This window comes from Bradyrhizobium sp. NBAIM14 (assembly GCF_020193895.1).
In the GTDB taxonomy this organism is placed as follows: Bacteria; Pseudomonadota; Alphaproteobacteria; order Rhizobiales; family Xanthobacteraceae; genus Bradyrhizobium; species Bradyrhizobium yuanmingense.
Map to the genome: position 1 here is coordinate 1 of NZ_JADYVQ010000024.1, position 84,486 is coordinate 84,486.

The 84,486-nt window shown below is 65.2% G+C and carries 82 protein-coding genes and 2 pseudogenes; 46 read left to right on the top strand and 38 right to left on the bottom strand.

Going from position 1 to position 84,486, the window contains the following annotated elements; genetic code table 11:
• Both I6F28_RS33050 and I6F28_RS33055 read left to right on the top strand, forming a co-directional pair.
• On the top strand, positions 1-789 hold a 789-nt coding region (locus I6F28_RS33050; RefSeq protein ID WP_225143067.1), incomplete at its 5' end, for an ABC transporter ATP-binding protein.
• On the top strand, positions 786-1,499 hold the full coding sequence (locus I6F28_RS33055) for an ABC transporter ATP-binding protein (protein ID WP_109144179.1): 714 nt from the start codon (positions 786-788) through the stop codon (positions 1,497-1,499). The genes I6F28_RS33050 and I6F28_RS33055, both read left to right, overlap by 4 nt.
• A gap of 318 nt (positions 1,500-1,817) precedes the next feature.
• Here I6F28_RS33055 and I6F28_RS33060 read toward each other — a convergent pair.
• Positions 1,818-1,962 (bottom strand): annotated as a pseudogene (locus I6F28_RS33060) (IS5/IS1182 family transposase); the annotation flags it as partial.
• 130 nt (positions 1,963-2,092) lie between these two features.
• On the opposite strand from I6F28_RS33060, the gene I6F28_RS33065 reads away from it, so the two are divergent.
• Positions 2,093-2,332: a hypothetical protein gene (locus I6F28_RS33065; RefSeq protein ID WP_225143069.1), complete on the top strand. Its 240-nt coding sequence runs from the start codon at positions 2,093-2,095 to the stop codon at positions 2,330-2,332.
• Between the two features lie 92 nt (positions 2,333-2,424).
• Here the strand turns inward: I6F28_RS33065 and I6F28_RS33070 are convergent, their stop codons facing one another.
• The 5 genes from I6F28_RS33070 to I6F28_RS33090 all read right to left on the bottom strand — a co-directional run bounded on the left by I6F28_RS33070 (position 2,425) and on the right by I6F28_RS33090 (position 7,067).
• Positions 2,425-3,096 carry an ABC transporter ATP-binding protein gene (locus I6F28_RS33070; protein WP_081494620.1) on the bottom strand — a complete coding sequence of 224 codons (672 nt, stop codon included), beginning with the start codon at positions 3,094-3,096 and terminating at the stop codon, positions 2,425-2,427.
• Entirely contained in the window at positions 3,093-3,836 is a 744-nt protein-coding gene (locus I6F28_RS33075; protein WP_225112763.1) for an ABC transporter ATP-binding protein, read from the bottom strand. Before I6F28_RS33075 ends, I6F28_RS33070 begins: the two co-directional genes overlap by 4 nt.
• Entirely contained in the window at positions 3,836-4,792 is a 957-nt protein-coding gene (locus I6F28_RS33080) for a branched-chain amino acid ABC transporter permease (protein ID WP_225143071.1), read from the bottom strand. Before I6F28_RS33080 ends, I6F28_RS33075 begins: the two co-directional genes overlap by 1 nt.
• Positions 4,792-5,691 (bottom strand): branched-chain amino acid ABC transporter permease, encoded by a 900-nt coding sequence (locus I6F28_RS33085; RefSeq protein ID WP_036013410.1) that lies wholly within the window; start codon positions 5,689-5,691, stop codon positions 4,792-4,794. The genes I6F28_RS33080 and I6F28_RS33085 overlap by 1 nt, the downstream gene beginning before the upstream one ends.
• A 71-nt stretch (positions 5,692-5,762) precedes the next feature.
• Positions 5,763-7,067 carry an ABC transporter substrate-binding protein gene (locus I6F28_RS33090; protein ID WP_225143073.1) on the bottom strand — a complete coding sequence of 435 codons (1,305 nt, stop codon included), beginning with the start codon at positions 7,065-7,067 and terminating at the stop codon, positions 5,763-5,765.
• Between the two features lie 681 nt (positions 7,068-7,748).
• Here I6F28_RS33090 and I6F28_RS33095 point away from each other — a divergent pair.
• Together I6F28_RS33095 and I6F28_RS33100 are read left to right on the top strand one after the other, a co-directional pair.
• Positions 7,749-7,949, top strand: a complete 201-nt coding sequence (locus tag I6F28_RS33095; protein ID WP_036013408.1) for a hypothetical protein — start codon at positions 7,749-7,751, stop codon at positions 7,947-7,949.
• Between the two features lie 26 nt (positions 7,950-7,975).
• Positions 7,976-8,218, top strand: coding sequence for a ClpX C4-type zinc finger protein (locus I6F28_RS33100; RefSeq protein WP_036013407.1), 243 nt, complete (start codon positions 7,976-7,978; stop codon positions 8,216-8,218).
• Between the two features lie 537 nt (positions 8,219-8,755).
• Here the strand turns inward: I6F28_RS33100 and I6F28_RS33105 are convergent.
• From I6F28_RS33105 to I6F28_RS33130, 6 genes are all read right to left on the bottom strand, one after another.
• A complete protein-coding gene (locus I6F28_RS33105) occupies positions 8,756-8,968 on the bottom strand; it encodes a hypothetical protein (RefSeq protein WP_036013403.1) in 213 nt (70 codons plus the stop codon).
• Positions 8,969-9,175: 207 nt separating this feature from the next.
• Entirely contained in the window at positions 9,176-9,883 is a 708-nt protein-coding gene (locus I6F28_RS33110; protein ID WP_225143075.1) for a hypothetical protein, read from the bottom strand.
• Positions 9,880-10,317: an acyl-CoA thioesterase gene (locus I6F28_RS33115; protein ID WP_225143076.1), complete on the bottom strand. Its 438-nt coding sequence runs from the start codon at positions 10,315-10,317 to the stop codon at positions 9,880-9,882. The genes I6F28_RS33110 and I6F28_RS33115 overlap by 4 nt, the downstream gene beginning before the upstream one ends.
• Positions 10,317-11,225, bottom strand: coding sequence for a fumarylacetoacetate hydrolase family protein (locus I6F28_RS33120; RefSeq protein ID WP_225143078.1), 909 nt, complete (start codon positions 11,223-11,225; stop codon positions 10,317-10,319). Before I6F28_RS33120 ends, I6F28_RS33115 begins: the two co-directional genes overlap by 1 nt.
• A 45-nt stretch (positions 11,226-11,270) precedes the next feature.
• Positions 11,271-12,377 carry a cupin domain-containing protein gene (locus tag I6F28_RS33125; protein ID WP_225143080.1) on the bottom strand — a complete coding sequence of 369 codons (1,107 nt, stop codon included), beginning with the start codon at positions 12,375-12,377 and terminating at the stop codon, positions 11,271-11,273.
• Between the two features lie 53 nt (positions 12,378-12,430).
• Complete coding sequence (locus I6F28_RS33130; RefSeq protein ID WP_225143082.1) at positions 12,431-13,453, bottom strand: carbon-nitrogen hydrolase family protein; 1,023 nt, start codon at positions 13,451-13,453, stop codon at positions 12,431-12,433.
• A gap of 127 nt (positions 13,454-13,580) precedes the next feature.
• Here I6F28_RS33130 and I6F28_RS33135 point away from each other — a divergent pair, with 127 nt between their 5' ends.
• The 4 genes from I6F28_RS33135 (at position 13,581) to I6F28_RS33150 (ending at position 18,435) form a co-directional block, all read left to right on the top strand.
• A complete protein-coding gene (locus tag I6F28_RS33135; RefSeq protein WP_074448187.1) occupies positions 13,581-15,740 on the top strand; it encodes a thiamine pyrophosphate-dependent enzyme in 2,160 nt (719 codons plus the stop codon).
• Positions 15,737-17,302 carry an indolepyruvate oxidoreductase subunit beta family protein gene (locus I6F28_RS33140; RefSeq protein ID WP_036023819.1) on the top strand — a complete coding sequence of 522 codons (1,566 nt, stop codon included), beginning with the start codon at positions 15,737-15,739 and terminating at the stop codon, positions 17,300-17,302. Before I6F28_RS33135 ends, I6F28_RS33140 begins: the two co-directional genes overlap by 4 nt.
• A 156-nt stretch (positions 17,303-17,458) precedes the next feature.
• On the top strand, positions 17,459-17,953 hold the full coding sequence (locus I6F28_RS33145; RefSeq protein ID WP_036023818.1) for a MarR family winged helix-turn-helix transcriptional regulator: 495 nt from the start codon (positions 17,459-17,461) through the stop codon (positions 17,951-17,953).
• Complete coding sequence (locus tag I6F28_RS33150; protein WP_036023816.1) at positions 17,953-18,435, top strand: MarR family winged helix-turn-helix transcriptional regulator; 483 nt, start codon at positions 17,953-17,955, stop codon at positions 18,433-18,435. Before I6F28_RS33145 ends, I6F28_RS33150 begins: the two co-directional genes overlap by 1 nt.
• Positions 18,436-18,445: 10 nt before the next feature.
• Here the strand turns inward: I6F28_RS33150 and I6F28_RS33155 are convergent, their stop codons facing one another.
• The 6 genes from I6F28_RS33155 to I6F28_RS33180 form a co-directional block, all read right to left on the bottom strand.
• Positions 18,446-19,174, bottom strand: a complete 729-nt coding sequence (locus I6F28_RS33155) for an SDR family NAD(P)-dependent oxidoreductase (RefSeq protein WP_036023814.1) — start codon at positions 19,172-19,174, stop codon at positions 18,446-18,448.
• 31 nt (positions 19,175-19,205) lie between these two features.
• Positions 19,206-20,822: an ATP-dependent acyl-CoA ligase gene (locus tag I6F28_RS33160; protein WP_225143084.1), complete on the bottom strand. Its 1,617-nt coding sequence runs from the start codon at positions 20,820-20,822 to the stop codon at positions 19,206-19,208.
• Positions 20,823-20,829: 7 nt separating this feature from the next.
• Positions 20,830-21,306: an aromatic-ring-hydroxylating dioxygenase subunit beta gene (locus I6F28_RS33165; protein WP_128262357.1), complete on the bottom strand. Its 477-nt coding sequence runs from the start codon at positions 21,304-21,306 to the stop codon at positions 20,830-20,832.
• Positions 21,303-22,643 carry an aromatic ring-hydroxylating dioxygenase subunit alpha gene (locus tag I6F28_RS33170; RefSeq protein ID WP_225143086.1) on the bottom strand — a complete coding sequence of 447 codons (1,341 nt, stop codon included), beginning with the start codon at positions 22,641-22,643 and terminating at the stop codon, positions 21,303-21,305. The genes I6F28_RS33165 and I6F28_RS33170 overlap by 4 nt, the downstream gene beginning before the upstream one ends.
• Positions 22,644-22,660: 17 nt before the next feature.
• Positions 22,661-23,611 (bottom strand): PDR/VanB family oxidoreductase, encoded by a 951-nt coding sequence (locus I6F28_RS33175; RefSeq protein WP_225143088.1) that lies wholly within the window; start codon positions 23,609-23,611, stop codon positions 22,661-22,663.
• Positions 23,612-24,037: 426 nt separating this feature from the next.
• Entirely contained in the window at positions 24,038-24,982 is a 945-nt protein-coding gene (locus tag I6F28_RS33180) for a LysR family transcriptional regulator (protein ID WP_225112747.1), read from the bottom strand.
• A gap of 229 nt (positions 24,983-25,211) precedes the next feature.
• Here I6F28_RS33180 and I6F28_RS33185 point away from each other — a divergent pair, with 229 nt between their 5' ends.
• The 22 genes from I6F28_RS33185 (at position 25,212) to I6F28_RS33290 (ending at position 49,543) form a co-directional block, all read left to right on the top strand.
• On the top strand, positions 25,212-26,147 hold the full coding sequence (locus tag I6F28_RS33185) for an MBL fold metallo-hydrolase (RefSeq protein WP_225143165.1): 936 nt from the start codon (positions 25,212-25,214) through the stop codon (positions 26,145-26,147).
• 13 nt (positions 26,148-26,160) lie between these two features.
• A complete protein-coding gene (locus I6F28_RS33190; RefSeq protein WP_225143089.1) occupies positions 26,161-27,156 on the top strand; it encodes an alpha/beta hydrolase in 996 nt (331 codons plus the stop codon).
• A 196-nt stretch (positions 27,157-27,352) separates the two neighbouring features.
• Positions 27,353-28,603 (top strand): ABC transporter substrate-binding protein, encoded by a 1,251-nt coding sequence (locus tag I6F28_RS33195; RefSeq protein ID WP_036013367.1) that lies wholly within the window; start codon positions 27,353-27,355, stop codon positions 28,601-28,603.
• A 124-nt stretch (positions 28,604-28,727) separates the two neighbouring features.
• Positions 28,728-29,555 carry a helix-turn-helix transcriptional regulator gene (locus I6F28_RS33200; protein WP_225143091.1) on the top strand — a complete coding sequence of 276 codons (828 nt, stop codon included), beginning with the start codon at positions 28,728-28,730 and terminating at the stop codon, positions 29,553-29,555.
• Positions 29,556-29,841: 286 nt separating this feature from the next.
• Positions 29,842-30,852 (top strand): branched-chain amino acid ABC transporter permease, encoded by a 1,011-nt coding sequence (locus tag I6F28_RS33205; protein WP_225143093.1) that lies wholly within the window; start codon positions 29,842-29,844, stop codon positions 30,850-30,852.
• A gap of 1 nt (position 30,853) precedes the next feature.
• Entirely contained in the window at positions 30,854-31,936 is a 1,083-nt protein-coding gene (locus I6F28_RS33210) for a branched-chain amino acid ABC transporter permease (protein WP_225143094.1), read from the top strand.
• Positions 31,929-32,711: an ABC transporter ATP-binding protein gene (locus I6F28_RS33215; protein WP_225143096.1), complete on the top strand. Its 783-nt coding sequence runs from the start codon at positions 31,929-31,931 to the stop codon at positions 32,709-32,711. The genes I6F28_RS33210 and I6F28_RS33215 overlap by 8 nt, the downstream gene beginning before the upstream one ends.
• The gene (locus tag I6F28_RS33220; RefSeq protein ID WP_225143099.1) at positions 32,704-34,914 is read left to right on the top strand and encodes an ABC transporter permease; all 2,211 of its coding nucleotides are present in this window, start codon (positions 32,704-32,706) and stop codon (positions 34,912-34,914) included. The genes I6F28_RS33215 and I6F28_RS33220 overlap by 8 nt, the downstream gene beginning before the upstream one ends.
• 3 nt (positions 34,915-34,917) lie before the next feature.
• Positions 34,918-35,751 carry a phosphoenolpyruvate hydrolase family protein gene (locus I6F28_RS33225; RefSeq protein WP_225131401.1) on the top strand — a complete coding sequence of 278 codons (834 nt, stop codon included), beginning with the start codon at positions 34,918-34,920 and terminating at the stop codon, positions 35,749-35,751.
• A gap of 27 nt (positions 35,752-35,778) precedes the next feature.
• A complete protein-coding gene (locus I6F28_RS33230; protein WP_225143101.1) occupies positions 35,779-38,697 on the top strand; it encodes a flotillin family protein in 2,919 nt (972 codons plus the stop codon).
• 11 nt (positions 38,698-38,708) lie between these two features.
• A complete protein-coding gene (locus tag I6F28_RS33235; RefSeq protein WP_194462973.1) occupies positions 38,709-39,146 on the top strand; it encodes an SRPBCC family protein in 438 nt (145 codons plus the stop codon).
• A 2-nt stretch (positions 39,147-39,148) separates the two neighbouring features.
• Positions 39,149-39,592 carry an SRPBCC family protein gene (locus I6F28_RS33240; protein WP_225125945.1) on the top strand — a complete coding sequence of 148 codons (444 nt, stop codon included), beginning with the start codon at positions 39,149-39,151 and terminating at the stop codon, positions 39,590-39,592.
• Positions 39,593-39,595: 3 nt separating this feature from the next.
• Complete coding sequence (locus I6F28_RS33245; RefSeq protein WP_225143103.1) at positions 39,596-40,414, top strand: FAD binding domain-containing protein; 819 nt, start codon at positions 39,596-39,598, stop codon at positions 40,412-40,414.
• 6 nt (positions 40,415-40,420) lie between these two features.
• Positions 40,421-40,897 (top strand): (2Fe-2S)-binding protein, encoded by a 477-nt coding sequence (locus I6F28_RS33250; protein WP_036023772.1) that lies wholly within the window; start codon positions 40,421-40,423, stop codon positions 40,895-40,897.
• Between the two features lie 9 nt (positions 40,898-40,906).
• Positions 40,907-42,529 (top strand): xanthine dehydrogenase family protein molybdopterin-binding subunit, encoded by a 1,623-nt coding sequence (locus tag I6F28_RS33255; protein WP_225143105.1) that lies wholly within the window; start codon positions 40,907-40,909, stop codon positions 42,527-42,529.
• Positions 42,530-43,552 carry a xanthine dehydrogenase family protein molybdopterin-binding subunit gene (locus I6F28_RS33260; protein WP_036013333.1) on the top strand — a complete coding sequence of 341 codons (1,023 nt, stop codon included), beginning with the start codon at positions 42,530-42,532 and terminating at the stop codon, positions 43,550-43,552.
• Positions 43,553-43,562: 10 nt separating this feature from the next.
• Entirely contained in the window at positions 43,563-44,444 is an 882-nt protein-coding gene (locus tag I6F28_RS33265) for an AAA family ATPase (RefSeq protein WP_225143106.1), read from the top strand.
• On the top strand, positions 44,441-45,559 hold the full coding sequence (locus I6F28_RS33270; protein ID WP_225143108.1) for a vWA domain-containing protein: 1,119 nt from the start codon (positions 44,441-44,443) through the stop codon (positions 45,557-45,559). Before I6F28_RS33265 ends, I6F28_RS33270 begins: the two co-directional genes overlap by 4 nt.
• A complete protein-coding gene (locus I6F28_RS33275) occupies positions 45,556-46,440 on the top strand; it encodes an amidohydrolase family protein (protein ID WP_225143110.1) in 885 nt (294 codons plus the stop codon). The genes I6F28_RS33270 and I6F28_RS33275 overlap by 4 nt, the downstream gene beginning before the upstream one ends.
• 30 nt (positions 46,441-46,470) lie before the next feature.
• A complete protein-coding gene (locus I6F28_RS33280) occupies positions 46,471-47,319 on the top strand; it encodes an MBL fold metallo-hydrolase (protein ID WP_036023756.1) in 849 nt (282 codons plus the stop codon).
• A 19-nt stretch (positions 47,320-47,338) separates the two neighbouring features.
• Positions 47,339-48,913 carry an isochorismatase family protein gene (locus I6F28_RS33285; RefSeq protein WP_225143112.1) on the top strand — a complete coding sequence of 525 codons (1,575 nt, stop codon included), beginning with the start codon at positions 47,339-47,341 and terminating at the stop codon, positions 48,911-48,913.
• Between the two features lie 3 nt (positions 48,914-48,916).
• Positions 48,917-49,543 carry an FMN-dependent NADH-azoreductase gene (locus I6F28_RS33290; protein ID WP_036023751.1) on the top strand — a complete coding sequence of 209 codons (627 nt, stop codon included), beginning with the start codon at positions 48,917-48,919 and terminating at the stop codon, positions 49,541-49,543.
• 27 nt (positions 49,544-49,570) lie between these two features.
• On the opposite strand, the gene hydA is transcribed toward I6F28_RS33290, so the two are convergent.
• Complete coding sequence (hydA, locus tag I6F28_RS33295) at positions 49,571-51,031, bottom strand: dihydropyrimidinase (RefSeq protein WP_225143114.1); 1,461 nt, start codon at positions 51,029-51,031, stop codon at positions 49,571-49,573.
• On the bottom strand, positions 50,992-51,732 hold the full coding sequence (locus tag I6F28_RS33300; RefSeq protein ID WP_225143116.1) for a maleate cis-trans isomerase family protein: 741 nt from the start codon (positions 51,730-51,732) through the stop codon (positions 50,992-50,994). Before I6F28_RS33300 ends, hydA begins: the two co-directional genes overlap by 40 nt.
• Before the next feature lie 206 nt (positions 51,733-51,938).
• Here I6F28_RS33300 and I6F28_RS33305 point away from each other — a divergent pair, with 206 nt between their 5' ends.
• Complete coding sequence (locus I6F28_RS33305) at positions 51,939-52,649, top strand: GntR family transcriptional regulator (protein WP_225143118.1); 711 nt, start codon at positions 51,939-51,941, stop codon at positions 52,647-52,649.
• A gap of 2 nt (positions 52,650-52,651) precedes the next feature.
• On the top strand, positions 52,652-53,401 hold the full coding sequence (locus tag I6F28_RS33310) for an aspartate/glutamate racemase family protein (RefSeq protein ID WP_225143120.1): 750 nt from the start codon (positions 52,652-52,654) through the stop codon (positions 53,399-53,401).
• Here the strand turns inward: I6F28_RS33310 and I6F28_RS33315 are convergent, their stop codons facing one another.
• Complete coding sequence (locus I6F28_RS33315) at positions 53,402-54,790, bottom strand: amidase (RefSeq protein ID WP_225143122.1); 1,389 nt, start codon at positions 54,788-54,790, stop codon at positions 53,402-53,404. It lies immediately after the preceding gene.
• 88 nt (positions 54,791-54,878) lie between these two features.
• Between I6F28_RS33315 and I6F28_RS33320 the strand changes: the two genes are divergently transcribed.
• Genes I6F28_RS33320 through I6F28_RS33335 form a run of 4 tightly spaced genes read left to right on the top strand, consistent with a single transcriptional unit; the run spans position 54,879 to position 58,747 of the window.
• Positions 54,879-55,973, top strand: coding sequence for an ABC transporter ATP-binding protein (locus tag I6F28_RS33320; protein WP_225143124.1), 1,095 nt, complete (start codon positions 54,879-54,881; stop codon positions 55,971-55,973).
• Between the two features lie 30 nt (positions 55,974-56,003).
• Positions 56,004-57,050, top strand: a complete 1,047-nt coding sequence (locus tag I6F28_RS33325) for an ABC transporter substrate-binding protein (protein WP_225143126.1) — start codon at positions 56,004-56,006, stop codon at positions 57,048-57,050.
• 18 nt (positions 57,051-57,068) lie between these two features.
• Positions 57,069-57,932 carry an ABC transporter permease gene (locus I6F28_RS33330; RefSeq protein WP_225143128.1) on the top strand — a complete coding sequence of 288 codons (864 nt, stop codon included), beginning with the start codon at positions 57,069-57,071 and terminating at the stop codon, positions 57,930-57,932.
• Positions 57,932-58,747 (top strand): ABC transporter permease, encoded by an 816-nt coding sequence (locus I6F28_RS33335; RefSeq protein ID WP_225143167.1) that lies wholly within the window; start codon positions 57,932-57,934, stop codon positions 58,745-58,747. Before I6F28_RS33330 ends, I6F28_RS33335 begins: the two co-directional genes overlap by 1 nt.
• On the opposite strand, the gene I6F28_RS33340 is transcribed toward I6F28_RS33335, so the two are convergent.
• Positions 58,748-59,083 (bottom strand): hydroxyisourate hydrolase, encoded by a 336-nt coding sequence (locus I6F28_RS33340; RefSeq protein WP_225143130.1) that lies wholly within the window; start codon positions 59,081-59,083, stop codon positions 58,748-58,750.
• Positions 59,084-59,109: 26 nt separating this feature from the next.
• On the opposite strand from I6F28_RS33340, the gene I6F28_RS33345 reads away from it, so the two are divergent.
• From I6F28_RS33345 to I6F28_RS33355, 3 genes are read left to right on the top strand one after another with little or no spacing between them, the layout of a single operon-like run.
• Entirely contained in the window at positions 59,110-60,306 is a 1,197-nt protein-coding gene (locus I6F28_RS33345; RefSeq protein ID WP_225143133.1) for an MFS transporter, read from the top strand.
• A complete protein-coding gene (locus I6F28_RS33350) occupies positions 60,287-61,657 on the top strand; it encodes an amidase (RefSeq protein WP_225143135.1) in 1,371 nt (456 codons plus the stop codon). Before I6F28_RS33345 ends, I6F28_RS33350 begins: the two co-directional genes overlap by 20 nt.
• Before the next feature lie 17 nt (positions 61,658-61,674).
• The gene (locus I6F28_RS33355; protein ID WP_225143137.1) at positions 61,675-62,535 is read left to right on the top strand and encodes an alpha/beta hydrolase; all 861 of its coding nucleotides are present in this window, start codon (positions 61,675-61,677) and stop codon (positions 62,533-62,535) included.
• A 124-nt stretch (positions 62,536-62,659) separates the two neighbouring features.
• Here the strand turns inward: I6F28_RS33355 and I6F28_RS33360 are convergent, their stop codons facing one another.
• The 10 genes from I6F28_RS33360 to I6F28_RS33405 all read right to left on the bottom strand — a co-directional run bounded on the left by I6F28_RS33360 (position 62,660) and on the right by I6F28_RS33405 (position 73,386).
• Complete coding sequence (locus I6F28_RS33360; protein ID WP_370141111.1) at positions 62,660-62,992, bottom strand: Rieske (2Fe-2S) protein; 333 nt, start codon at positions 62,990-62,992, stop codon at positions 62,660-62,662.
• Entirely contained in the window at positions 62,985-63,689 is a 705-nt protein-coding gene (locus I6F28_RS33365) for an ABC transporter ATP-binding protein (RefSeq protein ID WP_225125971.1), read from the bottom strand. The genes I6F28_RS33360 and I6F28_RS33365 overlap by 8 nt, the downstream gene beginning before the upstream one ends.
• A complete protein-coding gene (locus tag I6F28_RS33370) occupies positions 63,682-64,464 on the bottom strand; it encodes an ABC transporter ATP-binding protein (RefSeq protein WP_157287726.1) in 783 nt (260 codons plus the stop codon). Before I6F28_RS33370 ends, I6F28_RS33365 begins: the two co-directional genes overlap by 8 nt.
• Positions 64,464-65,510 (bottom strand): branched-chain amino acid ABC transporter permease, encoded by a 1,047-nt coding sequence (locus I6F28_RS33375; RefSeq protein ID WP_225143141.1) that lies wholly within the window; start codon positions 65,508-65,510, stop codon positions 64,464-64,466. The genes I6F28_RS33370 and I6F28_RS33375 overlap by 1 nt, the downstream gene beginning before the upstream one ends.
• A complete protein-coding gene (locus I6F28_RS33380) occupies positions 65,507-66,379 on the bottom strand; it encodes a branched-chain amino acid ABC transporter permease (RefSeq protein ID WP_225143142.1) in 873 nt (290 codons plus the stop codon). The genes I6F28_RS33375 and I6F28_RS33380 overlap by 4 nt, the downstream gene beginning before the upstream one ends.
• Positions 66,380-66,448: 69 nt before the next feature.
• Entirely contained in the window at positions 66,449-67,603 is a 1,155-nt protein-coding gene (locus tag I6F28_RS33385) for an ABC transporter substrate-binding protein (protein WP_036004998.1), read from the bottom strand.
• Positions 67,604-67,679: 76 nt separating this feature from the next.
• Positions 67,680-68,876 carry a xanthine dehydrogenase family Fe-S subunit gene (locus I6F28_RS33390; protein ID WP_225143144.1) on the bottom strand — a complete coding sequence of 399 codons (1,197 nt, stop codon included), beginning with the start codon at positions 68,874-68,876 and terminating at the stop codon, positions 67,680-67,682.
• Positions 68,873-69,709 carry an FAD binding domain-containing protein gene (locus I6F28_RS33395; RefSeq protein ID WP_225114756.1) on the bottom strand — a complete coding sequence of 279 codons (837 nt, stop codon included), beginning with the start codon at positions 69,707-69,709 and terminating at the stop codon, positions 68,873-68,875. The genes I6F28_RS33390 and I6F28_RS33395 overlap by 4 nt, the downstream gene beginning before the upstream one ends.
• Positions 69,706-71,997, bottom strand: a complete 2,292-nt coding sequence (locus I6F28_RS33400; protein WP_249782174.1) for a xanthine dehydrogenase family protein molybdopterin-binding subunit — start codon at positions 71,995-71,997, stop codon at positions 69,706-69,708. Before I6F28_RS33400 ends, I6F28_RS33395 begins: the two co-directional genes overlap by 4 nt.
• 111 nt (positions 71,998-72,108) lie before the next feature.
• The gene (locus tag I6F28_RS33405; RefSeq protein WP_225143148.1) at positions 72,109-73,386 is read right to left on the bottom strand and encodes an amidohydrolase/deacetylase family metallohydrolase; all 1,278 of its coding nucleotides are present in this window, start codon (positions 73,384-73,386) and stop codon (positions 72,109-72,111) included.
• A gap of 160 nt (positions 73,387-73,546) precedes the next feature.
• Here I6F28_RS33405 and I6F28_RS33410 point away from each other — a divergent pair, with 160 nt between their 5' ends.
• Together I6F28_RS33410 and I6F28_RS33415 are read left to right on the top strand one after the other, a co-directional pair.
• Positions 73,547-74,041, top strand: a complete 495-nt coding sequence (locus I6F28_RS33410; RefSeq protein WP_225114753.1) for a MarR family winged helix-turn-helix transcriptional regulator — start codon at positions 73,547-73,549, stop codon at positions 74,039-74,041.
• 263 nt (positions 74,042-74,304) lie between these two features.
• Positions 74,305-75,723, top strand: coding sequence for a cytosine permease (locus I6F28_RS33415; RefSeq protein ID WP_057030087.1), 1,419 nt, complete (start codon positions 74,305-74,307; stop codon positions 75,721-75,723).
• Positions 75,724-75,750: 27 nt separating this feature from the next.
• On the opposite strand, the gene treZ is transcribed toward I6F28_RS33415, so the two are convergent.
• Positions 75,751-77,562: a malto-oligosyltrehalose trehalohydrolase gene (gene treZ, locus I6F28_RS33420; RefSeq protein WP_225143150.1), complete on the bottom strand. Its 1,812-nt coding sequence runs from the start codon at positions 77,560-77,562 to the stop codon at positions 75,751-75,753.
• A 189-nt stretch (positions 77,563-77,751) separates the two neighbouring features.
• Between treZ and I6F28_RS33425 the strand changes: the two genes are divergently transcribed.
• Genes I6F28_RS33425 through I6F28_RS33435 form a run of 3 tightly spaced genes read left to right on the top strand, consistent with a single transcriptional unit; the run spans position 77,752 to position 81,253 of the window.
• Positions 77,752-77,985, top strand: coding sequence for a DUF3606 domain-containing protein (locus I6F28_RS33425; RefSeq protein ID WP_036005232.1), 234 nt, complete (start codon positions 77,752-77,754; stop codon positions 77,983-77,985).
• Positions 77,986-78,005: 20 nt separating this feature from the next.
• On the top strand, positions 78,006-80,243 hold the full coding sequence (glgX, locus tag I6F28_RS33430) for a glycogen debranching protein GlgX (protein WP_225143152.1): 2,238 nt from the start codon (positions 78,006-78,008) through the stop codon (positions 80,241-80,243).
• Positions 80,244-80,248: 5 nt separating this feature from the next.
• Complete coding sequence (locus tag I6F28_RS33435) at positions 80,249-81,253, top strand: patatin-like phospholipase family protein (protein WP_225143154.1); 1,005 nt, start codon at positions 80,249-80,251, stop codon at positions 81,251-81,253.
• Here the strand turns inward: I6F28_RS33435 and I6F28_RS33440 are convergent.
• The 4 genes from I6F28_RS33440 to I6F28_RS33455 form a co-directional block, all read right to left on the bottom strand.
• Positions 81,250-82,146 (bottom strand): SIR2 family NAD-dependent protein deacylase, encoded by an 897-nt coding sequence (locus I6F28_RS33440; RefSeq protein ID WP_225143156.1) that lies wholly within the window; start codon positions 82,144-82,146, stop codon positions 81,250-81,252. The genes I6F28_RS33435 and I6F28_RS33440 overlap by 4 nt on opposite strands.
• A 50-nt stretch (positions 82,147-82,196) precedes the next feature.
• Positions 82,197-82,634 (bottom strand): NUDIX hydrolase, encoded by a 438-nt coding sequence (locus I6F28_RS33445; protein ID WP_225143158.1) that lies wholly within the window; start codon positions 82,632-82,634, stop codon positions 82,197-82,199.
• A gap of 128 nt (positions 82,635-82,762) precedes the next feature.
• Complete coding sequence (locus I6F28_RS33450) at positions 82,763-82,927, bottom strand: hypothetical protein (protein ID WP_225143160.1); 165 nt, start codon at positions 82,925-82,927, stop codon at positions 82,763-82,765.
• Positions 82,899-83,405, bottom strand: a complete 507-nt coding sequence (locus tag I6F28_RS33455; RefSeq protein ID WP_225143162.1) for a DUF2243 domain-containing protein — start codon at positions 83,403-83,405, stop codon at positions 82,899-82,901. Before I6F28_RS33455 ends, I6F28_RS33450 begins: the two co-directional genes overlap by 29 nt.
• 359 nt (positions 83,406-83,764) lie before the next feature.
• Between I6F28_RS33455 and I6F28_RS33460 the strand changes: the two genes are divergently transcribed.
• Positions 83,765-83,980, top strand: a complete 216-nt coding sequence (locus I6F28_RS33460; RefSeq protein ID WP_036005032.1) for a hypothetical protein — start codon at positions 83,765-83,767, stop codon at positions 83,978-83,980.
• Positions 83,981-84,221: 241 nt separating this feature from the next.
• On the opposite strand, the pseudogene I6F28_RS33465 reads toward I6F28_RS33460, so the two are convergent.
• Positions 84,222-84,486 (bottom strand): annotated as a pseudogene (locus I6F28_RS33465) (hypothetical protein); the annotation flags it as partial.

The following is an 84,486-nucleotide window of genomic DNA, read 5'->3' on the forward strand; positions in this document are numbered from 1 at the left end:
CCCCTGCCCCGCCGTCCCCAGCCGAAACCGGGCGAACTGCTTCTGAAGGTCGACGGCGCCGAGCGGCGGTTCGGCGGTCTCGTCGCCGTCAACAATGTCAGCTTCGAGGTCCGCTCCGGCGAGATCCTCGCCGTCATCGGCCCGAACGGCGCCGGCAAGAGCACGATGTTCAACTGCCTGACGGGCGCGCTCAGGGTCAACAAGGGCGAGATCGTCTTTGCCGGACGCGCCATCACGCGCGATCCACAATCCCGCATCGCGAGGGGCGGAATCGCCAGGACCTTCCAGCATGTGAAGCTGCGGCCGCGCATGAGCCTGCTCGAAAACGTCATGCTCGGCACCTACGCGCGCACCAGCACGGGCCTGTTCGCCGGCGCATTCCGCCTCAACCAGCGCGAGGAAGCCAGCACCCGGCACGAGGCCTTGAAGCAGCTCGAACGCGTCGGGCTCGGCGACAAGCCGTTCGAGCTCGCGGGCAATCTGCCGCTCGGCAACCAGCGCATCCTGGAGATCGCGCGCGCGCTCGCCGCAGACCCGGCGCTGCTGGTGCTGGACGAGCCGGCCGCGGGCCTGCGCCGCCAGGAGAAGCTCAGGCTTGCGGAGCTGCTCCGCTCGCTGCGGTCGGACCATCTGACCATCCTGATCGTCGAACATGACATGGAGTTCGTGATGTCGCTGGTCGACCGCATCGTCGTGCTCGACTTCGGCTCCAAGCTCTGCGAGGGCGCGCCCGCCGCGATCCGGAGCGACGAACGGGTTCAAGAGGCCTATCTCGGAGGCGTCGCGTGAGCGAGATGTTTTCCATGACGGATGTGACCGTCTGCTACGACAATGTCGAAGCGGTCCGCAACGTCTCGCTGTCGGTCGAGGAAGGCCAGATCGTCACCGTGATCGGCCCGAACGGCGCCGGCAAGACCACGCTGCTAATGGCCGCTATCGGATTGCTCGCCTCCCGCGGCCGCCTCGTCTTTCAAGGCAACGACATCGGCAGGATGTCCGTCGAGGACCGCGTCGAGCGTCGGCTGTGCCTCGTGCCGGAGAAGCGCGAGCTGTTCTCCGACATGTCGGTCGCCGACAATCTCCTGCTCGGCTCCTACAGCCTGCGCGACCGCTCGGGCGTCCAGAAGACGCTGGACGAGGTCTATGATCGCTTTCCACGCCTGAAGGAGCGGCAGCGCCAGGCCGCCGGCACCCTCTCCGGCGGCGAGCGCCAGATGCTGGCGCTCGGGCGCGCGCTGATGGCCAAGCCGAAGCTGCTCATGCTCGACGAGCCGAGCCTCGGCCTCGCACCGCTGATCGTGCGCGAGATCTTCCGCACCATCGCCTCGCTGCGCGACCTCGGCGTCTCGATCCTGCTGGTCGAGCAGAACGCCCGCGCCGCGCTGGAGACGGCCGACTACGGCTATGTACTCGAGACCGGCGAGATCGTGCAGTCCGGCCCCGCCAAGGATCTCATCCACGATCCCCGGCTCATCACAGCCTATCTCGGCGGACACTAGCGCTGATCTGGACAGGCAGGGTCGCTGGAAAAACAGAAAGTCGAAAACAACCCCATGCACAGTAGCCGCTGATAGCGTTTTCAATGACTTGCGGCGAGGCTTACGGATTTTACGAAAACAGGTTGTTCCGTCGGGCAAAACAGGGGCATAATGCCATCATCGCCGCTCCGGATGCCGACGGCTTCAACCGCCAACCTGGACTTCCGTTTTCATAAGGTACACTGCAAGACGCGCCGACCGTCTGAATCCGTGCGACGCCACCTCCAACGCTCTCGCCAATCTAGCGCGTGGACTCGTAACGCGCGGTCAGCCATAGCCGTGGATTTCACTCGTCAAGCCACCGCGTGACCTTTCCATCGATTGGTCCCAGTTCCTAGTGACACAGCGCCATGTTGATGGACGCGGACAATCGAGGTGTCGATCTCTGGACAGCGGCATCATGGGCAGCAGCAAGTGCGTCTAGAGTGACTTACATCACCTTATTCAAGTAACCCCCTCCGATCGTGCGCCGCACGTCGCGCTGATTTTGAACTCCCCCGCTTTGCGTGGCCACCAACGGCTACTCTGAACTCGAACTCCATAGGGAGGAAACCATGATGACCAAGACGCTGTTCGTCGGACTTCTTACAGCCGGATTTCTCTCTGCATCCTTCGCAGTTGATGCAGAAGCAGAACCAACTCGTTCGCAGCAAGTGAAAAACGTGGGAACTAGCCAGAATGGTGCCCGGGCGGGCTCCATGGATAGCTGGCCGCAGACGATGGACGAACTGAACAACGCCTACAACTGTGGTCCGTATGCGGACAAAGAGTCGGCCAAGAAGTGCAAGAAGTAAGCGCGTTTTTTGATCGCCCAGTGCTGCTGAAGGGGTCAGCTACACGCTGGCCCTTTCTCTTCGGGCAATAACTCCGTGGCGGCCGCACGGCGCTACGCAAGGACCCGGCTTTCGATTTCGCCGCGCTCGATCGTCAGCGTCACGTCGGCGAAGGTCTCGAGCAGCTTCGGGTTCGACTCCGTGATCAGCAGGGTAATGTCCCGGTCCTGCGAACGAAGCCGACGCAACGCCTCGGCGTACCTCTGCGCCAGCACAGGGGCGAGGCCCTGGAACGGCTCGTCCAGAATGACGAGGCGGGTGCCCAGCATCAGGGCGCGCCCGAGAGCGACCATCTTGCCTTGGCCCCCCGAGACGGAGCCCGCCGGGCGATCCGCCAGCTCCTTGAGTTCCGGCAGGACGGAGTAGGTCCGCTCCAGCCGTCGGCGCGCCTCGTCGGCGCCAAGTTTCGCCACGCGAGCAGGCAAAAGAATGTTTTCTTCCACCGTAAAGGCCGAAAAGAGACGACGGTCCTCGGGGGCGTAGCCGATGCCTAGGAAGGGCCGGCGGTGCGGAGGAACATGCCCCAGGTCCTGACCGCCCAGGCGCACGGTACCGCTCGCCTTCGTGAAGCCCATGATGGTCCGTACCGTCGTGGTTTTGCCGGCGCCGTTTCGTCCGATGAGCGCGGCGGTCGCGCCCGGCGGCAGCGAGAAACTGACGCTGCGCAGCACCGGCGCATCGGCGATCGCGACGTTGACGTTCTCGAAGTCCAGCATCGCCGTCATATGCCGATCACCTGTTCGCGGACCTTGGGATCGGCCAGAACCTCCGCGGGCGTGCCGACCTTTTGGATCTTCCCGACGTTCCACACCGCGACTCGGTGGGCATAGCGCTCCACCATGTCCATGTCGTGCTCGACGAAGACCGAGGTCACCTTCTCCTTGGCGAGCGCGGACGTCAGGATGTCCATGATCTCCAGCTTCTCTGCGGAGGCGACGCCCGAGGTGGGCTCGTCCATCAGCAGCAGTCTGGGCTTCAGCGCGAGCGCCAGAGCGATGTCGACCAGCTTGCGTTGTCCCTCGGGGAGCTCCCTCGCCTTGCGAGACGCGTACGACTTGACGCCGACGAGATCCAGAAGGCGCTCCATTTCAGGCAGCTCAGGCAGGGCGGAAAGAGCCGTGAAGCCGGAAGGGCTTCCCAGCCGCGAGGCCGCGGCGATCAGCATGTTCTCCATCACAGTCTGATCAAGAAAGAGCTGCGGTATCTGAAAGGCCCGCGCGATGCCGAGCTTGGTGATCGTGCGCGGGAGCTGCGCCGTGATTTCCTGGCCTAGGAAGGTGATGCTTCCGGCCTGCGGCCGCAGATAACCCGTCGAGATGTTGAGGAAGGTGGTCTTTCCGGCGCCATTCGGTCCGATGATCGCGAGGTTCTCGCCTTGGAGAACGTCCAGATCGATACCGTCGGCGGCGACGACGCCACCGAACCGGATCTTGATGCCCTTCGCGGAAAGGAGGACGTTCGTCATCAATGTCCTCCCTGCTTCGCCTGGCCGTAGCGCTGCCTGAGACCTATCAGTCCGTTAGGCGCATAGAGAATGATGACGATCAAGACCGCGCCGAGGATCAGCTGCCAGGTGTCGGCCAGGTGGGCCGCCGCATAGAAGCGCACGCACTCGAACATCGCCGCGCCGGCGAACGCTCCGAAGGCGTGGGCGCTGCCGCCGAGGATCGCGATAAAGACGAACTCGCCCGACTTCGTCCAGAACCCGAACTCGGGCGTGGCGATCTGCTGGATGATCGCCACCAGCGTGCCGCCGATGCCGCCGAGAAAAGCCGAGATTACGTAACCTATCAGAAGCACGCGCCGTGCGGACGTCCCGAGATACTCGAGCCGGGTCTCGTTCGATTTGACGGCACGCAGCATGTGTCCGAGCGGGCTATCGAGATAGCGTTGCACGCCGTAGAAGGCGACGACCGCGATCAAGAGGCTCACGTAAAGAATAACGTACTGGAAGGTTTCGGGCGTAAACGACAGCCCCAACAGGGCCGGACGAGGGACCCGGATGCCGTCGGCGCCGTTGGTGTAATGAAACATCTTCTCCAGCAGCGACCACAGCACCATCGAAAACGCCAGATTCAGCATTCCAAAAAAGATCTCCCGGTAGCGCACGACGAAGAGCCCGACGATGAGGCCGAAGACGGCGGAGGTTATGCCGCCCAGCACGATGAAGAGCACGATGTCGCCGCCACCGACGTACTTGCCCCAGAACGCCGCGGTGTATGCCCCGGTAGCGAAGAACATTGCATGTCCGAACGACACCTGTCCCGCCTGCAGCAGAAGAATGATACCGAGAACGACGATGCCCTTCGCTAGGATCAACGCGAACAAGGTTGCCCAGCTCGCTACAAAAAGGGGCGCGACGGCGCTGGCCAGAAAGAAGATAGTCGCGATCGTGGTGACCGGCTTGACGCGACCGCTCATCATATTTTCCTTACCTGCACGGCGCCGAACAGGCCGAACGGACGCACCAGAAGCACCAGCACCATCAGCAGATAGGGAACGAGAACTTCGAATTCCGGCTGGAGATAGATCACGAAGGCACGGGTCAGGCCGATCATCAGCGCGGTGAGCGCGGTGCCCTCGATCTGGCCGAGACCCGCGGTCGCAGCGACGGCAAAGGAAAGCACGATCATATCGGCGCCCATACCGGGGACCAGCGAGGTGGTCGGCGAGGCCAGCGCTCCTCCCAACGCGGCCAGACTCGCTCCGATGACGAAAGTGACGAAATATACGCGTTTTGCGTCAATCCCAATGGCCGTCGAAGCTTCGCGGTCCTCCGTGACCGCAAGGATCACCGCTCCCGACAGCGTCCTGCGCAGGAAGTAGCGGAGCCCGAACAGCGTCGCCAATGCGACGCCGGGCAGCAGAATGACCTGGTATGACGTGTAGCTGACGCCGAACACGGCGATGTTGGGAAGTAGTCTCAACGGCTCCGCGGCGAAGATGGGCTGCACGCCCCAGATCAGACGCTGCAGGTTGTCCATGATCATGAAGGCCGCGAAAGTGATCAGAAGCTGGAGGACGTCCTCCTGTCCGGAGAGCGGTCGCAACAGAAACCGTTCGATGAAACCGCCGCACACGACGCCGATCACGATGGAGGCGGCCAGCAGCGCGGGATAGGTGAGCCAAGGCGAGATCGGCGCGATTGCAAGGCTGAACGTCGCAGCCAGGTAGGCGCCGAACGCGTACAGCGAACCGTGCGCGACGTTGACCACGCGCAGCACGCCGAAAATCAGGCTGAGCCCGACCGAGACCAAAAACACCAGTGCGGCGTAGCTGATCCCATCGAGGATCGCCAAGATAGCGAGTGTCGAGTTCATGATGGCCTTCTGAAAAGGTCCGTCCTCCGGGACGCGGCTCGGAGGACGGGGATCAAAAGTCGAGCGTGCCGTTACTGAGCTTTGAAGGTCGGCACGTCCATCTTGACGAAGTCCGGCTTGAGCGTCTTGAGCCATTCAACCGACCGTACGCCCGCCGGGTTGGTGATCATCTTCGGATCGAAGATCATCATGTTGTCGAGCAGCTTGAAGTCGTACCCCGGAACGGACTTGGTGACGCCGACCAGCTGAGCTTCGAGACCCTGGTTGTCCTCGGGCCGCAGCGTAATCGGACGGCCGAATCCGGTGGCGAACTCGATGCCCGCCGTCGCGTCGACGACCTGTTCGCGGGTGGGCCAATTGCCGCCGCTGGACTTGATCGCCTTGTCGTAGGCCGTCTGCAGGGCCTTGAATGCCTGCGCCATGTGATAGACCGGGTAGATCGGCCATGCACCGGTCTTCGCCTTGAAGGCTTCATTGAACGCCTTGAAGGCGGCGTCGTTCTTCTTCTCGGGATGCAGGAACCAGTGGTCTCCGCGCGCGCCGACGATCAGGCCTTCAGGCAGGTCCTTGCCCAACCGCTGGATCGATGATTCGCCGATCCCGAGCACGAAGGTCGACTGCTGCAACAGGCCGCGCTGACCGGCCTGGCGGACCAGCGTGTCGAGATCTCCGCCCCAAGACGTGGTCAGAACCACATCCGGCCGCAGCGCCAACAGACGGGAAACCTCAGTGGAGTAGTCCGGTGCGCCGAACTTCGGGAAGAGCTCCGCGACGACTTGCACGTCCGGCTTCATCGCCTTGAGCGCGGTCGAAAAGATCTCCCAGCTCTCCCGACCCCATGCATAATCCTGATTGACCACCGCGATCGTCTTAAAGTCGGGCTTGGTCTTGAGCAGGTAAAGGAGCACGGCCAGCATTTCCGGCGTGCCGTTCGCCTGAGTCCGAAAATTGTAGCGGTACTTCTTGGTTTCGAGGATGGAGGCCGCACCGCAGTCCCACATGAAATTCATGACTTTGAGGTCTTCGGCGACCGGCACCAGCTGGGTGCAGCTGCCCGACGAGATCGAAGCAAACGTGGCATCGACCTTTTCGTCCTGCACAACGCGTCGGTAGTTCGAGACGAGCGCTTCGCCTCCCGCGCCTTCGTCGATGAAGGAGAGCTTGACCGGCACGCCGCCGATGCCGCCCTTCTTGTTGAGGTCCTCCGCGATCATCTCCGCCGCGGCCTTCGCCGGCACACCGAAGACTGACGCAGGGCCCGACAGGAACGTCGTGATGCCGATTTTGAGCTCCGACGGCTTGTTCTGCGCAAGCGAGGGGCCCGTAAAGCTCGCAACTATAAGCCCGGCCGCAACCGCAGCCTTGAGAAACTGCATCGAAAGTCCTCCCTGTTTTATTGTTGCGCCCGGTTTCAGCCGCCGTGCGCTTCTTCTTGCAACAACGCTACTATAATTGTCGCGTGTTGCCAGCCCTCTTCTGCCATTCACGAGCCGACGAATTCAGTTCGAAGCCGCCCCCCATTTTGTCGGAAGCGCATCGATCGAAACGGACAAGGCCCCCAAAATGGTCGATGCCTTTAATTCCATGGTGCGATAAAAGCTCCGGCCAGAGCCCGCTGCGGGCCATTCGTGCCTGCCGTTGCTCTGCGACATAGGCGCTCCCGTTCCAGCAACAAACACCGAACGCGCTTTGCGCTTTTGGCCCGTTGCTGACTTCCCCTTTTGACCGCGCACGGTCGGCTTCCAAGGGCTGAGCGGAACGCTGCCGTGGAGCTGCCGAGGGCAGCCTTGACCCAAAACGGAAGTCGCCCCTCTTGGCCTATTCAACGGCATAAGGGTTGAGCTTCGGAAAGCCCTGCTTCCACTTCACCCATTCTTCGGCGTCACGGAGGGACACGAAGTCCGCAACAGGAATGTCCTCGCGATCGGGGCGACGCTCACTGATCCGCTAGCCGCCCTCGACCAGACGCTCGATGATAAAGCTCTCGACAGGCAGATCAAGGTTGGTCATTTCTAACTGTATCAATCTGTCGGCTCTAGCGGAAGCGTAGAGTGTTCATGAACGAAAATCTTGACATGGCCGAGCGGTGTGCTGAAATTTCCCAGACCACGAGCGACACGACACTTCGCTCGATATTTGGCAGGATGTCAGAACTGTATCGTCAGTTGCACGCGGAAGAGGAAAAACTTGCTGACTGGAAGAGCAAGCAAGACCCTTCGTCAACATTAGATTTCATTTTCAAGAAGCCGCGAGATTAAGATCACGGCAAGCCGCGAACCTTTGGATGATCGAACTCGACTGGAAGGATCAGAGGATGACGGCCTCGGACTTAATTTGCTCCTTTTGTGGAAAGGAGCCGAGAGAAGTTGTTTCCGTGGTCAACGCCGTATCCGTGAGCGTACAAGGTCAGCAGACCGCCGGTGCTATTTGCAATGAATGCGTTGAGCTTTGTGTACAGGTCATCGGTTTGCAAAAGCCGGAGTGGCTTGAGCGACATCGCCAGTTCGTCGCTACGCTAGGAAAGTGATAGGCGACTCACCTGTTGGCCCTTAGCGGGCTGCCGCAGCATGGGGCGCCACGGCAACTTTTGACCCGTTGCAGACATTCGGTGTCGCCGGTTACAACAGCTTCGTGTTTAGCGTGTGAGCGTCGCTATGAACCAAAAGGTCGCGGAAGGTACCTGGTATTACGACGGCAATGTTCCGCGGCGCATTGCCGTTTATAGAAAAGAAGCACGTCTCGCGTCGTCGAGATTTAAGCGCGACACTGACGAAGAGCCGTCGATAGATGAGACCCGACCGATACCGGAAACGAAGGACGGGTTCTTGTACTATTGTCTGCTCACTAACTCGGGGGAACACCTCTCCCTGGCTGAGGCTAAAGCCTGGGCGGACGCCCAGCCGTGGGGTCCCGTCAAATGGGAGTAACTGCAGTTTACCACGTCCGTTGTTGGCCCATCGCTTTCGTTAGGCGTAGCGAGGAGTTGTCCGGAAACGGGAGTAGACTGGAAGCGCCCGACCACTGGGCAAATCGGCGGCTTTTGACCCGAGGCAGACGTTAGCGGTCAGTCTTTCATGCCATCCACACCTGGATGATCTTTGTTAATTTCGTCGTGAAGCATGGTGTCCATCCGAGCGATGATATCGCCGACCGATCTCCTCAATTTCAGAAACTCATCTGCTGGAGAGGCTTCTTTGGCGAGCATGAGCGCCAGCGATAATTCCTCAATTGCCCGCTCTACGTGCTGTTTCAATCGTGCAGCCGATTTCGCGTCCATAGAACCATCTCGCAGGAAGGGGCCTGCCTTGCAAAAGGCAGCATACCCGCTTTTAGACCAAAACTCCTTTCAAATCGCTGGAGCGCTACTCTTCCGTTAATGGCCCATCGCGACATACTGCGCCGGCGCACGAACTCGGTCGCTATAGGAGCAAAGCAGACATTGCTTTTGGCCGCGTCACGCCGCCGGATTTTGTGGGTACGCGGCCTAGGACCTCGCCCCCACCACTCTGGTCAGCATCGGAAAATGCTTGTTGCCGCCTGCGAATGGCGGGAATTTCGCGAAGTCGGCACGCATGTGCTTGATCACGTCGGAGCCGAGTGCGTGCGCGAGGGCTTGCGGGCTGTCGAACACCAGCTTGTTGCGCTGCATATGCTCGACGCGCTGCGACGGCAGCCGGTCGACCCAGTCGATGCGGGTGTAGATCTCGATCTGGCGGACGTTCGGGAAGGTCCGCATGATCGACGGGTGGTGCTCCAGATAATGCAGGTTCCAGGCGTTCATATCCTCGGCCGGGCCGGGATAGTGCACGAGGTAACTGCAGGGGGTCGTCGTTCCCGCCGGATGCTCTGCGACATCGACCGGAAACGGGCGCGTCAGCATCACCTGGTGTGTGATAGCGAGTCCGGTGAGGCCGGAGAGACCGGCCCCTGTTGCGAGGCCGGCAAGGACGCCGCCGCGGTCCATCGCCGCCTCGCAGGCGAACAGGTCGGGAAACCGGAGTTGCAGCGCAAAGGCGGGGCCGGCGCCGTCGGCCTTGTAGGGATGGTCGACCGACTGTTCGAGCGGCGTGAACAGCAGGGCCTCGGTCATGCCGGGGATCGATCCGACGCGCTCTGCCACAGCGGCAACCTCATCGGGACGGAGTCGCCGTTCGCCCGTGGAATCGGAGAATGTCATGAACAGCGAGATCATGCGGGCGTTGCCTCGGTCCCCTCGCCCACACTCACATGCGCCATCAGAGCGAGGCGAATGTCATCGGGCCATGGGATCGCATGATGATCGACCAGCGAGGTCGCAGCAAGGATCTGGCGCGCGTGCCAGCGCGGGCCATTCGCGCCGGAGATGACATGCTCGAGATGAAGAGATGACCCACCGACCCTGATGATGCGCAGCTTGAATGTCAGGAGATCGCCGAACATCGACGGCCGGGAGAAATCGCAGTTCAGGTGCACCGTGGGCGTTCCGATCTTTCGGACCGCGATCAGCTCCGGCCATGGAAAGCCGATCCGCGCCCAGAAATCTTCGACGACGCCGTTGAGAATGTTCAAATAGGACGGGAAGTACGCGATCCCCGAGGGATCGCAGTCTCCGAACCTGAGCACGCGATCGAACGAAAAATTCGTCATCAGATCGCAACAACGGGGTGGCGGATGACACCGACGCCGTCGACGCCGGCCTCGACCACGTCGCCCGGCCAAAGCCATTCCTGCGGGCTCATGCCGGCGCCGACGCCTTCAGGCGTACCGGTGGCGATGATGTCGCCCGGCTCGAGCGTCATGCCCGACGAAATGTCCGCTATCAGCACCGGAATGTCGAAGATCATGTATTTGGTGTTGGAGTCCTGCTTCATGACCCCGTTCTTGGTCAGCCACAGCCGCAGATCGTGTGGATCAGGAATCTCGTCCGCGGTCACGATGCACGGGCCGAACGGCGCATAAGTGTCCATGCCCTTCGAGAAAATCCACTGTCCGGCGCGGCGATTGTCGCGCGCGGAAATGTCGATCATCACCGAATAGCCGAAGACGTGGTCCATCGCCTTGTCGGCCGCGATGCGCGTTGCGGTCTTGCCGATGATGACGGCGAGCTCGACTTCCCAGTCGAGCTGCTGCGTCATCTTCGCATTGTGCTGGATCGCCGCGCCCGGGCCGATCACGGAGGTCGGCGGCTTGGAGAAGACGACCGGCTGCTTCGGCAGGTCCTTGTCCGTATCCAGGCTTTTGGCGGATTCCGCCACATGCGCCCGATAGTTCAGCCCGATGCCGAATATGTTTTTCCGCGGCCGCGGGATCGGCGCCTGCAGCTTTACATCCTCGACCGCAACCGCCGAGCCGGCCGGGAAGCGGCCATGGGCGTCCGCCAGTGCATCCCTGAGCGCAGGCAGCAGGGTCACGCTGTTGTCGATGAACGACAGCATATCACCCGGCCATGTCACGCCGCTGGACGCACCAAGGTGCTCGACATCGACGACCAGTCCATTGACGAGGGCTCCAAGACGGGCACCGCTGGAGCCCAAGGTGTAGGTGACGAGACGCATGAAGGCTTCTATCCGGCTGTTCTGGTTGAATTCTGCAAGGGCCTATCAGGCGGCAACCGACTGGTAACCGCCATTGTCGCCATAGGCCTCTTCTCGATAGAGCCCGAGGCCCTCGATGACGGGCAGGTCGTTGAAGCAGAACAGGCAGGCATCCTCGCTCGCTGAGGCATTGCCATGCTCGTGCCAGGCCCAGGACGGAACGCAGAAGATGTCGCGCTCCTCCCATTCGAGCCGCTTGCCGCCGATGATCGAATAGCCGCGTCCCTTGGCCACCTGGTAAATGAAGCTGCCGGTGTGCCGATGCGACTTGGTCTTCTCGCCGGGGCGCAGCAGCTGCATGCTCGCACCGATCGTCTGCATCACGTGCCCGCCGGTGACCGGGTTGACGTAGTTCATGAGAATGCCGTCATAGGGTGAGCCATCGGTCGCGGCCGCATATTTCTGCAAGGACTCGTAGGTCGGCTCCCACTCATATTTGAACATCGGCGAATAGCCCTTCGACCAGCGCGAGTCCGCCGGCCGAAGACCGGGATTGCCCCAGGTCCGGGTCATGTCGTCCACGGGATAGCCGGACGGCTCCTGCTGGATGTTCGGATGCACGACGAAGAAATTGGCTTCCAGCGCGTTGACGAGCGGGATGTCCAGGCCATCCTGCCAGATGCAGACCGAGCCGTTGCCTTCGACGCCATGCTCGTGCCAGGTGCCGTTCGGCGTCAGCACGAAATCCCGCGCGCCCAGCGTCATCTTGTGACCGTCGACGATGGTGTAGGCGCCCGCGCCCTCCATGATGAAGCGTAGCGCCGAGGCCGAGTGGGCATGGGCCGTGGCGACCTCGCCGGGATGCATCACCTGCAATCCGGAATAGAGCCAGCCGACGGCGGCCGACACGTCGCGCCGCCCGGGATTGTTGAGATAGACCACGCGCCGCCCGGCTTTCTCGGGCGAGACCAGCTCGACCGAGCGCAGCACGTGCTCGCGCAGATCCTTGTAGCGCCAGAGCACGGGAACCGAGGCCGATTGCGGCGCCCACGGCTCGATCTTGTTGGCGACGGTCCAGAGCGCTCCGGCTTCGTACCTTTCGAGATCCTTGTAATAGGCCTCGAGCTCGGGGGTGTCCTCGACATTGGCCCGGCCGATCACGTTCTCGCGCATCCTATCCTCCAAGTCCTGTCTTATGATCCCGCACCCTCAAGCGAACCGGCCCGTCATTCCGCTCGACCTAGAATCGACGAGAAGCCCGCCTGCTCTTGGCCGGCGACGGCTTCCGCCTCTGTCAGACCGAGCGGCGTCTGCGGACGACGGTTGACCCGCAGATCGAAAATGTCGAACCGGTTATAGTGCCCGACGATGTCGTGCATCTGCTTCGGCTGGATGCAGCGATCGAGGTCGATGTCGGCATAGACGATGCCTTCGTCGTCGATCAAGGGATCGCCGACCACGCGCCCGTCCGGACCGATGATACCGGAGAATGCGCTCGACTTCCGTTGCAGACGTGCGCGTGCGTCGGGAACGACGGTCTCCATCGCCGCGATGATCTCCTCCGACACGGTCGAGCAGGAGACGATCGTGAAGATCTTGCCTTCGAAGGAGTGGGCAATCGCGCGCAATTTGATCGCCTCCGCCATGTCATAGTCGGGGGGCGCGACCGGAAGCGAGATATAGCTGGCGACGTGCACGAGCTCGCCCTGCCCGAGCAGCGCAAAGCGCGCCAGCGTGTTGGTGTTCTCGCCGCAGGCCAGGCCTCCGAGACGCCCGATCTCGGTATCATAGACGCGCAGGCTCGACCCGTCACCGCCGGTCCAGGTCAGCTTCTCTGCCCAGGTCGGCACCAGCTTGCGATGCTTGCCGAGCAACGCGCCATCGGGCCCGATGAAAACCAGCGTATTGTAGATCGCGCCGAGCGAGACCGGGCTGCGCTCGTTCACGCCGAGCACGACGTGGCATCCCGTATCGCGCGCGGCCTTGCAGACGATTTCGACCTCCGGCCCCGGCACCAGCACCGACGCCTTGGCGAGCTTCTCGAACCATGCACTGCCGGTGACGGGATCGGTGATCCAGTTCCAATAAGGATAGCCGGGAACGAACACTTCGGGGAACGCGACGAGCTTCGCCCCGTTGGCTGCGGCCTCACGGACCAGTGAAGCCGCCTTCTCCGCGGTCGCGCTTGCGTTGAGATAGACTGGTGAAGCCTGGACGGCGGCAGCTTTAAAGCGAGGCAGCTTCAGCATCGGCCCTACCCTGTCGCTGGCTCATGACCGCCTTGTCGGAGAGAGCATCCGCAAGCGTGATAGCATGGCGCGGCGTTGACTTACTTCACATGTAAACGTATGCTATCGCATATTTCTGGAGGGTGCAATGGCTGAACGGTCTTTTGCTCGCGAGGTCGAGGATCTCAGGCTCGGCGATGGCGACACGTTCCGCGGCGAAGGCATCCTCGCCATCACCAAGGCGCTGCTGCAATCGGGGGTCGCCTATGTCGGCGGCTATCAGGGCTCGCCGATCTCGCACCTGATGGACGTGCTGGCCGACGCCAAGGACGTGCTCGACGATCTCGGCGTCGTATTCCAGAGCTCGGCGAACGAAGCCGCCGCCGCGGCGATGCTGTCGGCATCGGTGATGTATCCCCTGCGCGGCGCGGTGGCGTGGAAGTCGACCGTCGGGACCAACGTCGCCTCCGACGCCCTTGCCAACCTCGCCTCGGGCGGTGTCACCGGCGGCACCATGATCATCGTCGGCGAGGACTATGGCGAAGGCTCCTCCATCATGCAGGAGCGTACCCACGCCTTCGCGATGAAGTCGCAGATGTGGCTGCTCGATCCCCGCCCCGAGCATGAATGCATCGTCAATCTGATCGAGAAAGGCTTCGAGCTCTCCGAGTTCTCCAACACGCCGGTCATGCTGGAGGTGCGCGTGCGCGCCTGCCACATGCACGGCAGCTTCGCCTGCAAGGACAATGTCAGGCCGGCGCACACCATCAAGGACGCGCTCAACAATCCCAAGCGTGACGTCAACCGCATCGTGCTGCCACCGGCGGCCTATGAGCACGAGCAGGAGAAGATCAAGACGCGGATGCCCGCGGCTATCGGATTCATTCGGGACAACAAGCTGAATGAGTGGATGGGGCCGAAGCAGGGCAAGGTCGGCATCATCATGCAGGGGGGCATGTACAACAACGTCATCCGCGCGCTGCAATATCTCGGGCTGTCGGATGCCTATGGCAACACCCAGATCCCGCTCTACATCATGAACGTCACCTACCCCGTGATCGATACCGAGGTTGCGGAATTCTGCGTCGATAAGGAGGCCGTTCTCATCGTCGAGGAAGGCCAGCCGGAATATCTGGAGCAGGCGATTAATACGGTCTTGCGCCGCAAGGACATCCAGGCGCGCGTCCACGGCAAGGACGTGCTGCCGATGGGCGGCGACTACACCGCTCAGGTGCTGCTCGGCGGCGTCAGGGAATTCCTGGAGAAGACCGAGCCGCGGCTGCTCGGCAACCGGCCGCCGGCGCCGGACGCAGCGCCCGTGCTCAATCACCCCGCGGTCGAGAAGCTCAAGCAGGTGGTGCCGGCGCGCCCGCCCGGGCTTTGCACCGGCTGCCCGGAACGGCCGATCTTCGCCGCCATGAAGCTGGTCGAGGAAGAGCTCGGCCAGCACCACGTCTCCGCAGACATCGGCTGCCATCTGTTCTCGATCCTGCCGCCCTTCAACATCGGCGCGACCACGATGGGCTTCGGCCTCGGCCCGGCCTCGACCTCGGCCTTCAACGTCAAGGCGGACAAGCGGTCGATCGCGGTGATGGGCGACGGCGGCTTCTGGCACAATGGACTGACCAGCGGCATCGGCAATGCCGTGTTCAACAAGCATGACGGCGTGTTCGTCATCGTCGACAATTACTACACTTCTGCGACGGGCGGTCAGGACATCCTGTCCTCGCGCGCGGTCAACAAGCGCCGCAAGACCAACAATTCGATCGTGCAGGCGGTGAAGGGCATCGGCGGCCAGTGGGTGCGCCAGCTCGACCGCACCTACGACGTCGGCAAGATGCGCGACACGCTGAAGGAAGCGCTGACGACGAAAGAGGAAGGCCCGAAGGTCATCGTCGCGTCCTCCGAATGCATGCTGAACAAGCAGCGGCGCGTGAAGCCGCAGATCAACAAGGCGATCAAGGACGGGACGCGCATCGTCAAGGAGCGCTTTGGCGTCGACGAAGACGTCTGCACCGGCGACCATGCCTGCATCCGCCTCTCCGGCTGCCCGTCACTGTCGGTGAAGCAGCTCGACGACCCCTTGCGCGACGATCCGGTCGCGGCGATCGATAATTCCTGCGTCGGCTGCGGCAATTGCGGCGAGGTTTCCGAGGCCGCCGTGCTCTGCCCCTCGTTCTATCGAGCCGACGTCATCCATAATCCGACGCGCTGGGACATGTTCAAATCCAAGGTCGCCATGAGCGTGATCGGCTGGCTGCAGCGTCGGCGCGACCGCCGGCGTCCGGCGCTCGAGGCACTGGCATGAGGGACGAGACGGTCCGGCTGGCCCTCCCCGCCGCAGGCGAAGCGACGGAGCGGCCGATCTCGATCGCGATCGTCGCGATGGGGGGCCAGGGCGGCGGCGTCCTGACCGACTGGATCGTTCAGCTCGCCGAGAACCATGGCTGGGTCGCGCAGTCCACCTCGGTGCCCGGCGTCGCCCAGCGCACCGGCGCCACCATCTACTATATCGAGGCGATGCCGCCGCTCGACGGCCGCAAGCCGATCCTGTCGCTGATGCCCACCCCGGGCGACGTCGACGTGGTGATGGCGGCGGAATTCATGGAGGCCGGGCGATCGATCCTGCGCGGCCTCGTGACGCCGGATCGCACCACGCTGATCGCGTCCAACCACCGCTCGTTTGCGATCGGCGAGAAGATCGCGCCGGGCAACGGCATCGCCGACGGCGGCGCCGTGACCGGCGCCATCGGCATTGCGGCGAAGACCGAGATCATCTTCGATCTGAACGCGCTGGCGATCGCGCATGGCAGCGTCATCTCGGCCGCGATGTTCGGCGCGCTCGCAGGCGCGGGCGTGCTGCCGTTCAGCCGCGACAGCTATCTCGACGTCATCCGCACCGGCGGCAAAGGCGCCAAGGCCAGCGTCGAGACGTTCGAGGCCGCCTTCGAGCGGGTCAAGACCGGCCCGACCGAAGTTGCGGCCCCCGCGCCAACCAAACCGACCGACGATACCCCCTCTTCCGCGACGCCCGATCCGCAGCTTGGCGAGCTCGTCGCAAGATTGAATGGGGAGCTGCCCCAGCCTGCACTCGGCATGGCTCGTGCAGGCTTGCGGAAGGTCGTCGACTTCCAGGACATCGCCTATGGCGGCGAATATCTCGACATCCTCAAGAGGTTGCACGCAGCCGACCGAAACGCCGGCGGTGACGCACATGCCTATGCCTTCACGGAAGCCGCGGCGAAGTACCTCGCCAACGCCATGACCTATGACGACGTCATCCGCGTCGCCGACCTCAAGACGCGCGCCGGCCGCCGCGCGCGCATCGAGAGCGAACTCGAGATGTCGAACGGACAGGTGCTTCAGACCACCGAGTTCATGCATCCCCGCATGGAGGAAGTGATGGGCATGCTGCCGGCAGGCTTCGGCCGCTGGCTCGGCGCGCGGCCGCGCCTGCTCGGCTGGCTCGATCGCCGCGTCAACCGGGGACGCCGGGTGCGAACCTACTCGCTGCCCTGGTTCCTGGCCCTCTATGTCGTCGGCGGAATGCGCGGCCTGCGCCGCCGCTCGCTGCGTCACGCCATCGAGACGGCGCACCGGGATTCATGGCTCAAGGCCGCGACCGAGGCGGTCGGCACCAATTACCAGCTCGGTGTCGAGATCCTGCAATGCCGACGCCTCGTCAAAGGCTATTCAGACACCCACAGCCGGGGGCTGTCGAAATTCGACAGGACGCTCGCGGCGATCAAGCTGGTGGAGCGCCGCGAGGATGCCGCCGACTGGGCGCGCCGCCTGCGCGAGGCCGCGCTGAAGGACAGCGCCGGAACGGCGCTCGACGGCGTGATCCAGACCATAAAGACTTTCGCATGATTCCACGGGCGCCGGACGCAGGATTGGATTGCCGTTCGCCCCTCAGGAGGTCAGGATCGGACGGCTTGACTACGATTCTCAGGTTGTTAATCGGAGCGAACGACCCGCAGTAATTCCCTTCACTCGACGAGACATTCTGTACTCGATGGTCATGCGATGCCGGCAGCACTCAAGGAGAACGTTGTTCCCGTCCCTGGGCAGATCGAAACCCGGCTCTGGCTCCAATTGCTGTCGCTGCATGGTGAGCTGTTCGCCTCGCTCAATTCGATGCTGAGTTCGGAGTTCGGCCTGTCGCTGGCAAAATTCGACGTGCTGGCCCAGCTCGATCGTTACCAGGAGGGCCTCGCGCTCGGGCAATTGTCGCAAAATCTGAAGGTGACCGGCGGCAATGTCTCGGGGCTGGTACAACGTCTTCTCGCCGACGACCTCATCAGCAGGGAGATGTCGAGCGAGGACCGGCGGTCCTTCATCGTGCGCCTGACGCCGAAAGGCGAAGCGCTGTTCCGGCAGGCCGCCGAAATCCACAAGAAGCATCTCGCCAGACGGCTCGAGAACGTCCCGGCCCGGGAGCTGGACACCGCGCTGTCCGTGCTGAAATCGCTTTCCTCGAAACTTCATACCGAGAGCAAGAAGCAAAGTCGCAAGAGATAATGGCCAGAGAATCCAAGAGCAGATGGAAGTCGGGTCCGCCGAGGACGAGGGACCAGCTGCAAACCTATATTCCGTATCTGTTCAACCGGCTCGCCAATCGCTGGAACCTGGATCAGAACCGCGATTTGAGCGAGCACGGCATCAACAATGTCGTGTTCCGGACGCTGTCGGTGCTGTTCATCTACAAGACCCTCACGGTCAACGAGGTCGCCGTTCTCGCGGTGACCGAGCAGTCGACGGCGAGCCGCATGGTCGAGTCCATGGTGTCGTCGGGCCTCGTCAAGCGCGAGATCGCCGAGGAGGACCAGCGCCGCCGCGTCGTCGGCCTGACGCCGGAGGGCGAAGCGCTGCTGCGCAAGATCTGGCCGATCATGGCGAACAATTACGACAGGCTGGTCGCGGGCATCGAGCCCGACGACATCGAGGTCTGCGCGCGCGTGCTGGCCAAGATGGTCGAGAATATCCGCCAGAACCAGATCTAGAGCGCGCGCGTCAAGGCCCGAGGCCGACGAGGCTGGTACCGCCGCAGACATAGAGCACCTGGCCGGTGACGAAATCGGAGTGCTCGTCGAGGAAGAACGAGATTGCGTGCGCGACGTCCTCGCGCGAGCCGAGCCGCCCGACCGGAACGTTGCGCGCCATCCGCTCCTGCTGCTCGGAGCCCTTCGGGATGATGCCCCAGAAATTATCGGTCAGGATCGGTCCCGGCGCGACGACATTCACGGTGATGCCGCTCGCGGCAAGCTCCAGCGCCCAGGTCCTTGCCATGCCGTGCACGCCGGCCTTGGTGGCCGAATAGGCCGAGCGCGTCACTGCCCCCATCGCGGCGCGCGAAGAGACGAACACGATGCGCCCGAAGCGGCGCGCACGCATCCCTTCCAGCGCCGCCTGGGTCAGGAGCATCGGCGCGCCCAGATGCAACTGCGCCAGCATCAATATGTCTTCCGGCTTGGCGTCGGGCAGCAGGTTCGGCAGGATGACCCCGGCATTGTGGACCAGGTTGTCGACGGCGTGATCCCGGCAGATCTCCTGCGCGATCGCACGCGTCTGTTCGATATTGGTGAGGTCGGCGCGATAGGCCGCGAGCAGATCATGTGTCCAGCCGGGCTGCTCGAGCCCGACCGAGACCACGCGCTGCCCGCGCGCGACGAGCTTCTTCGCCAGGGCCTCGCCGATCCCCGAATTGCCGCCGGTGATGAGGGTGGTGCGGATCTCGCTCATGATCAGACCTTCTTTGATCAGACCTTCTTGATCAGACTTGCCGCTTCTTGAGGTCGCGCAGGTCGAAGAACGCGCCCTCGCCCATCAGCTTCCCGACAAAATCCTTCAACCCGCCGCGCTGGATCTTCTCGGTCGCGGTCAGCGGCAGGCTGTCGGCGAAGCAGATCCAGCCCGGCGCCTTGTAATAGGCCATCTGCTCAAGGCTCCAGCGCACGATCTCTTCGGCGAGCGCGCGGTCCGCGCCGGCCTTCTCAGCGACGATGACCGCCGCAACCTCGTCGCCGCGCACCTGATCCGGCGTCGCCGCAACCGCGGCCTGCCGGATCGCGGGATGGCGGTTGAGAACGGATTCGACCTCGACCGCGGCAATGTTCTCGCCGGAGCGACGGATCACGTTCTTCTTGCGATCGACGAAGTGCAGGTCGCCGTCCGCATCGCGCGACACGATATCGCCGGTGTGCAACCAGCCGCCGGCCCACGCCTCGGTGGTGGCAGCCTCGTTCTTGAGATATTCGCGGAAGAAGCCGTAGCGCGGATCGGCGCCGGCGCGCCGCACCAACAGCTCGCCGGGCACATCGACCGGGGCATCATTGCCGCCGTCATCGACGATCCGAACCTCGATCTCGGGGGCCGGGCGGCCAAAACAGCTGGTGCCGACCTTGCGCGGCTCGACATTGGCGGCGATGACGCCGCCGCTGCCGGTCTCGGTCATCGCCCAGGCCTCCAGCAGCGGAAAGCCGAAGCGCTGCTCGAACGTGGCATGCAGCAGCTTGTCGACGCCGGCGCCGAAGCCGAAGCGCACGCTGTGCGCGCGGTCCAGCTCCGACGGCGGCGCGCTCATCAGCATCGAGGGCATCACGCCGAGATAATGCAGGCAGGTGGCACGGCTGTCGCGCACCGAGGCCCACCAGCTGCGCGGGTGGAAGCGATCGAGCATGGTCAGGCAGCCGCCGACCGACAGCATCGCCATCAGAGACACCGCCATCGCGTTCATGTGGAACAGCGGCAGCGGCGTGATCATACGCTCGCCGTCTGGCTTGAGGTCGATCAGCCCGCCGACGTCGCGATACCAGTTTCCGCAATGCAGGAAATAGGTGTTGGTGAGCACGCAGCCCTTGGGCTGGCCCGTCGTCCCCGATGTATAGAGCAGCGCGCATTCGCTCCCCTCGCTAGCTGAGGTCGAGGACCGCGCACCGCCGAAGGGAGCGGGAACGTCGTCCTGATCGTCCACGACAGGGATTGGCCGGCCGGCCTGACGCGCGGCCAGCTCCACCTCCTCGCGCCGTTCGGTGAGGACGAACGCAGCATTCATCTCGGAATGCCCGATGATGTATTCGAGCTCGCTGAGACGGAGGTCCGGATTGATCGGCACCACCGAGACGCCGAGCGCATTGAGCGCGAACCACAGTTCGATGAAGACGGGCCTGTTCTGGAGCAGCAGCCCGACCCGGTGGCCATCGCCGTAGCCGCGGCTCGCAAACGCTACGCGACGGCGCTCGACCCGGTCGAGCATCGCGCGGTAGGAAATCTCGCCCGCCGCGATGCCGTAGATGCCTGCGGTCTCCGGCAGCACGTTGAGGAAACCCGCCTCGCCGCGGCGGAGCGCGGTCTCTTGAAAACGGGCATGGACAGTGGTCGCAGCGGTCAAGGCAGTCTCACATGAAAAGCTGGATGTTGCCGAACGGCGCATCGAAATTGACGAGATCGACGCGCTTGAGCTTGATTTTCAGGGCATCGCCGACCTGCACGAGCTCGTGCGAGGCCCATCCCGAATAGCGCTCCAGCATATCGCCGCGCGTCTCGGTGTAGATGTAGGAGGTCCGGGCCTTGAACATTCCGGCAGCAGGATCGCACGCGACGATCCGCGGTGCCTGGAGCAGATGATGGCAACGGCTCTTCGGCTTCTGGCTGAAGGTGCGCTCGCCGGCGAGCCGCTCGACCCGCACCTTCAGGAGCAGCAGATCCTCGTACATCAGGGACGGCTGCAGCACCGGATCCTGCTGCTGCCATTCCAGCGGCATCCAATAACGCCCTTCGGGGTGAAACAGATCGAGCCAGGCCTGCCACTCCATGGTGTCGAGCAGCTCCGCCTCGCGATAGATGAAGTCCGTGATGGTCTTCTCGCCGATCATTCCGCAGCCTCGATGCGCTTGTCCATGTCCATGGTGATGAATTTCGCCCAGGCGTGAAACTGGTTGCGCATCTGCCGCTCGGACGTGCCGTTGATCACCGCCGTGACGTCCTGCTCTTCATGGCCGTCGTAGAGCCGTCGCAGATTGACCCATCGATTGCCGTTGGACTTCAGTCCTTCCTGCGCCCGCTCGTACATTTCGAGGTCGTCGTGGCCGACGATCGAGGTCGGCGCGTTGATGAAGCGGTTGTACATCAATGCGCGCTCGTAGAGCTTGTCGGGCGCGCCGACCAGGCGATAGACCCAGCTCTCGACCAGCGTCTTGTCGACCGCGATCGGGATGAAATTGCGCAGGATCTGGACAGCGCCCTTCACCATGATGTTCGGGAAGTAGACGGTGTTGTGCCTGACCTCGCCAAGGATCTCATGCGCGCGCTGCTCGCCATAGGCTGCGACCATCTGGTCGAGATAGCCCGGGATATCAGAGTAGTTCGAATGGATGGAGTTGGCGACGCCGGTGTGGCCGTGGCCGTTCGGCCAGATCCGGATGCCGCTCTGCTCGTAGAACTCGTACGGGCTCATGAAGGGACCGTAGAGCTGTACCGCCATCGGTGTTTCCGTGGAATCGCCCTGCTCGCGCTTCCAGACCTTGACCGCGGTGCCGGCCGAGCTCTCATGCGCCACCATCGGATGGCAGGTGTCGGTCTGGTTCTCGACCAGCATCTTCCAATTGCACGTGTGCATGTAGCGGATCGGCGTCGCCTGGACTGCGAGCTCCCCCTCCGGCGATCGGTCGACCATGTTGTCGATGGTCGAAAGACTTTCGCCGAAATAATCCTCGAAGGAGACGCCTGAAACGCTCAGGCGAGCGAAGATAAAATCGCGGTAGATGACGACGTTCCTGACCTTCGACAACCCCTCATTCGCCTGAGTGTCGCCGAAGCCGGTGCCCTCGTAGCCCTTCTTCAGCGGGATCGCGAGCAGCGAGCCGTCGGTCTTGAAAGACCATGCGTGATAAGGGCAGCGGAAGAACTTTCCGGTGTTGCCGCAGGGTTCGGACGCGATCTTCACGCCTTTGTGTGGGCAGCGATTGTAGAACACATGGATGGAGCCGTCGGTATGGCGGCTGGCCATGACCGGCTGCCGGCCGATATTGGCGGTGATGAAATCGCCGGGTTTTGCAAGTTGACTGGCGTGGCCGACATAGACCCAGCTGTTGGGAAACAGATGCTCCATCTCGAGATCGAAGATCTCGGGGTCGACATAGACGTCGCGATGCACCTCGGCCTCGCGCACCAGCGCCGCAATCGCGTGGGCATTCCCGCCGTATCTTTTCATGGCGTCCCTCGTCTCCCCTAGAGATCCAGCACCAGTCGTTCCGACTTCGCGCGTGACACGCAGATCTGCATGACCTTGTTGGACGCCCTCTCCTCGTCGCTGAGGATGACGTCGCGATGATCGGGGAGTCCCGCGATCACGCCGCACTGGCAGATGCCGCAATCGCCGCGCCGGCAGTCGTAGAGCACGTCGAAACCAGCCGCCTCCAGCGCCTCGATGATGGTCTGCCCGGCAGCAACGCCGACAACCTGCCCGGTCGACTTGATCTCGACCTCGAACGGCTGGTCAGGCGATGACGGCTGCTCGGACTTGAAGAGCTCGTAATGAACGCGATCGGTTGACACGCCGGCGGCGGCCGCAGCGGCCTTCACCGCGTCGATCATGCCCGAAGGGCCACAGACATAGACGTGGGCGTTTGCTGCGGCATCGCCGAGCGCCGCGGCAATGTCGAGGCGGGATTCATCGCTGTCGTAGTGGACGGACAGCCCTCCGGCGCAGATCTCCTGCAATTGCGGCAGGAACGCCAGCAATCCTTGCGTGCGCCCGGCATAGTGCAGGCGATATGAGCTTCCCCGCGCCGCCAGTTCCGCCGCCATCGACAGAACGGGCGTGATGCCGATGCCGCCGGCGAACAGCAGCGCCGGCGCTGCTCCCTCGTGCAGGCGAAAATTGTTGACCGGCGCGCTCGCTTTCACGACGTCGCCGACCTTGAGCGCGTGCATGAACTGCGAGCCGCCGCTCGAAGCCTCCTCGCGCAGGACACCAAGCGCCAGCGCATCTTCAGGAAGTCCCGGCAACGCCATCAGCGAGTACGGCCGGTCTCCGCCATTCGGGAGCGCGACGCGGAGATGCGCGCCTGCCTGCCATTGCGGCACGACGCCGTCCTCCACACCAAACACAAGGCTCCGTATGAACGGCGTCTCCGCGACATACGACCTGACCTTGAGCTTGAGCGGATGCACGTCCATTCAGGCATCTCACGGATTATATGAATTTGCATATTTTTAGACATGTAATAATTCGCTGTCAATCGTCAGCGTGGGGGGTAGGTCCGGATGTGCAATCAATGGATTGCCAGCTGGCTTCTCGGGCGATCGCCCGCCGGCAACGTCAGTGGCCAGCCGGGGGCTCGCTACCGGCTTGCCGCCGGTCGTCAGGCCCGGCGCATCATGCGCTCTCCTGCGCTCGGCATCGAGCAAGGATACAAGGGGCGAAAGCCGGCGGTAATGGCGATCCGGTGATACTTCGAGGCACCTGCCCATCTCGGCACGCAGCTCAGGAAGGCGGCAGGCGGCATACCGGACGCAACGAATGCAAGCTGGCCGACTTCATTCCAGAAATCAGAACTTACAACCTGACAGCGCCGCTCCTCCCCACGTGAGGGCACGTCGCGATCAAGCGGCAGCCGCCTGGTATAGGCACTCGCGAAGCCAGGCGTGGCCTTTGTCCTCCTGATTGCGCGGATGCCACAGCGCGACGATGCGAGCGGGCGGCAGATCGAGCGGCGGTGGCGTGAGATCGAGCTCGTGGGCGAAGCGGATCAGGAAGCGCCGCGGAAGGGTGCAGATGCAGTCGCTGTGCGCAAGGATGACCGGCGCCAGCGCATAGGTCTGAATCGAGACGGCGACGCGCCGGGAGCGGCCGAGCACCGCCAGCGCGTCGTCGACCAGGCCCGAGAAACCGCCGCCATCGGCGGAGATCAGCAGATGGTCGAGCGCGCAAAAGCTGTCGAGATCGAGCGGACCGATGCCGCGGGGATGACCCTTGCGCTGTGCGGACAGGAAGCCGTCTTCGAACAGCGGCCGCTGCATCAGCTCGCCATGTGCGCGGTCGGCGCCCGTCACCAGGATGTCGATCTCTCCCCTTTCGAGCTGATCCACGACATCGCGCGCGGGGTGAACGAGGGCGAGCCGCGCCCGCCCAGCCATCGCGGTCAAGCGCGCGACCAGGCCGGGCGCCAGCGTCACGGCCGGATTCTCGTGGATGGCAACGACGAAGGTACGCTGGCTCTTGGCGGGGTCGAACTCAGCCGGCCCCTCCACCATGCGACGAAGCTTGCCGAGCACGTCCGCAAGCGCCGTCTGCAGCTCCACCGCCCTCGTCGTCGGCACGACGCCGCGCCCGCTCGCCGCGGGCACGAACAGCGGATCGGCAAAGATCTGCCGCAACCGGTTCAGCCGCGCCGAGAGCGCAGGCTGCCCGATATTGAGCCGGGAGGCCGCGCGCGTCACGTTCCGCTCGCGCAGGAGAGCCTCCAGAGCCAGCAACAGACCGAGGTCGATCTCGGCGAGATCGTTATCATCGGCCGGCCGACCCCGGCCGTGTTCCGCATCCTGCATCGGTGGCACCTCCGTCTGGGGCATGTCGCGACCGCGACGAGCCGCGATACGAGGGTTAGGGCCAAAACGGCGGCGTGAAAAGCTGGGCCAGCGTCCTTTCCGATATCGACAATGTCGATGGGACCTATCGAGCCCGCGACTCTCCCCAAGGCCTGGCGCGCTTCGTACCTCACCGTCACCGCGGCCCGGGCAACCAGCCCTACGCCGCGGTCCAGTGGAGGACATCTTGATGATTCACGCGGCCAAGACCTATCAGGTCGGCGAAGCATCCGTCACGCGGATCGACGAGCTGCGGCTTGCCGCATTCAAGTTCGACGCGCTCTATCCGGGAGGCGAGCCAGAGGCGCTGGAGCGCAATCGCGACGAGTTGGAAGCGGGCTCGTTCGATGCTGCGACCGGCACCTTCATCCAGAGCATTCACAGCTGGCTGGTCAGGACACCGCACCACACGATCCTGATCGACACGGCCACCGGCAACGACAAGAACCGGCCGGAGATTCCGCCGCTTCACCGGCTCAACGAACCGTTCCTGGCACGGCTGGCCGCAGCGGGCGTCACGCCGGAGCAGGTCGACTACGTGCTGCTCACCCACGTGCACGCCGATCACGTCGGCTGGAACACCCGTCTCGTCGAGGGACGCTGGGTCCCGACCTTCCCGAATGCGACCTACGTCTTCTCCGCGATCGAGCAGGCCTATGGCGAGAGCCTCGCGACGGGCACAGAGCCGACCGGAGCGGCCCGCCCGGCCCCGGCCCTCGGCCCCGCGCTGCGCAAGCCGGCCGACCGTGTCTATGACGACAGCGTCCGGCCGGTGATCGAGGCCGGACTTGCCAGGCTCATCGCTGTGGACGGGAGCGAGGCCATCGAGGGCATCTCGTTCGTCCCGACGCCCGGCCACAGCGTCGATCACGCCTCCATCCGCCTCGTCTCACGCGGCGAAGAGGCGCTGTTCGCCGGAGACGTGATGCACCACCCGCTCCAGGTGTATGAGCCTTCGCTCAATTCCTGCTTCTGCGAATTCCCGGAAGCCGCGTTGCGCTCGCGCGCCTTCGTGCTGGAGGACGCTGCCGAGCGGGGCTCAATCATCTTCACCACCCATTTCGCACAGTCATCGGTCGGCCGCGTCAGCCGCACCGGAGGACGCTTCACCTGGCAATTCGTCTGAACGGAGAACGATCATGAATCAGCACGCCAGCGCGCGCGTCGACAGGCCCAAGATCGTAGTCGAGGATCTCATGATCCCGAGCGACACGGCCGGAATTTCGCTTCACCTGCGCAACAAGCGTCCCGCGGCGCTCGAGACCTTCTCCGCCGAGCGAACCATCCTGATGATGCACGGCGCGACCTATTCATCGGGAAGCCTTTTCGATACGCCGCTCGGCGGCCTCTCGTTCATGGATCATCTCGCCGGCCATGGCTACGACGTCTTCGCGCTCGACGTGCGCGGCTATGGCCAGTCGACCCGCCCGTCCGAGATGGACGCGCCGCCGGAGCAGTCCGAACCGCTCGTGCGCACCGAGGCCGGCGTGCGCGACCTCGCCAGCGCCGTCGCGCACATCCTGAAGCAGCGCAGGATCGCTCGCCTCAATCTGGTTGCAATGTCCTGGGGCGGCTCGGTGGCCGGCGCTTACACCGCAGGCAACAACGACAAGGTCGTCAAGCTCGCGCTGGTCGCGCCGCTTTGGGTGCTGCAGGGCCCAGCTCCGATCGATGCTGGCGGGCGCCTCGGCGGCTATCGCAACGTTCCGGTGCTGGACTTCAGGGAGCGCTGGCTTTCGGCTGCGCCGGAAGCGGCACGATCGAGCTTGATCCCGGCGGGCGGCTTCGAGCTCTGGGCCAACATCTCGCTCGCCACGGACCCGCTAGGCAGCGCGCAAACGCCTGCCATCATGCGTGCCGTCAACGGCCCGATCCTGGACATCCGCGAATACTGGGCCGCTGGCAAGAGGCTCTATGACGCCGCCGACATTCGCGTGCCCGTGCTCCTGGTCCACGCGGAATGGGACCAGGACGTTCCTATCGCCTCGGCGCAGAACTTCTTCCTTTCGCTGACGCATGCGCCCTACCGGCGATGGGTCGAGATTGGCGAAGGCACGCACATGGTTCTGCTGGAGAAGAACCGTCTGCAGGCGTTCGATGCGATCAACCAGTTTCTCGGCGAAGATTACAGCTAGCGCGGCGTCCTGCTGCACCGCGAAAATCACTCGCGCCGCAACATTCAAAAATGAGACTACCGGTCAAGCCGAACGAGGCCGCGATGGGTGCAGCGCATCCGACTTCGGTTAGCTTTCCTCCAAAGCCGCGGGCTTCGAGAGCCACGGGCATCATACGGTTCGTCGCGGCAACAAGCGATGACACAGGGAGGAGCACATGTCGAAATGCAGCATCGGACTGCTCGCGTTGAGCAGCCTGTTTCTTTCGGGCGCGGCGATCGCCCAGGAAAAGATCAAGGTGGGCGTGACCGCAACGCTCGAGGGCACCTACACGGTGCTCGGCGAGGACGGCATGCGCGGCCACCAGACCGCGCTCAACGTGCTCGGCAAGAAGGTCGGCGACAAGGAACTCGAATTCATCGTGGCTTCGACCGATGCAACGCCGGACTCCGCCGTGCGCGCCGTGCGCAAGCTGATCGAGCAGGACAAGGTACAGATCCTGCTGTCGCCGCTCTCCGGCGACGAAGGCATCGCGGTCAAGAATTTTGCCAAGAGCCATCCCGGGCTGACGTTCATCAATGCCGCATCCGGTGCGCAGGAAACGACCTATGTCGACCCGGCACCGAACTTCTTCCGCTACAACATGGACGGCGCGCAGTGGCAGATCGGCCTCGGCAAATACGCCTATGAAGAGAAGAAGTATCGCAAGATCGCGACCGTCGGCGAGGACTATTCCTTCATCTATACCCAGGTGTTCGGGCTGGTGCTCGAGTTCTGCGGCATGGGCGGACAGGTCACCAACCGGCAATGGGTGCCGCTGGGAACGAAGGACTTCGCCTCCGTCATCGCTGCCCTGCCCGACGACGTCGATGCCATCTATCTCGGGCTTGGCGGCGCCGACGCCGTCAACTTCCTCAACCAGTATCAGCAGGCCGGCGGCAAGGCGCATCTGATGGGCGGTTCCATCATGATCGACCAGACGATCCTGTCGTCGAAGGGCAACGCCAAGAACGCGCTGATCGGAACCATCGCGGCGAGCGGACAGGCCGACACCTGGGAGGATCCGGGCTGGCAGAAATTCGTGAAGGCCTATCAAGACGCCTTCCCGCCCAACAAGCGCTTCCCAAGCCCGTCGCTGCTCGCCACCAACTACTATAATTCAACCATGGCGCTGATCCTCGCACTGCGTCAGGTCAACGGCGATCTCTCCAACAACCAGGCCAAGTACAAGGAAGCACTGGCGAAGATCGAGCTCGACGCACCGAACGGCAAGATCAAGCTCGACTCCAACCGCCAGGCGATCGGCACCAACTTCGTCACCGAAGTCGTCGACGACGGCAAGGGCGCGCTGTTCAGCAAGGTCGTGAAGGTGATCCCGAACGTGAACCAGACGCTCGGCTACGACCCGGCCGTGTTCTCCAAGATCGGGCTGCCGAGCCGCACCGTGCCGGAATGTAAGAAGTACTGACGCATCACGTCAGGCAGACGCAACCGGGGAGCGACTCGCTGACGCGGTCGCTCTCCGCTCTTGCAATCTCGGCGGTGTTGTTGAAGGCTGGCCGAAAAGACAAGAACATTCGGGAGGGGAAGGCATGAGCCGTGCGCTCGCCGTCTTCCATGGCCGCTTCGGCCGGGCGACGGTTTATCAGTTGAACCGGCCTTTCAATATCCACGCCCATCGCGAAGGTCATCTGATCTTCCATGTCGGCGGCATGTCGGCATGCATCGATGTCTCCGACGGGCATTACGATCTCACCGAGACGTCGGTCGTCGCCGTCAATCCCTGGGAACCGCACAACTTCCTGCCGACCGATCTCGACGGCGGCGCGATCTTCTTCGTGCTCTACGTCAACGCCGAATGGTTTGCGCCGGATGCCTCCGGCTCCGACCGGTTGCGCTTCGGCCGCACCCAGTTCAAGCGCACGCCAGCACTCGACAAGCACATCAGGCGGACCGCCGCGCTCGTGTGCGGCGCACCATCGCTCTCCAGTCTCGATTCCGAGCTGAGGCGGCTGATCGACATCTGCTACGACGAAAGCTGGCAGCAGGCCGAGATCGCGCGCGATGCGCGCGCAGGCGGCGCCGTCACCGACTTTCGCGTGCGCAAGTGCATCAAGATGATGTCGGAGAGCCCCGGCGCTGAAATCGAGCTCGACGCCATCGCGCGCGAGTCCGGCCTGTCGCGACCGCATTTCTACCGGCTGTTCCGCGTGCAGACCGGCGTCACCCCGAACCTCTATCTCAACACGCTGATCATGGAACAGGCGCTCGAAGCGCTGGTGGCGAGCGAGGTACCGATCGCCGACATCGGCTTCGATCTCGGCTTCTCCTCGCAGAGCGGTTTCACGCGCTTTTTTGCCGCCAATGTCGGGATGGCCCCGACCGATTATCGTCGCGCCGCCAAGGTTTTGCGCGCCTGAGCGCAGGCCACGAAAAGATACTCACGATCAAATGTCGCCCTCGCCGCTTGGCTAGGATGCCGGCAACGCGATCCCGGAAAAGAGGATCGCGCGTGACGGGAGGACGTTCGCTCATGGCAGGGCCAGCAGCCGGCAACGGCTTGCATGCCCCCTCGCCCCGCTTGCGGGGAGAGGGTCTGGGTGAGGAGGAGTCTCCGCAAGTGCGGCGGCAGTTTGGCTTGCGGAGAGTCCCCCTCACCCGGCGCTACGCGTCGACCTCTCCCCGCAAGCGGGGCGAGGTGAAGCCATGAACCGCTTCGTCGAACGCCATCCGGCCTGGGCGCTGATTACGATCATCGCGATTGCGGTCGCGCTCTGGCTGATCTTCGCAGTCTGGCCGCCGGGGCTGGAAGAGGCGATCGGCCGGAAGCGCGTCTTCCTCAACGCGGTCTTCAACGGCATCACGCTCGGTGGTCTCTACTTCCTGGTCGCCAGCGGCTTCACGCTGATCTTCGGCCTGATGCGCAACGTCAACCTCGCGCACGGCTCGCTCTACCTGTTCGGCGGCTATATCGGTTATGCCATCAGCACATCGTCCGGCTCGTGGATCCTCGGCTTCATCGTCGCCTTCGTCCTGACCGCTGTCGTCGGCGTGCTGCTGCAGGTGATCGTGTTCCGCCGGATGGAGGGCCAGGATCTCAGGCAGACCATGGTGACGATCGGGCTGTCCATCGTGTTTGCCGATCTCATGCTATGGGCCTGCGGCGGCGACTTCTACCAGATCCAGACCCCGAAATGGCTGATCGGTCCCATCGAGCTGCCGCTGGTGACCGCGATCAAATCCTCGGGCGAGCCGGTCTATCTCAGATATCCGCTCGTCAGGCTCGTGATCTTCGTGGCCTCCGTGGTCATCGGCGTCGCGATGTGGCTCGCGCTCAACCGCACCCGGATCGGGATGATCATCCGCGCCGGCGTCGACGATCGCGACATTCTCGCCGCGACCGGCGTGCGCATCCAGCTCGTCTTCGTCGGCGTGTTCGCCTTCGGCGCGGGGCTTGCCGGCATCGCTGGCGTCGTCGGCGGCACCTTCCAGTCATTGTCGCCCGGCGAAGACATCCGTTTCCTGCTGGCGTCCCTCGTCGTCGTGATCGTGGGCGGCATGGGCTCGATTCCGGGCGCCGCGCTCGGCGCGCTGATCATCGGCCTCGCCGAGCAGCTCGGCTCGGTCTACATCCCGACCTACGCCATCGTCGTGACCTTCCTGATCATGGTGCTGGTGCTGGCGATCCGGCCGCAAGGCCTGTTGGCGAGGCGCTGAGATGTCGCTCGCCCACGATGCCCCAGTTGCCGTAGGCCGCGCCACCAAGGCGCAGCCCCCCGCCCGGACATGGCCGGAGATCAACAACCCCGTTGCCTGGGCCGTCGCGGCCATTCTCCTGATCATGCCGCTGATCGCGAGCAGCTTTTTTCTGATCGAGATATTCGCGAGCACGCTGATCCTCGGCACCGTGGCGCTGAGCCTGATGTTTCTTGCCGGCTATGGCGGCATGGTCAGCCTGATGCAGCTCACCATCGCGGGCTTCTCGGCCTACATGGTCGCGGTGTTCGGCGTCAGCGGCAACCCCAATATCAGCCTGGGCTGGCCGTGGTGGCTCGCGGTGCCGATGGCGCTCGCGCTGGCGACCGCCTTCGGCACGCTCGGCGGCGCGCTCGCGGTGCGCACCGAAGGCATCTACACCATCATGATCACGCTCGCGATCGGAGCGGCCTTCTACTATTTCACCAACCAGAACTGGGCGATCTTCAACGGTCATACCGGCATCAACACCGTGGCCACGCCACACTTCTGGGGCGTGAACTGGCGCGCCGACATTCCCTTCTATTACATCGTGCTGGCGGTCGCCGCGCTCTGCTATTTCGCGGTCGAATACCTCTCGCGCGCGCCGTTCGGCCTGGCGCTCCAGGGTGTGCGCGACAATCCGCGGCGCATGGCGGCGCTCGGCTTCAACGTCAATGCGCACCGCGTCGCGGCCTATGCTTTCGCGTCTTTCGTCGCCGCGCTGGCCGGCGTGCTCCAGGTCTGGAACTATCGCCAGATCTCGCCGGGTTCGGTCAGCGTCGGCGCCTGCATCGACGTGCTGATCATCGCCGTCGTCGGCGGCATCACGCGCCCGATCGGGCCCTTCATCGGCGCGCTGATCTTCGTGCTGCTGCGCACCTTCGCGCTCGACTTCCTGGTCCGACTCGGACTCGACGGCAACCGCTTCCGCCTGCTGATCGGGCTCGGCTTCCTCGCCATCGTGTTCTGGTCCTCGGACGGCGTCATCGGCCTCTGGCAGCGCTGGCGTCAGCATCAACGGCGCGAGGCGAGCCGCTCCGGTGGAGGGCGCGGCCATGGATAGCGTCGCCCAACGCCTCTCCGCCGTCGGTGCCGGCGCCGCGCTGGAGCTGCGCGGCGTGACGCGGCTGTTCGGCGCGCTCGCAGCGCTGACCGACGTCACCATCACCGTGCGACCGGGCGAGCGGCGCGCCGTACTCGGCTCCAACGGTGCCGGCAAGACCACGTTGTTCAACTGCATCACGGGCGACTTCCCGCCCTCCTCCGGCACCATCCGCTTCTTCGGCGAGGACGTGACGCATTTCCCGCCCTATGAGCGTATCCGCCGCGGGTTGCGCCGCACCTACCAGATTTCGGCGCTGTTCCCCGGCCTCACCGTGCAGGACAACGTCTATCTCGCCTGCCGCGGCGTCTCGCGCGGACGCTTCTCGTTTCTGCGTCCGGGACAGAATGATGCATTGATGCATGCGGCCGACAACCTGATCCAGGCCGTGCATCTGTCCGCCGTGAAGGACCAGCGCGTGGGCGAGCTCGCGCACGGCCAGCAGCGCCAGCTCGAGATCGCGCTCGCGCTCGCCGGTGCGCCGCGCTTCGTGCTGTTCGACGAGCCGGCCGCGGGTCTGTCGCCGACGGAACGGGCCGAGCTGATCGAGATCCTGACCTCCCTGCCCGCGCATATCGGCTACATCATCATAGAGCACGACATGGACGTTGCGCTGCGCGTCGTCGAGAGCGTCACGATGATGCACAACGGCCGCGTCTTCAAGGAAGGCCTGCCGGAAGAGATCCAGTCCGACCCTGAAGTGCAGGAGCTCTATCTCGGAGGCGGCCATGAATGAGATCCGCCGCAGCAATCCGGCGCTCGAGGTTCGCGGCCTCGACGTCTATTACGGCCACTCGCATGCGCTGCAAGGCGTCGATCTCACGTTGGAGAGCGGCGTGTTCTCAGTCGTCGGCCGCAACGGCATGGGCAAGACCACGCTGTGCAAGGCGATCATGGGGCTCGTCGGCGTGAGCGGCGGCTCGATCCGCGTGCGCGGCGAGAATGTCACGCGGCGGCCGCCGGCCCAGATCGCCCGGCTCGGCGTCGGCTACGTGCCGCAAGGACGCCGCCTCTGGCGCTCGCTCAGCGTCGACGAGCATCTGCAGCTCGCCGGCGGTCTGCGTTCGGGCGTCTGGACCGTCGAGCGCATCTACGACACATTCCCGCGCCTCGCCGAGCGCAAGGGCCACGGCGGCGGCCAGCTCTCCGGCGGCGAGCAGCAGATGCTGGCGATCTCGCGCGCGCTGCTCACCAATCCGCATTTGCTCATCATGGACGAGCCGACCGAAGGCCTCGCTCCCGTCATCGTCGCGCAGGTCGAGGAGATGCTGCTGCGGCTGGGCGAAGACGGCGACATGTCCGTGCTCGTGATCGAGCAGAACATCGGCGTCGCCACCGCGATCTCGCGCAACGTCGCGATCATGGTCAACGGCCGCATCAACCGCATCATCGACTCCGCGCGCCTTGCCGCCGATCGCGAGCTGCAGCAGCGCCTGCTCGGCGTCGGGCTTCATGCGGAGCTCGAACCGGATATCGAAATCGCCGCATCCGGCGCTGAAACGAAGCCGGCGCCGGCGCCACGGCGCGACGGGCCTGTACGCATCTACATCTCCAATCCGACGCTGCCGACGCGATGGTCGCAACCGGTGCCGATCGCCCGCATCGAGGCCGCGGCGCGGACGCTCTCGACGCAGGTCGCCCGGCTCGACGAGACGGCGCGGCGCAAGCACGAACCGGTGCCGGCGCAGGCTTCGGGCCCGCCGGTGGTGCTGGTCGTCGGCACGCTCGATACCAAGGGCCAGGAGCTGCGCTACATCCGCGACATCATAGCCGAAAGCGGCCTGCGCACGCGGTTGGTCGACGTCTCGACCAGCGGCAAGCATTCCTCCTGCGATGTCTCCGCGCAGGAGATCGCCCTGAACCACGGCCGCGGCGGCTCCGCCGTGTTCGGCACCGACCGTGGTGCCGCCGTCACCGCGATGGCCGATGCGTTCGCGAATTGGCTGCGGCGCCAGGGCAATGTCGCCGGCGTGATCTCCGCCGGAGGCTCGGGCGCGGCCTCGCTGGTCGCCCCGGGCATGCGCGCGCTCCCAGTGGGCGTGCCCAAGCTGATCATTTCCTCCGTCGCCTCCGGCGATGTCGGGCCCTATGTCGGCCCGGCAGACATCACCATGATGTACTCCGTCACCGACGTGCAGGGGCTGAACTCGATCTCGCGCGCGGTGCTCGCCAACGGGGCCAATGCGCTCGCCGGCATGGTCAAGGCGCGGCTCGACACGCGTGCCGCAACGGCGCGCGAAGCCCGCGGGCTGCCCGCAATCGGCATCACCATGTTCGGCGTTACCACGCCGGCCGTGCAGAAGATCGCGGCCGAGCTGCGCGATGATTTCGAATGCCTGGTCTTTCACGCCACCGGCATCGGCGGCCGGTCCATGGAGAAGCTCGTCGAATCCGGTCAGCTCGCCGGCGTCATCGACCTCACCACGACCGAGATCTGTGACCTCATGATGGGCGGCGTATTTCCCGCCGCCGAGGACCGCTTTGGCGCGATCATCCGCAGCCGCCTGCCCTATGTCGGCTCGGTCGGCGCACTCGACATGGTCAATTTCGGCGCGCCTGACACCATTCCCGAACGCTATCGCGGCCGCAAATTCCACGTCCACAATCCACAGGTGACGTTGATGCGGACGACGGCGGAAGAGAACGAGCGCATGGGCCGCTGGATCGGCGAGCGGCTCAACCAGATGGATGGCCCGGTGCGTTTCTTCCTGCCCGAGGGCGGCGTCTCGGCCCTCGACGCGCGAGGTCAGCCGTTCTGGGATCCGGATGCCGACGCCGCGCTGTTCCGCACATTGGAGCGGACCGTGCGGCAGACCGGCAACCGCCAGCTCATTCGCATCCCCAAGAACATCAACGATCCCGATTTCGCCGCCGCCATCGTCAGTGCGTTCCGAAACCTGTTCGGGCGGACCGGTGTGCGGCGGAGACTCGCGAGGTGACCGATGGCCAGGTTTGAACGCGCGGCGCTGCTGAAAAAGTTTCGCGACATGGCAAGGCGCGGCGAGCCGATCGTCGGCGGCGGCGCCGGCACCGGGCTCTCAGCCAAATGCGAGGAAGCCGGCGGCGTCGACCTCATCGTCATCTACAATTCCGGCCGCTATCGCATGGCCGGGCGCGGCTCGCTCGCGGGCCTGATGGCGTATGGCGATGCCAACGCCATCGTGCTGGAAATGGCGAACGAAGTGCTCCCCGTGGTCGGCCAGACCCCGGTGCTGGCGGGCGTCAACGGCACCGATCCCTTCCGCGACATGGACGTCTTTCTCGACCAGCTGAAGGCGCTCGGGTTTGCCGGCGTCCAGAACTTTCCGACCGTCGGCCTGATCGACGGTACCTTCCGCGCCAATCTCGAAGAGACCGGCATGTCCTACGCGCTCGAGATCGACATGATCGCCAAGGCACACGACAAGGACATGCTGACCACGCCCTACGTGTTCAGCGAGAAGGAAGCGGCGGCGATGGCGATCGCCGGCGCTGACATCATCGTCTGCCACATGGGCCTGACGACCGGCGGCACGATCGGTGCGCAAACCGCCTTGAGGCTCAAGGACTGCCCGGCGCGGATCGACACCTGGGCCAGCGCCGCGCTCAGCGTCAATCCGGACATCCTGGTGCTGGCGCATGGCGGCCCGATCGCCGATCCCGCGGACGCCGATTTCATCATGAAGAACACCCGTCATTGCCACGGCTTCTACGGGGCGTCCTCGATGGAGCGGCTGCCGGTGGAGCGGGCGCTGACGGAACAGGTGCGGCAATTCAAGGCGATCGGCGCGCGATAAGGCCTGATTGGTTCGAGGGAGGGAAAGATGTCAGGGATGTTGGTCGGTGAATTGATCCTCTGGCTGATCGTCGCGATCATCGTAATCGTGGTTGGCGTCTATATCGTGAACTGGCTGTACCACCGCTCCTCCAAGGAGACCTCGTTCGTCCGCACCGGCTTCCTCGGCGAACGCGTGGTGATCAATGGCGGCGCCTTCGTGCTGCCGTTCATCCACGACTACACCCCCGTCAACATGAACGTGCTGCCGATGGGCATCGTGCGTTCGAAGCAGGATGCCGTGATCACCCGCGACCGCATGCGCGTCGACATCGAGGCCGACTTCTATGTCCGCGTGCAGCCGACCCGGGAGGCCGTCTCGATTGCCGCTGCGACACTCGGCCGCCGCACCCTGGAACCCGGGCAGCTCCACGCGCTTCTCGCCGGCAAGTTCATCTCCGCGATCCGCTCGGTCGCTTCCGAGATGACCATGGAGGAGATGCACGAGCGTCGCGGCGACTACGTCGCGCGGGTCAAGACCGAAGCGGCGGAAGCTCTCGCCCAAAACGGCCTCGAGCTGGAATCGGTTGCGATCACCGATCTCGACCAGACCGATCTCGAGTTCTTCAACCCTTCGAACCGCTTCGACGCCGAAGGCCTGACGCGGTTGATGGAGGACATCGAGGCCAGGCGGAAGCTGCGCAACGACATCGAGCAGGATTCGATGATCAAGATCCGCTCCCGCAACCTGGAAGCCGAGCGGCAGGCGCTGGAGATCGAGCGCGAGAGCGAGACCGCACGCCTGGAGCAGGAACGCGACATCGAGATGCGCCGCGCGCTTCAGCGCACCGAAGTCGCCCGCGAGCGGGCCCTGCGCGAGACCGAGGCCGAACAAGCACAGATTTCCGCCCGCGAAGCCATCGAGCGCGCCCGCATCGCCAATGAGCAAGCGATCGCCGAGGCCCGCATCGCCTCCGAGCGCGAGACCCGCCAGAAGGAGATCGAACGGACCCGCACGATCGAGGAGAAGGAGCTGCTGGCGCGCGAGGAGATCGAGAAGACAAGGATCGCCAACCAGCGCTCGATCGATACCACACGCATCGCTTCGGAACGCGAAGTCCGCCAGCGCGAGATCGAGCGGATGCGCACAGTCGAGGAAGCCGAGATCGCCGCGCGCGAGGCAATCGAGAAAGCCCGCATCCAGCAGGACCGCGTCGTCACCGACGCCCGCATCGCCAACGAGGAAGAGACGCGGCGCCGCGAGATCGAGCGGACGCGCGCGGTCGACGAGGCCGAGATTGCCGCACGCGAGGCCACCGAAAAGGCGCGCATCGCCCAGACGCTGATCGTCAATGTCGAGCGTATCTCCTCGGACGAGCGCACCCGCGCGCTGGAAATCCAGCAGGTGCGGACCATCCAGGAGGCCGAGATCGAAGCGCAGCGCGCGGTCGAGGCCGCCCGCATCGCCCGAGAGCGGACGCTCGCCGCCGAGCGCATCGCCGCCGAGCAGAGCACGCGGCAGCTGGAGATCGAGCGCAACCAGGCGCTCGATGTCGCCGGCATTGCGGCGCGCGAGACCACGGAAGCCTCGCGCATCGCCCAGGAGGAGCGCGTGCGCTCCCTGGAGATCGCCCGCAACCGCGCCGTCGAGGAAGCTGACATCGCCTCGCGCGAGGCGATCGAGGCGGCCCGCATCGCCCAGGAAAAGGCGGTTGCGGCCGAGCGCATCCAGGCCGAACGGGAGACGCGCGCGCTCGAAATCGAGCGGACCGGCGTCCTCGAGGCGGCCGAGCTGAAGCGGCGCGACGCCATCGAGCGGCAGCGCATCACGGTCGACCTGGCGCTCGAGGCCGAGCGCATCAATTCCTCCAAGAAGCGCGAAGTGCTCAACATCGAGCAGAAGAAGGCGATCGAGATCGCGGACGAGGACCGCGTCATCGCGCTGTCGACCAAGAAGTCCGAGCGGATCGACGCCGACCGCCAGGTCCGGCAGGCCGAGATCGTGGCGCGCAAGGAGGTCGAGACCACCGACGTTTCGCGCGAGCAGGCGCTGGAGGCCGCCCGCATCGAGCGGCGCCGCGCCATCGAGCAGCTCGAGGTCGCCCGCGTCCAGTCGCTCCAGGAGGCCGAGATAGCTGCGCGCGAGGAAGTCGAGCGTGCCCGCATCGCCTCCGACCGCGGCCTCGACGAGGCCCGCATCGGCCGCGAGCGCGAGCTGCGCAAGCTCGAGGTCAATCGTGAGAAGGACGTCGAGACGGTGCTGATGGAGAAGGCCATCGCCATCCATCAGAAGTCGCTGGAGGAGTCGGCCGCGCGCGCAGCCGCCGAGGAGGCGCGGATCCGGGCGACCGAAGCCGCCGAGCGCGTCGTCACCGCCCGCGAGAGCGAGATCGCCAAACGGCGCAAGACCGTCGAGGTTCTGCTGGCGGAGAAGCAGGCCGAAGAGACCCGCATCGCCGCCGAAGCCGAGCGCGTGCGCGCCGCGGTCGAAGCCGAAGCGCAACGCATGCTGAACGAAGCCGAGAACGTGCTGACCGACCAGGCACGCTACTCGCTGTTCCGCAGAAAGCTGCTCGACCGCATCGAGGGCATCGTGCGCGAGAGCGTCAAGCCGATGGAGAAGATCGAAGGCATCCGCATCCTCCAGGTCGACGGCCTCAACGGCAACGGCCACGGCAACGGCAATGGCGGCCGCAGCGCCACCGACGAGGTGATCGACTCGGCGCTGCGCTACCGCGTCCAGGCGCCGCTGATCGACTCCATCCTGTCCGACATCGGCGTCGAAGGCGGCAGCCTGGCCAAGATGCCGGGACTGATCCGCGAGGCCCGTGACATGCAGGGCATCAAGGAGGCCGCGCGCAAGGGCGGCGGCGGAGGTGGTGGCGGTGGTGACAAGCCGGCCGCCGCTCCGCCTGCGACTGAGGGCGGCGAGCCGCCCGCCGAGCGCGGGCCACGGAAGAAGAGCTGAGGTCTTAAGCAATGGCCCGCGTCTACGTCTCCACCGTCGTCAACGCCCGCAACGACCGCGTCTGGGCGCGGGTGCGCGATTTCAATGGCCTGCCGAACTGGCATCCGGCCATAGCCGAAAGCCGGATCGAGGGCGGCGAGCCCGCCGACAAGATCGGCTGTGTCCGGGATTTCCGCCTGCGCAACGGCGACCGCATCCGCGAGAAGCTGCTCGGCCTCTCCGATTACGACATGTTCTGCACCTACTCGATCCTGGAATCGCCGATGGGCGTCGAGAACTACGTCGCCACCCTGCGCCTGACGCCCGTCACCGACGGCGACCAGACCTTTGTGGAATGGACCGCGGAATTCGACTGCGCGCCGGAACGTGAAACCGAGCTCGTCAACAACATCGGCGGCGGCGTGTTTCAGGGCGGTTTCGACGCCCTGAAACGCGTGTTCGGAGGCTAGCCGTGCCGCATATCGTCAAGAGCACGATCCTGAACGCACCGACGGACGCGGTGTGGGACGTGCTGCGCGATTTCAACGGGCACGACCGCTGGCACCCGGCGGTTGCGACCTCCTCCATCGAACGCGCGCAATCCGCCGACAAGATCGGCTGCGTGCGACGGTTCAAGCTGAATGACGGCTCGGAGCTCCGAGAGCAGCTGCTGGCACTGTCCGACCTGGAACAGACCTTCAGCTATTGCCTGCTCGATACGCCGGTCCCGATGTTCAACTACGTCGCGCATGTCCGGCTGCTGCCGGTGACCGACGGTGACCGCACCTTCTGGCACTGGGAATCGCGGTTCACGACGAAGCCGGAGGACAAGGACCGCATCACCCACATGGTCGCGGAAGACATCTATCAGGCCGGATTCGAAGCGATCCGCCGCCATCTGAAGGAGGCCGCTTAAGCCATGGCCGTGACGGTAAAGACCTTTACGAATGCGAGCGAGGCGGCTGGCGCGCTGTCGTCGGACCGGAGCGCGCGCTATCTCGGCGGCGGCACGCTGGTGATGCGGGCGCTGAACGAAGGCGACGTCTCGATCTCGACGATCGTCCGGGCGCAGGACCAGGCGCTGACCCGGATCGATGCGTCCGGTCCGCGCATCACGCTCGGTGCCGGAATCACCTTCGCGCGCGTGCTCGCCGAGCGCGACCTCGCCTTCCTGCATGCGCCTGCCCGATCGATCGGCGGTCCCGCCGTGCGCAACATGGGCACGGTCGGCGGCAATCTGTTCGCGCCGAACCCTTACGGCGATTTCACCGTGGCGCTGCTGGCGCTGGATGCCACGGTCGCCGTGCAAGGCGGCTTCGGCTCGCGCGATATTCCGATCGAGGAGTTTCTGCAGGGGCGCGAGCGTCAGGCCGGAACTTTGGTGCTGTCGGTGTCCTGCACGCGGCCGGCAAGCAGCGAGGCGTTCCGATATCGCAAGATCGCGCGCATCAAGCCGAAGGGCGGCTCGGTGATCACGCTTGCCGCGCATCTGCCGGTCAGCGGCGGACGGATCGCGGGTGCACGGATTGCGCTAGGCTCGATGGCGCCGACCCAGATCCGCGCTCGCGCCGCCGAGCGCGCGCTGGAGGGCCGCTCGCTGGATGCGGCGACCATCGCAGCTGCGGCCTCTGCCGCCACAGAAGGAACATCGCCCTCAGACAACGCGCTCGGCAGCGCCTGGTATCGCCGCGAGATCGTCGGCGTGCATCTGCGGCGCCTGCTGTCGGGACAGGAATAGCTCGCCATGACAAAAATCCCTCTGCAGTTTCGCCACAACGGCCGCGACGTCGCGATCTTCGTCGACGGCGGCACCAACCTGCTCGTCGCGCTGCGCGAGCTGATCGGCGACATGACGCCGAAATTCGGCTGCGGCCAGGGTGGCTGCGGCACATGCAGCGTGCTGATCGATGGCGAGCTTCACCTCTCCTGCCTGACGCTCGCCGAGACGGTCGCGGGCCGCTCGGTCGAGACGCTCGACGGCATGAAGCAAGGCCCGAACCTGCATCCGCTGCAGCGCGCCTTTGCCGACAATTTCGCCGCCCAGTGCGGCTATTGCACGCCGGGCATGCTGATGGCCGCAAAGGCGCTGCTCGACCGCAATCCCGCCCCAAGCCGCGCCGACGTGATCGAGGCGATTTCCGGCAATATCTGCCGCTGCACCGGCTACGAGCCGATCATCAATGCCATCCTCGCCGCCGCGGGCGGCCGGGCAAGCGCCTGAGGTCAGACCATGCTGGAACTGCGCAAGGACATCTTCGCCGACGAGCGCGACGACAATCTCAAGGAGATCGGCAAGGGCACGCAGCGTCAGGACATGCTCGGCCACATCACGGGCACGTCCAGCTATTTCAACGACCACAAGCTGCAGGGCATGCTGCACCTGAAGGTCGTGCGTTCGACCCAGGCCCATGCAAGGCTGCGCCGCATCGATACCACCGAGGCCGAGCGCTCGGCCGGCGTGCGCCGGATCATCCGCGGCGCGGACGTGCCGCGCAATCTCAACACGCTGCTCAGCCTGATCAACTTCGGCAAGGATGACGAGCCGTCGCTGGCGGTCGACAAGGTCCGCTACAAGGGCGAGCCGATTCTCGCCATCGTCGCCGACAGCGAGCGCGAGGCGTTCGAGGCGATCGCAAAGATCAAGATCGACTACGAGCCGCTGCCGACCGTGTTCGACGTCGAGGACGCGCTGAAGCCCGGCGCCCCTGTGGTCAACGAGACCTATCCGAAGAACGCCTTCATCTATCACGACGTCTATGATCACCAGCGCCTGCGCTTTGGCGATGCCGATGCGGCGCTCGCGGCCGCCGACCACGTGCTCGAGCAGCGCTACCAGATGTCGCCGATCGAGCACGCGCCGACCGAGACGAACGGCGCCATCGCCGCACCCGACACCAACGGCCGCTACATCGTCTACACCTCGACGCAGGCGTTGTTCTTCTCGGTCGACACCTGCGCCAAGATTTTGGACGTGCCCTCCAACACCTTCCACTTCATCGGCGGCACGGTCGGCGGCGGCTTTGGCGGCAAGGTCGATACCTTGACCGAACCGCTCGCGATCCTCGGCGCCATGCTGACAGGGCGCCCGGTGCGCTACGTGTTCGGTCGCGAGGAGGAGATGCAATACGGCCCGCCGCGCGGCGCCGAGCGCATCTACATCAAGGACGGCGTGATGCGCGACGGCCGCATCGTCGCCCGCAAGATCCGCGCCTATTTCGACAGCGGCGCCTATACGCGGCTGTCGAGCTATGCCGCCGTGAAATGCGCCGCGCACCTGCCGGGCCCCTACACCATCCCGAACGTCTATGGCGACGTCTATTGCGTCTTCACCAACCGCACGCCGGCGACCGCCATGCGCGGCTTCGGCGTCACTGCGATGGACTTCGCCATCGAATGTCAGATGGACAAGCTCGCAAACCTCGTCGGCGTGGACCCGATGGAGTTCCGGATCCTGAACGCCTATCGCGACGGCGACATGAAGGCGCACCGGCGCGAAGCCAAGAACACGGCTCTGATCGAGTGCGTCCAGGTTGCGGCGGAAAAAGCCAAATGGCCAATCCGCGACGAGTTCAGGCGCGCCTCCTCGCGCAAGGACGGCGGCGGCAGCCGCGCCGTGATCCCGCCCACACCGACGGATTCGCGCAGCCGGCCCGCTGCGCCTGCGCAGCAGCGAACGAGCTATGACCGCGCCCCGATGACGGCGACACGGGAGCCACCGCGCGAGCCACCGCCGCCGGCGCCGCCTCCTCCCGCGCCGCCTCCTCCCGCGCCGCCTCCTCCCGCGCCGCGCCCGGCCGCGCCGTCGCACGGCGCCACCCGTTTCTCCTCCGTCTTCGGCACCAGGAGGCGCTAAATGACCCGGCATCGCGGACGCGGGATGGCGTCGATCAATTATCCCATCGGCATGAATCTCGGCGGCGATCCGAGCCAGGCGCTGGTGCATTCCAATCCCAGCGGCAAGTTCACCGTAGCGCTGTCGTCGATCGACCTCGGCCAGGGCATGAAATCGGTGACGCGGCAGATCTGCGCGGAGACGCTCGGCGTGCCGGTCGAGGACGTCTATGTCGACACCGCGGATTCCGACACCGGCCCGCATTGCATGGGCTCGTTCGCCTCCCGCGGCACCCATCGCGTCGGCAACGCCGTGATGGCTGCGGCGCGCGAGGCGCGCGGCGTGATGATGGAGGCCGCCGCCGAGGAGCTCGAGGTCAACGCCGCCGATCTCGAGACCGACGGGCGCGGCAACATCCATGTCAAAGGCGCGCCGCACCGCTCGATCTCGACAAAGGACGTGGCCATTGCCGCGCAGTTCAAACAGGGCAAGACCATCTCCGGCCGAGGCATCTTCCTGGTGCCGCTCTCCAACGTCGACCCTGAAACGGGCGAGATGTCGCCGGCAACCTGCTATGCCCATGCCTGCCTTGTCGCCGAGGTCGAGGTGGACGATGAGACCGGCGAGGTCGCGATGGTCCGGATGGACTCGGCTTACGAGCTCGGCCGTGCGCTCAATCCGCGCCTCGTCGAGCAGCAGCTGGTCGGCGGCGCTTGGATGGGCGTCAGCCACGCCCTCTACGAGACGCCGGAGCCGTACTATCCCGATCCTGTCCACGGGCCCCGCGACTTCGTCGAATATCTGATGCCCGGTCCCGGCGACATCTGTCCGCATGATATCGCCGTGCTGGAGCGCCCCGCCCCTGACGGTCCGTTCGGGGGAAAAGGCCCTGGCGAGATGTGCGCCAATCCGGTGCTGCCCGCGGTGGCGAATGCGATCTTCAACGCGGTCGGCGTGCGGATCGACGACCTGCCGATCACGCCCGAGAAAGTGCTGCGCGCGATCAAGGCCCAAGGCGGCGCGCGGCCGCAGGCGCGGCGTTAGAGGATCGGCCGTGGCGGTTCGCAGCAACATCGTCGGCATCGACAGCCCGGAGGCGCTGGAGCGGGCGCTGCGGGCGGCCTATTATCTCGCCGACGAAGGGCTCGCGACCGCCGCCTATCTCGGCCTCGCGCTCGGCAAGCCGCTGCTGCTCGAAGGCGCGCCCGGCGTCGGCAAGACGGAGGCCGCCAAAGCCATCGCCGCCGTGCTCGGCCGCCGCCTGATCCGCCTGCAATGCTACGAGGGCATCGACGCCTCTGCCGCGCTCTATGAGTGGAACTATCCACGCCAGATGCTGGCGATCCGTCAGGCCGGGGACGAGAGCATCGACATCTATGGCGAGACGTTCTTGATCGAGCGGCCGATGCTGGCGGCCCTGCGCGCACCTGATTCCACCGTGCTCCTGATCGATGAAATCGACCGCGCCGATCAGGAGTTCGAGGCCTTCCTGCTCGAATTCCTCTCCGACTTCCAGATCTCGATTCCCGAGCGCGGCACGGTCCGCGCGGCCGAGCGGCCGGTGGTCGTGCTCACCTCGAACCGGACCCGCGATCTGCACGAAGCCTTGCGCCGCCGCTGCGTCTATCACTGGATCGATTATCCGACGGCGGAGCGCGAGGCACGCATCATCATGATGCGCGCCTCCAGCGTCGCCGAAACCACGGCCCGCGCCGTCGTCGCGGCCGTCGAGAGATTGCGGCGTGAACCGCTGAGCAAGGCCCCCGGCATCGCCGAAGCCGTCGACTGGGCCGAGGCCGCGACCCTCCTCAACAAGGGCGGCGCGCGCTGGCCTGATGCCTTCAAACGCTCGATCGGCGTGGCGCTGAAGGACGAAGAGGACCTGCACTTCATCGCGCCGCGGATCGATGCCATGCTCGCGGAGGCGACCGCATGAGAAACGAGCCGCAGCTCCCGCGCGCTGCCCGCACCTTTGTTTCCTTCGTCGCCCTGCTGCGCGCCAACGGCTTCGCCGTCGCGCCGGAGCAGACCACCGCGTTCCTCGCCGCGATCGCGCTGCTCGGACCGCGCAAGCTCGAGGACATCAAGCAATCTGCGCTCGCCACCCTCGCCCCTCCGCCCGAGCGCCGCGCCACCTTCGATCGGCTGTTCGACCTGCATTTCCGCGGCAGCGAGGCGATCGAGCGTGCCGACGACGGCGAGGACGACGAGACCGTCCGTCTGCAGGAGGAAGGTCGCGGCGACGAGGAGCCCCTGCTCTCCGACGAGGCCAACGAATCCGGCCTGACTGCATCGCGCACTGAGGTGCTGGTCGAGCGCCGCTTCGTGCAGCTATCCACGACCGATGCCCTCCGACGCCTGGCACGCGAGGCCCCGCGGCGCCTGCCGCGGCGGCGCGGGCACCGCCGCATGCGGGCGCGCCGCGGCCCCTTTGCCGACCTCCGCCGCACCTTACGCGACTCTGTCCGCAGCGACGGCGAGATCCTGCGGCTCGGCCACATGAAGCGGCGGCAACGGCCGCGCAAGGTGTTGCTGCTGATCGACGTCTCCGGCTCGATGAAAAGCCGCACCGAGGAGAATATGAAGCTTGCGCATGCGCTGGTGCAGGCCGCGCCCAATGTCGAGGTCTTCACCTTCGGCACGCGGCTGACCCGTGTCACGCGTGCACTGCGTCTGAAACGGCGCGAGCAGGCGCTGAGCGCCGCGGCACATCTGGTCAGCGACTGGGACGGCGGCACTCGGATCGGCGACGCGCTGCAAGCGTTCCTGGCGGTCCCGCGGTTCGGCGGCTACGCCCGCGGCGCCGCTGTGATCATCATCTCCGACGGGCTCGAGCGTGGAGAGCCGGACGCCCTTCGCGACGCTGTCGCGAAACTATCGCGGCGGGCCTGGCGCCTGAGCTGGCTGACGCCGCTCGCGACAGGCCCCGCGTTCCGTCCGCAGACAGAAGCGCTGGTCGCGATCGAACGCTTCGTCGACGATCTCGTGGACGGCGGGTCGAGCGCATCGATCGTCGCCCACGTCCTGGCACTGGGAAGGAGAGCTGCGTGAGCAAGATTGTCGACGGCCATCATCACATCTGGCGGCAGGCCGATCTGCCCTGGCTGACCGGTCCCATGCAGCCCCGCATCTTCGGACCGTACGAGCCAATCCGGCGCGATTATCCGATCCAGGAATATCTCGACGATCTCAAGGACAGCGACGTCACCCGTTCCGTCTATGTGCAGACCAATTGGGCGCCCGAGCATTTTGAGGAGGAAGCAGCGTGGGTACAGCGTACCTCCGACGAACATGGCTGGCCGCACGCCATCGTTGCCTACGCCAATTTCGCGGCCGAGGACGTCCGTCCGCAGCTCGACCGCCTCAATCGTTATCCGCTACTGCGCGGGGTGCGCATGCAGCTGCATTGGCACGAGAACCCGCTCTATCGCTTCGCAGCGCGTCCGGATCTCTGCACCGACCCGACGATCCGTCGCAATGTCGCACGTCTTTCCGATTACGGCTGGAGCTTCGATTTGCAGGTGTTCACGCCGCAGATGCCGGATGCTGCGCAGCTGGCCGAATCCTGTCCCGGCGTGACCTTCATCCTCCAGCATGCCGGCATGCTCGAGGATCTCTCGCCGGCTGGACGGGCGGCCTGGCGCGCCGGGATGGCCCGGCTCGCGAGTTGTCCGAACGTGGTCTCGAAACTGTCCGGGCTCGGCACCTTCATCCATCGCAACGATCCCGCGCATATCGCCGCCGTGCTCACTGATACCGTCGCGATCTTCGGCGCCGAGCGCTGCCTGTTCGGCTCCAATTTTCCGATCGAGAAATTGTGGACCAGTTATCGCGAGCTCGTCGCAGCCTTTCGCGACGCCGCCGCCCCGTTCAGTGCGGAGCAGCAGGATGCGATCTTCAGGACGACGGCGACGCGCGTCTATCGGCTTTGACAGACAAGAAACGAGACGGGAGGGAAACGAATGGCGCTGGAGATCAAGATCCTGGACTACGGCGATATCGAGCTGGAATCGAGCTTCCTGGTGCTCGGCCGCGACTGCGGCCGCACCCGCCGCGTCCTCACGCTCGGCTTTTTGATCCTCGGCGGCAAATATCCTGTCGTGGTCGACACCGGCTATCGCTCCAACCAGATCATGGAGACGCTGGGCATGCGCGGGCTCCAGTATCATGAGAACATGATCGAGAACCAGCTCGCGCGCCACGGCGTTCGCATGGGCGACGTTCGCTTCGTCTGCCACACGCATTTGCATATCGACCATGCCGGCAAGGACGACCTGTTTCCGATGAACACGACCGTCGTGCTCAACCGCAAGGAGCTCGAATATTCCGTCTCCGGCCTGATGCATCCGCAATATCCCGCGCCAGACATCAAGCACCTGATCGACCGGCTGCATACCAAGAGCGCACTGCGCTTCCTGGACCTCGAGATCACCGGGCCGATCGAGCTGATGCCCGGCGTCTATTGCGACGCCGCCAACGCGCACACCGAGGGCTCGATGAACATCATCGTCGAGACCGCCGACGGCATCGCCACCATCTGCGGCGACGTGATCTACGACTTCAACGACCAGATCGTCACGCCCTTCCATGAGATCCACGATTGGGAGCCGCGTACCACCGGCAACCATGGCACCACCAAGCGCGCGGAAAAGGCGGCGATCAAAAAGCTGCTGAGCAGCTCGCGTTACCTGCTCCCGGTCCACGACCGTCCCGCCAAGATCGAAGGCGGCAATGTCGTGGGGCGTCTGCACGATCAAGTCCCTGGCCCGATCGTGCAGTCGCTGCCCGAGCGCAACTGGTTCCCGGCTTGACGTTGTCGAGGATCGACCGATGACGCATGTGACGTTGCGAAGCGAGTTCGAAACCCTGATCGACCCCTATGCGCCGGTCGCACAGATCGGCACCGGCTTCGACTTCACGGAAGGGCCGATCTGGCATCCGGTCGATCATTATCTGCTGTTCTCGGACATGCCGGCCGACGTGCGGCGGCGCTGGGATGCGCGGCGCGGGGTCGTCGAGGTCAAACGCCCGTCGAACAAATGCAACGGCATGACCTATGACGCCGAGCTCAATTTGATCGTCTGCGAGCACGCGACCTCGTCGCTGATCCGCGAACGCCCGGACGGACGGCGCGAGGTGCTGGCCTCGCATTTCGGCGGCCAGGAGCTCAACAGCCCGAACGACGTCTGCGTGCACTCATCCGGCGCGATCTATTTCTCCGATCCATGGTATGGCCGCATGCCGGTCTATGGCGTCGAACGGCCGCGCCAGCTCGGCTTCCAGGGCGTCTACCGCGTCGTGCCGGGCGGCGAGCCGAAGCTCGTGGTCGAGCGCAATCTGTTCGACCAGCCGAACGGGTTGTGCTTCTCGCCGGACGAGAGGCTGCTCTATGTCAACGACACCGTGCAAGCCCTGATCCGCGTGTTCGACGTCAACAGCGATGGTTCGCTGTCCAATGCGCGCGTGTTTGCGAGCGGCATCAAGTCCGAGCTCGAGCTCGGTCTGCCCGACGGCATGAAGTGCGATCAGCACGGCAATGTCTGGGTCACCGCGCCCGGCGGCGTCTGGGTCTATTCGCCGCGCGGCGAACTGCTCGGCAAGGTCCGCGTGCCGGAGCTGGTCGCCAACCTCGCCTGGGGCGGGCCGGATTTCCGCACGCTCTATCTCACCTCGACGCACTCGGTGTATGCGATCCCGACCCGGGTCGGCCCGCGGCATGAGCCCTATATGAGCGGCAGGCGCGCTGGCGGCGGAACAAGCCCGGGCTCATCGCCAGCCGCACCTATTCTGACCGAGGGCGAGATGCGCCTCGATCCGCAACGCTGCGCCATGATCATTCAGGATCTCCAGAACGACGTCATCATGGACGGCGGGGCTTTCGCCGAGTCGGGCGCGCCGGGTCACGCCAAGCAGCAGCATGTCGTGGAGAATGTGCGGCGCCTGGCGGAAGCCGCCCGCGCCCGCGGCGTCACCATCATCCATGTCTGGTTCGTGGTCGAGCCCGGCGCGCCCGGCGTCACACTGAACGCTCCGCTGTTCGAAGGTCTCGTCGACAGCAAGGCGATGGTGCGCGGAAGCTGGGGCGCGGCTCCCGTTTCAGGTCTCGAGCCACGGCCCGGCGATTTCGTGGTCGAGAAGATGCGGATGAGCGCCTGGGAAGGCACGCGGCTGGAGACGATCCTGAAAGCGACCGGCCGCGACATGATCATCAATACCGGCGCCTGGACCAACATGTCGATCGAGCACACCGCGCGGACCGGCGCTGACAAGGGCTATTTCATGATCGTGCCCGAGGATTGCTGCTCGACCATGAATGCCGACTGGCACAATGCCTCGATCAACTTCGCCATGCAGAACGTCGCGGTCGTGACCAGGGCCGACGCCGTGATCCGAGCGCTGGGATGAGCTGTGGCAAAGCTCCTGCACTTGTCCTGCTCGCCGCGTGCCGAGGCCGAATCGACAGCCGGCGCGCGGGTCTTTCTCGATGGCTTCCGCCAGGCCCGGCCGGATTGGGACATTGATGTCGTGGACATCTGGCGTGAACGGATGCCGGAATTCACAGGTCCGATCGTCGAGGCCAAATACGCGCGCATGAAGGCTCAGGTCTTCACCGATGCGCAGCGCGACAGCTTTGCCGAGGCCGAGCGAATGGCGTTGCGCTTCTCGCTCGCCGATCGCGTGCTGATCTCGACCCCGATGTGGAACTTCGGCCTTCCCTACAAGCTCAAGCAGTGGTTCGACATCATCGTCCAGCCCGGTCTCACCTTCCGGTTCGATCCGTCGCAGGGATATCTGCCGCTGCTCAAGGACCGGCCGACGCTGGTGATCATCGCCAGCGGCAGCGATTTTGCCACCGGCATGAACCGCGGCCGTATCGATATGGCAACGCCCTACTTACGGGAGATCCTGCGCTTCATCGGGATCAGCAATGTCCGCTTCGTGCTGATCGGTCCAACCACGGGACCACAAGCGCCGATCGATGCCGCCCGCGAACGGGCCCATCAACGTCTCGCTGCAATGGCCGCGACGTTCTGAAGCGCGATGGCGGCGTGTCGAGCCGGATCAGATCAGGCTCGACTTGCCCCGGCTCAGCACCTGGCCTGCGCCTTTGGCGCCGACGATCCGGCCCTCGCTGCAGACCACCTCTCCCCTCGCGATCGTCGTCACCGGCCATCCCGTAACCTCGAAACCTTCCCAGGGCGTGTAATCCGCGCCGTGATGCAGATCGGCCTGCCGGATCGGCTTCTTCAACTTGGCATCCCAGAGAACGATGTCGGCATCGAAGCCGACGCCGATCGAGCCCTTCCGGGGATAGAGACCGTAGATGCGGGCGTGGTTGGTCGCGGTCAGCTGGACGAACTTCTGCAGGGTGATGCGGCCCTTCGAGACGCCTTCGGAGAACAGGATCGGCAGCCGCGTCTCGACGCCGGGGATGCCGTTCGGCACCCAGCGGAACGAGGTACGGGCGTTCGGCGTCAGCTTGCCCTTGGGATCATCGTAGCGGAACGGGCAGTGATCGGACGAGAAGGTCTGGAACACGCCCGACGTAATGCCCTCCCAGATCGCCTCCTGGCTCTCGACATCGCGCGGCGGCGGCGAGCAGACGTATTTCGCGCCCGTAATGTCCATGTTGAGGCCCTTCATGTCGTCGGCCGTCAGCGTGATGTATTGCGGGCAGGTCTCGGCATGAACGGGCAGACCGCGCTGCTGCGCCCAGCGTACCTGCTCCATCGCCTCGCGTCCGGAGACGTGCACGATCATGATGGGAACGCCGATCACCTCGGCATGGCTGATGGCCCGGTGCGTCGCCTCGCGCTCGACCGCCTGCGGCCGCGAGGTGCCGTGATAATACGGCGCGATATGACCTTCGCGCTCCAGCTTGCTGGTCAGGAAACGGATGGCGTCGTAGCCCTCGCAATGGACCATGACCAGCGCCTCCTCGCGGCGCGCGACCTCGAACACTTCGAGCAGCTGCTTGTCGCTGAGCACGAGGTCGTCATAGGTCATGAACACCTTGAACGAGGTGTAGCCGTCCTTGACCAGCGCCGGCAGCTCCTGCCCGAGCACCACGGCAGTCGGATCGGAGATGATGAGATGGAAGGCCGTATCGATGTAGCACTCACCTTCGGCGAGCTTGCGATAGTTCTCGACACAGCTGCGCAGCGAGGTGCCTTTCTCCTGCAGCGCAAAGGGCAGCACCATGGTGTTGCCGCCGGCTGCGGCTGCGCGCGTCGCCGAGGCAAAATCGTCGGCCATCACCACGTCGGGGCCCGAGGGCTGGGAAATATGGACGTGGCTGTCGATGCCGCCCGGCAGCGCCAATAGGCCCGACGCATCGATCTCGCGCGCTGCGCCCGCGATGCTATCGGCGATGCTGACGATGCGGCCGTCGCGAATTCCGATATCAGCGCGAAACTCGTCGCTGGCCGTCACGATGGTGCCGCCGCGGATGGCGAGGTCGAGCTGCGTCACTGATGTCTCCGTCACCTGATATTTGGCATTGTCTGGAAGATCCGTCCCCATTGCGCAAGGGCCGTCACATCGCCGCCGGCGAGGCAGAGGGTCCGCCACAGCGTCACCGCGACCGAATCGAGCACGGCGATATCCAGCTCCCGCTCCAGCGTGGCCGCAAGCGCCGCACCATCGAGATTGGTGCAGAGGATGACGATCGCGTCAGTCCCCTCCGCCGCCACGGCGCGGATCATATCCGTGATCGTCGACGGCGCGACTTCGCCAAAGGAAAAGTTGTCGCGCAAGCCGAGATGCCGCTCGGCATGCGGGGCGATCCCCTCCTCAGCCCAGACGTCGGCAATGCGCCGCTGCACGTCGTCGGTATAGGGCGAGACCAGGCCGACGCGCCTGGCGCCGAGCGCGCGGGCGGCATCGATGCAGGCCAGGGTCGATGTCGTCGCCGGCACATTTGTGCGGGCCGTGATCGCCTCGCACAGGCTGCGGTCGCGGCCGATGCCGAGCCAGCTTGCGGACGTTCCGTTCCAGGCGATCGCGTCGACCTTGGCATCGGCCAGCAGATCTGCCGCCGGCAACATCACCGAGGCATCGAACTGGCTCAGCGCGGCGGCATCGAGCGCGATCTGGGTGACGCGGAAGCGAGAGAAATGCGCGGTGACGCCGGGGGTGCCCGCCAGCATGGCGCTGGTGACGGGCTCGAGCACCGAGTTGGAGGACGGCGTGATCATGCCGAGGCGCTTGCGCATGGCTGACATCGATCACAGTCGCTCCGTTGCCGCAGGGAGCATCAAACGCTCCCTCGAAACGATCATCGGCATCCCCGGCGCCGTGCGCAACCCGCAATTTGCATACTGCATACAATTTGTTCGATATGCATTTGTTTTGCGCCACATACGTCGCCTATTTGAGCATCGCGTTCGGCTCGGTATGGCTAGGATGAGTTGCAAGCAGGAAGCCTCGCGTGCAGCAAAAATCCGAAACGAACCCGGCGCGAAAGTCGCCCAAGCTCAAGCGGATGGGCCTGCATGAGCGCGCCGCCGCGCGGATGCGGACGATGATCATTCGCGGCGAGCTGCCGCCGGGCTCGCAGACTCAGGAGACCAAGCTGTCGAAGGAGCTCGGCGTGTCGCGCACGCCCTTGCGCGAGGCGATGAAGGTGCTGGCGGCGGAGGGCTTGATCGAGCTGCGTCCGAACCGCAGCCCGCGCATTGCCGATATCGCGGTCGACGGCATCTCGGAATTGTTCGAGGCGCTCGCCGGCATCGAGCGGCTCGCCGCCGAGCTCGCCGCGGAGCGTGCCACCGAACGCGATCTCGCCCGCCTGCGCACGCTGCAGACCCGGATGGAGGGTCATCACCGCAGCGGCAAGCTCGACGATTATTTCGCCATCAACGGCGAAATCCACAACACCATCGTCCGCATGGCGCGCAATACGCCGCTGCGCGAGGCGCACGAGACGCTGATCTTCCGCGCCGAACGTGCGCGTTATCTCGCGCTCGGCGCCGACAGGCGCTGGAGCAATTCGGTCGACGAGCACGCCGACATCCTGGCCGCCCTCGAAGCGCGCGACGGCGAAGCGGCCGGCCGGCTGCTCGGCGCGCACGTCGCGCGGACTGGCACGGCGCTGCTGGAAGTCCTCGCCGCCTCTCAGGCCAAGCGGCCGGCGGCGTGATCATGAAGCTGCTCCTGCTCAACCCAAATACCAGCGCCGAGGTCACGCAGCTGATGCTGGGGGTCGGGCGGCGCGCCGCCTCGGCAGGTACCGAGCTGATCCCCTGCACCGCGACCCGCGGCGTGCCCTATATCGCCACGCGCACCGAAGCGCAGATCGGCGGCGCCATCGCGCTGGAGATGCTTGCCGAGCAGCACAAAAAGGTCGACGCCGCGATCATCGCGGCCTTCGGCGATCCCGGCCTGTTCGCCGCGCGCGAGACCTTCGACATTCCCGTGATCGGCATGGCGGAAGCCGCGATGCTGACCGCGTGCATGGCCGGACGCCGCTTTGCCATCGTCACCTTCGCGCAGGCGCTGGGGCCCTGGTACGAGGAATGCGTCCGCGCCCATGGGCTGTGGGAGCGCTGCGCCGGCATCCGCATGCTGGATACGCCGTTTCAGGCGATCTCCGAGGTCGGCACCGAGAAGGAAGACATGCTGGTCGAGCTCGCCCGGCGCGCCATCGTCGAGGACGAGGCCGATGTGCTGATCTTTGCCGGCGCCCCGCTCTCGGGCCTTGCGGAGCGCGTTGCCGACCGCATCTCCGTCCCCGTGGTCGATCAGGTCATAGCGTCAGTGAAGCAGGCCGAGGCGCTGCACGCGCTGCGTTTGCGCAAGGCCGTGGCCGGCACCTTCCGCCGCTCCGCCGCCAAGCCGACCATCGGCCTTGCCGATGCGCTCGCCGCCCGGCTCGAGCATCGCGACAGCTGATCAGAGAGGCGGCCGGCGATGCGAAAAACCCAATTCGTTCTCGAGCACGCGGCCGAAGGCAAACAAGCGGGATTCGCATCCCGGCGGTGCGACGATCTGCATGCCGAAGGGCAGCACATTCTCCCCGCACGGCACCGGCACGGTCAGCACCGGGAAGCCGACCAGCGACACGATGAAGGTCACGGCGAGATAGTCGATCGGCGTCTCCAGCGCGGCCCCATCGATGGCCGTGACGTCGGCGATTTCATTCGGCCAGGGCAAGATGGACGCGGCCGGCGCGACCAGGAAGTCGGCGCGATTGAACAGCTGGCGAAAGCTGCGGTAGATCGCGGTGCGGCGCCGCTCGGCGTCGAGGTAGTCCTGCACGGACAGGTTTGCACCGGCTTCGATATTCCAGATCACGGTCGGCGTGAGCTCCGCACGCCGCGTTCTCAGCAACTCGCCGTAAGCGTTGGCGATGTGCGCGGCGCGCAAGGTGCGGAAGGCTTCGATCGCCCCGCCGCAATCCGGCGAGGACGGCACGACATCGGCAACACGCGCGAACGCCTGGCAGGCCGCAGCGAAGCGGGCACGAGCCTCGCGCGCAACCGGCGCCACACCGAAATCGGGCGTGACCGCAATCCGGGCACGGTCGGGGACCGGTCGATCATCATCGGTACTGCCGAGCGAGAGCGGATCATTCGCATCGTCTCCGGCGCAGACCGACAACGCGAGTTCGAGATCATCGACACCGCGGGCGAGGAAGCCGTGGGTCGCCAGCATGTCCCAGCCGAGCGGCCGGCGCGGCGATGCAATGCGGCCGGGTGTCGGCCGGATCGAGGCGACACCACAGAAGCTGGCGGGCGTGCGCACCGAGCCGCCGAAATCGGTGCCGTGCGCCAGCGGCACCATGCCGGATGCGACCGCGACGGCAGAGCCGCCGGACGATCCGCCGGAGGTCAGCGCCAGATCGAAGGGGTTGCGTGTCGGCCCGCGCAATCTGTTGGTGCAGACCGCGCCGAAGCCGAACTCCGGCGTGTTGGTTTTGCCCAGAATGACCGCGCCGGCACGCCGCAGCCGCGCCACGACGAGATCATCCTCGGCCGGGACGTGATCGCCGAACAGCAGGGATCCGTAAGTCGTCGCAAGTCCCGCAGTGTCAGTGAGGTCCTTGACCGCAATGGGCACGCCGTGCAGCGGGCCCATCGGCGCAGAGGCGGCATCGCACATCTGCGCTGCACGGCGGGCACCATCCGCATCCACCGTCACGAATGCCGCCAATCGGCTGTCGAGGCTCGCCATCCGCGCCAGATGCGCTTCGACGGCCTGGCGGGAGGACACTTCGCGCCTTGCAATGGCGCGCGCGAGCTCTGTCGCCGTGAGGTCGCATATCGATCGATCCGATGTCATGGGGTCACCATGCCAAAACGCTCCGCGAAAAGCGACAGTCGCGGGCACGAGACTTGCTTTCTCCTCTGGGGCAACGGGAGGCAACACCATGGTTGATGCGCCAAGCAGCCGATCGCTTGTCGTCGATGCGGTCACCCACCGGTATCCGAGTGGCGCGCTTGCGGTCGAGAACATCAATCTCGACATCAAGGGCGGCGAGATCATTGCGCTGCTGGGTCCGTCCGGCTGCGGCAAGACAACGCTGCTGCGCATCATCGCCGGCTTCATCGCGCAGACGCAAGGGAGGATCATCATCGGCGACGACATCGTCGATGCGCTGCCGCCGAACAAACGCGCCGTCGGCATCGTGTTCCAGAACTACGCGCTGTTTCCGCACCTGTCGATCAGCGAGAACGTCGCCTACGGCCTCGCCGCCCGCGGCATCGACAAGGCGACGCGCCAGCGCGAAGCGCAGCGCCTGCTCGAGCTGGTGCAGCTACCGGCTATGGCCGAGCGGCTGCCGCGGCAGCTCTCCGGCGGCCAGCAGCAGCGCGTTGCGCTCGCCCGAGCGCTCGCGATCAAGCCGTCGATCCTGCTGCTCGACGAGCCCTTCGCCGCGCTCGACAAGAATTTGCGGCTGGACATGCAGATCGAGGTCAAGCGGCTGCAGCGCGTCTCCGGCATCACTACGCTGATCGTGACACACGACCAGGAAGAAGCGCTGTCGATGGCCGATCGTGTCGCCGTGCTGAGCCATGGCAAGCTCGAGCAGTTCGGCTCGCCATCGGACGTCTACGATCGTCCGCAGACGCTGTTCGTCAACACCTTCGTTGGCTCCACCAACCGCATGCCCGGCATCGTGGTCTCAGCGGACCGCACGGCGGCGAAGGTGCGCCTCGATGCCGGCGCGGAGATCATCGCGCGTCCCGCAGGCGGTGCGCTCAGCGAGGGCGGCCGCGTCACCGTCTGCATCCGCCCCGAGCACCTGCAATTCGTCGGCGACGAGACCGGCTTTGCCGGCGTCGTTGGCATGTCGCTGCCGCTGGGCGCCACCGTCGTGCACGAGGTCACCACGGCCGATGGCTCCGGCGTCAAGGTTTCTCAGGCGCGCATCGGCGAGACGCGCGCCCTGGAGAGCGGCGCTGCGGTGCGCCTCGCACCGCTCGCCCCATCGCTCGCCAACGCCTTTCCCACAACGCTTTAGATCCAGTCTTTGTCCAGAGGGGAGTTTGATATGATCATGAATCGCAGAAGCCTGCTGACCACGGCGCTCACGCTCGGGGCCATGAAGGCGTTTCCAGGCCTGAGCTACGCCCAGGCGCGTCCGCTGGTGTTTGCGACCTTCACCGGCAGCTGGGAGGAAGCGCACAAGGCCGTGCTGGTGCCGGCGTTCCGCAAAGCCAATGCGGACGCCGCGATGGTGCTCGATCCCATGCTCTCTGTCGACCAGATCGCCAAGGTCAACGCGGCGAAAGCAAATCCGCCGATCGACGTCATGCTGCACGACCCGGGTCCTGCCCTCGTCGCCGTCGGCCAGGATCTGGTCGAGCCTTATCCGGTCGAGAAGAGCGCCTACTACAAGGACCTGATCGCCGAGGCACAGGAACCGATGGGCCCCGCCCCGTTCTTCCAGGTTGTCGGCCTCACCTACAATCCGGAAGCGGTCAAGACGCCGCCAACGTCATGGGCCGATCTCTGGAAGCCGGAATTCAAGGGCCGCGTCGGCATCACCAACCTCAACTCGACACTCGGCACCGGCTGGCTGGTCGAGATCGCCAAGATGCGCGGCGGCTCGGAGGCCGATGTCGATCCGGGCTTCAAGGCACTGGAGGAGCTCAAGCCCAATCTCGCCGCGGTCGCCGCCAATCCCGGCGCGCTCGCGACCCTGTTCCAGCAGGGCCAGATCGACATCTCGCCCGGCAATTTCAACGCCATCCAGATCCTGAAAGCGCGCGGCGTGCCGGTCGAGTTCGTGGCGCCGAAGGAAGGCGCCATCGCCTTCAAGACCACGATCCACATCGTCAAGAACTCGCCGAACCGCGAGCTCGCCTTCAAGCTGATCGAGGCGGCGCTGACGCCGGAGGTGCAGACCACGCTGATGAACCCGCCCTACCTGATCGTGCCGACCAATTCAAAGGTGACGATGGGCGGCGAGATCGCGCGCGTGCTGGCCAAGGACACCGCCGAGCTGAAGAAGAAGTTCGTGTTCCAGGACTGGAAGAAGATCAACGAGCAGCGCTCGGCCTGGATCGAACGCTTCAACCGCGAGATCAAGATCTAAAACCTCGAGGTTCAAGCCATGGGCGCAGCGCCGGCAGCACGGGACGTGACGTCCTACGGAATGGGATTGGCAGCGCCGCTGGCGCTGTTCTTCCTGGTCTTCTTCGTCGCGCCGCTGCTGCAATTGTTCTGGCTCTCGCTGCACAACGACACGGCCGGGCTCCATTGGGGGCCCGGCCAGTACCTGCACTTCCTCACCGATCCCTTCAGCCTCGGCGTGCTCGGCTCGACGCTGCTGCTGGGCGCCGAGGTGACGGCCGTCTGCCTCGTGCTCGGCTTTCCCATCGCCTGGCTTTATCAGCGGGTCGGGCCAAAACTTCAGACGGTCATCATCCTGATCGTGCTGCTGCCGCTTCTGACCAGCGTCGTGGTCCGCACCTTCGCCTGGATCGTCATCCTCGGGCGCCAGGGCATCATCAACGCGACGCTGCAATCGCTGGGCCTGATCGATACCCCGCTCAAACTGCTCTACACCCAGTTCGGCGTGGTAATCGCGCTGGCACAGGTGCAGATGCCCTTGATGACGCTGCCGTTGATCACCGCGCTCGGCCGCATCGATCCCAATCTCGACGATGCCTCCTGCTCGCTTGGCGCCGGAAGCTGGCGCACCTTCTTCCGGATCTTGCTGCCGCTGTCGCTGCCCGGAATCATCGCCGGCTGCACGCTGACCTATGCCGCCGCGATCACCGCCTTCATCACCCAGTCGCTGATCGGCGGCGGGCAGATGCTGTTCATGCCGATGTATCTCTACCAGCAGGCCTCGACGCTGCAGAACTGGCCGTTCGCGGCCGCGATCTCGATCATCTTCCTGCTCGCCGTGCTGGCGGTCGTCTCGGTCTTCACCACGCTCGGCCGCCTATCGCGCGGCTATGGAGGCGCATGATGAGCGGCCGCAAGCGCACGCTCGAGGCGATCAGCTTCGAGCTCGTCATGACCCTGATCGCGGTGATCGCGCTTCTCATCATCATCGCGCCATCGCTCGTGGTGCTGATCGTCTCCTTCACCAGCGGCTTCTCGCTGCGCTTCCCGCCGCCGGGCTATTCGCTGCGCTGGTACGTCGAGCTGTGGAATGCCTGGCAGCTGCATTTCGCCGCCAAGAACAGCTTGATCGTGGCGCTGTGGGCGACCGGCCTGTCCGTCGTGTTCAGCGTCGCCGCGGCGCTGGCGATCTCGCGGTCGCGGACACTGTCGGCGCGGCTGCTCGATTCGCTCTTCATGTCGCCGCTGGTGCTGCCCACTCTGGCCTTTGGCCTCGCCGCGCTGATGCTGTTCTCGCTGGTCGGCCTGCCGGTGTCGCCGCTGACGCTGGTGATCGGCCACACCGTGGTCTGCGTTCCCTATGTCGTGCGCAACACGGTCGCGGCCCTCGCGCAGCTCGAGCCGACCCTGCTCGAAAGCTCGGCCGTGCTCGGCGCGAGCCGGCTCTACACGTTTCGCCGCATCGTGCTGCCGCTGATCCGGCCGGGAATCATCGCCGGCGCGTTCATCGCCTTCATGTCTTCCTTCGACAACGTGCCGGTGTCGCTGTTCCTGCGCGACGCCGCCACCGACATGCTGCCGATCCGGATGTGGCAGGATCTCGAAGGTAAGCTGGATGTCACCATCGCGGCCCTCTCGGGCGTGCTGATCATCGCGACCGTCGCGCTGGTCGCGGTGATGGAGCGCGTCACCGGCCTGTCGCGGCGGCTGACCAACTGATCAGGCGCCGCGGAACAGCGAATAGCCCCAGCGCGTGAATTTCAGCGGCAGATGAAAATGCTCGTCAACGTTCTTGATGCGAAAGCGGAACGGCGTCACGGTGAGGAAGCCGTCGCGCTCGCCAAAGAACTCGCCGAGATGAAACAGCACCTCGTACTCGCCTTCCGTCACACCGGCACCTTGCGCGACGGCATGATCGAGCACGCCGTTGGCGCCGAGCCGCCCGTCGGCGATGCGCTGGGACTCCGGATCGATCCGCCAGATCTCGACGCGCAGCCCCTGCGCCGGACGCCCGCTCGCGACATCGACCGCGTGAATGGAAATACCGCCTGCCACAATGTTCCTCCCATGAGCACTCCGCCATGGTAGACGGAAACACGGCCGCTCGGCCAGCACCCGCGCTGCTGCCGGCCCTGGGCGCGATGACCGCGCTTCAGGCCCTGGTCGCGCTGGCCTTGTTCGCGCCCGGCGTGGTCGCCCCGCGCGCCCATATCGAGGTCTGGCAGCTCTCGATGTTCTCCGCCGCCGTGTTCGCGGTCGGCATCCCCGCCTCGTTCTGGGGCGGCGGCTTCATCGCGCGCCTTGGCTCGCTGCGGATCGCGAGCCTGTGCGCGGCGGCCATCGTCGTCGGCATGGCCCTGGCTTCGCTCGGAACGAGCGCCGCCCTGCTCGCCGCAGGCCTCTGCATCGGCTTGGCCATGGGGCCGGAGACGCCGGCGAGCGCGGCGCTGCTGGCGCGCCTCGTGACCGCCGAGCGACGTGCCTTCGTGTTCTCGGTGCGCCAGACCGGCAACCAGATCGGCGCCGTTTGCGGCTCGCTGGCGCTGCCCGCGATCGCCATCGCGTTCGGCCCGATGTGGTGCTATGCGGCCGTTGCTGCATTGGCGCTACTGGCGATCGCGCTGTTCGAACGGTTGCGGCCGGCCTATGCCGGCAAGGTCGCCCCGCCGCCAAAGCTCGATCTCCGCGCGCGGGTGGCGCTGGTGATCGCGGACCGGCGGATCGCGATGCTGGCGCTGGCCTCGATGCCGTTCAGCGCGATGCAGGTGTCGCTCAACACGGTCTTCGTCACGCTCGGCACACGCGAGCTCGGCCTTAGCCATATCGAATCCGGCATGGCGCTCGCCTGCGCGCAAGCCGGCGGACTGATCGGCCGTCTCGGCTGGGGCTATGTCGCCATGCGGCTCGATGCCTCGCGCGCCGTCCTCGTCGTCATCGGCCTCGGCATGGCCTTCTGCGCCGCGCTGCTCGGCCTGAATGGCGCTTCGCTCGGCCGCAGCGGACAATTCATCATTGCCGCATTGTTCGGCCTGACGGCGTCGGGCTGGAACGGCGTCTTTGTCGCCGAGATCGCCCGCCTCGCCCCGCAGGACCGGATCGGCGAGACCACCGGCGCGGTGCTGACCGCGTCCTATGCCGGTCTCCTTGCCGCGCCCGCGCTGGTGTCGATCCTGGATGGCGTGGCCAGTCTCGGCATGGCCTTCTTCGCCCTGGCGTGCCTTGCCCTTGGCGGTACATTGGCGTTGATCTGGGGAGGCCATGACAACGCGGACAAATAACGCGCGCGAGATCGCTGCCGCCGTCAGCGCCGGGCGGACCAATGCCGTCGAGACTGCGAAAGCAGCGCTCGGCCGCATCGAGGTCGCCAAGGCCTTGAACGCGGTCGTCACGATCGATCCTGCGCGCACGCTGTCGGATGCTGCGGCGGTCGATGATCGCCTGCGTATGGGCGAGATCATGCCGCTCGCCGGCGTTCCCGTGATCGTCAAGGACAACATCTGGGTCGGCGGCTGGCGCGTGACGCAGGGCTCGCGCCTATTCTGCGATTTCATCGCGCCGCGCGATGCCATCGCGGTCGAGCGGCTGCGCAAGGCCGGTGTCGTTGTCGTCGGCATCGGCGCGACCTCCGAGTTCGCCTGCAAGGGCGTGACGACCTCGCAACTCTACCGGCCGACGCGACATCCGCTCGATCCCGCGCTGACGCCCGGCGGCTCATCGGGTGGCCCGGCCGCAGCTGTTGCAGCCGGCTTGGTGCCGCTCGCGATCGGTACCGATGCGGGCGGCTCGAGCCGCAGGCCGCCGGCGCATGTCGGGGTTGCCGGCTTCAAGCCGTCCTACGGCGCGATCCCCTATGGGCCAGGTTTCGCCGAGCCCTTCTTCGGCCTCTCCGTCATCGCGCCGATCGCATCGGACGCGGCCGATATCGCGCTGGCGTTTGAAGCCATGGCCGGCGCCGACCCGCGCGATCCGGAGTCTGCCGTCGTGGTGCAGCAGGCCAAAGACATCGGCAGTCAGCGCATCGCGTTCTCGCCGCGCCTTGGTCTCGACGTCGCGATCGACGACGTCGTCGCGAATGGCCTCGCCGCCGCCGTCGACCGGCTTTCCGCAGCGGGTTTACGCATCGCGCGACGCGATCCTGTCTGGCCGGCAGATGCCACGGAGGATGCGATCATGCCGCTGCAGCATGCGGGTCTCGCGGCGCTCCACGGCGATAGCTTTCGCAAGGATCCGACTGTCTTCGATCCTGACATCGCCAAGCAGATCGAGCGAGGTTTCTCCTGGTCGGGTGCGGAGGTCGCCGCGGCGCTGCTCGCGAGCACCGCGATCGCCAATGCCTTCGCCGCGTTCTTCACTGAGGTCGACCTCCTGCTGGCGCCGACCGTCCCCTGCGTCGCCTGGCCGCTGACGCAGCTCGGCCCTGATATGATCGGCGGAAAGCCCGCAAGCCCGCGGGCCCACGCGGTGTTCACGCCCTTCGTCAATCACGCCCGCCTGCCGGCGATCTCGATTCCGTGCGGAACGGATCGGCGCGGGCTTCCCTTCGGCCTTCAGATCATCGCGGCGCGCGGGCAAGACCGCTCGCTGCTCGCAGCAGCGCAAGAGATCGAAGCGATCTTGCGCAGTGCCTGACGCAAACGGAGACTCCCATGGTTGAGAACGCTCATTCGACAATTCGACCGCTCGACCCCCGCGACCGGTGGTCCGAGCTGTCTCGGGCGGAACGCAGTGCCGCCTATGACAACAACGCGGCGGTCAAGAACAGCCCCGCCCTGATCGCCGAGCGCAACGAAGCCTCAAGCCGGCTGCGGGGCTCGCTCAAGTCCCATCTCGACCTGCCCTACGGCGAGCGGGCGAATAACAAGATCGACCTCTACCCGGCCGCAAAGCCTGATGCGCCCTGCCTGGTGTTCCTGCACGGCGGCTACTGGCAGCGCAACTCGCGCGAGCTGTTCGCCATGCTGGTCGCAGGCGTCGCCGCGCATGGCTGGTCGGTTGCGATTCCCGGCTATTCGCTGGCGCCCGAGGTGTCCCTCACCGACATCGTCGCCGAGATCCCGCGCGCGCTCGACTGGCTCGCGGCGCACGGCGCGTCCTATGGAATTGCCGGGCCGGTCGTGCTGTCGGGCTGGTCCGCCGGCGCCCATCTCGTCGCAATGGCGCTGGATCATCCGCGTGTCCATGCGGGGCTCGCGCTCTCGGGCGTCTACGATCTCGCGCCGATCCGCGATACGGGGCTGAACGATGCGCTGAAGCTGACGGACCAGGAGATCGCCACGCTGTCGCCGTTGCGCCTGCCCGTCACCCAGAAGCGCCTAGACATCGCCTATGGCAGCAGCGAGCTGCCGGCACTCGTCTGCGATTCCATCAATCTCTACGACAGGCGCGTGGCGGCGGGAGCGCCGGGCAAGCTCATCTCGGTCGAAGGCGCCGACCATTTCACCATTCTCGAGGCTCTGCGCCGACCGGACGGAGTCCTGGTGGAGGCTGCGCGGCGGCTGCTGGACTAAAAGTGCGAAAAACAACCCCATGCACAGTAGCGATGTCGTTGTTTGCAAAGGCGAATTGTTTGAGGGTCGATCGACACCGCCTTTGCCGCTTTGACTCGTCGGGCAAAACAGGGGCATGATGGCATCATCGCCCCGGCTGCCGCTCCTGCATCTCAATCCAGATTCGCTTGCCCGTGATCCGCACCGGATAAAGCCGCAGCGGCCGGCTCGGCCATCCCGCACTGATCTCGCCATCGCGCAAATCGAACGACGCCGCATGGCGGGGACAATCGAGGCGCCCTGCCGTCACCTGCCCCAAGGCCAGATCCGCCTGCTCGTGCGGGCACGCACGTTCGCAGGCGACGACGTTGCCCTCGTTCCAGATCACGAGCAGGTCGCGCCCGGCGACGCGGACGATCGTCTCCGCCTTCAGTCGGTCGAGATCGCAGACGTCGATCCACCCGGCCTCGTCACCCACCAAGATAGGCCTTGCGCACATGCTCGTTCGCGATCAGCTCGCTGCCGGCGCCCGATAGCACGATGCGGCCGTTCTCGAGCAGATAGGCGTGGTCGCACATCTCGAGCGCAGCGAAGGCGTTCTGCTCGACCAGCAGCACCGTGGTGCCGGCATCGCGAATGCCGCGGATGATCGCAAAGGTGCGCTCGACGATATTGGGGGCGAGCCCGAGCGACGGCTCGTCGAACATGATCAGGCGCGGCCGCGACATCAGCGCGCGGCCGATCGCAAGCATCTGCTGCTCGCCGCCCGACAGCGTGCCCGCCGCCTGCCGGCGCCGCTCGGCGAGCCGCGGGAATTCCGAGTAGATACGGTCGCGGTCGGCCGCGATCTCGCCCGAACGACGCCGGAGGTAAGCGCCCATATCGAGATTTTCCTCGACGCTCATATGCGGAAACACGCGCCGCCCTTCCGGACAATGCGCGATGCCGCTCGCCAGCACGCGCGGCGGCTTCGCGCCGGTGATGTCGATGCCCTCGAACTTCATCTGGCCCGAGCGCGGCGGCACCAGGCCGGAAATCGCGCGCAGCGTCGTGCTCTTGCCGGCGCCGTTGGCTCCGATCAGGGCGACCAGCTGGCCGGCCTTCACGTCGAGCGAGATGCCGCGCAGCGCGGTGACGCCACCGTAGCCGCAGACCATGTCGCGGATCTCAAGCACGTCCTGCTCCATGTCCAAGATAGGCTTCGATGACAGCAGGATCGTTGCGGATCACATCGGGCGTCCCTTCGGCGATGATGCGGCCATAGTTGAGCACCACGATACGGTCCGAGACGGTCATCACCATCGGCATGTCGTGCTCGACCAGCAAAATCGTGATGCCGCGGTCGCGGATGCTGCGGATCAGCTCGACGAAACGGTGCGTCTCCGAGGCGTTCATACCGGAGACGGGCTCGTCGAGCAGCAGCATCGACGGCTCCGCCGCCAGCGCCAGCGCGACACCGACCAAGCGCTGCTCGCCGTAGGAGAGCGAGCCCGCCGCATCGTGGGCGCGGCGTTCGAGGCCGACCCATTCGAGCAGCTCGCTCGCGCGCTGCCGCAGCTTGCGCTCCGAGGCGCGGGCGCCTGGCAGGCCGAGGATGGCATCGAGCAGCCGGACCCGGCCCTGCCGGTGCAGGCCGATCAGGAGGTTGTCATAGACGGTGTCGTTCGGGAATACGCTGGTGCGCTGGAAGGTGCGGATCAGGCCGAGATCGGCGATCTCATGCGGCTTCAATCCGGCGAGCGCAGTGTTGCGATAGGTCACGCGGCCTGCGCTCGGCGTCAGGAAACCGGTCATGACGTTGAAGGCGGTGGTCTTGCCGGCGCCGTTCGGCCCTATCAGGCTGACGATCTCGCCCTCGCCGACCTCAAAGCTCATGTCGGAGATCGCGACCAGCCCGCCGAAGCGGACCGCGACCTGATCGATGGTCATGGCGATGCTGCGCGCCGTCATCACGCCGGCTCCTTGGCGCCGGTTTCAGTGAGCGTCACCGGTGCCAGCGCCGTCGTCCCGCTCCGTCGCCGGGTCAACCGCTGCGCCAGCGACGGCACGATGCCGCGCGGCAACACGAACAGGATGGCGATGAGCACGCCGCCATAGGCGATCCACTGCGCTTCCGGCGCCATCACAGGCCGCAGCGCGACCGGCAATAGGCCGAAGATCAGGCCGCCGACGACGGGACCCGCCAGCGAGCCCTTGCCGCCGCTGATGACCATGATCACCATGGTGACGGTGTTGATGAAGGCGAAGACTTCAGGGTCGATGATGCGGATGTAGTGCGCATAGAGGCTCCCGGCCGCGCCGGCGATCGCGGCGGAGATCACCGCAGCAATCGTCAGCGTCCTGGTCACGTCGATGCCAACGGAGACGGCGAGCGTTTCGTTCTCCATCAGGCCACGCATGGAGCGGCCGAAATGGGAATGAACGAGGCGTGCGATCAGGAGATAGGCGATGAGCGCAACGACCAGGACGAGATAATAGTTGTGGAATTTCGTGCGCAGCGTCAGCTCGCCAAAGCCGGGCAAGGGCAACGCGACGGACGGAATATTGGTCAGCGCCAATGGACCCTGCGTCAGCTCGACCCAGTTCAGCGCGACCAGCCGGACCACCTCGGCAAAGGAGATCGTCACAATGACGAAATAGGCGCCGCGGACGCGGAACGACAACAGACCGACGAAATAGCCGCACAATCCTGCAATCAAAATTGCCAGCACGAAGCCTACGATCGGCGGCCATGGTGTGTGGACAAGACGAAAACCCCCTAGCAGGCCGATGTCGAAGCCGAGCGATGTCAGCGCGCTGACATAGGCGCCGATGCCGAAGAAGGCGATATGACCGAGGCTGAGCTGGCCGGTGAAGCCAAGCAGCAGATTGAGGCTCATCGCGCCGATGACGAAGATGCCGGTCGTGATCAGCGCGTTGAGCAGATAGGGATCGCGCAGCCAGAGCGGCACCGAGGCCAGCGCCGCGACGGCGAGAATGGTGACGATCGTCTTCATCCGACGCGCTCCGCGCGCGCGAACAGGCCGGTCGGCCGGAAGATCAGCACCGCGATGATGATGAGAAAGCCCATGGCATCGCGGTAGCCTGACGAGACGTAGCCGGCGCCGAGCTCCTCGGCCAGCGCCAGGATGAAGCCGCCGATCACAGCGCCCGTGATGTTGCCGAGGCCGCCGAGGATGACGATGGCGAAAGCCTTGACCGCGGCGAGATCGCCCATCTGCGGGAAGATCACGTAGACCGGCCCGAGCAGCGCGCCCGCGGCGGCGGCGAGGCTAGAGCCGATCGCAAAGGTCGAGGTGTAGATCATGTCGACGTTCACGCCCATGAGGGACGCCGTGTCGTGATCCTGGAACGTCGCCCGCATCGCGCGGCCGAGGCTGGTCTTGTTGATGAGCAGATACGTCACAAGGATCAACATGGCCGCAGCGGCGAGCACGAACAGGCGCAGCCATGAGACGGAGACCGAGCCGAGCACCAGCGGCGCCTCCGGGAATGGCGTCGCCACGGATTTCGCGACGCCGCCCCAGATCCACAGCGTGCCCGACTGCATCGCGATCCAGGCGCCGATCATCACCAGCATGGTGGTGTCGATGTCGGAGCCGCGCAGCGGACGCAGCAAGGTCAATTCGATGGCCGCACCCAGCAGCCATCCGGCCAGCACGGCCACGGGTAGCGCGAGAAAGAAGTTCAGCCCGAACTGCTGCACCACGATGAACATGATGTAGGCGCCGAACGTGTAGAGCACGCCATGCGTGAAGTTCACGACGTTCATGATGCCGAAGATCAAGGTCAGCCCGATACCCAGCAGCGCATAGGTGCCGCCGAGCACGAGCATGTTGATCAAATGCTGGAGGAATTCGCTCAAGGCCGTTCCTGGATATTCTGGATGCCGGCGAGGGCCGCGATGTGCCGCCCTCGCCTGCGAACAAGCGCGTCAGAGCGTCTTCATCTCGATCTTGCCGTCGGCTATCTCGATGAGATAGACGTTCGGCTGGCTCTGACCGCTTTCCTTGCCCTCGGGGCCCGACTTGCGGAACACGATGTCGCCGTTCAGCCCCTTGATGTTGATGTTCCAGAGCGCCGCCTTGATCGCGGCAGGCTCGGCCTTGCCGGCCTTCTCGATCGCGGCGGCGACGGTGCGGATGCCGTCATAGCCGCGAAAACTCTCGGTGCAGCCGGCGAAGTCGAAGCCGCGCTTCTTCCATTCCGCGATGAAATAGTTGGTGGCTTCCGGGTTCGGCGTCTTGTCCGGGAACCAGGGCAGGAAGGTCGTCAGATGCATGGTGCCGTTGGCGGCCGCTCCCGCCTGGGCGATGATCTGGTCCGGGTTCTGCGAGCCGCCGGTGGTGATGATGCGCTTCTTCAGGCCAAGCGCGGCGGCCTGCTTGAAGATCAGCGTGAGCTGGTCGACGGCGGTGGTGACGATGACGGTCTCGGAGTCCGAGCTCTTGATCTTGGACAGCTGCGCGCTCATGTCCTGCGCGCCCTGGTCCATGGTCTCGACCAGGCCGATGCCGATGCCCTTCTCCTTCATCATCTTGCTGAAATCCTCGGCGGTGCCGCGGCCCCAGTCGTTGTTGATGACAAGGAAGTCGACCTTTTTCAGCGCGAGCTTGTCGACGATGTTCTTGAACGCGGCCGCCTCGATCGCGGAGGGCGGCGAGATGCGGAAGATGAAGGGATTGCCCGTCGTCGTGATCTTGCCGGAGGACGAGGTCTCCACCACCATCGGCGTCTCGTATTCCATCAGCTTCGGCATCACCGCGAGCGTCAGGCTCGAGCCCCAGGCGCCCATCAGGACCGGCACCTTGTCGCTGGTGATGAGCTTCTCGGCGACGGCGGCGGCCTCCGTCGGGTTGCTCTTGTTGTCCTCGATGACGAGCTCGATCTTCTTGCCGAGGATGCCGCCCTTGGCGTTGATCTCGTCGGCGGCGATCTTCGCACCGTTGACGACGTAGGTGCCTGAGGCCGCGAACGCGCCGGTGAGCGGCTCGTTGACGCCGATCTTGATGGTCTGCGCCCCCGCGGCGCCGCCGAACAAGGCCGTCGCCAACGCGATTGCCGGAACCAGTCCGAGTGTTCGTGTCATGTTTGTCTCTCCAAATCCCACGCTGTTGATGTCAGGGCAGTCCAGGCTTCGTCACTCCGCGGCGCCGGTTCGCCGATCATTCCGCGCCACCTCTTCCGAAGGTGCGGCGAAATATTTGCGCGAGCCGGGCTCGCAAGACGTCCGATGCAATCGACCAGAAGCTGAGCTCCGCCGGACCTGCCTGCCCCGACGAGGCGCCGGACATGTGGCGGTCGAGATTGGCGACGAACTCCGCAACGAGACGTTTTGCAAGGTCTCGCACGAGGCCGGGACGACCGACCTGAGCCAGCATTCCCGTGAGCGTGTAGCCGATCGACAGTTCGACCGCGGTCGCCGCGCCGCCTTCGAGCGGCAGCAGGCGGTAACGGATCTCGCCCTGCGTCGCGGAATGGCTGCGCTGGTCGGTACCGATGCCGACGATGCGCCCCGAGAGTGTCGCGGGATCCCGCTCGACACGCGCGGCCCCCTCGAAGCTTGCTGCGATCGGACCGAGCCTGACGCGGATCGATCCTTCGACGCGCTCCGGCTTTGGCGTCGACGACAGCGATACGCCAGGGAGGCAGGCGGCGATGCCTGCGATGTCCTCGAACATCGCGAACACCTTTGCCGGCGGATACGGCAGCGTGAAGCGCTGATCGAGCACGGTTGCCGGCGTGAAGTCGGGGATGCTGCTTGGGGTGGCACTTTCCGGTGCCGGAGCTGGCGCGTGCCGCGCAGGCCGCAGCTCGTTCCGGGCGGTTGCCGCTCGCCCCGAGCCGGCAGGACCAAGGACGGTCCGGCCTCCATCCGCCACCGGCGCGACGTTGCGCGCGCGCCTTGCCTCGATCACGGACTGCACCGCGCGCACAATGCCGACATAGCCGGTGCAGCGGCAGAGATTGCCGCTGAGGCCGATGCGAATCTGGCGCTCGTCGGCGTCGGGCAGACGCAGCACCAGGTCGCGCGCCGAGACCAGCATGCCGGGCGTGCAATAGCCGCATTGCAGGGCATGCTCGCGGGCGAAGGCAGCGCGCAGCTCGGTCGTGATCTCGTCCTCGTCGAGGCCTTCGATCGTGGTGACATCGGCGCCCTCGCAGGCCGCCGCATAGGTGATGCAGGAGCGCGCCGGCACGCCGTCGAGCAGCACAGTGCAGGCGCCGCAGACCCCATGCTCGCAGCCGAGATGCGTGCCGGTGAGATCGAGCCTGTCGCGGACGAAATCGGCAAGGCTGGTGCGCGGCTCGGCGTGCAGCTCCACCGCGCGGCGATTGACCTGAAGCGCGATCGTGGTCATGCCGCGGCCTCCAGAACGGCGCGCTTCAGCACGCTGACATGGATGTGGCGCTGCGCGGCATCGTCGATGCCGGCGCTTGCGAGCAGGGCATCGGCGGCACGGACATCGAAGCGCTGCTTGTAGTCGGCGGCAATCCGGCCGCCGAACAGCTCGGCGGCATCGGTGATGACGATCGGCGTCGTATCGATGGCACCGATCACGATACGCGCCGAGGCGGCAGCGGGATCGACCAATATCGCGCCGATGGCATGGGCGAATTCGCCGGTCTTGCGGCAGCTCTTGGCATAACCCCAATGCGCAGTCGCCGATCGCGCCGGCACGTGGACCGCCTCGACGATCTCGCCGGCATGCAGCGCAGATTCCAGCGCACCGACCACAAACGCTTCGACCGCCATCGATCGCACACCGGCAAGACTGCGCAATGTCACGCGCGCACCCAGGGCCGCCAGCGCCGAGATCCAGTCCGCGGCGGGATCGGCATGGCTGAGCGAGCCGCCGATTGTGCCGCGATTGCGCACCGCACGATAGGCGATGTTGGCAGCGACAGCCCGCATGGCACCCCGGGTCACGTCGGCGGTGCGGCCGTCCTCGATGTCGGCATGGGTGATAAGAGCGCCGAGCACGAGCTCGCTGCCGGAGACTTCTGCGCGCTTGAGCTCGGCAAGGCCGGAGATGTCGATGATCAGCTCCGGCTGCACCAGCCGCAGATTGAGCATCGGGCCGAGCGACTGGCCGCCGGCGATGATCTTCGCCGATCCGCCGCTTGCGGCCAGCATCGACAGGGCCGCATCGAGGTCGCGCGGGCGCTCGTAAGCGAAGGGCGCCGGTTTCATGCCGCGCTCCTCTCAGCCGCACGCGCGGCCAGCACCGCCGCGACGATGCGATGCGGCGTGATCGGCGACTGCATCAGCTCGACGCCGAGCGGGCGCAGCGCGTCGTTGACGGCATTGGCGATTGCGGCGGGCGGTGCGATGGCGCCGCCCTCGCCGATGCCCTTCACCCCGAATTGCGTATAGGGCGACGGCGTCTCCATGTGGTCGAGGCGCGCGGCCGGGACCTCGGTCGGGCCGGGCAGCAGGTAATCCGCGAGCGTCGTCGCCAGCGGCTGGCCGGAGGCGTCGAACGGCATTTCCTCGTAGAGCGCGGTGCCGATGCCTTGCGCGAGGCCGCCATAGATCTGGCCGTCGACGACGAGCGGATTGACCAGCACGCCGCCGTCCTCGACGATCACATAGTCGAGGATCTCGACCTCGCCGATATCAGGATCGACCGCGACCACGGCTGCATGCGCGGCATAGCTGAAGGTGCCGCTGTCGCGCACGGGCTTGTAGCCTTGGGTGACCTCGAGCCCGCCGGGATCGACGTCTGGCGGCAAATCCTGCGGGCGGCGGTACCAGGTGTGGGCGATCGCCTTCAGGCTGACGCTGCCGTTGACGCCGCGAACCTCGCCGTTCTGCAACACCACGGAGGCCAGATCGTGCTGCAAGAGTTTCGCGCCGATGCGGCGCGCACGTTCGCCGAGTTCGCGGCAGGCCGTCGCGACCGCACCACCCGCCATCACCATCGAGCGCGAGCCCCAGGTGCCGGTCGAATAGGGCGTCATCGCGGTGTCGCCGAGGACGATGCGGATGTTTGCGACATCCACGCCGAGGATTTCGTGCGCGACCTGGGCGAGCGTCGTCTCCATGCCCTGCCCGTGCGAGTGCACGCCGACGCGCAGTTCAAGGCCACCGTCCGGCGTCAGGCGCGCCGAGGCCTGCTCATGGCCCGGCACCATCGGGATGCCCCAGCCGGAATAGACCGAGGTGCCGTGCGCGGCCTGCTCGCAATAGATGGAGATGCCGACGCCGATGCGGCGGCCGTCGGCCTCGTCCTGCTTTTGCCTGGCGCGGATGGCGTCGATGTCGATGGCCGCGAGCGCGCGGCGCATCGCTTCCGGATAATCGCCGCTGTCGAAATGCTTCTTGGTGATGTTGTCGAACGGCATCTGTTCAGGGCGCACCAGATTGCGTAGCCGCACCTCGCCGGGCTCAAGGCCGGCTTCCGCCGCCACGAGGTCGAGCATCAATTCCAGCGCAAAGCAGACGCCGGTGCGCGCGACGCCGCGATAGGGCAGGATCGGGCATTTGTTGGTGGCGACCGAGAAGGTGCGGCAGCGATAGGCCGGCATCTTGTAGGGACCGGGCAGGATGCTGGCGACCTGCGCGGCTTCGAGACACGCGGAGAACGGATAGGACGAGTAGGCGCCGGAATCCACCGTCGCTTCGCAATCGATGCCGCGCAGCGTGCCGTCACGGTCAGCATAGACCGTGATTTTGTAATGATGTTCGCGGCAATTGGAGCTGGCGACGAGATGCTCGCGGCGGTCTTCGAGCCAGCGGACGGGATGGCCGCAGCGCATCGTCAGCCAGGACAGGCAGACCTCTTCGGGCAGCAAAATTCCCTTGTGACCGAAACCACCGCCGACGTCGGGCGAGATGACGCGGATCTGGCCCTCCTCCATGTCGAGGCATTCGGCGAGGCCGCTGCGCGTGATGTGCGGCATCTGGGCCGCCGAATGCAGCGTGAGCTGGTCGAGCCTCTTGTCGAAGTTCGCGACCACGCCGCGGCCTTCCAGCGGCGACATGCATTGCCGCGCCGTCGAGATCTCGCGCGTCACCTTGATCGGCGCATCGAGCGCGGCGGAGATGTCGACCTCGTAATTGGTCTCCAGGAAGACGTTGTCGCCCCAATGCTCGTGCACCAGCGCCGAGCCGGGCTCGCGCGCCTTCAGCATGTCATGGATCGCCGGCAGCTCCTCCAGATCGAGCGTCACGGAGGCCGCGATGTCCTCGGCCTCGGCGCGGGTCGGCGCGAGGCACATCGCGACGAGCTCACCGACCTGGCGCACCTTGCCGGTGGCGAGCACCGGCTGCTCCGAGATCTTGAAGCCCGGCAGGCCCGACACCGCACGGATCGGCTTGATGCCGACGAGATCGGTCGCCGTGAACACGCTGCCGCGATGGCGTTCGGGCACATGGATGCCGCGGATGCGCGCATGCGCCAGCGGGCTGCGCACGAAGGCGACGTCCTGAAGGCCGGCGAGCCTGACGTCGCCGACATATTGGCCGCGGCCGCGCATCAGGCGGTCGTCTTCCTTGCGCGGGAGCCGCGCGCCAACGCCCTGCCCCGTCTTTCCGTCCGGAAATTCTCGCTCGCTGCGCAACTTCGCGTTCTCCTCCACCGCCCGGCCTTATGCCGCGACGGCCTGCGGCAGGATCGGCGCGACCGCATCGAAGCGGGTGCCGGCGCGCAGGCAGAAGGCTGGCTGCAGCAGGCGCTCGGCAATCACCTCGTTGTTCTCGTTGTCCTTCAGGACGAAGCGGCCGTTTCTCTCCGTGAGCACGGAGACGTCGGCGTCCATGCCGATCTTGAGCGCGCCGATCTCGTGGCTGCGGCCAAGCATTCTTGCGGGATTGGCGGTGACCATCGGCACCACCTGCTCCAGCGACAGGCCGAGCGCCATCATCGAGCTCATCGCCTGGACCAGGCTGAACTTGGCTTGTCCCGCGAAGGGATGGTTCTCATCGTCCTCGTGCTGGTCGGGCGTTCCGGCCGGCGCGGGCACATGGGTGTTGTAGCCGTGGATGTCGGCGCCGAGCGTGGTCGGAATGATGCCGGCAGCGATCGCCTTCTTCGCGAGCCGATAGGAGAAATGGCTGCCGTGGCCGACATCGACCTTGAGGCCGCGGTCGAGCGCGGCCTGGATCACCGGATGCACCTCGCCCTCGCGATTGACGAAGCCGCCGGGATGGCGCGTGAAGGGATGAGCGAGGATGTCGCCCTCGCGCAAGAGCGGGATCACGCGGGTGAGGATGGTGTCGGCATCCTCGCCATTGGCGCCGCTCTCGGGCAGGCCCCAGAGTTGGCCGAAATGCACATAGACCGGCAGGTCGGCGCGCTTGCCGATCTCGGCCGCCATCTCGATCACGCGAATGCCCCAGCGCGCGAAGCCGCCGATCTCGGCATGGGCCTTGATGCCGCGCACGAGATCGAGGTTGGCGGTTGCCGCCTTGACGGTCGCATCGATGTCGACGCCGTCGGGGCTGTAGAGCTGCGGATAGAAATGGCCCTCGAGGCCGCCGACGAGATAGGCGGAGATAAACGCATAGACGCGCGAGGCCGAGGCTTCCGCGATGAAATGGCGGAAACCCGGCAGCGTCATGCAGGACGGACCGCCCTGATCGACCAGCGTCGTCACGCCGGACTGCACGCCCACCATGTCGGGGTTCATGCCGAAACGGCCGGAGACATATTGATAGACATGGGCGTGGGTGTCGATCAGCCCGGGCAGCACCAGCTTGCCGCTGACATCGACGACCTCCTTCGCGCTGGTCGGCAGAATGTCGGATGCGACCGCCGCGATCTTGCCATTGCGGATGGCGACGTCCTTGAGGCCATCGATGCCGGAGGCCGGACAGATCACGCGGCCACCCCGGAGCAGAAGATCGAAGCTGGCAGTGACGGACATGGCGCTCTCCTCTTCTTGCGAGGGGCGACGGCTTCGTCCCTCGAATTACGAAGCATGCTTCGCATTTTGACAAAAGCAAGCATCGTGCCATGATCCCGATGTGGCAGGCGCACTCGAATCGAGCTAAGCGCGGCAGGGTTTCGGCTTGGGAGTGTGTGCATTGCGGCAAGCGAAGACACGTCGCGGCGGGACGCGGCACCGCCCCTGGCCCTTGTCGGAACGGCCCGGCTATCTGATCCGCCGGCTGCACCAGATTCACGTCGCGCTGTTTCAGGAAGCCTGCGGCGAATTCGAGGTCACGCCGCTGCAATACAGCCTGCTCTCGGCGCTGGCGGTGCGAGAAACCGCCGATCAGACCACTTTGGCGGCCGATATCGCGCTCGATCGCACTACGACGACCGGTGCGTTGAAGCGCCTCGCGGCGCGCAACCTTGTCGAGCGCGCGGTGAACAAGGACGATCGGCGCGCGCGATTGTGCCGCCTGACGCCGGCCGGCGCCGCGCTGCTGGTTAAAATCGAGGGCGCGGCACGGCGGGCGCATCGCGCAACGCTCGGTGATTTGAGCCAGCGGGAACAGGCGCTCTTCATCGAGATGATGCAGCGCATCGTGGCCGGCCATCCCAGTCGCGACAGCGCCGCTGCCCTATTCGACTAGAGGCGAGTGCTGCGCTTTTGAGTTGGGCTGCTTAATTTATCATCGTACCGCTGCCCGGCCGTGCATCGAGCGCCACTATCCGGCGGGTCCGGTGTGCCGCGGCAGGCCGGCGCGTCGGCATGCCCCGCGCTCGAAAACGCAGTCGCATTCGAGGCGAGCCTCGCTGCGTCCGGCATCGAAACGCGCCCGGCCCGGCCGCTCCGCGACCCATGGCACGATTTATGCTGCGATGATGCGAAGCGTGCTTCGTATTGGGGGATGCCATGACGGATTCCGAACTTCGCGCTGATATTCACAGCATCGAGCCAATTCCCGACGCGGACCGGGACTCCTCCGGGCCGCAGCAGATGTGGATCTGGGCCGGCGCCAACATCGCGCCGGTGAACTGGGCGCTCGGCGCGCTCGGCATCATCCTCAAGCTCGGCCTGATGGAGACAATCGCGGTCATCGTGCTCGGCAACATCGTGGGCTGCGCGATCTTCGCGACCTTCACGGTGATGGGACACAAGACCGGCGTCAACCAGATGGTGCTGAGCCGGTCCGCCTTCGGCGTCCGCGGCGCCTACCTGCCGAGCATCCTGATGTTCCTGATGACGCTGGGCTGGATCGGCGTGAACACCTATTTCCCGGTCAAGGTCTCGATGGGCATCCTCGGCCAGTTCGGCGTGCCCGACACCTGGCTGGTCGAGATGATCGTCATCACGCTGGTGATGGCGGTGCAGGTGATGATCGGCGTCTACGGCTTCTACGCGATCCGCACCTTCGAGAAGTACACGGTGCCGCCGACCATCGCCATCATGGTGCTGATGAGCGTGCTGGCCTGGACGCGGCCCGGCGTCGTCAACTGGAACCTGACCACCTCGCTGCCACCAGGCGCGCATCTGGCGATGCTGACGATGCTGATGACCGCAATCGGCGTCGGCTGGGGGATTTCCTGGGTCACCTGGGCCTCCGACTATTCGCGCTTCGTGCCGCGCTCCACGCCGTCGAAAGCCGTGTTCTGGTACAGCTATGTCGGTATGTTCGTGCCGACGGTCTGGCTCGGCATTCTCGGCGCGACCATTGCCTCGACGACGCTGGACACGGATCCCGCCAAGATGGTCAGCGCGGTGTTCGGCGGTCCCGTCAGCATCCTTGTCCTCCTGATGGTGCTGCACGGCCCGATCGCTACCAACATCCTCAACGTCTATTCGGCGGCGCTGGCCGCCTTAAGCGCGGGGCTGAAACTCTCGCGCTTCTGGCTCACCGTCATCGTCGGCGTCGCCGGCTATCTGGTCACCCTCTACTTCATCTTCGCGCCGTCCTTCGCGAAGGCGTTCGACCATTGGATGATCAGCCTGCTGTTGTGGATGAGCCCGTGGGCCGGCGTGGTGCTCGCCGACTTCTACATCAAGCGCAAAGGCAAGATCGAGGTGGCCGAGCTCTATCGCTCGCCGGAGAGCAGCGCCTATGGCGACATCAACTGGGCCGGCATGATCGCGTTCTTCGCCGGCCTCGTTGCCGGATGGCTGGTGCAGGACGGCCTCGTCAGCGCGCTGCAGGGGCCGATCTCGATCTATCTGCTCGGCGGTGCCGATCTGAGCTGGCTGTTCGGAATCGGCGTGGCGGGCCTCGTCTATCTTGGGCTCGGCAAGTTCGCGACCTCGCCCACACCGGCCGTCGCGAGCCGTGCCGGCAGCTAGCCTGAGAGCGCTGAACCTCGTCTGTCGTCAGCGCTTGCGGCCAAGCCTCACGATCATGTCGCCGGGCCCAAGTGCTCCGGCGTCATGAGAGTGCAATCGCCACAGGCTCTCGCCGTCGACCAGCGAGGGCATCGGCAGTTCGAGGTCGGCGAGATTGGCGACAATCTGCAGAACGTCGCCCTGCTCGGTCTGCCAGCGCACATCCACGCCGCCCATGCTGGGATCCGCGCCGAGCAATTGTCGCTGCGCCGAAACGAACCCGCGTTTGACCAGCGGCACGATCTTCTCGCGCCGGATCGTCAACAACTGCGTCGTCAGTGCTCGGAACCTGGTGCCGGAAGGCGATTGCTCGATGCTGGACCAGTCCAGCTTGGAGGCGAGGAAGGTTCTTTCGTCGCACGGGTCCGGGATTCCGGCGCGCGTTTCGGGCGTCGCGAACGCCTTGAAGTGCGAAAACTCCTTGCGGCGGCCTTCCCGTGTCAGTTCGGCGGCTTCGCCCGTCCAGTCGGCGAAGAACAGGAAGGGCGTTTCGGCTGCCGCTTCCTCGCCCATGAACAGCATTGGAATATGCGGGCTGAGCAGAACCAGTGCGAGGGCCAGCTCCAGCTTGTCCGGACCGACCAACCGCGACAGCCGCTCCCCGAAGGCGCGGTTGCCGACCTGGTCGTGGTTCTGGGCGAAGAAGATGGTCGCTTCGGGCGGCAGATGAGCACTCGGCTCGCCGCGCGGCGCCTGGTGCAGGGGAAACACCTCGCCCTGATAGGCAAAGCCCTCGGTGAGGGATCGCGCCAAATGCTCGAGCGGCTTGTCCGCAAACGCCCGGTAATAACCTTCGTCCTCGCCCGTGAGCAGGACGTGAAGCGCGTTGTGGAAATCGTCGCCCCATTGCGCATCGTAGTACGTCGCTCGTCCCTGCGAACGCGCGAGCAGGTGCGCCTGATTGGCCTCGTTCTCCAGCATCAGATGGATGCGCCGGCCCGCCAGCTGGCTGCGCAGGGTCTCGGCGAGCTCGACCAGGAAATGACGTTTCGAGTCGTCCTTCAGCGCATGAACGGCATCGAAGCGCAGGCCGTCGAACCCATAATCGCGCAGCCACATCAGGGCATTCTCGATCAGAAACCCGCGCACGAACGCGCCGTCGGCTCCTTCGAGGTTGACGGCGGGCCCCCACCCGGTGGTGTGGCGCGGGTTGAAGAAGTTCTCCGCATAGAGATGCAGATAGTTCAGCTGCGGCCCGAAATGGTTATAGACGACGTCGAGATAGACCATGAGGTCAAGGGCATGCGCCGCGCGCAGCAGCCGCTTGAGATCCTCCGGCCGGCCATAGCGGGCATTCGGCGCGTTCAGGAGCACGCCGTCATAGCCCCAATTGTGCCGCCCGGGGACGTCGTTGAGCGGCATCAGCTCGATGGCGGTGATGCCGAGATCGCGAAGATAAGGCAGCTTCTTCTCGACGCCGGCATAGGTCCCCTCCTCGCTGAACGTGCCGACATGCAGCTCGTAGATCACGGCTTCCGCCCAGGGACGGCCCGGATAGAGCACCGGGTCCCTCAACGCGGCCATGTCGACCACCTCGCTCGGCGCGCCGACGTCGTCCGGCTGGAAGCACGAGGCGGGATCGGGCACGACGAGGTCTTGGTTGATCCTGAACTGATAGCGCGTGCCGGCGCGCGCAGTTTGGCTCAATAGCTGATACCAGCCGTCCGCATCGCGCGGCATCTTGCGTGGCGGCTGGCCGATTTCGAACAGCTCGACCGATCGCGCCGTCGGCGCCCACAGGTTGAACGAGACCCCATGATCGACGATCTGAGGACCATGGCGCCGACTTTGCTCGGCCATTCCCAGTCTTTGACTCAAGCCCATCCCCTTTCGCGGCATGCCCACTTCGGCGTGCAATTGCGCGCGTCGGGGCGACAAAGCGGAGCCGTGTGCGTTCGTTCCTCCACGGCGCCGACGCCGGACATTTGCAGCGCAACGGGAACGGAATCAGCAGCGCGACGGTTACCACCCCAGACAGGAGCCGTGGCCATGCGCCGCCCGAAGCCGCAACTGATCCGCAACAAGCTCGACCTGACCGACCGCGCCCAGGTGCGCCTCGTCAAGAAACGGCTCGGACTTTCGGACGCTGAGCTGATCGCGATCGTCGGGCGGATCGGCAACTCCATTCCGGCCATCAGCAAGGAGGCGGCTCTGCAAAAAGCCAACGCGCCGTCCAAGCCGGCCGACGTGGAGCCCACCGCCGCGACTGCGCCGACATCCTGACGGGCAACCCGGGGGCGGAGATGGACCAGCCAGCACATTCAGACGAGGCCCTGACGCGGACGGCCTCACGCCTGCGCCGCACCCGGATCACCGAAGGCAGACCTTTCCCGCTCGGCGCCACCTGGGATGGCCTCGGCGTCAATTTCGCGCTGTTCTCCGCCCACGCCACCAAGGTCGAGCTCTGCCTGTTCGACGATACCGGCGAAGCCGAGCTCGAGCGCATCGAGCTGCCCGAATATACCGACGAGGTCTGGCACGGCTATCTGCCCTCCGCCCGTCCCGGGACCGTCTACGGCTATCGCGTCCATGGTCCTTACCAACCCGACGCCGGCCACCGCTTCAATCCCAACAAGCTCGTGCTCGATCCCTACGCCAGGCAGCTGGTCGGCCAGCTCCGCTGGGGGCCGGAGCTGTTCGGCTACCGGCTGGATCACGCCGACAAGGACCTGTCCTATGATGAACGCGACAGCGCGCCCTTGATGCAGAAATGCCGCGTCATCGATCCCGCCTTTACCTGGGGCGTGGCGCGCAAGCCGGAAGTGCCGTGGGAGCGCACGATCGTCTACGAGATGCACGTCAAGGGCTTCACCCAGCTGCATCCGCTGGTGCCGGAAGCCGATCGCGGCACGTTCTCGGGGCTCGCACATTCGGAAATCCCGGCTTACTTGCGCTCGCTCGGCATCACCAGCGCCGAGCTATTACCGATCCATGCCTTCGTCGACGACAGCTATCTGGTCGAGAAAGGCCTGCGTAACTACTGGGGCTACAACTCCATTGCCTTCTTCGCGCCGGAGCCGCGTTACCTGAAAGCGACATCGGCCAACGAATTCAAGGCCATGGTCAACCAGTTTCACGCCCATGGCATCGAGGTTATTCTCGACGTCGTCTACAATCACACCGCCGAAGGCAACGAGCTCGGCCCGACCCTGTCGTTCAAAGGCATCGACAATGCCAGCTATTACCGCCTGCTGCCGGACGAGAAGCGCTACTACATCAACGACACCGGTACCGGAAACACCGTCAATCTCTCGCATCAGCGTGTGCTGCAACTCGTCGCCGATTCCTTGCGCTACTGGGCGACCGAGATGCGGGTCGACGGCTTCCGTTTCGATCTCGCCACCATCCTGGCGCGCGAACCCTATGGCTTCGATGAAGGCGGCGGCTTCCTCGACGCCTGCCGCCAGGATCCCGTGCTCTCCAGCGTCAAGCTGATCGCAGAACCCTGGGACATCGGGCCCGGTGGCTACCAGGTCGGTCAGTTCCCGCCGGGCTGGGCCGAGTGGAACGACAAGTTCAGGGACACGGTGCGCGCCTTCTGGAAGGGCGATCCGGGCACGCTGGCCGACGTCGCCAAGCGCGTTTCGGGCTCCGGCGACCTCTTCAACAAGCGCGGACGCCGGCCCTGGGCCAGCGTCAATTTCGTCACCGCGCATGACGGCTTCAACCTCAACGATCTCGTCTCCTACAACGACAAGCATAACGAGGCGAATGGCGAGGACAATCGCGACGGTCACAGCAACAACCATTCCTGGAATTGCGGCGTCGAAGGGCCGACCAACGACCCCGAGATCACCGCCTTGCGTGAGCGCCAGAAGCGGAATCTGCTGGCGACGATGCTGCTGTCCCACGGCACGCCGATGCTGCTCGGAGGCGACGAGTTCGGGCACACCCAGAACGGCAACAACAACGCTTACGCCCAGGACAACGAGACCACCTGGCTCAATTGGATGGGCATCACCGCGAACGGCCGCAGCCTGCGCGAGTTCGTGCGCAAGCTGATCGCCACCCGCAAGGCGTTTCCGATCCTATATCGCAGCCGCTTCCTGGTCGGCTCGCACAACGAGGAGCTCGACGTCAAGGATGTCACCTGGCTGTCGCCGTCCGGCGAGGAGATGACGACGGAGCAATGGCAGGACGGCAACGCCAAATGCTTCGGCATGCTGCTCGACGGCCGCGCGCAGGAGACCGGGATCAAGCGCCGCGGCTCGGATGCGACCATGCTGCTGGTCTACAACGCGCACCACGACGTCGTGAATTTCACCCTGCCGGAGGTCACCGAAGGACACAGCTGGCTCGGCCTGATCGACACGAATCGGCCCGACGCGCCGATGGCCGAGTTCGAGTTCGGGCATGCTTACGCGGTGACCGCGCGCTCGCTCGTGGTGTTCGGCCTTGCCAACGACAGCATCGCGACGCGGCGCCTCCGCCAAGGCCTCGGCGCGCTGCTGGACATCGCCGACACGCCTCTGCCGGAGTAGCCGCGTTGCCGTCCGTTCGCGATCACGGGACAACCGCAGCCGAGCGCCCTCTCACGACCGTCGCATTCTCCGGCGGCCTCGGCCTCGGTGCTTATCATGGCGGTGTGTTTGAAGCCTTCACCTCTCTTCGGCTGCCGATCGACTGGGTGACGGGTTCGTCGGCCGGGGCCATCACGGCCGCGCTGATCGCGGGGAGCGCGCGCGACGACCGGCTGCAGACTCTGCGCAGCTATTGGCATGCACTAAGCAGTCCAGCCGACGTGCCGAACGCGGGCCGCCACGCGTTTGCGTGGCTGAGCTCGATCAGTACGCGCGTGCTGGGTCATTCGGGCTACTTCCATCCCCGCCTCCCCATTCCGGCTTCTCACTACGGGGGCCTCTACGATCTCGGCCCGACCCGGCAACGCCTGCAGCGCTTGATCGATTTCGGACGTCTGAACGGCGGCGATCTGCGGATCACGATCTGCGCCACGGACGTCGAGAGCGGCGATGCCGTGCTGTTCGACTCCGCGTCGGAGCGGATCGAAATGGACCATATCCTGGCCAGCTGCGGCTTTCTCCCCGAATTCGCTCCGGTGCAGATCGCCGGCCGCTGGCTCGTCGACGGCGGGTTCTCGCTGAACGCGCCGTTCGATCCGATCCTGGAGACTGCAGGCCCGCTCCGCCTCTATGTGATCGATCTGTTTCCGCGTGATGGCAAGGTCCCTGACGGACTCGAGGCCGCCTCCGAGCGCAAGAGCGACCTGACCTTCGGCAACCAGACCTTCCAGCGCCTCGGCTACGCGCTGGAGGCCCGTCAGCTTCGCGCCGAGCTTCAGGACCTCCACTACGAGGACGAGGTCTATCTCCTGAGCTACCGCCCGGGCCGCGAGGAAGCCGGGCCGGAAAAATCCTTCGACCTGTCGGAGACGGCCATGGCGCAGCGCTGGCGCGCCGGCTTTCTGGACATGCAATATGCCGCGAGCCTCACGCCAGCCCCGAACGAGATCTGCAGCGTGCGGCGGCCCTAGCGATGTCTCTCGGTGTCGGGACCCGAGCTAGGCACTGTCCTGCCGTCACGCCGCTCGCGAATGTCGCGCAGCAACCGCCTGAGACCGTCATCGGCAGCCATGCCGTCGGGCGGGGCGATCGTGGTAATGCCCCAGTTCGCGAGCACGGCCTCCTGCACCGGATTGCGCTGCGCGACGAACACGAAGGATCTCGGCCGGTCCTGGCTGTGCCCGGACTCGTCCCAGATCTGCCAGATCCGGTGCAGCAGCAGCCGGATGTTCGGATCGGACATGCTGTATCCGACGAAAAGCAGTGTGCTTCCCAGCGCATCGGCGCGAAAGCGGATATCGAGCGGGGAATTGAAGGCGAGCCGGTTCAGAAAGTCGGTCTCGGTCAGAACTAGCGAAGCATCGTCGTCGAAGTCGCCGTGAAACTTGATGATGTGGGTGACACCGGCACGCGCGCTCGCGATCTCCTTCGCGTTGCTGATCTTCGCAAAGGGCTTGTTCAGCACGTCGAACGCGGTTTCCAGGTTGCGGTCGTAATTGGTGGTGTAGATGACCGGAAAATCCAGCTCGACGATCATCCGGTGCAGCTCTGAAGCGGCGATCTTCTCGGGGTCGACACGCCAATTGCGGTCGAGCCAGCTGCGCAGCGGGCCGATCCCGCCGCGCTTGATCCGATAATATTCCGCGAGCATCTGATAGCCGCCATGCATTCCATCGATGACGTTGCGATCGAGGCCGAGATCGTCAAGGAGATGATCGATCAGGGACTGCCAGGACGGCAGGCCGACGGCCATCGAGACACCGGCGCCCACGAACAAGACGGCGCGGCGTCGCTCGATCGCCGCTGCCAGGATGTCGTGAGGCGGCCGCTCCTCCGATATGAGCCCCGTGTTTTGTTGGTCCATCAACCTTGAATGATTGGGCGCGCGACGCGTTCCTAATCCCGGACGACCCCTCACCGGCTCAGCGGCGAGGATGTCTCGCGCGCCGTCTGCGCCGCGAACCGGGCGATCAGGCGCCGGAGCTGCGCCTTGTGCACCAGGCGCGCCGCCGTCTTCGGCGAGACCCAGATTGCCTCCCGCTCGCCCTTCTCGGGCCACCAACGCTCCCGCCCGTGCACCTTCATGGGGAAGACGGCAACGTTCATGGTCCACTTGCGATCACCTTTTCGCTTGCGATGCTTGAAGCTGCCCAGTGCGCGCGTGGCCACGACACCGACCAGGCCCGCCTCCTCATAGGCTTCGAGCGCAGCCGTCAGGTGCGGCTCCTTGTTGCGCATCGGCGATCCCTTTGGGACGCTCCACCTGCGCTTGCGCCTGGTCGTGATCAGCATCACCCGCAGCTCGGACTTGTCCAGACGAAACGGCAGAGCGGCAAATTGCTTCTTTCCCATCAGGCGCCTCCAACTCGCGTCTGATAAGCGAACGCCGCAGCCATGGTTCCTGTTTTGCGAAGTGGCGCCTCGCGTGTGGGCGCTGGAATTTCTAGGAAGCCTGAACTCCACCATGGTCACCTCCGCGCTCAGACCGGCGAAAAACAGCGCAACTGCAAGAGATCATCGACGGAGAGGCCGAACAGCACTGGCCGAAACGCTGGTGCCGTCGCGAGCACGAGCAGCAGCAGAAAGATCACGTGGACCAGAGCCGGCGGCGTGTTTCTAACGACCCTGTAGACTGCCTTTCGCATGCACTCCCTCCTGCGCCCCCACGCGTGCCATGGCAACGCCCATTCCGATCATCGCAGCTCCCCACAGCAGGAAGCCGATATCCCAGAAAATGCGCTGGCCGTCGGGCACGGTCTCGTTCACCTGATGCAATCTCAGGATCTGGTGATCGACCACGCCTTCAGCGAGATTGAAGATGCCCCACCCGATCAGGATCGTCCCGAAACACTGCGAGCCGGACCACCGCGGCGCGCTTCGGCGTGTCCGCTGCCACATCAGGAAAAGCCCGGCGAGCACGAGGACGTAGGCGGTACTGTGAAAGATGCCGTCCCAAGTCGTATTGAGGGTGATGTTCTCGATGGAATTAAGCGGATACCAGCCGCTTAACATATGATGCCATTGCAGCAGCTGATGAAAGACGATGCCGTCGAAGAATGCGCCGAGGCCAAGTCCGAGAAGGACGCATGCGGACGTCGGGAAATTGCTTTGTCTGTCTTCCATGTGGTGAACTCGTGCGCGGCTCGGCACTTCCGATACGGAATCAAGCCATGCCACACGCGCACGTTCCTATGGCGATCAGCAGGTCACTGGGATCGAGCTTGCGATCAATCGTGCCAATTCATCGAGACTAACATGCGTTAAGACGAGCCAGACATTCGTCGGCACGCGTGCGCGATTGGTTATCGGCTTCATTCCCGATAGGAACGTTCGGTATCAACGCTGCGTCTGTCGCTCACATGTTGGAGATGCACATGCCGAGAAGATCGTTCTTGCTTGCTTTGAGTGGCCTCGGATTGTCGACCCTGAGTCACCTCAGGGAAATCGCATAGTGCGTAGCGACGGAAGCCAGAGAGGCGATCATGGCATACGCCCTGTTCAAGGACGGAGAGAAGATGAGCCGCACGTTTCCGACCAAGGAGGAAGCGCTGGAGAAAGCCGATGAGGCGGGGTTGGTCGAGCATGCCGAGGGCGAGGCGGTGCTCGAGGACGAGTTGAAGATCAGGCCTTGCCCGGCCGACCCCGAGCCTTGCGATGATGCGGACCTGGACTGGACGCCGGTCAAGCCGGCGTCCTGATCAGGGGCAGCGCAAATCGCATATGACTTGTGGCGGCGGTCTGCGCGCACGCCTCGTCCTTCGAGACGGCGCTGACGCGCCTCCTCAGGATGAGGCTAATCGGTGTCAGTGCCCGTTGAAACTGCTGCCGCGCACTCCGACCTCATCCTGAGGAGCCCGCCTCAAGCGGGCGTCTCGAAGGATGGCCGCAGGGAAAATCTCAACTGCGATAGCCCTGCTGATCGGGGTCAGCATCATGGGCTCAGCATCCCCTGCAGATGCCTTTGATCTTTCGATCCGCCTCGGAATCGCGGGAGGTCTCCGAACGAATCTGGTCGTCGCCCTGCAGCGAGGGTCCGGGCGTGACGGTCCCATCGATGCGTCCGATATTGGTGCCGCCTGCAGGATTGCCGGGTCGGCCGACGGTCGTCGATCCCCGTGGGCCGGAGCCGCCGCTCGATTGCGCTGTCCCGGCCGAGTTGGTCCCGGGCGCCGACGACGTGCTCCCGGCCGCCCCGCCACCGGCG

Coding starts and splice junctions, on each gene's coding strand:
- I6F28_RS33375 (WP_225143141.1), bottom strand. CDS start 65,510: ATGAAGACGATCGTCACCATTCTCGCCGTCGCGGCGCTGGCCTCGGTG.
- I6F28_RS33195 (WP_036013367.1), top strand. CDS start 27,353: ATGTCGAAATGCAGCATCGGACTGCTCGCGTTGAGCAGCCTGTTTCTT.
- I6F28_RS33330 (WP_225143128.1), top strand. CDS start 57,069: ATGGGCGCAGCGCCGGCAGCACGGGACGTGACGTCCTACGGAATGGGA.
- I6F28_RS33135 (WP_074448187.1), top strand. CDS start 13,581: ATGGCTGAACGGTCTTTTGCTCGCGAGGTCGAGGATCTCAGGCTCGGC.
- I6F28_RS33070 (WP_081494620.1), bottom strand. CDS start 3,096: ATGACGGCGATGCTGGACTTCGAGAACGTCAACGTCGCGATCGCCGAT.
- I6F28_RS33405 (WP_225143148.1), bottom strand. CDS start 73,386: ATGTCCGTCACTGCCAGCTTCGATCTTCTGCTCCGGGGTGGCCGCGTG.
- I6F28_RS33235 (WP_194462973.1), top strand. CDS start 38,709: ATGGCCCGCGTCTACGTCTCCACCGTCGTCAACGCCCGCAACGACCGC.
- I6F28_RS33270 (WP_225143108.1), top strand. CDS start 44,441: ATGAGAAACGAGCCGCAGCTCCCGCGCGCTGCCCGCACCTTTGTTTCC.
- treZ (WP_225143150.1), bottom strand. CDS start 77,562: ATGGCCGAGCAAAGTCGGCGCCATGGTCCTCAGATCGTCGATCATGGG.
- I6F28_RS33100 (WP_036013407.1), top strand. CDS start 7,976: ATGATCGAACTCGACTGGAAGGATCAGAGGATGACGGCCTCGGACTTA.
- I6F28_RS33115 (WP_225143076.1), bottom strand. CDS start 10,317: ATGACGAATTTTTCGTTCGATCGCGTGCTCAGGTTCGGAGACTGCGAT.
- I6F28_RS33245 (WP_225143103.1), top strand. CDS start 39,596: ATGGCCGTGACGGTAAAGACCTTTACGAATGCGAGCGAGGCGGCTGGC.
- I6F28_RS33190 (WP_225143089.1), top strand. CDS start 26,161: ATGAATCAGCACGCCAGCGCGCGCGTCGACAGGCCCAAGATCGTAGTC.
- I6F28_RS33415 (WP_057030087.1), top strand. CDS start 74,305: ATGACGGATTCCGAACTTCGCGCTGATATTCACAGCATCGAGCCAATT.
- I6F28_RS33175 (WP_225143088.1), bottom strand. CDS start 23,611: ATGGACGTGCATCCGCTCAAGCTCAAGGTCAGGTCGTATGTCGCGGAG.
- I6F28_RS33120 (WP_225143078.1), bottom strand. CDS start 11,225: ATGCGTCTCGTCACCTACACCTTGGGCTCCAGCGGTGCCCGTCTTGGA.
- I6F28_RS33250 (WP_036023772.1), top strand. CDS start 40,421: ATGACAAAAATCCCTCTGCAGTTTCGCCACAACGGCCGCGACGTCGCG.
- I6F28_RS33450 (WP_225143160.1), bottom strand. CDS start 82,927: ATGCGAAAGGCAGTCTACAGGGTCGTTAGAAACACGCCGCCGGCTCTG.
- I6F28_RS33255 (WP_225143105.1), top strand. CDS start 40,907: ATGCTGGAACTGCGCAAGGACATCTTCGCCGACGAGCGCGACGACAAT.
- I6F28_RS33445 (WP_225143158.1), bottom strand. CDS start 82,634: ATGGGAAAGAAGCAATTTGCCGCTCTGCCGTTTCGTCTGGACAAGTCC.
- I6F28_RS33145 (WP_036023818.1), top strand. CDS start 17,459: ATGCCGGCAGCACTCAAGGAGAACGTTGTTCCCGTCCCTGGGCAGATC.
- I6F28_RS33150 (WP_036023816.1), top strand. CDS start 17,953: ATGGCCAGAGAATCCAAGAGCAGATGGAAGTCGGGTCCGCCGAGGACG.
- I6F28_RS33280 (WP_036023756.1), top strand. CDS start 46,471: ATGGCGCTGGAGATCAAGATCCTGGACTACGGCGATATCGAGCTGGAA.
- I6F28_RS33085 (WP_036013410.1), bottom strand. CDS start 5,691: ATGAACTCGACACTCGCTATCTTGGCGATCCTCGATGGGATCAGCTAC.
- I6F28_RS33220 (WP_225143099.1), top strand. CDS start 32,704: ATGAATGAGATCCGCCGCAGCAATCCGGCGCTCGAGGTTCGCGGCCTC.
- I6F28_RS33310 (WP_225143120.1), top strand. CDS start 52,652: ATGAAGCTGCTCCTGCTCAACCCAAATACCAGCGCCGAGGTCACGCAG.
- I6F28_RS33125 (WP_225143080.1), bottom strand. CDS start 12,377: ATGCGCGAGAACGTGATCGGCCGGGCCAATGTCGAGGACACCCCCGAG.
- I6F28_RS33390 (WP_225143144.1), bottom strand. CDS start 68,876: ATGACCACGATCGCGCTTCAGGTCAATCGCCGCGCGGTGGAGCTGCAC.
- I6F28_RS33425 (WP_036005232.1), top strand. CDS start 77,752: ATGCGCCGCCCGAAGCCGCAACTGATCCGCAACAAGCTCGACCTGACC.
- hydA (WP_225143114.1), bottom strand. CDS start 51,031: ATGGGGACGGATCTTCCAGACAATGCCAAATATCAGGTGACGGAGACA.
- I6F28_RS33185 (WP_225143165.1), top strand. CDS start 25,212: ATGATTCACGCGGCCAAGACCTATCAGGTCGGCGAAGCATCCGTCACG.
- I6F28_RS33130 (WP_225143082.1), bottom strand. CDS start 13,453: ATGCTGAAGCTGCCTCGCTTTAAAGCTGCCGCCGTCCAGGCTTCACCA.
- I6F28_RS33210 (WP_225143094.1), top strand. CDS start 30,854: ATGTCGCTCGCCCACGATGCCCCAGTTGCCGTAGGCCGCGCCACCAAG.
- I6F28_RS33095 (WP_036013408.1), top strand. CDS start 7,749: ATGAACGAAAATCTTGACATGGCCGAGCGGTGTGCTGAAATTTCCCAG.
- I6F28_RS33400 (WP_249782174.1), bottom strand. CDS start 71,997: ATGCGCGGCCGCGGCCAATATGTCGGCGACGTCAGGCTCGCCGGCCTT.
- I6F28_RS33335 (WP_225143167.1), top strand. CDS start 57,932: ATGAGCGGCCGCAAGCGCACGCTCGAGGCGATCAGCTTCGAGCTCGTC.
- I6F28_RS33355 (WP_225143137.1), top strand. CDS start 61,675: ATGGTTGAGAACGCTCATTCGACAATTCGACCGCTCGACCCCCGCGAC.
- I6F28_RS33200 (WP_225143091.1), top strand. CDS start 28,728: ATGAGCCGTGCGCTCGCCGTCTTCCATGGCCGCTTCGGCCGGGCGACG.
- I6F28_RS33065 (WP_225143069.1), top strand. CDS start 2,093: ATGATGACCAAGACGCTGTTCGTCGGACTTCTTACAGCCGGATTTCTC.
- I6F28_RS33325 (WP_225143126.1), top strand. CDS start 56,004: ATGATCATGAATCGCAGAAGCCTGCTGACCACGGCGCTCACGCTCGGG.
- I6F28_RS33080 (WP_225143071.1), bottom strand. CDS start 4,792: ATGAGCGGTCGCGTCAAGCCGGTCACCACGATCGCGACTATCTTCTTT.
- I6F28_RS33140 (WP_036023819.1), top strand. CDS start 15,737: ATGAGGGACGAGACGGTCCGGCTGGCCCTCCCCGCCGCAGGCGAAGCG.
- glgX (WP_225143152.1), top strand. CDS start 78,006: ATGGACCAGCCAGCACATTCAGACGAGGCCCTGACGCGGACGGCCTCA.
- I6F28_RS33205 (WP_225143093.1), top strand. CDS start 29,842: ATGAACCGCTTCGTCGAACGCCATCCGGCCTGGGCGCTGATTACGATC.
- I6F28_RS33350 (WP_225143135.1), top strand. CDS start 60,287: ATGACAACGCGGACAAATAACGCGCGCGAGATCGCTGCCGCCGTCAGC.
- I6F28_RS33385 (WP_036004998.1), bottom strand. CDS start 67,603: ATGACACGAACACTCGGACTGGTTCCGGCAATCGCGTTGGCGACGGCC.
- I6F28_RS33215 (WP_225143096.1), top strand. CDS start 31,929: ATGGATAGCGTCGCCCAACGCCTCTCCGCCGTCGGTGCCGGCGCCGCG.
- I6F28_RS33230 (WP_225143101.1), top strand. CDS start 35,779: ATGTCAGGGATGTTGGTCGGTGAATTGATCCTCTGGCTGATCGTCGCG.
- I6F28_RS33345 (WP_225143133.1), top strand. CDS start 59,110: ATGGTAGACGGAAACACGGCCGCTCGGCCAGCACCCGCGCTGCTGCCG.
- I6F28_RS33165 (WP_128262357.1), bottom strand. CDS start 21,306: ATGATCGGCGAGAAGACCATCACGGACTTCATCTATCGCGAGGCGGAG.
- I6F28_RS33300 (WP_225143116.1), bottom strand. CDS start 51,732: ATGTCAGCCATGCGCAAGCGCCTCGGCATGATCACGCCGTCCTCCAAC.
- I6F28_RS33105 (WP_036013403.1), bottom strand. CDS start 8,968: ATGGACGCGAAATCGGCTGCACGATTGAAACAGCACGTAGAGCGGGCA.
- I6F28_RS33460 (WP_036005032.1), top strand. CDS start 83,765: ATGGCATACGCCCTGTTCAAGGACGGAGAGAAGATGAGCCGCACGTTT.
- I6F28_RS33440 (WP_225143156.1), bottom strand. CDS start 82,146: ATGGACCAACAAAACACGGGGCTCATATCGGAGGAGCGGCCGCCTCAC.
- I6F28_RS33170 (WP_225143086.1), bottom strand. CDS start 22,643: ATGAAAAGATACGGCGGGAATGCCCACGCGATTGCGGCGCTGGTGCGC.
- I6F28_RS33455 (WP_225143162.1), bottom strand. CDS start 83,405: ATGGAAGACAGACAAAGCAATTTCCCGACGTCCGCATGCGTCCTTCTC.
- I6F28_RS33285 (WP_225143112.1), top strand. CDS start 47,339: ATGACGCATGTGACGTTGCGAAGCGAGTTCGAAACCCTGATCGACCCC.
- I6F28_RS33090 (WP_225143073.1), bottom strand. CDS start 7,067: ATGCAGTTTCTCAAGGCTGCGGTTGCGGCCGGGCTTATAGTTGCGAGC.
- I6F28_RS33315 (WP_225143122.1), bottom strand. CDS start 54,790: ATGACATCGGATCGATCGATATGCGACCTCACGGCGACAGAGCTCGCG.
- I6F28_RS33260 (WP_036013333.1), top strand. CDS start 42,530: ATGACCCGGCATCGCGGACGCGGGATGGCGTCGATCAATTATCCCATC.
- I6F28_RS33180 (WP_225112747.1), bottom strand. CDS start 24,982: ATGCAGGATGCGGAACACGGCCGGGGTCGGCCGGCCGATGATAACGAT.
- I6F28_RS33225 (WP_225131401.1), top strand. CDS start 34,918: ATGGCCAGGTTTGAACGCGCGGCGCTGCTGAAAAAGTTTCGCGACATG.
- I6F28_RS33075 (WP_225112763.1), bottom strand. CDS start 3,836: ATGACGAACGTCCTCCTTTCCGCGAAGGGCATCAAGATCCGGTTCGGT.
- I6F28_RS33320 (WP_225143124.1), top strand. CDS start 54,879: ATGGTTGATGCGCCAAGCAGCCGATCGCTTGTCGTCGATGCGGTCACC.
- I6F28_RS33370 (WP_157287726.1), bottom strand. CDS start 64,464: ATGACGGCGCGCAGCATCGCCATGACCATCGATCAGGTCGCGGTCCGC.
- I6F28_RS33110 (WP_225143075.1), bottom strand. CDS start 9,883: ATGATCTCGCTGTTCATGACATTCTCCGATTCCACGGGCGAACGGCGA.
- I6F28_RS33395 (WP_225114756.1), bottom strand. CDS start 69,709: ATGAAACCGGCGCCCTTCGCTTACGAGCGCCCGCGCGACCTCGATGCG.
- I6F28_RS33155 (WP_036023814.1), bottom strand. CDS start 19,174: ATGAGCGAGATCCGCACCACCCTCATCACCGGCGGCAATTCGGGGATC.